The 115343-nt window shown below is 64.0% G+C and carries 99 protein-coding genes and 3 pseudogenes (2 of these 102 only partly in view); 49 read left to right on the top strand and 53 right to left on the bottom strand.

The features are described from left to right. From R5C80_RS04385 to R5C80_RS04370, 4 genes are all read right to left on the bottom strand, one after another. On the bottom strand, positions 1–773 hold the 5' portion of the coding sequence (locus R5C80_RS04385; RefSeq protein ID WP_094009977.1) for a microcin C ABC transporter permease YejB. 286 nt of this gene lie to the left of the window's left edge; only the first 773 of its 1059 coding nucleotides appear in the window; its start codon is at positions 771–773; the stop codon falls past the left edge of the window. Continuing rightward, entirely contained in the window at positions 770–2611 is a 1842-nt protein-coding gene (locus R5C80_RS04380; protein WP_267302818.1) for an extracellular solute-binding protein, read from the bottom strand. Before R5C80_RS04380 ends, R5C80_RS04385 begins: the two co-directional genes overlap by 4 nt. An 81-nt stretch (positions 2612–2692) precedes the next feature. Further along, positions 2693–2974 (bottom strand): peptidylprolyl isomerase, encoded by a 282-nt coding sequence (locus R5C80_RS04375; RefSeq protein WP_094009975.1) that lies wholly within the window; start codon positions 2972–2974, stop codon positions 2693–2695. 79 nt (positions 2975–3053) lie between these two features. Then, positions 3054–4115 carry a 3-deoxy-7-phosphoheptulonate synthase gene (locus tag R5C80_RS04370; RefSeq protein ID WP_104443806.1) on the bottom strand — a complete coding sequence of 354 codons (1062 nt, stop codon included), beginning with the start codon at positions 4113–4115 and terminating at the stop codon, positions 3054–3056. Between the two features lie 697 nt (positions 4116–4812). Here R5C80_RS04370 and mnxG point away from each other — a divergent pair. Then, positions 4813–10662 carry a manganese-oxidizing multicopper oxidase MnxG gene (gene mnxG / locus R5C80_RS04365; protein ID WP_094009973.1) on the top strand — a complete coding sequence of 1950 codons (5850 nt, stop codon included), beginning with the start codon at positions 4813–4815 and terminating at the stop codon, positions 10660–10662. A gap of 158 nt (positions 10663–10820) precedes the next feature. Here mnxG and R5C80_RS04360 read toward each other — a convergent pair whose 3' ends face one another. Genes R5C80_RS04360 through R5C80_RS04305 form a run of 12 tightly spaced genes read right to left on the bottom strand, consistent with a single transcriptional unit; the run spans position 10821 to position 26641 of the window. Then, entirely contained in the window at positions 10821–11876 is a 1056-nt protein-coding gene (locus R5C80_RS04360; protein ID WP_319049857.1) for a hypothetical protein, read from the bottom strand. A 33-nt stretch (positions 11877–11909) separates the two neighbouring features. Further along, entirely contained in the window at positions 11910–13721 is a 1812-nt protein-coding gene (locus tag R5C80_RS04355; RefSeq protein ID WP_038706171.1) for a hypothetical protein, read from the bottom strand. Between the two features lie 3 nt (positions 13722–13724). Then, positions 13725–15017, bottom strand: a complete 1293-nt coding sequence (locus R5C80_RS04350; protein WP_023630893.1) for a hypothetical protein — start codon at positions 15015–15017, stop codon at positions 13725–13727. A gap of 19 nt (positions 15018–15036) precedes the next feature. After that, positions 15037–15960 carry a hypothetical protein gene (locus R5C80_RS04345; protein ID WP_319049856.1) on the bottom strand — a complete coding sequence of 308 codons (924 nt, stop codon included), beginning with the start codon at positions 15958–15960 and terminating at the stop codon, positions 15037–15039. Positions 15961–16017: 57 nt separating this feature from the next. Then, positions 16018–18405 carry a hypothetical protein gene (locus R5C80_RS04340; RefSeq protein WP_319049855.1) on the bottom strand — a complete coding sequence of 796 codons (2388 nt, stop codon included), beginning with the start codon at positions 18403–18405 and terminating at the stop codon, positions 16018–16020. Positions 18406–18415: 10 nt separating this feature from the next. Further along, on the bottom strand, positions 18416–19558 hold the full coding sequence (locus R5C80_RS04335; RefSeq protein ID WP_318865489.1) for a hypothetical protein: 1143 nt from the start codon (positions 19556–19558) through the stop codon (positions 18416–18418). Beyond that, on the bottom strand, positions 19537–20982 hold the full coding sequence (locus R5C80_RS04330; protein WP_319049854.1) for an alkaline phosphatase family protein: 1446 nt from the start codon (positions 20980–20982) through the stop codon (positions 19537–19539). The genes R5C80_RS04335 and R5C80_RS04330 overlap by 22 nt, the downstream gene beginning before the upstream one ends. Further along, on the bottom strand, positions 20972–22204 hold the full coding sequence (gene eboE / locus R5C80_RS04325) for a metabolite traffic protein EboE (protein WP_319049853.1): 1233 nt from the start codon (positions 22202–22204) through the stop codon (positions 20972–20974). Before eboE ends, R5C80_RS04330 begins: the two co-directional genes overlap by 11 nt. Continuing rightward, the gene (locus R5C80_RS04320; protein WP_319049852.1) at positions 22201–23085 is read right to left on the bottom strand and encodes a TatD family hydrolase; all 885 of its coding nucleotides are present in this window, start codon (positions 23083–23085) and stop codon (positions 22201–22203) included. Before R5C80_RS04320 ends, eboE begins: the two co-directional genes overlap by 4 nt. 36 nt (positions 23086–23121) lie before the next feature. Then, a complete protein-coding gene (locus R5C80_RS04315; protein ID WP_319049851.1) occupies positions 23122–23895 on the bottom strand; it encodes an EboA domain-containing protein in 774 nt (257 codons plus the stop codon). Then, entirely contained in the window at positions 23892–24782 is an 891-nt protein-coding gene (locus R5C80_RS04310; protein WP_110604640.1) for a UbiA family prenyltransferase, read from the bottom strand. The genes R5C80_RS04315 and R5C80_RS04310 overlap by 4 nt, the downstream gene beginning before the upstream one ends. Further along, the gene (locus R5C80_RS04305; protein ID WP_038706166.1) at positions 24779–26641 is read right to left on the bottom strand and encodes a 3-dehydroquinate synthase; all 1863 of its coding nucleotides are present in this window, start codon (positions 26639–26641) and stop codon (positions 24779–24781) included. Before R5C80_RS04305 ends, R5C80_RS04310 begins: the two co-directional genes overlap by 4 nt. Positions 26642–27191: 550 nt before the next feature. Between R5C80_RS04305 and R5C80_RS04300 the strand changes: the two genes are divergently transcribed. Together R5C80_RS04300 and R5C80_RS04295 are read left to right on the top strand one after the other, a co-directional pair. Further along, positions 27192–28394, top strand: coding sequence for a DUF3142 domain-containing protein (locus R5C80_RS04300; RefSeq protein WP_267302786.1), 1203 nt, complete (start codon positions 27192–27194; stop codon positions 28392–28394). Beyond that, a complete protein-coding gene (locus R5C80_RS04295; protein ID WP_038706165.1) occupies positions 28381–30528 on the top strand; it encodes a hypothetical protein in 2148 nt (715 codons plus the stop codon). Before R5C80_RS04300 ends, R5C80_RS04295 begins: the two co-directional genes overlap by 14 nt. A 36-nt stretch (positions 30529–30564) precedes the next feature. Here R5C80_RS04295 and R5C80_RS04290 read toward each other — a convergent pair whose 3' ends face one another. From R5C80_RS04290 to R5C80_RS04265, 6 genes are read right to left on the bottom strand one after another with little or no spacing between them, the layout of a single operon-like run. Then, positions 30565–32106, bottom strand: a complete 1542-nt coding sequence (locus R5C80_RS04290; protein ID WP_104443817.1) for an ABC transporter substrate-binding protein — start codon at positions 32104–32106, stop codon at positions 30565–30567. A 34-nt stretch (positions 32107–32140) separates the two neighbouring features. Beyond that, positions 32141–33115 carry an ABC transporter ATP-binding protein gene (locus R5C80_RS04285; protein ID WP_038706163.1) on the bottom strand — a complete coding sequence of 325 codons (975 nt, stop codon included), beginning with the start codon at positions 33113–33115 and terminating at the stop codon, positions 32141–32143. After that, entirely contained in the window at positions 33112–34098 is a 987-nt protein-coding gene (locus R5C80_RS04280) for an ABC transporter ATP-binding protein (protein WP_319049850.1), read from the bottom strand. Before R5C80_RS04280 ends, R5C80_RS04285 begins: the two co-directional genes overlap by 4 nt. After that, positions 34095–34949 carry an ABC transporter permease gene (locus R5C80_RS04275; RefSeq protein WP_038706161.1) on the bottom strand — a complete coding sequence of 285 codons (855 nt, stop codon included), beginning with the start codon at positions 34947–34949 and terminating at the stop codon, positions 34095–34097. Before R5C80_RS04275 ends, R5C80_RS04280 begins: the two co-directional genes overlap by 4 nt. Continuing rightward, the gene (locus R5C80_RS04270; protein ID WP_038706160.1) at positions 34946–35893 is read right to left on the bottom strand and encodes an ABC transporter permease; all 948 of its coding nucleotides are present in this window, start codon (positions 35891–35893) and stop codon (positions 34946–34948) included. The genes R5C80_RS04275 and R5C80_RS04270 overlap by 4 nt, the downstream gene beginning before the upstream one ends. Positions 35894–35896: 3 nt before the next feature. Further along, positions 35897–36787, bottom strand: coding sequence for a proline iminopeptidase-family hydrolase (locus R5C80_RS04265; protein ID WP_023631947.1), 891 nt, complete (start codon positions 36785–36787; stop codon positions 35897–35899). A gap of 172 nt (positions 36788–36959) precedes the next feature. Between R5C80_RS04265 and R5C80_RS04260 the strand changes: the two genes are divergently transcribed. The 5 genes from R5C80_RS04260 (at position 36960) to R5C80_RS04240 (ending at position 40415) form a co-directional block, all read left to right on the top strand. Beyond that, positions 36960–37721, top strand: a complete 762-nt coding sequence (locus tag R5C80_RS04260; protein ID WP_038706159.1) for a LuxR family transcriptional regulator — start codon at positions 36960–36962, stop codon at positions 37719–37721. Between the two features lie 99 nt (positions 37722–37820). Beyond that, on the top strand, positions 37821–38720 hold the full coding sequence (locus R5C80_RS04255; protein WP_094009959.1) for a proline iminopeptidase-family hydrolase: 900 nt from the start codon (positions 37821–37823) through the stop codon (positions 38718–38720). Positions 38721–38896: 176 nt separating this feature from the next. After that, positions 38897–39319 (top strand): hypothetical protein, encoded by a 423-nt coding sequence (locus tag R5C80_RS04250; protein ID WP_104443821.1) that lies wholly within the window; start codon positions 38897–38899, stop codon positions 39317–39319. Between the two features lie 52 nt (positions 39320–39371). Further along, positions 39372–39980, top strand: coding sequence for a dTMP kinase (locus R5C80_RS04245; protein ID WP_023630319.1), 609 nt, complete (start codon positions 39372–39374; stop codon positions 39978–39980). 108 nt (positions 39981–40088) lie between these two features. Then, positions 40089–40415 (top strand): putative quinol monooxygenase, encoded by a 327-nt coding sequence (locus R5C80_RS04240; protein WP_023630321.1) that lies wholly within the window; start codon positions 40089–40091, stop codon positions 40413–40415. A gap of 12 nt (positions 40416–40427) precedes the next feature. On the opposite strand, the gene R5C80_RS04235 is transcribed toward R5C80_RS04240, so the two are convergent. After that, on the bottom strand, positions 40428–41198 hold the full coding sequence (locus R5C80_RS04235) for an SDR family NAD(P)-dependent oxidoreductase (protein WP_319049849.1): 771 nt from the start codon (positions 41196–41198) through the stop codon (positions 40428–40430). A 112-nt stretch (positions 41199–41310) separates the two neighbouring features. Between R5C80_RS04235 and R5C80_RS04230 the strand changes: the two genes are divergently transcribed. From R5C80_RS04230 to R5C80_RS04940, 5 genes are read left to right on the top strand one after another with little or no spacing between them, the layout of a single operon-like run. Beyond that, positions 41311–41850 carry a chalcone isomerase family protein gene (locus R5C80_RS04230; RefSeq protein WP_023630323.1) on the top strand — a complete coding sequence of 180 codons (540 nt, stop codon included), beginning with the start codon at positions 41311–41313 and terminating at the stop codon, positions 41848–41850. A 2-nt stretch (positions 41851–41852) separates the two neighbouring features. Then, complete coding sequence (locus R5C80_RS04225) at positions 41853–42389, top strand: DUF3833 domain-containing protein (protein WP_023630324.1); 537 nt, start codon at positions 41853–41855, stop codon at positions 42387–42389. Next, positions 42386–42691, top strand: coding sequence for a DUF6482 family protein (locus R5C80_RS04220; protein WP_023630325.1), 306 nt, complete (start codon positions 42386–42388; stop codon positions 42689–42691). The genes R5C80_RS04225 and R5C80_RS04220 overlap by 4 nt, the downstream gene beginning before the upstream one ends. A gap of 8 nt (positions 42692–42699) precedes the next feature. Next, complete coding sequence (locus R5C80_RS04215) at positions 42700–44226, top strand: cryptochrome/photolyase family protein (RefSeq protein ID WP_038706157.1); 1527 nt, start codon at positions 42700–42702, stop codon at positions 44224–44226. Then, positions 44223–44450 (top strand): DUF2256 domain-containing protein, encoded by a 228-nt coding sequence (locus R5C80_RS04940; protein ID WP_081941257.1) that lies wholly within the window; start codon positions 44223–44225, stop codon positions 44448–44450. The genes R5C80_RS04215 and R5C80_RS04940 overlap by 4 nt, the downstream gene beginning before the upstream one ends. Here the strand turns inward: R5C80_RS04940 and R5C80_RS04205 are convergent. From R5C80_RS04205 to R5C80_RS04175, 7 genes are all read right to left on the bottom strand, one after another. Beyond that, the gene (locus R5C80_RS04205) at positions 44343–44831 is read right to left on the bottom strand and encodes a DUF2878 domain-containing protein (protein ID WP_038706156.1); all 489 of its coding nucleotides are present in this window, start codon (positions 44829–44831) and stop codon (positions 44343–44345) included. The two genes, R5C80_RS04940 and R5C80_RS04205, sit on opposite strands and share 108 nt — an antisense overlap. Before the next feature lie 2 nt (positions 44832–44833). Further along, on the bottom strand, positions 44834–46093 hold the full coding sequence (locus R5C80_RS04200; RefSeq protein ID WP_094009955.1) for an SAM-dependent methyltransferase: 1260 nt from the start codon (positions 46091–46093) through the stop codon (positions 44834–44836). Then, the gene (locus R5C80_RS04195; RefSeq protein ID WP_319049847.1) at positions 46068–46877 is read right to left on the bottom strand and encodes a DUF1365 domain-containing protein; all 810 of its coding nucleotides are present in this window, start codon (positions 46875–46877) and stop codon (positions 46068–46070) included. Before R5C80_RS04195 ends, R5C80_RS04200 begins: the two co-directional genes overlap by 26 nt. Beyond that, the gene (locus tag R5C80_RS04190) at positions 46874–48121 is read right to left on the bottom strand and encodes an NAD(P)/FAD-dependent oxidoreductase (protein WP_319049846.1); all 1248 of its coding nucleotides are present in this window, start codon (positions 48119–48121) and stop codon (positions 46874–46876) included. The genes R5C80_RS04195 and R5C80_RS04190 overlap by 4 nt, the downstream gene beginning before the upstream one ends. Positions 48122–48127: 6 nt before the next feature. Beyond that, positions 48128–48880, bottom strand: a complete 753-nt coding sequence (locus R5C80_RS04185; protein ID WP_094009953.1) for an SDR family NAD(P)-dependent oxidoreductase — start codon at positions 48878–48880, stop codon at positions 48128–48130. Next, positions 48877–49299 carry a nuclear transport factor 2 family protein gene (locus tag R5C80_RS04180; RefSeq protein WP_319049845.1) on the bottom strand — a complete coding sequence of 141 codons (423 nt, stop codon included), beginning with the start codon at positions 49297–49299 and terminating at the stop codon, positions 48877–48879. Before R5C80_RS04180 ends, R5C80_RS04185 begins: the two co-directional genes overlap by 4 nt. Before the next feature lie 103 nt (positions 49300–49402). After that, positions 49403–49849 carry a PAS domain-containing protein gene (locus R5C80_RS04175; RefSeq protein WP_318864260.1) on the bottom strand — a complete coding sequence of 149 codons (447 nt, stop codon included), beginning with the start codon at positions 49847–49849 and terminating at the stop codon, positions 49403–49405. 146 nt (positions 49850–49995) lie between these two features. Here R5C80_RS04175 and R5C80_RS04170 point away from each other — a divergent pair, with 146 nt between their 5' ends. Together R5C80_RS04170 and R5C80_RS04165 are read left to right on the top strand one after the other, a co-directional pair. After that, the gene (locus tag R5C80_RS04170) at positions 49996–50877 is read left to right on the top strand and encodes a MerR family transcriptional regulator (protein WP_038706152.1); all 882 of its coding nucleotides are present in this window, start codon (positions 49996–49998) and stop codon (positions 50875–50877) included. A 126-nt stretch (positions 50878–51003) separates the two neighbouring features. After that, positions 51004–51528 (top strand): hypothetical protein, encoded by a 525-nt coding sequence (locus R5C80_RS04165; protein ID WP_023630687.1) that lies wholly within the window; start codon positions 51004–51006, stop codon positions 51526–51528. Between the two features lie 66 nt (positions 51529–51594). Here R5C80_RS04165 and R5C80_RS04160 read toward each other — a convergent pair whose 3' ends face one another. Both R5C80_RS04160 and R5C80_RS04155 read right to left on the bottom strand, forming a co-directional pair. Beyond that, positions 51595–52134: a type 1 glutamine amidotransferase domain-containing protein gene (locus R5C80_RS04160; protein WP_319049844.1), complete on the bottom strand. Its 540-nt coding sequence runs from the start codon at positions 52132–52134 to the stop codon at positions 51595–51597. A 97-nt stretch (positions 52135–52231) separates the two neighbouring features. Next, entirely contained in the window at positions 52232–54019 is a 1788-nt protein-coding gene (locus R5C80_RS04155; protein ID WP_319049843.1) for a thiamine pyrophosphate-requiring protein, read from the bottom strand. Positions 54020–54163: 144 nt separating this feature from the next. On the opposite strand from R5C80_RS04155, the gene R5C80_RS04150 reads away from it, so the two are divergent. Next, positions 54164–54688, top strand: coding sequence for a cupin domain-containing protein (locus R5C80_RS04150; protein ID WP_038706150.1), 525 nt, complete (start codon positions 54164–54166; stop codon positions 54686–54688). A 17-nt stretch (positions 54689–54705) separates the two neighbouring features. On the opposite strand, the gene R5C80_RS04145 is transcribed toward R5C80_RS04150, so the two are convergent. After that, positions 54706–55806, bottom strand: coding sequence for a mechanosensitive ion channel family protein (locus R5C80_RS04145; RefSeq protein ID WP_319049842.1), 1101 nt, complete (start codon positions 55804–55806; stop codon positions 54706–54708). 161 nt (positions 55807–55967) lie between these two features. On the opposite strand from R5C80_RS04145, the gene R5C80_RS04140 reads away from it, so the two are divergent. The 4 genes from R5C80_RS04140 (at position 55968) to R5C80_RS04125 (ending at position 58299) form a co-directional block, all read left to right on the top strand. Further along, positions 55968–56681, top strand: coding sequence for a DUF72 domain-containing protein (locus R5C80_RS04140; RefSeq protein ID WP_038706148.1), 714 nt, complete (start codon positions 55968–55970; stop codon positions 56679–56681). Between the two features lie 72 nt (positions 56682–56753). After that, positions 56754–56972: a hypothetical protein gene (locus R5C80_RS04135; protein WP_319049841.1), complete on the top strand. Its 219-nt coding sequence runs from the start codon at positions 56754–56756 to the stop codon at positions 56970–56972. 20 nt (positions 56973–56992) lie between these two features. Further along, positions 56993–58078: a cytochrome ubiquinol oxidase subunit I gene (locus R5C80_RS04130; RefSeq protein ID WP_319049840.1), complete on the top strand. Its 1086-nt coding sequence runs from the start codon at positions 56993–56995 to the stop codon at positions 58076–58078. Next, positions 58078–58299 (top strand): hypothetical protein, encoded by a 222-nt coding sequence (locus tag R5C80_RS04125; RefSeq protein ID WP_023630438.1) that lies wholly within the window; start codon positions 58078–58080, stop codon positions 58297–58299. Before R5C80_RS04130 ends, R5C80_RS04125 begins: the two co-directional genes overlap by 1 nt. A gap of 237 nt (positions 58300–58536) precedes the next feature. Here the strand turns inward: R5C80_RS04125 and R5C80_RS04120 are convergent. After that, positions 58537–58813, bottom strand: a pseudogene (locus R5C80_RS04120) (short-chain dehydrogenase); the annotation flags it as partial. Positions 58814–59108: 295 nt separating this feature from the next. Between R5C80_RS04120 and R5C80_RS04115 the strand changes: the two are divergent. Beyond that, positions 59109–59360 carry a hypothetical protein gene (locus R5C80_RS04115; protein ID WP_023630435.1) on the top strand — a complete coding sequence of 84 codons (252 nt, stop codon included), beginning with the start codon at positions 59109–59111 and terminating at the stop codon, positions 59358–59360. A 96-nt stretch (positions 59361–59456) separates the two neighbouring features. Continuing rightward, the gene (locus tag R5C80_RS04110) at positions 59457–59837 is read left to right on the top strand and encodes a hypothetical protein (protein ID WP_023630434.1); all 381 of its coding nucleotides are present in this window, start codon (positions 59457–59459) and stop codon (positions 59835–59837) included. 71 nt (positions 59838–59908) lie between these two features. Here the strand turns inward: R5C80_RS04110 and R5C80_RS04105 are convergent, their stop codons facing one another. Beyond that, positions 59909–60811: a LysR substrate-binding domain-containing protein gene (locus tag R5C80_RS04105; RefSeq protein WP_319049839.1), complete on the bottom strand. Its 903-nt coding sequence runs from the start codon at positions 60809–60811 to the stop codon at positions 59909–59911. Between the two features lie 116 nt (positions 60812–60927). Here R5C80_RS04105 and R5C80_RS04100 point away from each other — a divergent pair, with 116 nt between their 5' ends. Further along, a complete protein-coding gene (locus R5C80_RS04100; protein WP_104443835.1) occupies positions 60928–61383 on the top strand; it encodes a PACE efflux transporter in 456 nt (151 codons plus the stop codon). A gap of 38 nt (positions 61384–61421) precedes the next feature. Here the strand turns inward: R5C80_RS04100 and R5C80_RS04095 are convergent, their stop codons facing one another. Continuing rightward, entirely contained in the window at positions 61422–61640 is a 219-nt protein-coding gene (locus R5C80_RS04095) for a hypothetical protein (protein WP_023630431.1), read from the bottom strand. Positions 61641–61938: 298 nt separating this feature from the next. On the opposite strand from R5C80_RS04095, the gene R5C80_RS04090 reads away from it, so the two are divergent. From R5C80_RS04090 to R5C80_RS04080, 3 genes are all read left to right on the top strand, one after another. Then, a complete protein-coding gene (locus R5C80_RS04090; RefSeq protein WP_319049838.1) occupies positions 61939–62799 on the top strand; it encodes an RNA ligase family protein in 861 nt (286 codons plus the stop codon). A 14-nt stretch (positions 62800–62813) separates the two neighbouring features. Then, a complete protein-coding gene (locus R5C80_RS04085; protein ID WP_319049837.1) occupies positions 62814–63959 on the top strand; it encodes an AAA family ATPase in 1146 nt (381 codons plus the stop codon). A gap of 233 nt (positions 63960–64192) precedes the next feature. Next, the gene (locus tag R5C80_RS04080) at positions 64193–65593 is read left to right on the top strand and encodes an MATE family efflux transporter (protein ID WP_319049836.1); all 1401 of its coding nucleotides are present in this window, start codon (positions 64193–64195) and stop codon (positions 65591–65593) included. A gap of 230 nt (positions 65594–65823) precedes the next feature. Here R5C80_RS04080 and R5C80_RS04075 read toward each other — a convergent pair whose 3' ends face one another. Next, positions 65824–66738: a LysR family transcriptional regulator gene (locus R5C80_RS04075; RefSeq protein ID WP_023629001.1), complete on the bottom strand. Its 915-nt coding sequence runs from the start codon at positions 66736–66738 to the stop codon at positions 65824–65826. A 102-nt stretch (positions 66739–66840) separates the two neighbouring features. On the opposite strand from R5C80_RS04075, the gene R5C80_RS04070 reads away from it, so the two are divergent. From R5C80_RS04070 to R5C80_RS04035, 8 genes are all read left to right on the top strand, one after another. Then, positions 66841–67809, top strand: a complete 969-nt coding sequence (locus R5C80_RS04070) for an ABC transporter substrate-binding protein (RefSeq protein ID WP_023629000.1) — start codon at positions 66841–66843, stop codon at positions 67807–67809. A gap of 76 nt (positions 67810–67885) precedes the next feature. Next, positions 67886–68737: an ABC transporter permease gene (locus tag R5C80_RS04065; protein WP_023628999.1), complete on the top strand. Its 852-nt coding sequence runs from the start codon at positions 67886–67888 to the stop codon at positions 68735–68737. Beyond that, a complete protein-coding gene (locus R5C80_RS04060; RefSeq protein WP_319049835.1) occupies positions 68734–69567 on the top strand; it encodes a glycine betaine/L-proline ABC transporter ATP-binding protein in 834 nt (277 codons plus the stop codon). The genes R5C80_RS04065 and R5C80_RS04060 overlap by 4 nt, the downstream gene beginning before the upstream one ends. 12 nt (positions 69568–69579) lie before the next feature. Beyond that, a complete protein-coding gene (locus R5C80_RS04055; RefSeq protein WP_313650692.1) occupies positions 69580–71103 on the top strand; it encodes a histidine ammonia-lyase in 1524 nt (507 codons plus the stop codon). 152 nt (positions 71104–71255) lie between these two features. Next, positions 71256–72389, top strand: coding sequence for an aminotransferase class V-fold PLP-dependent enzyme (locus tag R5C80_RS04050; protein WP_319049834.1), 1134 nt, complete (start codon positions 71256–71258; stop codon positions 72387–72389). Positions 72390–72411: 22 nt separating this feature from the next. After that, positions 72412–72963: a YdeI/OmpD-associated family protein gene (locus tag R5C80_RS04045; RefSeq protein ID WP_313650694.1), complete on the top strand. Its 552-nt coding sequence runs from the start codon at positions 72412–72414 to the stop codon at positions 72961–72963. A gap of 364 nt (positions 72964–73327) precedes the next feature. Beyond that, a complete protein-coding gene (locus R5C80_RS04040; RefSeq protein WP_319049833.1) occupies positions 73328–73564 on the top strand; it encodes a hypothetical protein in 237 nt (78 codons plus the stop codon). Positions 73565–73631: 67 nt separating this feature from the next. Then, a complete protein-coding gene (locus R5C80_RS04035) occupies positions 73632–73940 on the top strand; it encodes a DUF3077 domain-containing protein (RefSeq protein ID WP_313650695.1) in 309 nt (102 codons plus the stop codon). Positions 73941–74219: 279 nt separating this feature from the next. Here the strand turns inward: R5C80_RS04035 and R5C80_RS04030 are convergent, their stop codons facing one another. After that, positions 74220–74969 carry an FRG domain-containing protein gene (locus R5C80_RS04030; protein ID WP_319049832.1) on the bottom strand — a complete coding sequence of 250 codons (750 nt, stop codon included), beginning with the start codon at positions 74967–74969 and terminating at the stop codon, positions 74220–74222. 512 nt (positions 74970–75481) lie between these two features. Between R5C80_RS04030 and R5C80_RS04025 the strand changes: the two genes are divergently transcribed. Further along, positions 75482–79273: a P-loop NTPase fold protein gene (locus R5C80_RS04025; protein WP_319049831.1), complete on the top strand. Its 3792-nt coding sequence runs from the start codon at positions 75482–75484 to the stop codon at positions 79271–79273. A 174-nt stretch (positions 79274–79447) separates the two neighbouring features. Beyond that, positions 79448–79672, top strand: a pseudogene (locus tag R5C80_RS04020) (transposase domain-containing protein); the annotation flags it as partial. 399 nt (positions 79673–80071) lie between these two features. Here the strand turns inward: R5C80_RS04020 and R5C80_RS04015 are convergent. Then, positions 80072–80701: a hypothetical protein gene (locus R5C80_RS04015; RefSeq protein WP_313650698.1), complete on the bottom strand. Its 630-nt coding sequence runs from the start codon at positions 80699–80701 to the stop codon at positions 80072–80074. 143 nt (positions 80702–80844) lie between these two features. After that, complete coding sequence (locus tag R5C80_RS04010; RefSeq protein WP_319049830.1) at positions 80845–82131, bottom strand: ImmA/IrrE family metallo-endopeptidase; 1287 nt, start codon at positions 82129–82131, stop codon at positions 80845–80847. Positions 82132–82479: 348 nt separating this feature from the next. Here R5C80_RS04010 and R5C80_RS04005 point away from each other — a divergent pair, with 348 nt between their 5' ends. Together R5C80_RS04005 and R5C80_RS04000 are read left to right on the top strand one after the other, a co-directional pair. After that, positions 82480–82770: a hypothetical protein gene (locus tag R5C80_RS04005; protein ID WP_319049829.1), complete on the top strand. Its 291-nt coding sequence runs from the start codon at positions 82480–82482 to the stop codon at positions 82768–82770. 83 nt (positions 82771–82853) lie between these two features. Continuing rightward, positions 82854–83147: a hypothetical protein gene (locus R5C80_RS04000; protein WP_319049828.1), complete on the top strand. Its 294-nt coding sequence runs from the start codon at positions 82854–82856 to the stop codon at positions 83145–83147. Positions 83148–83298: 151 nt separating this feature from the next. On the opposite strand, the gene R5C80_RS03995 is transcribed toward R5C80_RS04000, so the two are convergent. Further along, a complete protein-coding gene (locus R5C80_RS03995) occupies positions 83299–84036 on the bottom strand; it encodes a hypothetical protein (protein ID WP_023629715.1) in 738 nt (245 codons plus the stop codon). Positions 84037–84284: 248 nt separating this feature from the next. Between R5C80_RS03995 and R5C80_RS04935 the strand changes: the two are divergent. Together R5C80_RS04935 and R5C80_RS04930 are read left to right on the top strand one after the other, a co-directional pair. Next, a pseudogene (locus R5C80_RS04935) lies at positions 84285–85031 on the top strand (HAMP domain-containing protein); the annotation flags it as partial. Continuing rightward, complete coding sequence (locus R5C80_RS04930; protein WP_413470263.1) at positions 85029–85892, top strand: methyl-accepting chemotaxis protein; 864 nt, start codon at positions 85029–85031, stop codon at positions 85890–85892. The pseudogene R5C80_RS04935 and the gene R5C80_RS04930, both read left to right, overlap by 3 nt. A 39-nt stretch (positions 85893–85931) precedes the next feature. Here R5C80_RS04930 and R5C80_RS03985 read toward each other — a convergent pair whose 3' ends face one another. After that, positions 85932–87263: a serine hydrolase gene (locus R5C80_RS03985; RefSeq protein WP_319049826.1), complete on the bottom strand. Its 1332-nt coding sequence runs from the start codon at positions 87261–87263 to the stop codon at positions 85932–85934. Between the two features lie 120 nt (positions 87264–87383). Between R5C80_RS03985 and R5C80_RS03980 the strand changes: the two genes are divergently transcribed. Beyond that, a complete protein-coding gene (locus R5C80_RS03980; RefSeq protein WP_319049825.1) occupies positions 87384–88280 on the top strand; it encodes a LysR substrate-binding domain-containing protein in 897 nt (298 codons plus the stop codon). Between the two features lie 81 nt (positions 88281–88361). On the opposite strand, the gene R5C80_RS03975 is transcribed toward R5C80_RS03980, so the two are convergent. The 8 genes from R5C80_RS03975 to R5C80_RS03940 form a co-directional block, all read right to left on the bottom strand. Continuing rightward, positions 88362–90599: a TonB-dependent receptor gene (locus R5C80_RS03975; protein WP_319049824.1), complete on the bottom strand. Its 2238-nt coding sequence runs from the start codon at positions 90597–90599 to the stop codon at positions 88362–88364. Between the two features lie 132 nt (positions 90600–90731). Then, positions 90732–91694: a siderophore ABC transporter substrate-binding protein gene (locus tag R5C80_RS03970; protein WP_318866073.1), complete on the bottom strand. Its 963-nt coding sequence runs from the start codon at positions 91692–91694 to the stop codon at positions 90732–90734. Next, the gene (locus R5C80_RS03965) at positions 91691–92473 is read right to left on the bottom strand and encodes an ABC transporter ATP-binding protein (RefSeq protein WP_313048770.1); all 783 of its coding nucleotides are present in this window, start codon (positions 92471–92473) and stop codon (positions 91691–91693) included. Before R5C80_RS03965 ends, R5C80_RS03970 begins: the two co-directional genes overlap by 4 nt. Then, positions 92470–93405 carry an iron chelate uptake ABC transporter family permease subunit gene (locus R5C80_RS03960; protein ID WP_313048778.1) on the bottom strand — a complete coding sequence of 312 codons (936 nt, stop codon included), beginning with the start codon at positions 93403–93405 and terminating at the stop codon, positions 92470–92472. Before R5C80_RS03960 ends, R5C80_RS03965 begins: the two co-directional genes overlap by 4 nt. Continuing rightward, on the bottom strand, positions 93405–94349 hold the full coding sequence (locus tag R5C80_RS03955; protein ID WP_376780496.1) for an ABC transporter permease: 945 nt from the start codon (positions 94347–94349) through the stop codon (positions 93405–93407). Before R5C80_RS03955 ends, R5C80_RS03960 begins: the two co-directional genes overlap by 1 nt. Next, positions 94346–96115 (bottom strand): ABC transporter ATP-binding protein, encoded by a 1770-nt coding sequence (locus tag R5C80_RS03950; RefSeq protein WP_263158212.1) that lies wholly within the window; start codon positions 96113–96115, stop codon positions 94346–94348. Before R5C80_RS03950 ends, R5C80_RS03955 begins: the two co-directional genes overlap by 4 nt. A gap of 2 nt (positions 96116–96117) precedes the next feature. Further along, positions 96118–97905, bottom strand: a complete 1788-nt coding sequence (locus tag R5C80_RS03945; RefSeq protein ID WP_319049823.1) for an ABC transporter ATP-binding protein — start codon at positions 97903–97905, stop codon at positions 96118–96120. Between the two features lie 120 nt (positions 97906–98025). After that, entirely contained in the window at positions 98026–98544 is a 519-nt protein-coding gene (locus R5C80_RS03940; RefSeq protein ID WP_038706138.1) for a sigma-70 family RNA polymerase sigma factor, read from the bottom strand. A gap of 218 nt (positions 98545–98762) precedes the next feature. On the opposite strand from R5C80_RS03940, the gene R5C80_RS03935 reads away from it, so the two are divergent. Beyond that, positions 98763–100871, top strand: a complete 2109-nt coding sequence (locus R5C80_RS03935) for a condensation domain-containing protein (protein ID WP_319049822.1) — start codon at positions 98763–98765, stop codon at positions 100869–100871. 70 nt (positions 100872–100941) lie between these two features. Here the strand turns inward: R5C80_RS03935 and basC are convergent, their stop codons facing one another. Beyond that, entirely contained in the window at positions 100942–102261 is a 1320-nt protein-coding gene (gene basC / locus R5C80_RS03930) for a putative histamine N-monooxygenase (RefSeq protein ID WP_319049821.1), read from the bottom strand. A 75-nt stretch (positions 102262–102336) separates the two neighbouring features. Continuing rightward, entirely contained in the window at positions 102337–106647 is a 4311-nt protein-coding gene (locus tag R5C80_RS03925) for an amino acid adenylation domain-containing protein (RefSeq protein WP_319049820.1), read from the bottom strand. A 110-nt stretch (positions 106648–106757) separates the two neighbouring features. Here R5C80_RS03925 and R5C80_RS03920 point away from each other — a divergent pair, with 110 nt between their 5' ends. From R5C80_RS03920 to R5C80_RS03890, 7 genes are all read left to right on the top strand, one after another. Next, a complete protein-coding gene (locus tag R5C80_RS03920) occupies positions 106758–107930 on the top strand; it encodes an isochorismate synthase (RefSeq protein WP_413470260.1) in 1173 nt (390 codons plus the stop codon). A 26-nt stretch (positions 107931–107956) separates the two neighbouring features. After that, the gene (locus R5C80_RS03915; RefSeq protein ID WP_038706134.1) at positions 107957–109558 is read left to right on the top strand and encodes a (2,3-dihydroxybenzoyl)adenylate synthase; all 1602 of its coding nucleotides are present in this window, start codon (positions 107957–107959) and stop codon (positions 109556–109558) included. A gap of 17 nt (positions 109559–109575) precedes the next feature. Beyond that, a complete protein-coding gene (locus R5C80_RS03910; protein ID WP_023632374.1) occupies positions 109576–110442 on the top strand; it encodes an isochorismatase in 867 nt (288 codons plus the stop codon). After that, positions 110442–111191 carry a 2,3-dihydro-2,3-dihydroxybenzoate dehydrogenase gene (gene dhbA / locus R5C80_RS03905; protein ID WP_319049819.1) on the top strand — a complete coding sequence of 250 codons (750 nt, stop codon included), beginning with the start codon at positions 110442–110444 and terminating at the stop codon, positions 111189–111191. Before R5C80_RS03910 ends, dhbA begins: the two co-directional genes overlap by 1 nt. A gap of 81 nt (positions 111192–111272) precedes the next feature. Next, the gene (locus tag R5C80_RS03900) at positions 111273–112568 is read left to right on the top strand and encodes a histidine decarboxylase (protein ID WP_313652094.1); all 1296 of its coding nucleotides are present in this window, start codon (positions 111273–111275) and stop codon (positions 112566–112568) included. Positions 112569–113006: 438 nt separating this feature from the next. Continuing rightward, positions 113007–114074: a GNAT family N-acetyltransferase gene (locus R5C80_RS03895; RefSeq protein WP_313048756.1), complete on the top strand. Its 1068-nt coding sequence runs from the start codon at positions 113007–113009 to the stop codon at positions 114072–114074. Positions 114075–114093: 19 nt separating this feature from the next. Further along, positions 114094–115077: a fatty acid desaturase family protein gene (locus R5C80_RS03890; protein ID WP_313048755.1), complete on the top strand. Its 984-nt coding sequence runs from the start codon at positions 114094–114096 to the stop codon at positions 115075–115077. Positions 115078–115228: 151 nt separating this feature from the next. Here R5C80_RS03890 and R5C80_RS03885 read toward each other — a convergent pair whose 3' ends face one another. After that, on the bottom strand, positions 115229–115343 hold the end of the coding sequence (locus R5C80_RS03885) for an RHS repeat-associated core domain-containing protein (RefSeq protein ID WP_319049818.1). The gene runs 770 nt beyond the window's last position; the window shows 115 of its 885 coding nt (coding positions 771–885); its start codon lies off the right edge, out of view; the stop codon is at positions 115229–115231.

Here is a 115343-nt window from a genome sequence, read left to right as displayed (position 1 = left end):
CGCCGTTCGCTCAGGCCCTTGGCCCGGGCGGTGACCACGTACTGGCGCGCGATCTCGTCGAGGAAGGCGTTCTTGGTCAGCAGGGTCAGGGTAGCGAAGCCGCCGATCACCAGGGCGCCGACCGGCAGCACCAGGTGCCAGAAGTAGTCGGCGACCTTGCCCAGCAGGCTGAGCTGGTCGAAATCGTCGGAGACCAGGCCGCGCACCGGGAACCAGTTGAGTGAGGTACCGCCAGCGAACAGCACGATCAGCAGCAGGGCGAACAGGAACGATGGCAAGGCGTAGCCGATCACGATCAGCGCGCTGCTCCAGGCATCGAAGCGGCTGCCATGGCGTACCGCCTTGCGGATGCCCAGCGGGATCGACACCAGGTAGGTGATCAGCGTGGCCCAGAAGCCCAGCGACAGGGTCACCGGCAGTTTCTGCACGATCAGGTCGGTGACTTTGGCGCCGCGGAAGAAACTCTGCCCGAAGTCCAATCGGGCGTACTGTCCGAGCATCAGCCACAGGCGTTCGGGCGCGGACTTGTCGAAGCCGTACTGGCGCTTGATCTCCTCGATCAGCTTGGGGTCCAGGCCACGGGTGGCGCGGGACCCGCCTTGCACCGCCTCGACCCGTGCACCAGGCGCGCCGCCGCCGATACCCTGCAGGCGCGCCACGGCCTGTTCCACCGGCCCGCCGGGCGCGGCCTGGACGATGGCGAAGTTCACCAGCAGGATCGCCAGCAGGGTGGGAATGATCAGCAGCAGGCGGCGCAGGATGTAGGTGGTCATGGCCCTTTCCCCAGGCGCTCGGCCATCTGTTGGGTGGTCAGTGCCCGTGGGCTGACTTCCCACCAGGTGTCCAGGCCTTCGTCATAGGCCGCCTGCACCTTGGGCAGGCCGAAGCGGTTCCACCACACCGTCGAGCTGCCAGGCGGGTAGTAGTTGGGGATCCAGTAGTAGCTCCATTGCAGCACCCGGTCCAGGGCGCGGGCGTGACGCAGCATGTCAGCCTGGCTGTTGGCGCGCACCAGACCGTCGAGCAGGCGGTCCACCGCCGGGTCCTTGAGCACCATCAGATTGTTCGAGCCGGGGTCGTTGGCCGCTGCGGAACCGAAGTAGTTGTACTGCTCGCTGCCCGGCGACAGGGTCACCGGGTAGCCGGTGACGATCATGTCATAGTCGCGGGCCATCACGCGGTTGACGTACTGGGCGGCGTCGACGTTGCGGATGTTCAGCTCGACGCCGATCTGCGCCAGGTTGCGCTTCCACGGCAGCAGCAGGCGCTCCAGGCCCGACTGGCCATTGAGGAAGGTGAAGCTCAGCGGCTGGCCCTGGGCGTTGACCAGTCGATCGCCCTGGGGATGCCAGCCGGCTTCCTGCAGCAAGGCCAGCGCCTGCAACTGCTGCTGGCGGATGATGCCGGAGCCGTCGGTGACTGGCGCATTGAACACCTGGCTGAACACTTCGTCCGGCACCTGGCCGCGCAGCGGCTCGAGCAGCTTGAGTTCCTCTGCGTCGGGCAGGGCGCGGGCGGCCAGCGGCGTGTTGGCGTACAGGCTCTGTTGGCGGATGTACATGTTGCGCATCATCTGCCGGTTGCTCCACTCGAAATCCCAGAGCATGGCCAGGGCCTGGCGCACGCGGCGGTCCTTGAACTGCGGCTGGTCCAGGTTGAACACGAAGCCCTGGGCGATCTGCGGCTTGGCCGGGCCCAGGTGGGCACGGCGCAGGCGCCCGTCATCCAGGGCCGCGCCGTTGTAGCCGAGGGTGTAGGCGGTGGCGGAGTACTCGCGGTTGTAGTCGTAGCCACCGCCCTTGAGTACCTGGCGGGCCACTTCGGTGTCGCCGAAGAATTCGACGCTAATGCGGGCGAAGTTGTACAGCCCGCGTGCGACCGGCAGGTCCCGCGCCCACCAGTTCGCATCGCGCTCGAAGGTGATGCTGCGGCCGTTGTCGATCCTGCCGATGCGATAGGGGCCGCTGCCAACGGGTTTGTCGAAGCCGCCGCCGTTGGCGAAGTCGCGCTGGCGCCAGTCATGCTCGGGCAGCACCGGCAGGCCGGCCAGCTCCAGCGGCAGGGTGCGGCCATGGGGCTGCTTGAAGTCGAAGCGCACCTGGCGCGGGCCTTCGACGGTGACCCCGGCGACGTCGGCAAACTGGGTGCGGAACTTGAGGCTGCCCTGGCTCATCAGCAGGTCGTAGCTGAAGCGCACATCCTCGGCGCGCACCGGATTGCCGTCGGCGAAAGTGGCGCGCGGGTCGAGGTAGAAGCGCAACCAGGCGTCGTCGGGGCCGCGCTCCAGGCGCTGGGCGATCAGGCCGTAGACGGTGTAGGGCTCGTCGAGCGAGCGTATGGCCAGCGGCGCATATAACCAGCCGTCGACCTGGCTGACGCCGATGCCCTTGTCGATATAGGGCAGGATATGGTCGAACTGGCCGATCTCGATGGCCGAGCGGCGCAGGCTGCCGCCCTTGGGGGCGCCAGGGTTGACGTAGTCGAAGTGGTGGAAGTTCGCGGGATAGCGGGGGGCTTCACCGTAGACGGTGAGGGCGTGGGTGGGGGCGGCCTGTAGTGAAAACGGCAGGATCAGGCACACGCAACTTGCAACCACACAGCGCATGATCATGTCGAAACGGCTTTTGTGGGAGCGGGGCAAGCCCGCTCCCACAACGTTCGCTCCTACAGGAACGAGCACGGCAATGCCGGATCAGTCCTGGCGGCTGGTCACTTCCAGCAGGTGGTAGCCGAACTGGGTCTTCACCGGGCCCTGGACGACGTTCAGCGGCGCGCTGAAGACCACGGTATCGAACTCGCGAACCATCTGGCCCGGGCCGAACGAGCCCAGGTCGCCGCCCTGGCGGCTGGATGGGCAGGTAGAGTTGGCCTTGGCGACTTCGGCGAAGTCGGCGCCAGCTTCGATCTGCGCTTTGAGTTCGTTGCACTTGTCTTCGCTGGCAACCAGGATGTGGCGGGCGGTGGCTCGGGCCATGGGTACTGCTCCTTAGGTTCGAAAAGGCAAGCCTAGCGCACTTGCTCGTGCCCTGTCTCGCCAGGCTTGCCGCAGAGACTCACAGGCGCGCGGCGGCGTCGCGCAGCAGTGCTTGCGTTGCGTCCCAGCCCAGGCAGCCGTCGGTGATCGACACGCCGTACTTCAGCGCGCCTTTGCCGAGAGTCTGGCAGCCGTCGAACAGGTGGCCCTCGAGCATCACCCCGAGCAGCGAGCGGTCACCGCCCAGGCGCTGGGCCAGCACGTCCTCGAACACCGCCGGCTGGCGCGCCGGATCCTTGCCGCTGTTGGCGTGGCTGCAGTCGACCATGATGCGTGGCGCCAGACCTGCCTTGGCCAGACCCTGACGCGCCAGGGCGACGCTCTGGGCGTCGTAGTTCGGGCCCTTGTGCCCGCCGCGCAGCACCAGGTGGGTGTCGGGGTTGCCCAGGGTCTCGATGATCGCCGGGTGGCCCTGCGTGTCCATGCCGAAGTGACGATGCGGGTGGGCGGCGCTGCGCATGGCGTCGCAGGCGATGCCGATACCGCCGTCGGTGCCGTTCTTGAAGCCGACCGGCAGCTCCAGGCCACTGACCATCTCGCGGTGAATCTGCGACTCGGTGGTGCGCGCGCCGATGGCGGCCCAGCCCAGCAGGTCGTCGAAGTAGCCGGCAGCCATCGGCTGCAGCAGCTCGGTGGCGATCGGCAGGCCGCGCTCGAGCATGCCCAGCATCAGGCCGCGGGACAGGGCGATGCCGGCGTGCATGTCATCGCTGCCGTCGAGGTGCGGATCGTAGGCCAGGCCTTTCCAGCCCACGGTGGTGCGCGGTTTTTCCACGTAGGCGCGCATCACCAGCAGCAGCTTGTCGTCGACCTCGCGGCTGAGCGCGGCCAGGCGGTCGGCGTACTCGAGGGCAGAGCGCGGATCATGGATCGAGCAGGGGCCGACCACCACCAGCAGGCGTTCGTCGCGGCCTTCGAGAATGGCGCGGATCGCCTGGCGCTGGGCATGGACTTGCTGGGTGAGTTCGCTGGACAGCGGCATCTGCTGCTTGAGCAGGTGCGGGCTGGGCAGGCGCTGGCTGACGGTGGTGTTGGCAGCGTGCGGCTGGGTCAGGGGCAGGGCGAGATTCGAGGCTTGCATGGCGTTTTTTCCCTGGGCGGACGGCGGGTTCTGGCCCGCGCGGTCGGCCCTATAGAGGTGTTCGACTGATCGTCAAATGGGGTGTCTGTGCGGCATTGCCACCGGAAATCGACCGAACGGAGGCGGCAGGCTGGCCCGAACGGAACTGGCTAAATCGCCATGCATAGGTGCGGTAGTAGGTGGTGTGGTTCATGACGCTGTCCTCAAGGTAATCGGTATGTTTCGTGGGCCCGGAAAAGCAAAACCCCCGGTCGGGGAGCCGACCGGGGGTTTGAGTATTCTCATGTTCGGCGGCCCCTCGAAGGTGGGCGCCGGATGGGTAATCGGCGCCTAGTGGCTAAACCAATACCCAAAATAAAAGCTGGCAACGGCGTTACGACCGGCAACGGCCAGCACGCGGTGCGCGGAGCGACCGGTGTGGTTGGCGTGGTTGCGGGTTTGTTTCGACATGTTGCTCTCCAGTGATTGGGACCGAGCTTACTGCACCTTTGCTCGGGTGTTCAATCACTAAATGCTATCGAGGCGATTGACCCGGCTTCAGCCCTTCAGCCTGCGCTCCAATGCGGCCCCCAATTAAGGGGGAAAATGCCCAGTTCATCCTTCTCCGTCTCGCAAACATCTGATTAACAACGACTAAATTCATGGCATAAGCCTTGCTCACCTCCCCGCAGTATCCCTGTGTCCCCGGAGGTGCCCCATGTCGACCCCTCGCAAAGGCCTGGTCCTGTCCACCTTGCTGCTGGCCTTGCTGGGCTGGCAGGTCTCCAGCGAGGCCGCCGTGCAGTGCCAGCGCACGCTGGTGGCCAACGTGGTGGCGCTGGATCAGCCACTGATGTTCAACCGCCTGGGCGCGCAGAACGCCAATGGCATGATCTTCGCCCTGCGCCAGGACGTGGTGGATGAGCGCCGCGTACCCTTGAGCAACGGCGGCGCCGCCGTGCCAGGCAAGGTCACCCTGCGCCCGGACAAGCGCCCGCGGCCGATTGTGCTGCGAGTGGCGGCCGGTGATTGCCTGACTGTCAACCTGACCAACCTGCTGGCTTATCAGGCCAATCCCAACAAGCACGGCATCGGTCACGACGAGAACGAAGTCGAAGGCGAGGAAGCAGAGGGCGCCGTACTCGACGAGCAGGGCAACGAAAATCTTGTTGCTGATGAACAGGTGACCGACCGCCACGTCGGCTTCCAGGTCAACGGCATGCAGGCGGTCAACAGTATCGGCGACATTTCGGCTAACACCGGTCGCAACGCCAACTTCCTGGTGACACCCGGCAGCACCCGCAGCTATACGTTGTACGCCGAGCGCGAAGGTGCCTTTGCGGTCTCCAGCCGCGGTGCGCCATTCGGCGGCGAGGGCAATGCCGGGAACGTCGCCAACGGCCTGTTCGGTCAGGTGGTGGTGGTGCCCAAGGCCGGTCGCACTTACCGCAACACCCTGACCGAAGAGGAGATGCGCCTGGCCACCACCGGCCGCACCGCCACCGGTCAGCCGGTGATCGACTACCAGGCGCGCTATCCGCAAGTCCAGCCATGGATCGCCGAAGGCAAGGCTGGCAAGCCGATCATCGCCATGGTCGACGGCGAGGAGATCCTTAATAGCGAGACCGATGCCATTGTCATGGGGCCCAACCCCGACGGCAGTTTCCCGAAAGCCACCTACCCACTGGAAAGCGTCGGCAAGCGCAACCCGGCGCTGCCCAACCGGCTGGAAGCCTTCCGCGACTTCGCCTCGCAGTTCGCTGACGAAGTGGCTGGCACCCAGGCTTTCCCCGGCTATTGGGCGGACCCGGTCATGGGCCATGTGCTGGAGCCGACCCGCGACTCCTTCATGATCAACTACGGCTCTGGCGGCATGGGCGCCGAGGTGGTGGCCAACCGTCTCGGCGTGGGGCCAATGCACGACTGCTTGTCGTGCGCCTATGAGGAATTTTTCCTCAGCGCCCACACGGTGGGCGATATCGGCACCCTGGTGGACATTCCGGCCAACGTCGGGCTGGAGCATATGCGCCCGGGCGAAACGCCGCCAGCCAGCGCTACCGGGGTCAAGGCGACCATGGCCTTGTTCCCGGCGGAGCCGGCCAACGTCCACCACAGCTACATCGGTGACTTCACCAAGTTCCGCAACACCCACAATGGCCACGAGCAGCACATCTTCCACCTGCACGGGCACCAGTGGCTGTTCAACCCCAACGACGACAACTCCGACTACATCGACGCTCAGGGCATAGGCCCAGGCGTGGGCTACACCTACGAAATTGCCAACGGCGGCTCCGGCAACCGCAACCGGGTGGCGGGCGATGCAATTTACCACTGCCATTTCTACCCGCATTTCGCCCAGGGCATGTGGGCCATGTGGCGGGTACATGATGTGTTCGAGCCGGGCACGCGCCTGGCGGTCAGCGGCGAGGGCGAGAACGGCTTCCACACCACGCCGTTCGCCCTGCGCAATGGCAAGCCGGCCCCGGGTGCCCGGGCGCTGCCCGACGGCGAGATCATCGCCGGCACGCCGATCCCGGCCATCGTGCCGCTGCCCGGCAAGGCCATGGCGCCGATGCCGGGCAAGGTCACGGTGGTGCCCAAGCTGGCCGAGGCCCTGGTCGCCGAACATGACGATGAAGAAGAAGAGCAGGGCGACGATCACCCCGACGAGCCCGCCACGCCGCGTGCGGTTGGCTCCCTCGCGCTGGTCGATCGCAGCGAGACCAATCGCAACGCTGACGGCAGCCTGAAAAACCCCGGCTACCCGTTCTGGATCGGCGGCATGGAGAGCAGCGTCGGCCAGCGTCCGCCGACTCCGCCGCTGGACATGCTCGACCCGGCCATGGCCCGGCAGCTCAAGGACAGCGGCAAGGCGCTGTGGGCCAACCTCGATCCCAACCAGGTCGACGGTTGGGACGGCGGCCTTGGCCGGCACACCCTCGACGGCGTGTCTGCCGGTGGCGACGCCGTGACCACCACCACCAAGCTGGACTTCTCCAAGGTGGTGCACAAGGCCAAGCCGATCTACCTGCCCGAAGAGGGCACAGAGGTCGAACAGGCGGCCATGCAGTTCCACGCCAAGGCCGAGCACCAAAGCTTCGCCCTGATCCCCGGCGGCGCGCCGGTGGCCAAGGCCTTCCGCACCAACGGCGCCTTGCCGACGGCGGGCGCGCCGTACTATGAGCCGTGCATGGACGACCGTGGCAAGCGCCTGACCCAGTCTGCGGGCGTTGGCGAGTTCTTCAGCGGCGAAAACCTCACCGGCATGAGTTTCCGCGGTTCGTCCACCTTCACCGCCGACCGGCCGCGTATGTACAAGGCGGCCAACATCCAGTTCGACGCGGTGTACAACAAGGTCGGCTACCACTTCCCGCAGGCGCGCATCCTCGCCCTGTGGGAAGACGCCTGGCCGGTGATCACCAAACAGCGCCCACCAGAGCCCTTGGTGATGCGCATGAACACCTTCGACTGCACCCAGTACGTGCACACCAACCTGATCCCGTCGTTCTATGAAATGGACGACTACCAGGTGCGCACCCCGACCGACGTGATCGGCCAGCATATTCACCTGCCCAAGTGGGACCTGACCGCCGCCGACGGCTCGGCCAACGGCTGGAACTACGAAGACGGCATCCTCTCGCCCGGCAGCGTGGTCGAGCGCGTGCAGGCCATTCGCAGCTTCAACAACTGCACCGAGGGTGACACCCGCGACGGCACCGCCGCCTGCCCGAAAGCCAAGCAGCATCCGTACTTCGGGCGCTTTGGCCGGGCCGACTGGCTCGGCGCGCGCAGCGCCATGCAACGCTGGTTCGCCGACCCCTTGGTGAACGTGCACAACGTCGACCGTGGCCTGGGCACCATCTTCACCCACGACCACCTCGGCCCGTCGACCCACCAGCAGCTCGGGCTGTATGCGACCGTGCTGGCCGAGCCCGCAGGCTCTACCTGGTACCACGCCGAGACCGGCGAACAGCTGTACAACCCGGCGACCCGCCAGGATGGTGGCCCGACCTCGTGGCAGGCAGTGATCCAGACCGGCGATCACGACGGCGACGGCAAGAACGACAGCTATCGCGAGTTTTTCCTCGAGTACAGTGACTTCCAGCATGCCTACGAGGCAGGCGTATATGTCGGTGCCGGTCCCAACGGGGTGCCCGATGGCCAGGCGTATCCGGCCACCGCCGACAGCTTCCGCTACGCCATCAACCCGCCAGTGCGCGGCAAGGCTTCCACCCTGCTTGAGGCGATCGTCGAGGAACGCGGCGGCATCAACCCTGGCTGCCCGAGCAGGCCATGCCCGCAGGCGATCTCGGTGGACGATCCCGGCATGTTCGTCGTCAACTACCGCAACGAACCGCTGGCCCTGCGTGTGTTCGATCCGAACAAGGTCGGCCCCGACGGCAAGCGTGGCATGCAGGCCGACGGCCCCGGCGGCGATCTGGGTTACGCCTTGCAGTCCCGGACCGACCGCGCCATACCCGCGATGAACCTGGCGCCGTCGGCGATTACCCAGGCGGTCGGCCCGACGGGGGGCACCACACTGTTCCCACCGCACGTCAACAAATCCGGCAGCGAACCGGGCGACCCGTTCACGCCGATGCTGCGCACCTATTCGGGCGATAACGTGCGCCTGCGCATGCACGCCGGTGGACATGAGGAAGAGCACAACGTCACTCTCCATGGGGTCAAGTGGCTGCAGAACGGCTCCGGCTTCGGCAACAGCTCCAACTCGGGGTGGAAGTCGTCGCAGATGATCGGCATCTCCGAGCAACTGGGCTTCATGGCGCCGGTGTCGATGATCTCCAGCTCCGCCGCCACCAACGGTGACTACCTGTACTCCCTGGATGCGGCGCTGGAAGGTTACTGGAACGGCATCTGGGGCATCATGCGCAACTACACCGCCCAGCGCGCCGACCTGTTCCCGCTGCCCAATAATCCGCAGCCTGTGGCCATGCGCAATACCGTCAACTTCGATGGTATCTGCCCGAAAACCACCAGCAACCCCAACGGCATCGGCACTCGCCCCACGGTCAAGCGCAGCTACGAAGTTGTCGCGGCGCTGGCGAACGATATACTCGAAAATCGCAACAACGTGGCCATCAATGACCCCAACGGCTCCGGCCAGCATGTCGGCGGCCCGCTCAAGGTTAACGGCGGCACGCTGGTGTTCAACAGCCGGCGCACCAGCATCCCGCTGGTGAGCGGCATCGACCCGGAGGATGGCGAGACCTTCACCATCGGCGGCCACAGCGCGCCGCTGCATGACCCGACCGCGATCCTCTATGTGCGTAAGGCCGATCTTGACCCGAACACCGGCAAGCTCAAGGCCGGGGTGCCGGTGGAGCCGCTGATCCTGCGGGCCAATGCGGGCGACTGCATCAGTGTCACCCTGGAAAACCGCCTGCCCCTGGTCATGCCCGACTTGCCCAGCACCGCCGTGATGCATAACGTGGTCAAGCGCGACCGCTTTGACGCAGAAGGCGCCACGGCCTTCGCCAACAACCTGATGCGCCCGTCCAGCCACGTGGGCCTGCACGCGCAGCTGCTGGCCTACGACATCACCAAGTCGGACGGTGTCAATGTCGGGCTCAACCCGGTACAGACAGTGCCGCCTCGCGTTGGCAGCAGCGGCGCGTATCCGACCAAGGTGTACCAGTACTATGCCGGGCATCTGGAACGCGAAGGCAAGCCGACCCTGCAATTGGGTCGCACGGTGGACAACATCAACACCACCGCCATCGAGTTCGGCGGCCTCAACCTGACCCCGGCGGATGTGATCAAGCAGCCGCAGAAAGGCCTGGTGGGCGCCATGAGCATCCTGCCGCAGAACGCCACCTGGACCGAGGATAGCGCCAGCCGCGCCCAAGCCACAGTGAAAGTCAGTGGCCAGGCTGACTACCGCGATTTCGTCACGGTGTGGCAGCGGGCGCTGAACATGCGCTGGGCCGACGGCGCGCCTGTGGCGGGGATCAATACCGAGGGCAACGGCGCGGCAGGTGATCCGCAGGACAACGGCAACATGGCGCTCAACTACAAGACCGAGCCGCTGTGGCTGCGCTTCAACATGGCGCCTGACTCGCCGTTCGGTCATGCCAACGGGCTGGGCTTCGCCGACATACCCAATGCCCACATGGCCTACAGCAATGCCCTGGTTGGCGGTGATCCGCTGACACCGGTGCTATACGCCAAGCCTGGCCAGCCAGTACGCAACCACGTCGTCATGCCAAGCGGCGGGAGCCGAGGCATGACCTACCAGCTGGACGGGCACCTGTGGCCAGTGCACAACTACCAGGCCGAAAAAAGCGATGTGGACGGCTATCCCATGGGGGTACCGGGTATCGGCTCGGTGCGCTTCGGCTACAACCCGATGGCAATGTACGTGGGTGCACAGGAAAGCGTGCTGCCGGCGGCCCACTTCAGCTTCATGCTGCCCAGCGCGGGTGGTGCCAACGCGGTGCCCGGGGATTACCTGTTCCGCGACTATGCGGCATATGGCAACACATCCGGGCTGTGGGGGATCCTGCGGGTGACCAACGAGCAACCGCCGGCGGTGGCGCCTGCGCAGTAAAGGGGCCTGGCGGCCTGACCGGGAAGTGGTAAGGCCGCCAGGCATTCGCCGACAGGACTGCAATCGCGTCGGTAAACAACAAACCATCAAAATTTTCGGCTTTATCGCCTTGCCGCTGACTCACCTTGAATGCCGACCTGGCTGGGATGTACGCCGTATCAAAGCCCCACCCAGCGAACTCTGCCAGCCAACGGCACCACCTCGCCCCCTGCCGTGGGCAGTGCCCGCCCCAGCAGCCCCATGCCTTCGCTGACCAACACCCCATCGCGCACCAGGCACAGGTTGGACGGGGTATCCAGGCCTTGGGCAAGCACCGTCACCTGCTCGGTCTGCAGGTTGCAGTGCAGGAGCCTGCCTGAGAAACGGGTGAAGCCGCCATGCCGCGCCTCACCTTGCCAGTCGGGCGTCAAAGGTTGCTGCACGCTGTCGCAGAGCTCCAGCACCAGCAGGTTGCCGCTGCGATCCAGGGCCAGGCCGGTGGGCAGCTGCAACCCCTGGACAACTACCTCGATGCGTCCATCGGCTGGCCAGACCCGGATAACCTGTCCGGCCCTGTCGGCAAAGTCGATGCCCTTGCGCAGCGGGTCACCGTGCAGCTCGCCGGAGAACAGACTGATCAGCACTGCGTCCGTGTCAGGGTCGTACACCAGTGTGACGGGCACGGCCTCCTGGCCTTGCTCCAGTTCGGGCAGCTGCGCCAGCACGCGCTCCTGCTGGTCATCGACGAACTCCACCAACTGGTTGCTATCGGGCTTGACCGCCAGCCAACTGCGCCGGGATGGATGAAAGCACAGTGCGTTGAGGTTGCCGCGGCTGTGAAACACCGGCTCGGGCGGATTGAACTGCAGGTCGAGCAACCTCGAGCCCTCGACATAGTCGGTCTGGCTGGCCAGGCAGCGTCCGTCACCGTAGGCGATGTCCGACAACCCCATGATTTCGTCGCGCAACATGCGTGCTTGCATGTTCATGGTGCGAAAACCCTGTGCCAGGGTTTCCCTGGGCAAGTAGGCGCCGGGTGAGGTCGGGTCCGGTCGCAGTCGACTGATCCGGCCGCTGAAGGGCTGCTCGGGCAGGCCGGACCCGGCCTCGGCCAGCAGCAGGCTGCCATCGGCCTGCAGGCAGATGCCGCGTGGGTTGAGCAGACCCTCGGCGATGAGGGTGCTGGGGCGCAGCGTTGCGCGTGGATGGGTGGGGATATGAATAGCTGCAGACATCGGCTTCTCTCCGTGAGCGAACAGGGGTAGCGGCTACTGCGGTGGCTGCCACGGCTCGCCGGTGAGGTAGGCGCGCAGCAGCGCCCGCTGACTCGGCGACATCGAACGCACCACCGGCATGAACAGCGTGGTGCCTTTGTAGGCATCGGCGGTGCGGGCGAGGATCGGCCCCTTCGCCGCCATGATCGCGTCGGGCTGGTTCAGCGGCACGTACCGGGACATGGCGGGGAAGGCCAGGTAGTGAAAGCGCAGGACATTCGGGTACACCTGCTGCCAGGTGATGGTGCTGCCCGTGGCGATGCCGAAGTCGGTGCTGGCGAACTTGCGGAAGTTGGTGAAAAAACTGCCAGCGGCCAGGCCGTTGACGGAGTAGCTCAGGGCGACGAACCCGGCCTGTGCGTCGGTACCGGGCTTGACCTTGACCGGGAGGCTGACCGCGAGCTGGCCGGCCTCGACGACCAAGGTATCGGGCACGTCGAGAAAGTCCCAGTTTTCCGGCGCTCCGTAGACCGGGCCGGAAGGGCCGGTGCCGAGCGCTATCTTGCTCAGGGTGGTTACCGGGCCACCCAGGTAGCGGACCTGCAGGGTGATCGACAGGCCGTCGGGGTAGTCCTCGGTATAGACATTGCGCTGGTCGGCGTAGACCCGATAGACCGACTCGCAGGCATGCAACAGGGTGCCGGCGACGGCGCCGGGGGCGTCGACGTGCAGCACCGAGGTTTTCGTCGCCTGCTGCTGGCTGGGGTCGAGCGGCAAGTCGACCAGGCCGCCATACACGTAGTAGTTGCGCAGCAGGTCGCTGTTCGGATCGAGCGTGGCCAGGGGTACGGTACCGGCGGTGAAGGTGACGGGTCCGTAGTTGGCGTTGGGCCCGATGGGGCTGGTGATGTCGTCGCGTACGGCCCTGAAGGTCTGCTTGGGTATCAGGTTGACCATGTCGACGCTCAGCAGGCCGCTGCCGGCGAGCTCGGCGTAGGCGGTGCCGCCGGTGCTCTGGTTGACCAGCTGTCGTCCGGGCTGGCAGTTGGCGGGTTCGTTGGCAAAAGCCGGGGCCAGGGTGCCGATGACCCGACCGATGCTCGGGTTCGGGGTATATCGGCCCGCGGCGTAGTCGGCGTCCAGTTGCGCGGTGGTCATCGCCGGGCACATCTCGAACATCACGAAGCGCAACACGATCCCGGTCGCCCCGGGCGCCTGGATGATCGCGCGCAGCCCGGGGCTGTCGCGGTTCCAGCTGACGATGCTGGCGAGCGGGAAGGTCAGCTGGAAGGTGCCGCTCAGGCGGAACGAGCCCGGCGCGTCCATCGACGCGGGCAGCAGCACGCGCTTCTTCACATCAAGGCTGCTGCAGACGGTGTCGCAGCGGATCAGCAACTGGGTATCGCTGTTGCCACCGATCTGCAGGCCGCCGACGAAGATCTGCGTGGTGGTCGTCGAGGTCGGATCCAGGTCCACCATCATCGGGCCGGAGTTGGTTGGCTGGCCGGTCGCCGGGTCCAGCGAGCCAAGCAGGTACACCGGTTGCCCCACCAGGTCACCGCTGGTGCTGACGCTGCCGGGGCTGCCCTGCGAGCTGATCATGGCGTTCTGCAGGTCGACCAGGTGCTGCCCGTAGTGGTTCCAGCCACCGGCGGTGTAGTAGTCACCCGTCGGCGCATTGAGCATGGCGTTCAACTGGTCGTCGGTGAAGGACTGGGCGCCCGGCGCCAGGGTCGAGGTGGTCAGGTCGAAGATCGGCCACTCGTCGTTGCCATCGTAGGGGATGGTCGGCGAGTTGTTCGGCAGGCTGACATCGGTGCGGATGCCACCCCAGAAATTAAGGCGTGGGCCATTCAGGATGCTCATGGTTCAATCCTCGTCCTTGATGGTTTTGCCCAGGGGCGCATGGGCGAATTTGAACAGGTAGGAGAAGTCGGACTTGTACGGGCTCCTCACCGCCGTGGCCATGGAGTGGCAGTTCATGCAGCTGCTGTTGGGCTGGATGTAGCTTTCCATGGTGACGTTGGCTGACAGTGAGGGCGTCGGCTGGCCCAGCGGATTACCGGGGTTGTCGGGCATCAGCGGGCGCTGGGTGGTGACCAGTTGGTAGTACTTGAGCACGCTGCGTTGCAGCCCAGGGTCGGCGCGGTAGGCGGCGTTGACCTGTTGGGTGACATCGGCGATCGGGGTGACTCGGTTCAGCGGGTTGGGGGTCTGGAAGGTGGTGCCGGGCTTGGGCACGCAGACCAGTTGCGTGCCCTGGGTCTGCCAGTCGCAGGGCGACTGGTTGAGGCTCGCGGCGGGCGCGTCGGCGTTGAAGTAGGAATAAGCGGTGCCGGATGCCGGCTGGTCGACCCACTGGCCGCCCACCAGCGCTTTGGGCGGCACGTTGTCGATCTGCTCGAAGGTCGACCAGATCCACTGCGGATAGCCCTTGGCCTTGGTGATCACATGCAGGCCCACCAGGCCGAGGAAGGCCTCGGTCACGCCGTTGCGCCGACCCTGGTCATCGAAGGTGGCCACCCGCGCCAGCATGGTCAGGTAGCGGCTGGCGTTGTCACGGGGGCCGAGGATGCGCCAGCTCGACTTGATCTCGATGACGCCATAAGGGAACTGGATGTTGGCTGCCCTGGACACCACATCGGCGTTGTAGAACTGGTTGGCGACGATGTAGTCGTAGGATGCCTGGTTGGCCGAAATATCGTAGTAGGTCGGGTTGCCGGCCTGGTCGATCAGCCAGCCGCCAACCGCCTGGTCGATGGCGTTGACCAGCGAGCTGTTCTTCAGCGCGGCGATGTTGATGATGCCCAGGCTCCTGGCGCCCTGCGGGGTGTTCCAGGGGCCGGGATTGGCGCCACCGGGCAGGAAGATCTCATCGACGCTCTTGTAGGTCTGCCAGACGGTGTAGCCGGCGTCCCCAGGCTGCCGGGTGCAGTCCGGGTTGCCGCGCTGGTGGTCCTGGGCCGGCCAGTTCAAGGCGATGAACAGCTGCCAGCTGTAGCGATCGAACTGGTCCTGGCTGGCGTTGGCGGCCGGCGCGCTGCTGGGTGGCTGGCAATCGAGCTGGGTGGCCTGGGACGAGGGCAAGGCCTGTTCCCTGGCCAATGCCGGCAGGCTGGCCAGGCCCAGGGCTATCACGGATAAACGCAGTATGGCTTTCATGGCGATCCTTCGTCGTGGCTCAGGGTTTGCGCTGCATCAGTTTGTTCCACTGCGCCTTGTGCCCGTTGCTCTGGCCGGTTGGTGGCTCGAACAGCTGGCAGGGCGGCGGGTTCGATGGGCACATGGCGGCGACCTGCGCCCAGGTCTGGGCCGGGTCGGGCTTGGCAATGCGAAAGCCGGTGTAGTTCTGGCTGACGATCGGTGCGTTGGCGATGCTGGCGTCCCCGGAAAAGTAGAACGACTGCGGTTGCCGGTAGGGCGGCTGGCCCGAGGCCTTGTTGTAGAAGGCATAGCCGAACAGGATCGGTCCCTGCGGCGAGTCCAGGTCCAGTGCATAGGCCTGCACGCTGGCGTCCAGGTGCTGGCTGCGGGTGGCGCTGTAGGGCAGGTGCTTGATGAAATCCTGCCGAGGCGGGTGGTTCATCGGCGAGAACATGCAGCAGGCCGGCATGTCCTTGGGCCGGTCCTGCGGGTAGGTGAGGAAGTAGGCCTTGTTGCCCAGGGACACGAACGAGCAGGTGTAGTTGTTGTTCTTGATCGGGAAGATCGGCAGGCAGTACTTCTCGTAGTGCTCCATCATGGCGCCGAAGCCGTCGCCATCGGCTGGAATGTAGGTGGTGTCGTAGTAGCTGGTGCCACGGGACACGGTGTAGTCGGCCGGGGCCAGGGTGGCCGGTGGGTTGCTGTAGGGCGGCGGATTCTTCTGGTAGTTGTGCATCACCCGGTACATCGTCCAGTCGCTGATCCAGTAGGCCGGAAAGAACGGATCGGACGGGTCGCTCGGTGCGCGTTTGGCGATGCAGTTGCTGTTGCTTGCATCGCAGCCCAGGGTGTTGTGCACGCCCATGGTGAAGTAGACGGCGCTGTCGTCGGCCTGGGCGATCAGCGAGGGGCAAAGCAGCAGGACAAGCAGCAACAGTCGGTAGAGGATGCGGGTGTTCATGGGACACTCCTGTGAAGTGTGCCGGGTGACAGCCTCGTCACCCGGCAGTCCTGCCGGTCAGCCTTGCGGGAAGTCGCTCATGCTCAGCGGGATGGGGGGGTAGTTGCGTTTCACCAGGGCCTGGGCCCAGAGCTCCAGCACCGCCCGGCGGCTTTGCGGCATGTCCCGGGTGATGGGCATCGCCAGGGTGCTTTCCTCCTGGTACTCCTTGCTGATCAGCACGATCAACTGGTCGACCGCGCCTTCTATGCGCGCCAGGGAGTTCAGCGGCATGTACTTGTTCATGATCGGGTACATGTAGAAGAACGGCTGCAGGATGAACGGGTAGATGAAGCTTTCCCAGATCAGCTGGCCGGCGTTCTGCTGCTTGTAGACCTGGTTCCAGGCATCGACGAACGCCTGCTGTATCTCCGGCTCCTGCGGCAACACGCGCAGCGGCGCGAGGAAGTCGGTGTAGGTTTGCATCAATTTGAAGCTGAACGGGATCTGCGGCGGCTGCTTGTCCTCATGCACGAAGAAGCGCAAGGTCGGGAAGCCCGGCGCCACGGCCTTGACAGTCAGCAGGGCAACCCCGTTGGCGTCGGTGGTGATCTGCGTGGTGCTGAACTGCACGTTGCCCTTCGGCTCATCCTTCAGTGTGCCCTGGCCCTGGACGGGGTTGGCGAATGCCAGGCTGGGGCTCAGGGCCACCGAACCTGGCGTGGGCAGGTACTGCTGGTAGCTGACCGCTTTCATGTCGGTGGTCGGGCCGGCGGGGTGGACCGCCGTGAGCCTACGGCCCGTGCCTTCGCTCAGCTGGCGGGTGAGCGACGGGGTACCGACGAACTGCGGCAGGTTGGGGGTGTTGTTGGCGGGATTGTCCGGGTCCTCCAGGAACAGCGTGAAGTCGGCCGGGTTGCTGAACGCCAGGTAATAGTCGGTGGTGCACATCATGTAGGCGTTGTTGTATTCGGCCACCGTCAGCACGGTACCGGCCGGCGCGGGCAGGCCGTCGTACTGCACCATGATCTGCAAGGTCTTGCTGTCGCCGACGTCGATGAAGCTGGCGCTCTCGACCACTTCGGCGGTCCACATCTGCTGGGTCGCCGCCTGCACGGGGGTGGCGCCTTGCTGCTGCAGCTCCAGCGCTCCGCTTTGCAGCTGTTTCTGCGCCTCGGCGCTCAACGGCAGGTCGAGGATCCCCGAACGTTTGTCGAAGGCTGCCTGCTGATAGTCGTCGTAGCCGAAACCGGCCAAAGGCGTGAACTGCTCGCCCTGGCGTATCCCCAGCTGGTAGCTGCCGGCGTCGAACTTCGCCGCCACCGGTATCTTGGCCTTCGGGTCGAGCGAATAGCTGGGGAACCCATTGAGCAGGTCCAGCGACAGGGTGTCGTCATGCACCTGCGCCGAGATGACCCCCAATGTCATGGATTTGAAGTTCACACCGTCCTTCTGCAACTGTACCGGATCAGCAGGGACCAGCCGCCGCCCGGCCGGTGCCGTGGGGAACTCGTCGTCGAACCACAGGCCCAGGGTGCCGGCGGTGCGGCTGTAGGCGGGGTTGAAGAAGATGCTGCCGACATTGTCCAGGCCTTTCTGGTACATCGCCTGCACATTGGCCAGGATCTTCGAGTCGACGGTGTGGGTGATGATGGGCGGTTGGTCGTTGAAAATGCCGTTCATGTCGTAGCAGGTCAGGTAGGTAGAGAAACGGAACATCAGCCCTTTGGCCTTCTGCTGCTCCATCTGTTGCTGCAGGTTCTGCAGCAGTTGCGAGTTGCCGAGGGCCCAGCTCAGGTTCTCTTTGGGGAAGCACGTCTGCCAGGTGGTGGTCACATAGATCAGGCCACCGAGGGTCGCCCAGTTGAAGTTGAGGAAGCGGTCGAGCATGCGGTGCTCGCGCTTGAGCGTCAGGCCGCACTGGGCGTCGCCAAGTACCAGCCGGTCGAAGTACAGCGCGGTGAAGGTGTTCTGCCAGGGGCTGACGTCGACGAAGCGCGCCGGGGTGGGGGCGTCACTGCCGAACGGGTTGCCGAGCAGGTTGTAGGTCTGGTTGATCAGCGGGTCCTGGCTGACATAGCCGCCACCGGGCAGCTCGCCGCCGGTGATGACGGAGGCGGTCGCCGGGATCGTGGGGTCTGCTGGCGTGTAGTTGACGGTGCCGCAGGCATTGTCGCCAAACAGGTTCCACTCGCCGGGGATCATCACGCTGGGATTCTGCGAGACGTTGCCCGGCACCTGGGTCACATAGGTTGGCGCTTCGAGCAGCACTTGCGGGGCGATGACCCATGGCATCAACTTGCTGCTGGCATTCGCCGGGTTGATTCCGTAGTACTCGAGGAAACGCCAGTTCAGACGCATCTTCGAAGCATCGTAGAGCGGGAACATGTCGTTGTTGTTGGCGGTCGGCGGGCTCCAGAACATATGGCCGCCGAGATAGATGCGCGGGAAGTTCAGTACGCTCATGTCATGCTCCTTAGCGTTGCCACTGGGCGCGTTTCAGCGACCAGACAAAGTCCAGTTTGTTGTACCCGGCGAACTCGGACGCCGGCACTTCGGCAGTCGGATAGACAATCCCGCCTTGCTGCTTCTGGGCGAAATTGAAATAGCCCTTGGTCTTGGAGTAGGCCGCCGTGCCATGGCAGGCGAAGCACGAGGACTGGCTCTGGAAGGCCGACTCGAGCTGGGAGTTGGCCAGCAACTTCGGATTGGTCTCGGACTGGGTGCCGATCAGCTCGTACTGCGCCAGCGCCGGGTACATGGCCTGGAAGGTGGTGTTGGCGGTCTGCGCCGCCGGGGTCGGCCCGGTGCTGTTGCTCATCGGGGTCGGGGGAATCGCGTTGGTCACGGTGTACTTGCCGTTGTTGCGATTCTCGAAGGTGGTCCAGACCCATTGCGGGTTCAGCTTGTTGACCACGTGCAGGCCACTGAGCGCGGCGTAGCCGACCTGGTACTGGCCGTTGTCCTGCTGGTAGTAGGCCTGGGCGATGTAGTAGCCATCGCTTTGCAGTTGCTGCTGATAATCCGGGTCATTGCCGATCCACAGCCAGGCGGCCTTGAGCTCCCAGGCGGTGGAGGGAAAGGCCAGGTTGCTGGTCAAGGCGGCCTGGCCGTTCACGTTGTACACCTGCTTTTGCACGATGTAGTCGAAGGTGTCCTCGCCCATCAATAGCTGGAAACGCACCGGTTGCCCCTGTTGCGCGGTGGGTACCGCGCCGCCCATTTCCAGGATCAGGCCGTCCACCTGCTGCACGGCGTTGAGGTTGTGGAACGTGCGGTCGGGGTTCAGGCCCTGGGCCTGGGCGGCCTGCAGCACCGCGGCCGGCACCGGCTCGCTCTGGCCCCAGGGCAGCGGTGCGGCGCCATTGCTCAGGTAGACCTGGTCCGAAGGCTTGAGGGTTTCCCAGACCCGATTGGAGCTGTTCGACTCGACCGGCTGGTTCAGGCAGACGAACCAGTTCCAGCTCATGCTTTCCGGCCCTTGGGCGAAGGTCTGCCGGGCTTGGTCGACGTTGCCGCCAAACTGCATGAACTGGTTGCAATCGAAGGGGGGAGAGCCCTCGGCCTGGGCCAGTCCGGCCAGTGCGCTGAGGACGGTTATTGAGATGGCTCGCCGCATGTAAGCTCCTTGGCTTTGGCCAGGTCGGTGTATGAGTGCCCCAGGAAATGCTGCAGGAGCAGTTGCTTCACCGCGGTCGCCGGCAGGCTGCCCGGCAACGGCAGATCACAATCGGTAATGAGCAGTGGCCCGGTCTGCGCGCTGGCGGGCAGACGGCCGTGGCTGCCACGCACCATCGAGGTGTCGAGCGGGATCAGGTCCATGTAGTAGCGAAAGCCGAGCTTCTTCTGCAGCAGGCGCCGCGCCACTTTCAGCCTGGGGAAGCGGATGGCGGGGTCGATGAACAGCTCCAGCGGGTCGTAGCCGGGCTTGCGGTGGATGTCCACGGTGCGGGCGAAGTCCGGTGCCTTGCGATCGTCGAGCCAGTAGCGGTAGTCGAACCAATGATCGGCGGCGGCTATGGCGACCAGTTCGCCACTGCGCGCGTGGTTCAGCTGCCAGGCCTGCTGCTCGGTCCTGTCCAGCACCCGCTCGATGCCGGGCTGGCCTTGCAACAGGGCTTTGACCCGAGGGATGTCGCGGGCCTGGCGGACGTAGACATGGGCAATCTGGTGGTCGACGACGGCGAAGGCAGCGCTGGCGCCGGGGTCGAGCAGTTCCCAGGTCAGTGACTGGCGCACCTGCAGCAGACCTTCAGCGCGCAGCAGGCGATTGATGGACACCGATTGACTGACTGCCTCGATGCCGTACTCCGACACCAGCATCACGGCCGCGCCCTGCGTCTTGGCGAAGCCCAGCAGGCGGCCGACCTCGGCGTCGATGGCCTGCACTTCGTCGACGATAGACGGGTGCCCTGGCCCGAGGCGCTGCAGGCAGTAGTCGAGGTGGGGCAGGTAGACCAGCTGCAGGTCCGGGCGATCGAGCTGGAACTCGGCCATGGCGCAATCGACGATCCAGCGGCTGGAGGCGATGCCGGCGGCCGGCCCCCAGAACGCCGGGAACGGAAACGCGCCGATCTGCTCTTCGATCCGCGCATGCAGGTTTGCCGGGGACGAGTACAGGCCGAACAGCTTGCGGCCATCGGCCGGATAGTGCGGGCGCGGGGTGATGGCGGCATCGACGTCGGCGTACATGTTGTACCACCAGAACAACTGGCTGCAGCGAAAGCCCGGCAGTTCGCGCTTGAGCGTCTGCCAGACCTTCTCGCCCTGGATCAGGGCGTTGGGTTGCAGCCAGAAACGCACTTCGGCCTGGTCGCGAAAGTACCAGCCATTGCCGACGATGCCGTGCCCGGCCGGTGACAGGCCGGTGAGGATCGAGGCCTGCACCGTGGAGGTGACGGCAGGGAACACCGGTTGCAGGCTGGCCATCCTGGCCTTTTGCAACAGCCGGTTGATGTGCGGTGTTGCCGAGCCCAGCAGCGCAGGCGTCAGCCCGACCACGTTGATCAGCAGCAGCGGTTGGCGGGGCTGTTCAGAGGGCATTGGCGCACACCTCCTGTGCGTGGAGTTGCAGCAGGCGACGCTGGCGCAACTGCTCCTCGACCCAACGCAACTCGTCGCTGATGCCCTGTTGCTGGGCCGGGGCGGTGGTGGGTCGCAGTTGCGCAGGCAGAACGCCCCAGCTGTAGGTTTCCACTTCCAGGACGGGGCGGATGTCTTCGTGCGCCGTGAGAAAATCGAAGGTCTGCGCCAGGGCGGCCTGGCTGGCGCCAAGCTCCGGCAGCAGCAGGTGTTCGCTGAACAGCGGGATGTGGAAGTGAACCCGCAACTCCCGGTAGCGCCCGGGCTCCGCCAGGCAGGCAGCGAGCGCAGCAGGCAGGTCCGCCCAGGCGCACAGGTGGCCTTGGCTGTCGCGCGCCTGTACCTGGTGCAGATAGGTGGCTTCGGCAAAGCCGCCCAGCACCTCGAGTACCTGGGCGCAACGGCGAATGTCCTGGGCCGGCAGGCGGCAGATCATCGCATTGGAAAGCTGGATCTTGCCGATGGGCACCCCGGCCTGGCGCAGCCTTTCCAGGGACTGCCGGCAGTCTTCGAACATCACCGCCTGGTGGCAGACGTCGAAGCACAGTGCCAGGTATTCATGGTGTGGGTCGCTGGCCTGCCAGTGGTGGAAGAAGGCGACGGCCTGGTCGGTAGTTTGCAGCACGCAGTCCGGCTCCATTTCCAGGCATACGATGATCTTCTTGCCGGTTTCCTGGTGCAGACGGGCCAGCGCCGAGGTGAGCTGGCGCAGCTGTTCCTCGGCACGCTGCTGCAGCGCCGGGCTCCAGTGGGCGGCATAGCCCAGCGGCACGCTGGAAATCACCCCTTGCCGGCAGTCCGGCGGCAGCGCTTCGGCCAGCAGCCGTGCCAGCTCCAGGCTGTACGCCAGCCGTTGCTGCTCGGCCCAGCTGGGCAGGTAGACGGCAGCCTTCACCGCGCCCTCATGGAACTGCCCGTAGGGGAAGCCGTTGAGCGAGGTCAGGCGCAGCCCGCTGCGTCGCAGCAGGTCGAGAAACGCCTGCCGTGCCGGCGCCTGGCGCAACTCGGAAGCGGCGCGGGCGCTGATCCACAGCCCGCTGTCTTGCACGTCGAGCCCGCGCAGTCTGCGCACGCCCTGGAAGTGTTGCTCGATGGAGGCGCGCAGCGCGGCCAGGTCAGGTGCCGGGTGCACGTTGCCGCAGTAGCCGAGCTGCGAGGCGCTCCAACCCCGGCCAGCGCTCATTTGACCACCGGATCCTGGCCGCGCAGGGCCGAGTTTTCCTGCCACTGGCGACGCTGGTCGATGGGCAGCGGGGTGCTGACCAGGGTCTTGTCCAGCTGGCCACTCTGGGCAAAGAAATCCACCGGGTTGTGGAACAGCACCTGTTCGACCTGGGCCTCGCTGAAGCCTGCGGCCAGCATCGCCTGGCCGGTCTTTGGCACCTTGAGCGGGTCACTGATGCCCCAGTCGGCGGCACTGTTGACCACCATTTTTTCCGTACCGTACTGCTGCAGCAGCGCGACCATGCGTTGCTCGGACATCTTGGTGTTGGGGTAGATCGAATGGCCGCGCCAGCAATCGCTGTCGAGCACCAGCGGCAGGGTCAGTTCGTTGAGGTGGTCGATGATCACCAGGTGCTCGGCGATGCCGACTTCGCGGATCACCGCCAGGGTGCGCTTGGTGCCGCCGATCTTGTCGCGGTGTGGGGTGTGCACCAGCACCGGCAGGTTGAATTGCCTGGCAAGCTCAAGTTGCGCGGCGAGAAAGCGGTCTTCCTCGGGGGTGATGTCGTCGTAGCCGATTTCACCCACCGCCACCACGCCGTCCTTGACCAGGTAGCGCGGCAGGACCTCGAGTACCTCATAGGCGATCGACAGGTCGTTGGCCTCCTTGGGGTTGAGGCCGATGGTGCAGAAGTGATGGATGCCGAACATGCTGGCGCGAAAACGCTCCCAGCCCAGCAGGGTGTCGAAGTAGTCGATGAAGCTGCCGAGGCTGGTCCTGGCCTGGCCCTGCCAGAACGCGGGTTCGATCACCCCGGTGATGCCGGCGGCAGCCATGTTCTGGTAGTCATCGGTGGTGCGGCTGATCATATGGATATGCGGGTCGAAGTACTTGGGCATGGTGGATCCTCGTCAGGGAGAAGGCATCGTCGGATATCAGGTCGGTAAGTGGCCGGCCAGGTGCTCATGCCAGCCGGGGGGCAGACATTGCTGGCGGCTGAGGCCAAGTAGACGCTGGTGCTGCGCCGGGCTGAGCAGGTTGAAGGCAATCGCCAGGTACAGACCGCCGGAAACCGGGCGCGCGGCAGCCAGTTGCTCATCCAGCAGATCGAGGGCCAGTTGATTGAGGGCGACACCCTGACGCTCGCTCAGACCGCACAGGCGGCTCACGTCCAGCCCCATGCCGAGCGCTTTGAGCACCAGCTGGTGGAACGCCCGCTCCGGGTAATGGCGGGACGGGTAGAGGGTGTCGAGGGCGAGGGCGGCGAACACCTGGCTGTTGCTGGTACGCCCGGCCTGCAAGGCCAGCTCCAGGCACGAGCCATGGCTGTCGAGCCAGTCCAGGGCCTTGAGCAGGGCGACCTTTTCCTGGTCGTCGCCCCACAGGAACAACTGGCGCAGCAAAGGCAGCTGCTCGGCCTCGGGCTGCTGGTCGAGGACCTGCGCCAGCAGCAGCGCGCGTGCCACTTGCAACTGGCTCCAGCCCTCATCGTCGAGCATGGCCCGATCGCCGATCCGGCGCTTGCACTGGCTGCTCAGCAGGGCGGCGGTGTTGGCGTCCGGCGACTGCCCGAGGCGCGCCAGCGCCTGCTGCCACCACTGCAACTCGGCCTGATCGAGTTGCGCGATCAAGGCCTGCTGCCGTTCGGCCAGGCAGTCGTGGCGCATGTCCAGCGCCGCCGTTGGCGACGAAGCGATATGACTGTTCATGTCGGTTTGATCCAGCGTTGGAGGTGTGGAAGCAGGAAGAACACCAGGACGCACAGCAGGCTGCCCAGGGGCTGGTCGGCCACCGCCAGCACCAGGGCATCGAACAGCGGCAGGGCTGCCAGCCCCGCGCCGATGAAGGCGCGTACTTGTCGGCGCCGCGGATCGGCGAGGTGCAGCCAGTAGTGCCAGCCCAACCAGCCCAGCCACAGCAGCAACACCGGCCAGAACCACAGGGTGTCGGCGTAAGCCGCCAGGGCCAGCGGGCTGAGCATCAGCAGCAGGGGCAGGCGGCTGAGCAACTGGTTGAGGTGCTCCTGGCGTGCCAGGTAGGTCAGGCCGCTGATGTACACGCCCAGCAGGACCGCGCACAGCCAGATGGGCTGCGCCGGCACCGCCAGGCTGGCCGCCGCGGTGAGGTACAGCGCCGAGCGGCACGCGCCCATCAACCAGACGCTGTGGACGTGGGTCTTGTGCAGCAGGTTGTAGCCGAGAATGCAGCCCACCAGCAGGGTGACGCTGCCCAGCAGCCAGTGCGGCTGTTCGACCAGGCGGCTCAGGCCGAGCGCAGCGGTCGCGGCCAGCAGCAGCAACCCGTAGATGGCCAGGCGCACCTGCCGCCGGCTGACCAGTCCGAGGGTGATGGGGCGGGCGTTGCTGTGCTGTTGGTCCCAATCGGCGTCCAGCAGGTCGTTCAGCAGCATGCCGGCCAGGTACAGCAGCGACAGCATGGCCAGCAGCAGGAGCCACACCAGAGAGGAGGGTGGCGCCAGGGCGCCGGCGCTGCTGGCCAGCAGGGCGGCGGCGAGGGTGTTGGTCCACACCGTGGGCAGGTTGGAGACCCGGCCAACGGTCAGCCAGGTTTTCAGGTCCGGCGCGATCGGGTTCATTGCGCGCAGCCCTCGCCCAGGGTGAGGGGCGCGCGCTGGCTGACCAGCCGCAGCAGCGCCTGTTCCATCAGGGCGTCATCGATCTCGTGCAGGTCGACCGATGTGCCGATGCAGCTCAGCATGGGGATGGACAGCTGCCCGCCCAGGTGCTGGCGAAACTCCTCGAGCCCAAGCAACACTCGCGAACGTCCATGCGCATCTTTCAGGCTCAGCTCCGGCGGGCACAGGTTGAAGCCAAGCCTGAGCAACAGGCTGATGACGCGCTCGCTGTCGGCATCGCTCAACAGACCCAGGGCATTGGCATAGAGCCCGTCGAGGGCCATGCCCACCGCCACCGCTTCACCGTGGCGCAGGCGGTGCTGGCTGAGGTTTTCCAGCTTGTGCGCCGCCCAGTGGCCGTAGTCCAGTGGGCGCCCGTTGCCGCGTTCGAAGGGGTCGCCAGCGCCGGTGATGTGCCCCAGGTGCAGCTCGGCGCAACGGCGGATGGCGTAACGGCTGGCCGGATGATCAAAGTGGGCGAGGGCGTCGGCCTCCCGCTCCATCCACTCGAAGAAGGCGCGGTCCTTGATCAGCGCCACCTTGACCGCCTCGGCCAGGCCGGCGATGCGGTCGCGGTGGGCAAGCGTGGTGAGCAGCTGGAAGTCATTGATCACTGCGCAGGCGGGGTAGAAGGCGCCGAGCAAGTTCTTCTGGCCGAAGGCGTTGATGCCGTTCTTCACGCCGATGCCGGCGTCGTTCTGTGCCAGTACCGTGCTGGGGATGCGGATCAGGCGCATGCCCCGGTGAAAGGTGGCGCAGGCGTAGCCCACCGCGTCCAGCACAGCGCCGCCGCCCAGGGCCAGGACGAAGCAATGGCGGTCCAGCCCATGGCTCAGCATGTCGCTATACAGCTGTTGCAATACCTGTGCGTCCTTGCTCAGCTCACCGGCCGGCACGGCGATGGGCGCGGCTTTCAGGTTCAGGTCCGCAGCATGGGCGGCAAAGTAGGCGTCGATCTGGCCCGGCAGGTGCGGTGCGCAGCGCAGCAGCTGTTCGTCGGCGAACACCAGCACCGTTACCCGACCACGCTGCTGTGCGGTGAGCTGGCGATGCAGGCAGGTGTTGAGCGGATCGAACAGGTGCTCGGTGAACACCACGGGGTAGTCGTAACTGACCGTGAAACGCCCGCGCAGTGGTTCACCCTTGCGCAAGGCCTTGAACAGGCTGTACCCGGCAATGAACAACGCGGGCAGGACCATGCCGGCGAGCAGGGTCACCAGCAGCGCGTTCTGCGCGACCAGGAAGCTGCCGATGGCGCTGTAGGCCAGTGCCAGGCCGGCATTGGCCAAGGTGGTGACCAGGATGAAGGCGCGCAACGGATAGCGCTGCATGCCGGCCGCCACCACCGAGGTTTCCGCCAGCACCGGCACGCCGCGCAGGCAGATCAACGACAGCGTGCCCAGCCGATACGCCAGTTGCCCCGGCTGGCGCTGGTGCAGGCCCAGGCGGCTGGACAGCAGGCGAAAATAACCCGCCCCTAGCGCATACCCCAGCCCGGCACCCAGGCACAGGCCGATGAAGATCACCAGGTAGCCGCCAACGCTGCCAAGCGTCGCCACCGCAAACAGCGCGACCATGCTCGACGGCACGGGTAGTACCACGTCCAGCGCCAGCAAGCCGATCAGCAGCACCGCCAGGGTAAGCATCTGGGCGGGGGTCGAAGGCAGGAAGTGTTCGAGGTGGGAAAGGAAGTTCTGGATCTGTTGTTCGAATAATACAAAGCTGGCGATCACCAGGCCTGAGAAGCACAGTACTGACAACCAGAAATGTTTGCCGGGCCCTCTTTGCGAGAGCGCACGATACCCGCGGCTGCGCTTCATCAAGCGTCCCTCTTGTTATTTGACTGATTTCCGTTTCAGCAATCGAACGTCACGCCCAATGGGCGCAAGGACATGGACTCCTCTGAACTTATTGGCGAGGGAGTTGTATTTATGATGTTGGCGAAGACAAACACAAAACTAGTCGGCCGCTTCGCTTTTGCAAGGAAATGTGGGGCGAAGGGTTAGATGAAACACGTGATTTTTATGAGTGCATTAGAATGCTTGCGAATTATTAATCCTGACTATATATAAATAATTAATCTTGAAACTTGTATGGTTTGGCTGGTGAATGATAATCAATTAATTTGGTCATTATTCTTCGCCTTGCAAGTTCGTGGCTGAAGTCAAGTTAGATAGTCTTCTAACTAGTACGCAGCTATTTAAAATGACGCGTGCTGAGTGAAGGCTCTTTACTCACCAACGGTAATCCTCGCATATACGTCCATGGAGAACATCTGTACTCCAGCTGGCAGGACGCCGCCTCGATGCTGAGTTGAGGTAATATCGCCGCCTCGCCACCGGCAGCCCAACGCGCCAGACAAAGGATTGCATGCCCGCCACCCCGTCCCTGCGTCATCTGTTCTTCTGTGTCGTGCTCGGCGCGCTCGCCGGCTGCCGGCCTGAGCCCGCACTGCCGCTCGACCAGCAGCTCTATATCTGGCAACGCCAATGGCAACCCGCCCATGAGCAAGCCCTGGCGGACAGCCGCGCCGACTTTTCGACCTTGCGCGTACTGGCCTTGCAAGCGCAGCCCAAAGCCGGGTGGAGCAGGGCGCTGGTCGACCTGCCACGGCTCAAGGCCGATGGCCGGCCAGTGATCGCCGTGGTGCGCCTGGACGGCCAGTTGCCGGCGCTCGACCTGCAGGAGGCAGGCCCACAGATGGCGCGCCTGCTGGCGGACTGGCAGGCCGCGGGTGTGGCCCTGGAGGGGTTGGAGATCGACCATGACAGCGGCAGTGCTCGCCTTGCAGGCTATGGCGAATTTCTCCTGAAACTGCGCGCACAACTGCCGCCGGGCCTGAAGCTGAGCATCACCGCATTGCCCGCCTGGCTCGACAGCCCGCAGCTGCCGGCGCTGTTGCAGGCGGTGGACAGCAGTGTGTTGCAGGTGCACGCAGTGAGCGACCCGCGGCGCGGCCTGTTCGATCCGGCACAGGCCAGGCAATGGGCCGAACGCTGGAGTCGCGTCGGTGACAAGCCGTTCTACCTGGCCTTGCCCGCCTATGGCGTCGCGTTGCTGCCTGATACCGGTGGCGCGCCCGTTGTGGAAAGCGAAACACCGTTGAATCGTGGCGGCGAACGCCGCGAACTGCTGGCCGATCCACAGCAACTGGCGGACCTGGGCAGACAATGGCGCAACCAGCCACCTGCGCACCTGGCCGGGCTGATCTGGTTCCGCCTACCGTTGCCCGGCGACCGCCGCGCCTGGAGCCTGACCACCTTGAAGGCAGTGGCGCGAGGCGACGCGCTCGCCAGCCACTGGCGGGTCGAACTGTCCGGGCAGGCGGGGCTGCGCGACATCAATCTGGTCAACGTCGGCAATCTCGACCTGCCGATACCTGCGCGGGTGGAGCTGAACGTCGCATCCTGTGACGCCGCCGACGGGCTCAACGGCTACCGCTTGCAGCAATCCCCGCAACACCTCATCTTCAACCGCCAGTCCAGCGCGCGTCTCGCCGCTGGCGGCCGGCGCGTCCTCGGCTGGGCGCGCTGCCATGGAATCGATCAAGGAGCATGGAATGTCTACCCGTAACTGGCCCCGGCGCCTGCTGTACCTGTCCCTGAGCGTGCCGGCCGTTCCGGCGCTGGCCTGTGGCCCGGACTTCCCGATGCAGTTGCTCGGCGATCGGGCGCACACCCTGGCCGAGTTGCCGGAGGGCAATTTCGGCTTCGAGGTGAATCGCCTCGGCGAGCAGATCGCAGGCCTCAAGCCCGCCACCGATGTGACCCTGACTCCTTACTGGGACAGTGACGACAACGACCGACCTTACCGTGAGCAGCGCAGCCGTATCGAGGCAAGCGAGCTACCGCAATCGCTGCGCGAAAAGGTCGCGCAACTGCGTGCCCTGGCGGATCCGCAACAAGTGCTGGAGCAGGGCGCCGAATTGCCGGATGAACTGCGCCTGTACATTGCCGGCGCGGTGGCTTTCGACACCGGCGACCACCCCCTGGCCGCGGATTATTTTGCCAAGGTGCTGGCCCTGCCAGCTGAACAACGCAAGCTGCGCAGCACCTGGGCAGCCTACTCGCTGGGGCGGGCCTTGATGGCCCGCAGCTTCGCGGCCAGTGATGATCCGCAACAGACCCCGCAGGCCCTGCAAGCCCAGGCGCGCGAGGCTTTCCAGCAAGCCCGCGCGCTCAGCGCCGAAGGCTTCAGCGACCCATTGGAACTGGGGGTTGCCAGCCTTGGCGAGGAGGCCCGCCTGGCCAAGCTCGCTGGCGACTGGAACAGCGCCATCCGCTTGTATGCCAGCCAGAGCCGTCTGGGCTCGGGCAGTGGCTACAGCTCGCTCAGGCAACTTGCCAACGAACTGGTGAGCCTGCCAGATGAACAGCTGAAGACGCAGTTGGCACAACCGATGCCACGCAAGCTGCTCACCGCCTACCTGCTCAGCCATGTCGGTTGGGACTACGACGGCCAGCCGCCAACCCAGGCCCGGCGCCTGCCCGGGTTGCTGCAGGCCAGTGTCGGCGACAAGCTGGAAGACGCCGACCGCCTGGCTGCATTGACCTACCAGCAAGGCAACTATGCCGCGACCAGGAGCTATCTGCAGCAGGCCGGCGATACCGGCCTTGCCTGGTGGCTGCGCGCCAAGCTGGCCTTGCGCGATGGCGACAAGGCCCAGGCAGCCGCTGCCTATGCCAAGGCCGCCGCCGCGTTCCCCCGCGAAGAGTCGTGGGGCTCGAGACAGACACCCGATTGGGACTACGAAAGCGTCAAGCCCGGCTGCCGGGTCGAAGGCGAGGGCGCGATCCTGGCGCTGGAGCGCGGCGACTACTTGCAGGCCTTCGACCTGCTGTATCGCAGCCAGGACATCTACTGGCAGGATACGGCCAACGTGGCCGACCGCGTGCTGACCCTGGACGAGCTCAAGGGCTATGTCGATGCCCATGTGCCGGCGCCACCGGCCCCCAAGGTGGAAGAGGGCGGCTATGTGCCGCGACCGGTGGCGACGCAGCTGCGCGAGTTGCTGGGCCGACGTCTGCTGCGTGAGGGCCGTTATGACGAGGCGCCCGGCTACTTCGCCACGGCGCAGTTGCAGGCCGATGCCAAGGCCTACGGCCAGCATCGCCAGGAGGCCGCCTCGCGCTGGACGGCCACGGGCCGCGCCGAGGCGCTGTTCGCCGCGGCCACCTTGGCACGCGGTGCCGGCATGGAAATCCTCGGCTACGAAATGGCACCGGACTATGCCTGGCTGGGTGGCAGCTTCAGCCTGGGCAGCGCCACCCTGCAGCCCGGGCCGTTCATCGGTGCCGGCGAGGTGCAGCGCCAGTTGGCGACCGAGGCCAAGCCCGACCAGCGTTACCACTATCGTTATGTCGCCGCCGACCTGGCCAACCAGGCCGCGGACCAGTTGCCACGCAGCAGCCAGGCCTTCGCCGCGGTGCTGTGCACGGCGGCGGGCTGGGTGCCGGGCACCGAGCAGGAAAGCGCGCTGTACAAGCGCTACGTCCAGCAGGGGCCGTTCGTGCAGTGGGCAGAGGATTTCGGCAACCAGTGCGAAGCGCCCCGGTTCGACCAGGCCAACAAACGCTATGTGACAGAGAAGCTGGATGCCGCGCGGGCGGCGTTGCGGCCGTACAAGGCGCAGGCGCTACCGGTGGGGTTGGTGGTATTGGCGGGGGTTGCCTGGATGTGGTTGCGACGGCGCAAGGCCAAGGTGTGAAACGAAAAGGGGCGGCCATCAGCCGCCCCCTGACCTTCACTTCTGTGCAGTCGTCACCCCTGCATCCAGCTTCACCGTTTCCTCGAGCGTGAAACGGCCCAACGGGTTCTGCAGGAAGTTCTGGATATTGCTACGCGAGATGTTGATGTACGGGCTGTAGTACAGGTCGATCCAGTGCACGTCCTGCTTGGCCAGCTTCTGCAGGTCCTGGTACATCTGCCCGCGCTTGACCGGGTCGGTCTCCACCCGGGCCGCGGCCACCAGGTCCTTGACCTTGTCGTTGTGGTAGCGGGTCATGTAGTTCTGGTTGGTGTCGTGGCCGAGCACGAAGGTGGTCTTCTGGTCCGGGTCGAGCACGTCGTTGGTCCAGTACATCACCGACAGGTCGTAGTCGCCATCGACCAGCATCTGCCAGCTCTGGGTCGGGTCGACCTTCTGCAGGTTGGCGGTGATGCCGACATCGGCCAGCTGCTTCTGTACCAGCACGGCGATCTGCTCGTCGGCCTCGTTGCCGGCGTTGACCACGTAGTTGACCTTGAGCCCCTCGGCACCGGCCTTCTTCAGCAGTTCACGGGCCTTGGCCGGGTCGAACGGGCGTTGCGGGTTGTTGGCATTGTGGTACAGCGCGCCTTTTGGAATGTACGAGTAGGCCGCTTCGCCATGGCCGAAGGTCACGGTTTCCACCAGCGCCTTCTTGTCGATCGCCAGGTCGATGGCCTCGCGCACCTCGACCTTGCCCAGCAGGCCTTTCTCATGGTTGATGAGCAGGTGGTCCTCGCGGGTCGACGGGTCGATGTGGATGGTCAGGCTCTTGTCTTTCTGCAGCGCGTCAACGCGGGAGAACGGCACGAAGATCGCCGAGTCCAGTTCGCCGGCCTGGACCTTGAGCATGCGCGTGTTGTCGTCGGGGATCGAGATCCACTCCACGCCGTCCAGGCTGACCTTGTCGGCTTCCCAGAAGTAGGGGTTTTTCTCCAGGATCACGCGGTCGCCGCGCAGCCACTCCTTGACCTTGAACGCGCCGGAGGTCACCGGTTCCTGGGCGTAGGCCTCTTCGCCGATGGCGTCCATGGCCTTTTTCGACAGGATCGACACGTTGGCGGTGGCCAGCTGCGCGAGGAACGGCACCGACTTGTTCTTCAGGGTCACCACCAGGGTGCGGTCATCCGGTGCTTCGGCCTTGTCGATGATCTTGTAGGAGTCGGACCACAGCGAGCCGGGGTTGTCGCGGATGCGCAGCAGGGAGAACGCCGCATCGCTGGCCGTCAGCGGCGAGCCATCGGAGAACTTGGCTTCGCGAACCTTGAAGGTGTAGGTCAGGCCGTCGTCGGAGACTTTCCAGCTTTCGGCCAGGCCCGGCAGCAGCTTGGTGCCGCTGTTGTCGACGCGTACCAGCACGTCGTAGACGTTGGCGAAGACCCAGCTGTCGCGGTTCTGCGCGCTCTTGATCGGGTCGAAGGTGGTGCTCTCCTCGCGGCAGCCGATGGTCAGCACGCCGGCGGCCTGGGCCATGCCACCGGCCAGGGTGCTGGCGGCCAGCACGGCGGCGGTGAGTAACTTCAATGCGGTGGGTTTCATGCTCAAGCTCCGTTTGATGGTCATGTGGGGTGGGTCAGCACGGCAGTCGCGGGTGGACGCAGGCATGGTAGCGGCCACCTTCTGCGTGGCTGGGGGGAATATCTGCGCCGCACTCGGGCAACGCGTGGCGACAACGTGGGTGAAAGGCGCAGCCGGACGGTGGCTGCAGCGGGCTCGGCGGCTCGCCGGCCAGCGGGTGCTGCGGCAGGCGCCGGGCCGGGTCGATGTCGGCGATGGACTGCACCAGCGCGGCGGTGTAGGGATGGCGCGGGTCGTCGAAGACCTCGGCCACCGGGCCTTCCTCGACGATCCGCCCCAGGTACATCACCGCCACCCGGTCGCACAGGTGGCGTACCACGCCCAGGTCGTGGGTGATGAACAGCAGGGCCAGGCCCATGCGCTGGCGCAGTTCCAGCAGCAGGTTGATGATCTGCCCCTGGATCGACACGTCGAGGGCGGCGACGCACTCGTCGGCGACGATCAGCCGGGGCTCGACGGCCAGCGCCCGGGCGATGCCGACCCGCTGGCACTGGCCGCCACTGAGCGAGCCGGGCTTGCGCTCGGCGAGTTCCGCGCGCAGGCCGACCAGGCCGAGCAGTTCGGCGACCCGGGCGGGGATCTGCGCGGCGGGCACCTTGCGCTGCACCTGCAGCACCTCGGCGAGGATCTGGCCGATGCGCTGGCGTGGATTGAGCGCGCTGTACGGGTCCTGGAAGATCATCGCGGTCTCGCGGCGCAGGCGCTCGATATCCAGGCGGTTGCCCTGGCGCATGTCGCTGCCGTCGAACAGCACCTGGCCGCTGCTGGCCGGGGTCAGTTGCAGGATGGCCCGGGCCAGGGTGCTCTTGCCGCAACCCGACTCGCCCACCAGGCCCAGGGCCTGGCCGGCGGCGAGGCTCAGCGACGCGCCGTTGACGGCGTTGACCTTGCGTGGGCGCAGGTTTAACAGGCCGCCGCCCGGGGCGGGGAACTGCACATGCAGGTCGTTGACCTGCAACAGCGTGGTCATGACAGGCCTCCGGCCAGCAGCGGGGTATGGCAGGCCAGGCGATGGCCGGGGCCGATCTCCCGCAGTTTCGGCAATTGTGCCCGGCAGTCAGGCGTGGCCTGCGGGCAGCGCGGTTCGAAGCGGCACCCCGCGGGCAGGGCGTCGAGCAGCGGCGGTTGCCCGGCAATGGTGTTCATCAGTCCCGCGTGCCGCCGCGTCGCGGGATGGCAGGCCAGCAGTCCGGCGCTGTAGGGGTGGCGCGGCTGGCTCAGCAGGGCCTGCTTGGCGCCGTGTTCACACAGGCGCCCGGCGTACATCACGGCGATGCTGTCGCAGGTCTGCGCGACCACGCCGAGGTCGTGGCTGATCAGGATCATCGACAGGCCGCGGCGGTCGCGCAGCTCCAGCAGCAGGCGCAGGATCTGCGCCTGCACGGTGACGTCCAGCGCCGTGGTCGGCTCGTCGGCGATCAGCACCCTGGGGTTGCAGCCCAGGGCCACGGCGATCATCGCCCGTTGCCGCATGCCGCCGGAGAACTCGTGGGGATAGCTGTCGACGCGGGTTTTCGGGTCGGGGATGCCGACTTGGCGCAGCACCTCGATGGCCTCGGCCCGCGCTTCGCGCCGCGAGGCGCCCTGGTGCAGGCGGATGCCCTCGGCGATCTGCGCGCCGATACGCATCAGCGGGTCGAGGTGGCTACTGGGGTTCTGGAAGATCATGCCCAGCTCGCGACCGCGCATACGGCGCATGCCGGCCTCGTCCAGGCGCAGCAGGTCGTTGCCGGCCAGGCGCACGGCCTGGCCTTCGAGGCGCAGGTTCGGCGACGGCAGCAGGCGCATCAGGCCGCGACAGGCCAGGGTCTTGCCCGAGCCGCTTTCGCCCACCAGGCCGAGGATCTCGCCCTGGCCGAGGTCGAACGACAGGCGATCGACCAGGGTGATATCGCGTTGGCCAGCGCGGGCGATGACGCTCAGTTCGCGGACCCGGAGCAGGGCAGGGCTCATGTGCGGTCTCCCAGCAGCTCGGCGACGCCGTCGGCCAGCAGGCTGAAGCCCATGGCCAGGGTCACCACGGCCAGGCCCGGAAAGGTGCAGATCCACCAGGCGCTGGTGATGAAACTCTGCCCCTCGGCCACCATGGTGCCCCATTCCGGGGTGGGCGGCTGCACGCCGAGGCCCAGGTAGCTGACGGCCGCGCCATTGAGCAGCACCAGCACGGCATCCGACATGCAGAACACCACCGAGCCGAACAGGGCGTTGGGCAGCAGGTGGCCGAACAGCACGCGCCGGTGGCTGAACCCCAGGCTCCTGGCGGCCAGGGCGAAATCGCCTTGCTTGAGCACCAGGATCTGCGAGCGGATCAGCCGCGCATAGGACACCCAGCCGACCAGGGCCATGGCGATGTAGAAGCTGCCCAGGCCCGGGCCGAGGATGGCCATGATCGCCAGCATCAGCACCAGGAACGGGAAGGCCAGGACGATATCGACCAGGCGCATGCAGATGTTGTCCAGCAACCCGCCGACATAGCCGGAAACCGCGCCGATGCAGGTGCCGAGCAGGAACGGAAAGATCACCCCGATCAGCGCCATCTGCAGGTCGATGCGCGCGCCCCAGATCACCCGTGAGAGGATGTCGCGGCCAAAGTTGTCGGTGCCGAACGGGTGACCAAGGCTGGGCGCGGCCAGGCGCAGGTCGGCGTTCTGCGCCAGCGGGTCGAACGGCGCTATCCATGGCGCGCAAAGCGCCAGCAGGCACCAGCCGAGGACGATCGCCAGGCCGCAGTACAGCGCCAGGCGGCCATTGCCCAGGTGCCAGGCCAGGCGCCAGCGTAGCGCCAGTGCGGGGCTCTGGCTCATTGGATGGTCACCCGCGGGTCGAGGGCGGTAGTCACCACGTCGGCGATGAAGTTCACCGCCACCGTCGCGCAGGCCAGCACCATGGCCACGCCCTGGACCACCATGTAGTCGCGGGTGAAGATGCCGCGCACGAGCAACTGGCCGACACCGGGCAGCGAGAACAGGCTTTCGATCACCACGGTGCCGCTGATCAGCCAGCCGATGTTGACCGCCAGCAGGTTGATGGTCGGCAGCATGGCGTTGGGCAGGACGTGCCGGCGCAGGATCGCCCCTTCGCCCAGGCCGCGGGCGCGGGCAGCGGTGACGTGGTCGGCCTGCAGCTCCAGGAGGATGCTCGCGCGCAGGTTGCGCACCAGCACCGCCGAGAGCGCCAGGGCGATGGTCAGGCACGGCAATACCAGGTGGTGCAGTTTGTCTGCCCAGGTGCGGCCATAGCCGGATACCGGGAACAACCCCCAGTGCACGCTGAACAGCAGGATGAGCATGAGCCCCAGCCAGAAGGCCGGCAGGCCGAGCCCGGCGGTGGTGAACAGGCGGATCAGGTTGTCGGCCCAGCCGCCCTTGTGCCGGGCGGCGAGGGTGGCCAGCGGCACGGCGATCAGCAACGCCAGCAGCACGCTGCCCAGCACCAGCAACACAGTCGGCTCGATGCGCCCGGCAATCAGCGGCAGGGCATCGACCTTGTACAGCAATGACTTGCCCAGGTCGCCGTTGAGCAGGTTCTTCAGGAAGTACAGGTACTGCACCCAGATCGGCTCGTCGAGGCCGAACTGGGCGCGAATCTTCGCGATCGCGTCCGGCGTGCTGCGCGCGCCCAGCAGCACCCGCGCCGGGTCGCCGGGGATCGAGCGCACCAGCACGAAGGTGATGATGCTGATGCCCAGCAGCACCGGCAGCAGTTGCAACGGGCGAATCAGGACGAACCGGTAACGTGCCAGGCTCATCGGTCAGCCCCGGTTGCGTTGCAGGAAGTCCAGCAACACCGGGAAATAGGCCTGGGGTTCTTCGTAGAACGGCATGTGGCTGCTGTTGGGGAACACGTGCAGCTCGGCGCGGCCGTGCAGGGCCAGGTTCATGCGCATGGCGCAGGCGGGGGTCAGCTCGTCGTGCTGGCCGGTGGTGATCAGCACCGGCATGCGGAACTCGCCCATCTGCTCGAGGCGGTTCCAGTCCTTGAGGTTGCCGATATAAAGGAACTCGTTGGGGCCCTGCATGGTGCTGTACGGGCCCATGTTCCAGTCGCCCAGCGAGCGCTGGATCGGCGCCGGCCACTGCTCGAGGCGGCAGACGTGGCGGTAGTTGAGCAGGGTGATGGCCGCCTGGTACTGGGGATGATCGAGGGTGCCCAGGGCCTCGTGGCGCTGCATCATCGCCACGGTCTCGCTGCCCAGCGCGCCGCGCAGGCGCTCAAGCTCGGTGATCAGGTGCGGAATGTCGCCGACAGTGTTCTCGAGAATCAGACTTTTCAGCGACTGCGGGTGATGAATGGCGTACTCGATCGCCAGCCAGCCGCCCCAGGAATGCCCCAGCATGTGCACGCGCCCCAGGTCCAGGGCCTGGCGCACGCGTTCGACCTCGGCCACGTAGCGGGTGATGTTCCAAAGGCTGTCGTCATCCGGGCGGTCGGAGGCGCCGGTGCCCAGCTGGTCGAAGGCGACCACGCGGATACCCTTGTCCTTGAGCCAGGCATGGGCGTCGCGCAGGTAGTCGCAGGGCAGCCCCGGCCCGCCATTGAGGCACAACAGCACCTCGTCACCTTCGCCAAAGCTGTACACCACGACGTTATGGCCATCGACCTCTACGTCGAACCGCTGGTCAGGTTGCATCTCACGCCACATCGCTACTCTCCTGTTGGCCATGGCTTGGGGCTATAACTAGCGCAGGAGATTTCGTCGCCTACAAGCTAGTGTTTCCTATAGGTTTTGTATGGCAGTCCCGCGCCAAGCCGTGGCATTCTACGTGCCGGACTTCGGGATGGAAATCCAAAAGGAATCACAGGGAGTGTCAGGTATGCAGGCCAAGGTGGCTGAACTCAATGCCCGTCTGGCGTCGGACAAGAGCCTGGACGAACAGATGGACAGCGTCGCCGAACTGGCGGCAGAACTGGGCTTTGATGCCCTCGTGTACGACTACAGCCCTGTGCCGCTGGATCATGTCGGCGAGCTGATCACCCCGAGCGTGGTCCGACTGCGCCAGACCCCGAAGGACTGGCAGGACCTGTGGTGTTCCGAGGGTTTCTACCAGATCGACCCGGTACAGCAGGTTGCCGTGTCCTCCATCGCGCCCTTCGTCTGGTCGTACCTGCCCAAGGGCGAGACTATCCTGCAGCGCCACATCGACCGTCGCCACGCCCCGGTGGTCGGCTACCTGCACGATGCGCAGCTGACCTGCGGCGTGACTGTGCCGATCCACCTGCCACGGGGCGGGCTGGCGACCCTGACCGGCCTGCGCCCCCAGGCCAGCCAGCGCGACCTGGACGACGCCCGGGAGCACCTGGGCGATTTCAGTCAGATTGCCCACGCTCTGCAGGAGGCGGCCTATCCCTTGCTGGCCAAGGAGTCCTCTACCCGCGCCATCCGTCTGACCCGCCGCGAAGTCGAGTGCCTGCGCTGGGCCGCCGAAGGCCTGACGGCAGGGGAGATCGCCGACAAGCTCAACCGCTCGCTGGCGACGATTTCCCTGCACCTGACCTCGGCGATGCACAAGCTCGGGGCCAAGAACCGCGTCCAGGCGGTCGCCCGGGCGGTGCATTACCGCCTGCTCGACCCGTGAAAGGGGCAAAAAAAACCGAAAACCTAGCGAACTCTCTAGTTATGCCGCGTTACGCATAGGGTTATCGTGTGCTCCATGATTCACATGGAGCCGGATGAAATGGAACTCACCCAATCGCGTGAAGGTTTTGCCCCCTTTGGCGAATACCAGACCTGGTACCGCGTCACCGGCGACCTGGCCTGTGGCCGCACCCCCCTGGTCATCCTGCACGGCGGCCCGGGCTGCACCTACGACTATGTCGATGCCTATAAAGATGTTGCCGCTGGTGGCTACCCGGTCATCCACTACGACCAGCTGGGCAACGGCCGTTCCACCCACCTGCCGCAGATGCCGCCGTCGTTCTGGACGGTGAAGCTGTTCCTGGATGAGCTCGACAACCTGCTTGAGCACCTGGGCATCAGCGAGCGCTACGCACTGCTGGGCCAGTCCTGGGGCGGCATGCTCGCCAGCGAACACGCGGTGCGCCAGCCCAGGGGCCTGCGCTGCCTGGTGATCGCCAACTCGCCGGCCGACATGCGCACCTGGGTGCGCGAGGCCAACCGCCTGCGCGAAGAGCTGCCCAAGGACGTCCAGGAAACCCTGCTGCGCCACGAAGCCGTGGGCGACTACACCGCGGCCGACTACATCGCCGCCACCCAGGTGTTCTACGACCGCCATGTGTGCCGGCTCAAGCCCTGGCCGGAAGAGGTGGCACGCACCTTCGCCCAGGTGGAGGCCGACCCGACCGTGTACCACGCGATGACCGGGCCCAACGAATTTCACATCATCGGCAGCACCAAGGACTGGACCATCGTTGACCGCTTGCCGCGGATCAACGTGCCGAGCCTGTTGATCTCCGGGCGCTATGACGAGGCCACGCCGCTGGTAGTCAAGCCGTACCTGGACCTGATCCCCGGGATCCGCTGGGCGTTGTTCGAGAACTCCAGCCACATGCCGCATGTGGAGGAGCGGGTGGCGTGCATGGGCACCGTGGTCAAGTTCCTCGACGAGAGTCTGTAGCTTCAAGGGCCGCCAGCCGGCCGACAGTTTCCCTTCCTCAGGCCTGTCCGGGTTCAACCCGGCGGGCCTGAGTTTTATCTCCTCCCAGGTGACTAGCACCAGCACGTTCCCACGTGGTGATTAACAACCCGACGCCCCAGCGCTATCCTTAATCCAGTTCCCCAAGGAACCTCGCCATGCGCCGGCTGCTACTGCTGTTACTGATCACCGTCATCCCAGGCTGCCAAACCCCATTGCCCGCCGCCAACCCGCAGATGGCCTGGGTCGACCTGTCGCTGCCATTCCCCAACGACCGCGTCCTGCTGGCCGAACGCCTGGACAAGCAACGCCTGGACGAAGGCCGCTTCTTCCAGGTCAGCCCTGGCAGCCACGAATTGGTGGTGCGCTTTGACTATGAAACGAACGGCGGAGGAGGCATGAGCATGCTCGGCGGCACCACCGTCCGCCAATGCTACCTCACCCTCGATTACGCCCATTTCCAGGGCGGCCAGCGCTATGTGCTGGAAGCCCGCTCCATGGCCCTGACACCCGAGGCGAGGCTGTACAATGCCGCCCGGGAGATCGTCGCAGAGGTCAGCGAGTTCTACTGCCTGATGTGACCGAGCCCGGTTCATTGACTGTTCGTGAAGGAATTCAACCGTTGTGTGAAGCATGAGTCGTTCGCTGTTCATTTCCCTCGATGGCCCCAAGGGCACCGGCAAGACCACGCTGCTGGAAGCCGTCACCAAAGCGCTGAGGGCGGACAACAGGAAAGTGATCCGCATCTGCGAGAAGAAAAGCGATCCCTACCGGGGCGAAACCATGGTCCTGGTCAACCAGTTCGTCAGGAAACCCTGCCGGGACCTGGAAATGAAGGTTTGTGAGCGCCTGGCGGACAGCCGTGCCTGGATTTCCCGGCATGTGCTGGCCAAGCAACCGGCGGACAGCATCATCCTGATCGATCGCTGGTACCCGTCCGATGCGGCGTTTCGCCGACTGGTGCCGTTTGCCGAGATCCTTCGCTTGAACCTCGAACGCAACGTGCGGGTGCCGGACCTGCATGTGGGCGTTGTCACCGACCCTGAACTCTCGTGGAAGAGGGCAGCGGCGCGGTCGCGCGGATTGAGCAGTACCGTGATGCACGCGCTGGAGGAGCATGTCGCTTGCACCGAAGCGTTCGAGCGAGTGGTTGCCGATCAAGGGTGGGTTTTATGTCGCAACGAAGGAACGCTTGAAGAGGCGACAAGCGCGTTGGTATCTGAGATCCGTCGCCTGCTTTGATGGTCCTGATTTTCACTCCATCGGTGAAAGTGTTCACGCGCACGGCCGGTTTTTCCCAGGTGCCGGGCACGCCAGACTGGCTGGCAATCAACTGACCAGGAGCGTGACGTGAACACACAAGACCTTCCCCTCGTTTCCCTTGCCATCCTCAAGGCCAAGCCAGGCCAGGCAGCAGCGCTGAAAGAGGCCTTGCTGGCCCTGATCGAGCCGACCCGGGCCGAGCCCGGCAATCGTGACTACATGTTGTTCGAGCGCAGCGACGAGCCCGGGACGTTTTACATGCGCGAAGCGTTCGACCATCAACAGGCCCTGGACACCCACCTGGCCACCGAACACTTTCAGTATTTTGCCGAGCAGGCTGACCAGCTGCTGGCAGAGCCATTGCAACTGATCTTCCTTGACCCAGTATCCAGTGTCGTTGCGCCCTATCCCTGACACCCCTGCAAGTCACCAGGGAATTTGCCTTCCGTCCCAAGCCCAGAAGGTACCGGTCTGTGATGGTCCATGCCGGCCGATGAGTTCGAGGATGCAACCGGCGGCAAAAGCAGGCGAGAACAGTTTGTCGATTGGCACATTGCCCTGGAAGGGGCGCGAGAGCTGGGTGTCGGTGGTCCCAGGGTGCAGGGCAAGGACCGTCGACGCGGGGTTGAGCCGCTTGAGTTCGATGCTGGCCGTGCGCAACAGCTGGTTGAGCGCGGCCTTGCTGGCGCGATAGCTGTACCAGCCGCCAAGGTGGTTGTCGCCGATCGAGCCGACCCGGGCCGACAAGGCGGCGTAGGTGACCGGTTGCTGGCGCAGCAAAGGCAGCAGGTGCCTGAGCAGCAGGATAGGGGCGAAGCAATTGGTCACGAAGCTGGCCTGCAACCCCGCGATGTCCAGTTGCGCCAGGGACTTCTCGGGGCGTGCCGGGGGTTCGTGGAGTACGCCAAGGGTACTGATGACCAGATTCAACTGCGCACAGCTGGCCTGGACCTGCGCCGTCAGTGCTTGCAACGTCTGTTCATCCCGAGCATCGCAATCGATGCGCATCAACCTGCGGCCATGCGTCAGGGCCAGCGCATCGAGCGACGTGCTGCGGGTTGCCTGGCGCGACACGGCGATCAGCAGGCCCACGTCTTCGCGTGCCAGCAGTTGTTCGCACAGGGCAAGCCCGATGCCTTGGCTGGCGCCGCAGACCAACACGTTTGCGGGGCTGTGGAGGTTGGTGATGACACTCATCCGAAGTGCTCCTTGGTATGAATCGAGCTGCCCTTAATTTCTATACAACATTGAAAATTATCTGTACAAAGCCATAATCTTGTACAGGATTTGTCTTCTGTACAGGTTTTTCATGGTTTGCTCCGGACGATTAGCCTGCCTCTGTCTGCTGCTGATTTCGCTCACTTCGGTCGGCGCGGATTGGCGAGCCACGCTTGTGACGGCTCAACGGCTGGGTGAAGGGGAATTCACCTGGTTCGGCCTGCGTCTGTACAGCGCCCGTTTGTGGGCCGAGGGACCGGTGCTGGACTGGAGCCGGCCATTCGCCCTGGAGCTGAGCTACCACCGGTCGTTGTCCCGGGAAACGCTGGTCAAGGCAAGCTTGGAGGAGATGCGCCGTCTTGGCGCCGGCACCGTCACCACGCAACAGTTCGACGTATGGGCCCGTGAAATGCAGGCGGCATTCGTGGATGTGCGCCCCGGTATGCGCATCACCGGGGTGTTCCTTCCGCAAACAGGTTGCCGCTTCTACGTCGATGGCCGACTGCGCCATGAAGTGGCCGATGTGGCTTTCGCCCGGGCCTTCTTTGCCATTTGGCTTGACCCGCGCACCCGGGATCCACAATTGCGCCAGCGCCTGCTCGGCCTGGCCGGTAACGATCGAGGACACTGAATATGTACAAAGCTTTGTTGTTGACCATGTGCCTGTTGCTCGGCAGCTGTGGCAACGTCGGCGTCGAGCACTACGCCGGCGAGCAACCCAAGCTGGACCTGGCGGCCTTCTTCGCGCGTCCGGTGCAGGCCTGGGGCATGTTCCAGAAGCGCTCAGGCGAGGTCGTGAAGCGTTTCCATGTGCGTATCGATAGTCACCGCGAGGGCGAGCGGCTGATCCTTGACGAGCGGTTTCTCTACAGCGACGGTACTCGACAGCGGCGCACCTGGACGCTGGAGCCCGATGGCCCCGGCCGCTGGCGTGGCACCGCGGGCGACGTGATCGGCGAGGCCCGCGGCGAGGTGGCTGGCAATGCGCTGCGCTGGCGTTACCAACTGGACCTGCCGGTTGACGGGCGGCACTGGCAGGTGGACCTGGACGACTGGATGTACCTGATGGACGACGACACCCTGATCAACCGCTCGCGCATGAGCAAGCTGGGCGTGGAGATCGGCCAGATCACCCTGTTCTTTCGCCGCCTGCCGGAGGGCACGCCATGAATCTCAATACACTCTTCGAGCAGGTCGCTGCCGGCCAGGTGCAGGCGTTGGAACTGCTGTCGCTGGAGGGCGGTTTCTACCTGCTGCGGGCGATGGCCAATGCGGGGCCGGTCACACTGAGCGACGATCAGGGGCAGGCCGTTCGTTTTCACTCCATCACTCAATTGCGCCAGACGCTGGCCGGCTTGCAGCCGGTGCCGTGCATGCTGGTCCAGCAAGTGGTGCACGATGAAATGTGTGGGCAGCGTGACGGCCCTGTTGCGCCGCTGCGGGTGCCGGTGACGTTGGACGAGCAGTGGTAGCTTCGGCGATGCGTCTGGGCCTGGTGCTGGGCGACCAGCTGTCGTTCGACCTGGCCAGTCTCGCCGCGCTTGACCCGGCCCGCGATGCGATTCTGATGGCCGAAGTGGAAGGTGAGGCGCGCTATGTGCCGCATCATCCGCAAAAAATCGTGCTTGTCTTCAGCGCCATGCGTCATTTCGCCCAGGCGCTCAGGGCACGTGGCTGGCAGGTGCACTACGTCGAATTGGACGCCGACGGCAACAGTGCCAGCATTGCCGGCGAACTGCGGCGCTGGCAGCAGGCTCTGGGCGCCAGCGAGGTTCACTTGACCGAGTGCGGTGAGTGGCGCCTGGAACAGACGCTCCGCGAGGCGGGGCTACCGTTGGTGTGGCACCGCGACACCCGTTTCCTGTGCTCGCGAGAGGCGTTCGCGCGCTGGGCCCAGGACCGTACCCAACTGCGCATGGAGCATTTCTACCGCGGCATGCGCAAGCGCTGCGGCCTGCTCCTGGAGCCCGACGGCAGCCCGGCGGGGGGCGCATGGAATTTCGATAACGACAATCGCAAGCCGTTGGCGCGCGGCCTGCGCGGTCCGTTCCCGGCGCATTTCGCACAGGATGCCATAACCCGTGGCGTGGTGGCCCTGGTACGCCAGCGTTTCAGCGACCACTACGGCGAACTCGACGGTTTCGACTATCCCGTGACCCATACCGAAGCTCAACAGCTCTGGCAGCATTTTCTCGACTTCGGCCTGGCGGCGTTCGGCGACTACCAGGACGCAATGGCTGAAGGCGAGCCTTACCTGTTCCATGCGCGCATCAGCGCGGCGCTGAACATAGGGCTACTGGATGTGCGCTGCCTTTGTGAAGACGTGGAAAGCGCCTGGCGCCAGGGCCGGGTACCGCTCAATGCCGCAGAGGGCTTCATCCGCCAGTTGATCGGCTGGCGCGAGTATGTGCGTGGCATTTACTGGCTGCGTATGCCCGAGTACGCCAGGCTCAACCACCTGGGCAACACCCGCGGCCTGCCGGGCTTCTACTGGAGTGGGCAGACGCGCATGCGCTGCATGGCGCAGGCGATCGGACAGACCTTGCGCCTCGGTTACGCACATCACATCCAACGGCTGATGGTCACCGGCAACTTTGCCCTGCTAGCCGGCATCGCGCCGCCCGCGATCTGCCAATGGTACCTGGCCGTGTACATCGATGCGTTCGATTGGGTAGAACTGCCCAATACCCTGGGCATGGTGATGCACGCCGATGGTGGCTACCTGGGTTCCAAACCCTACTGCGCCAGTGGTCGTTACATCCAGCGCATGTCCGATCACTGCAAGGCCTGCAGCTTCAAGGTGGATCAGGCGGTTGGTGAAGACGCGTGCCCGTTCAATGCGTTGTACTGGCATTTTCTCATTCGCCACCGCGCCCAGCTTTCAGGCAACCCCCGCCTGGCCTTGGTGTATCGCAGCCTGGACGGCATGGCGCCTGCCCGTCGCGAGGGTGTGTGGCAACGCGGTGAAACGCTGCTGGCGCGGCTCGATGCCGGCCAGGACCTATGAAGAAGCAGCATCTCCCGAGCAAAATATGCGCGGTGTGCGGCCAGCCTTTCGCCTGGCGCAAGCGCTGGGCGCGGTGCTGGGCGCAGGTGCGCTATTGTTCTGAACGCTGCCGCCGCTCAGCGCCGCGCGGCGAGACGCACCAGCAAGGGGAGGGCCAGGGCCCAGATCGGCACCAGCAGCAAACTTGTCACCACCGCCCCCAGGGGCAAGGTGACATCAGCTAGCCTGGCGCCGCCCAGGTACGCCAGCGGGCCTCCCAGCGCGCCCACTGACGCGCCGCGCCAGAACGGCCAGCCCGCCCACGCCAGGCTGTGGCGAAGGCCGCTGGCCAGTACCAGCCACAGCAATACCAGCCACAATGGCAGTGGCCATGCTTCAAAACGAAACAAGCCGATCGCCCCCAGCAGGCTATCAAGCACGCAACCGGCCAAGGTCACGCGCAACAGTGCGCGAACTTCGCTGCCGCGAGCCGCGCACAGTGTCAGGTGCACCGCCATCCCCAGCGGCACCAACAACAGTAGCCAGGGAACCTTGGCGCCCAGCACGCAGGCCCACCAGCCAACCTGCAGCCATAGCGCATTGGCGATCAGCCAGGCGCGGGGCATCGTCATTGCCCGGGCAACGGCGCCCGCCGCGCCTGGGGCGCCGCCCACAGCAACTGGGCCACGCCGATGGCACGTTCCTCGAAGCCGCCCTGGCAGTAGCACAGGTAGAATTCCCACAAACGCTGAAAGGTCTCGTCGTAGCCCAGGTCCGCCAGCGTGCCACGTGCCTGGCGCAGATTGTCGCGCCAATGCCCCAGGGTGATGGCGTAATCGACGCCAAAATCCTCCAGGTGCACGAGGTTGAGCGCGGTGCGCCGGCTGGCGGTGTCCAGCAACACACTCAGCGAGGGCAGGGCGCCGCCGGGGAAGATGTAGCGCTGGATGAAATCCACCGAGCGGCGCGCCCGGGCGTAGCGTTGGTCACGAATGGTGATGGCCTGCAGCAACATCAGCCCGTCAGGCTTGAGCAGTGACGCGCACTGGCGGAAGTACACGGGCAAGTAGCGGTGCCCCACCGCTTCTATCATCTCGATGGAGACCAGTTTGTCGAAAGTCCCCGTCAGGTCGCGGTAATCGTCACACAGCACGGTCACCCGTTGCTCCAGCCCAAGGTCCTTCACCCGTTGCAGGGTGTAGGTGTACTGCGCGTGCGACAGTGTCGTGGTGGTCACCCGGCAACCGTGGCGGGTGGCGGCATGAATTGCCAGGCTGCCCCAGCCACAGCCGATTTCCAGCAGGTGATCCTGCGCGCTGAGCTCAAGCTTTTGGCAGATGCGCTCCAGCTTATGCTGCTGCGCCTGCTCCAGCGATTGCCCAGGGTATTCGAACTGCGCGGCCGAATACATCATGGTCGGGTCCAGCAGTTGCTCGAACAGGGTATTGCCCAGGTCGTAATGGGCCAGGATGTTGCGTCGAGCGCCGCTGCGGTTGTTGCGGTTTAGCCGGTGCAGCAGCCGCAGGGCAGGGCGTCCCAGGCGCGCCAGGCCGCCCTCGAGGGCGTCGAGCACATCGAGGTTGGCCACGAACAGACGGGTGACCAACGCCAGGTCCGGGCTGCGCCAGTAACCATGGATATAGGCTTCGCCCGCGCCAATCGAGCCATTGCCGGCGATCAGGCTCCAGGCGGCATCCTCGAGTATCTCTATCTCGGCCTGCAGGGCGCTGCCAGGGTCGCCGAAGGTCCACTGGCGACCGTGGCAGAGCAGGCGCAGATGGCCGTGACGCAGTTTGCCCAGCTGGGCGAGCACGGCGTTGCGCGCCAGGCTGCCAAGCAGCGGCGCCAAGCCCGCAGACTTGCTAACACTCAGGGTCGGATTGGACATGATCGGGGTCCTCGCAGGGGTGGCCGAGTGCCAGGTCGCCCCGGCTGGCGCTGTGGTCGTGTATGGGGGTGCGTTTGATGAACAGGCGCAGGGCTTGCCAGTAGATGGCCCAGACGGTGCGCAGGCTCATCCAGGGGAAGGTCAGGACGTAGGCGCGTATGTCCTTGCCATCCAGGGGGCGGCGTTTCAGGGCCAGGTCGGCTTCGAAGACCTTCTGCTCGCCTTGCCAGTTCTCCATGTGAATGCGTACCTGCGCCTGGTCCAGGTGAAAACGCAGCCGATAGTCCATGTCCAGGGGCAGGAACGGCGATACATGAAAGGCCTTGGCCATGGCGAATGGCCTGGTCAGATCACCTTGTACCGGTAGCACATAGTGGAAACGCTCACGCCACGGGGTGTTGCGCACTTCCAGCAGGATTGCCGCCAGGTGTCCGTCGCGGTCATGGCAGAAATAGAAGCTCACCGGATTGAACGACAGCCCCCAGCAACGCAGTTGGGTCAGCAGGTACACGCGCCCGTCAGGCACTTGCCCGGTGGCCTGGCTCACCAGCAGTCGCGCGGCTTGGGCCAGCGGCAGACCTTGGCGGGTGAGGCTCGGCAGGTAGTCGGATTCGCGCCAGCACAGCGGGGCCAGGCGCCAACGCCCCAGCCAACGAGACAGCCCCAGCCAGCCAGCCTGTTCATCCAGATCCAGGTAGAACATGCCGATCCTGTAACGAAAGGCATGGGCCCGTGGGCTCAGGCGCCGGTGGCTGATCCAACCCTGGCATAGGCCACTGTTCACAGTTGCTCTCCGAAATGCCTGGCGACCTGCAACGCACTGACCACTCCGTCCTCGTGGAAGCCATTGCCCCAGTAGGCGCCGCAGAAGTAGCTGTGTTGCTGGCCTTGCAATTGCATTTGCCGAGCCTGCGCGGCGGACGCCGCCAGGCTGTACTGCGGGTGGGCGTAGCTGAACCGCGCGAGGATCTGCGCGGGGTCGATCAGCGCGGTCTGATTCAGGCTGACGCAAAAGGTCGTCGGCGCTTCAATGCCCTGCAGGATGTTCATGTTGTAGGTCACCGCAGCTGGCGCCTGTTCGGGGCCGCCGAGGCGGTAATTCCAGCTGGCCCAGGCGTTGCGACGGCGTGGCAGCAGGCGGCTGTCGGTGTGCAGCACCACGTCGTTCTCGGCATAGCCGATGGCGCCCAGCACTGAACGTTCGTGCACGCTCGGCGCTTCCAGCAGCGCCAGGGCCTGGTCGCTGTGGCAGGCGAACACCACATTGTCGAAGCGCTCGGTACCGGCGTCGCTGACCAGGGTAACCCCGCCTTCGTCGCGACCGACCCGGTGCACCCGGCAGCCCAAGCGGATGCGCTCGGCGAAGGGGCGGCACAGCGGGGCGACATAACTGCGCGAGCCGCCCGCCACGACACGCCACTGCGGGCGCTGGTTCACTGACAGCAAGCCGTGGTTGCGACAGAAACGCACGAAGAATGCCAGCGGGAAACCGAGCATGTCGGCTCGCGACATCGACCAGATCGCAGAGCCCATGGGCACGATGTAATGCTCGATGAAACGCTGGCCGTAACCTCCTTCATCAAGGTACGCGCCAAATGTGGTGGTGGGCTCGATCCGCTGCTGTTCCAAGTCGGCGAGAGACTGCCGGTTGAAACGCAGGATATCGCGCAGCATGCCCCAGAACCCTGGTGACAGCAGGTTGCGGCGCTGGGCAAACAACGTGTTCAGATCGTGCCCGTTATACTCCAGGCCGCTGAGCGGATCATGCACGGAAAAACTCATCTGCGTCGGCTGCGAAGCGACCCCGAGTTGTTCGAGCAAACGAATGAAATGGGGATAGGTCCAGTCGTTGAACACGATGAACCCCGTGTCGATGGCATGGCGCTCACCGCGCCACACCACGTCGACGGTGTGGGTGTGGCCACCGACCCAGCCGGCGGCCTCGAAAACCGTTACTTCGTGCTTGCGCGACAACAGGTAGGCGCAGGTCAGGCCGGCGATGCCGCTGCCGATGATGGCTATACGCATGATTGATCAGTCCGTTTCTTGACGAGCCAGGCGCCGGCCCAATGCCAGGCGCGCTTGCGCTGGCAGCGCTCCGAGCAGGCGCAACCCCCAGGTGAACAGGCGCGGGAAGTTTATTTCCAGCGGCCGACGCGGCAGCCGTCTGACGATGTGCCGGGCGGCGCGCTGGGCTGACCACAGCTGAGGCATCGGGAAGTCGTTGCGACGCGTCAGCGGTGTGTCGACGAAGCCTGGATTGATCAGCGTGACGTCGATGCCGGCTTGCGCCAGATCGATGCGCTGCGACTCCACCAGGTAGCGCACAGCGGCCTTGGATGCGCCATAAGCGCCGGCGCGGGGCAAGGCCAGCCAGGTTACCGAGCTGCCCATGACCACCAGGTGCGGGCCGATACCGGCACGCAGCAGGGGCAGGGCGACCGCCAGGCAGTGGCTGAGGCTCAGCACATTGGTGCGGATAACGCGCTCGACCAGCGCCGGGTCGAACCGGCCGGGTTCCAGGTACTCGCAGGTACCGGCGTTGAAAATCGCCATGTCCAGGGCGCCCCAGGCCTGGCGAATGCGGTCTGCTATCTGCGCGACCTGCTCGGGATCGTCCAGATCGCCGTTGGCCAGCAGCACCTGCCCGGGAAAGCGCTCGGCAAAGGGCACCAGTTGCTCGACCCGGCGACCGCCCAGGGCAACCTGATGGCCTTGTTCCAGCAGGCACTGCGCGAGCGCCGCACCGATGCCGCTGCTGGCACCGGTCAACCAGCAGCGGCTCATGCCAACCGCCCCTTGAGCCAGCGAATCGCCCCCCCCATCAGCGGAATGTGCTCGTAGAGCAGCGCGCCGGCGTCGAAGAAATCCTGGTGGTAATGCACCCGGTCATGCCATTGCAGGTAACTGCAGCCTTGCAGGGAAACCGGGCGACCGCCTGCAAGCCGCGGATGACGAAATTGCAGGGTCCAACGCAGGTACCCTTGCCCGGTCCTCACCTCGTCGGCACCGGAGAATACGTAGTGGATGTCATGGGCGTTGGCGTACAGCTGGGCAAAATACGCCCGCAGCTCGCTCAGCCCTTCAATCCGATGCAGCGGGTCGCGGAAGGTGACGTTCTCGCTGTACAGGTTCTCTAGCGCTTCGAGGTGCTGCCCATCGAGCTGGGCGAAGCGCTCGGCGAAATTCTGCAGGTACGTTGACATGCTCGGCTCCGACAAATCCTGTACAAACAAATTTTTTGTACAGGTATAGAAGAAGCCTACGTTTAAATCTGTACAAGTCAACGTTCTTGTACAGATATTTTGCTCAGTGTCCGACCGCTGCCAACTGGCGGCGCAGGTCGGCGACCTCGACCTCCAGCTCGCGCACCCTTTCTTCGGCAGCGATCTGCGCCGAGACATCGTGTTGAATGCCGATGTAATAGGTCAGCTGGTCTGCCTCGTTATGTACCGGGGTGATGGACAATTCGTTCCAGAACGGGCTGCCGTCCTTGCGATAATTGCGCAGCACCTGACGGCAGGGCTGGCCCGTGCGGATCGCCTCGCGGATCACCGCGATACCCGGCTGCTGCTGATCCTGGCCCTGGAGGAAGCGGCAGTCCTGGTAGAGGATATCGTCCCCGCAGTAGCCGGTGAGGCGTTCAAAGGCGGGGTTGACGTAGATCAGGATGCTGTCGCGGCCTTCCTGCTCGGCAACGACAATGCCATCGTTGGAGTGCTCGACCATCAGTTGCAGGAGTTTTGCGTTGATCATTGGGGACACCCATGAAAAGCTGAGCTGTATGGCGGGCGCAACAATACGAAGCGCCGGCGCGATTCTGTACATAATGGCCTATCTGGGCTCGCCGCAGAAAGAGCGTATGGGTTTAGAATGGGCCATCTTTCTGATGATTCCTCCTGATGACCGAAGTCACCTCACCCGATTTACTGCCCATGCGCGATGTGGTCAGCCTGACCGGCATCAATCCGGTGACCTTGCGCGCCTGGGAGCGACGTCACGGCCTGATCAGCCCGCAACGTACCGACGGTGGTCATCGCCTGTACACGCCCAGCGACGTGCAGCGCATTCGCGACATCCTGCACTGGACAGCCAACGGCCTGCCGATCAGCAAGGTCGGCGAAATGCTCGCCGCTCAGCGTCACACGCCGGTGCAGCAGGATTCGGCCTTCCAAGACTGGCGCGCGGCCCTGAAACGCGCGGCAATGGCGTTCGATACGCGCGGGTTGGAGGGTGTCCATGGCCAGTTGTTCACGCTCCTGCCCAAGGCCACCGTGCTGCGCGAAGTGCTGCTGCCGGTCTGGCAGGCGATGGGCGCGGGCAGGGCCTTCGGTGAGCGCAGTCAGTGGCTGTTCCTTGACACCTTCCTGCGCGCACGCCTGTTGCTGCGCCTGCAGATGAACCAGGCCGATGCGCCAAGGGTGCTGCTGGCCGGTACCGAAGGGGCTGCCGAACTGCCGTTGCTGTGTACCGGCCTGTTGCTCAGCAGCGAGCAACAGCGCGTCGACGTGCTCGGCTGCTGGCAGCCGCTGGAGGAACTCGCCCTGGTGTGCGCGGCGACTCAGCCAGCGGCGTTGGTGATTGCCGTGCAAGGCCCGGTGAACGCCGGGCTGGCCAAGCGGCTGCGGGCCTTGCAGCTGGAGATTGCCTGCCCGCTGGCCCTCACCGGGGTAGCTGGACCGCAAGCCGCGTTGCAAGGCATCCCGCTGCGTGTGCTGGACGAGCAGGGGGATGATGTGGCGGGGATGCTCAACGCGTTGCTCAGGGGAGCCCTGGATCTCTGAGAGCAGGGCCGCTGCGCCGATTAGGTCAACGCCAAAATGGATTGAATTTTGCCCTGCATTGCCGGTTCTACCGCATCAAGCTCCTCGATTTCTTACTTGCCCGGAGCTTGATTGCAGGAGAGCCGTGTGCCTCGAATCATCACCCCATCGACCCCCGAACACGAAATCACCGAGCACAACGCCAGGATGTTCGGTTCGCCCAAGGAGCGTCTGGACTTCTATCGGCGCGAGATCCAGTACGAAACCAGCATCCTGGCCAATCGTACCGACGCCTATCTGGCCGCCCAGTCGTTTCTGGTTATCGCTTTCGTCTCGTCCATGGGCAACCTCAATCAAGGGTGGGGGGAGATGTTCACCCTGATCGTGCCCGCGTTCCTTGCTTTGCTTGGCGTGCTGAGTTCGCTCAATGCCTGGCCAGGTATTCGCGCGGCGTACAACATCATCGATCACTGGCAACTCAAGCAGAGCCACTTGCTGCGCAGCGAGCCCTTGATGGGGCTGGCCTATGACGAATCGCCCCTGTTCTGCGAGGCCGAAACATCACGTGCGGGGCATCGCAAGTCATTGCTCTTTTCCCTGCGTACTCCGTGGATCTTTCTGGTGTTCTGGGTGCTGCTGGGGAGTTACTCGGTGTATATCCAATTGGCCTGATTAGGTTGTCATGCGGGGATGCATGGCCCCCGACCGCTGGCGCGGGGCAGGGGCCGTGCGGCAATGTCAGCGCCCCAGCGCAGCGATCAACTGTTCGTTGAACGCCGGGATATCGTCCGGCGTACGGCTGCTGATCAGGTTACCATCCACCACCACCGCTTCATCGATCCAGCTGCCGCCGGCGTTGCGGATGTCGTCCTGCAACGTCTTGTAGCTGGTCATTCGCTTGCCCTTGACCAGGCCGGTCGAGACCAGCAGCCATCCACCGTGGCAGATCACCGCCAACGGTTTGCCTGCAGAGTCATGGCTTTTGACCAATTCCTGGGCGCCGGGTATCAGGCGAATGGTGTCGGAGTTCTGCACGCCGCCGGGCAGCACGAGGGCATCGTACAGATCGAGCTGGGCACTTTCGAACGTGGCATCCACCGGGAATTCGTCGGCGGGCTGGTCGTGATTCCAGCCGCGTACAGTCCCATCCTTTTCGCTCAGGATATCGACCACCGCGCCCAGCTTTTGCAGGGCTTCACGAGGGCCGGTCAACTCGACCTGTTCAAACCCGTCGGTGACCAGAAAGGCCACGCGCTTGCCATTTAATTGTGCACTCATCGTCGTGTTTCCTTTATTGATAGGCTTGATAGGGCAGGCCCCGGGCGTGCGGCGAAGTTCCAACGGATTGCCGGAAGGCCTCGCCGCGCACCGGACATCAGTGCTTGCCAGGTAACAGCGTCCCCAGGACCTGCTTGGCCGTCTGCACGATTACCCCTGCCTCGTCAGGGTCGCCCTTGAGCAGGGTGCTGGCGAACTGCTTCGCTTGTTCCAGCTTGATGTGCGGGGGGAGCGGCGGCACGTTGGGGTCGGTCTTGAATTCGATCAGCACCGGGCGGTCGGCGGCCAGGGCCCGATCCCAGGCGCTGGCGACCTCGTCTTCGCGCTCGACGAAGATGCCCTGCAGGCCGATGGAAATGGCAAACAGGTGGTAGGGCACATCGGGTATGGACTGGGACGCCTCGAACTTCGGGTCGCCTTCCATGACCCGCTGCTCCCAGGTGACCTGGTTGAGGTCCTCGTTGTTGAACACGGCGCAGATCCATTTGGGGTTTTCCCATTGCTGCCAGTACTTGGCCACGGTGATCAGCTCGGCCAGGTTGTTCATCTGCATCGCACCGTCGCCCACCAGGGCAATCACCGGGCGCTGCGGGTGCGCAAACTTGGCGGCGATCGCATAGGGCACGGCGGCGCCCATGCACGCCAGGCCGCCGGACAACGAACACTGCATGCCCTGGCGGATCATCAGGTCACGCGCGAACCAGTTGGCGCAGGAGCCGGAGTCACTGGTGACGATGGCCGCATCCGGCAGGCGCGGGGAGAGCTCGTGCACCACCCGCTGCGGGTTGATCGGGTCGGCCTTGGCCAGGGCGCGTTTTTCCAGGGTCTTGTCCCAGCGCGCGCGCCAGTCTTCGATCTTCTTGCGCCAGCGCCGGTCGGGCTTGTGCTCGAGCAATGGCAAGAGCGCCTGCAGGGTTTCGCCGGCGTCACCGACCAGGTTGACCTCCATCGGATAACGCAGGCTGAGCATGTCAGGTTGCAGGTCGATCTGCACGCCGCGAGCCTGGCCTTCCTTGGGCAGGAATTCGGAATAGGGAAAACCCGAACCGATCATCAGCAAGGTGTCGCACTCAGTCATCAGCTTGTAGCTGGGCTCGGTGCCGAGCAGGCCGATGGACCCTGTGACCCAGGGCAGGGTATCCGGCAGCACGGCTTTGCCCAACAGTGCCTTGGCAACGCCCGCCCCGAGCTTTTCGGCCACCGCCTCCACCTGTTCGCTCGCCTGCAGAGCGCCAGCACCGACCAGGATGGCCACCTTGCGACCGGCATTGAGCACATCGGCGGCCTGCTGAAGGTCAGACGTGTAGGGCAGCACCTTCGGCTTGCTGTAGCCGACGCCGGAGTGCACGGTGCCGTGGGCCCTGGCGGGCGCCTCATAGGGCAGGTCCTGCAGGTCATTGGGCAGGATGATGGCGGTTACCCGGCGCTCGCCCACGGCCGTGCGCACGGCGCGGTCGAGCAGGTGGCGTACCTGGGCAGGGGTGGACGCCTGCTGCACGAACGCCCCGGCCACATCCTTGAACATCGACAGCAAGTCCAGCTCCTGCTGATAGTGCCCGCCCAGCGCCGCCCGTGCCTGCTGGCCAACGATGGCCAGCACCGGCTGGTGATCCATGCGCGCATCGTACAGGCCGGTAAGCAGGTGCGAGGCACCTGGGCCCGAGGTGGCGATGCATACGCCCAGCTCACCGGTGAACTTGGCGTGGGCGCTGGCCATGAACGCGGCCATTTCCTCATGGCGGGCCTGAATGAATTCGATCTTGCCGTTGGCCCGGTTCAACGCGCCGAACACACCGTTGATGCCGTCGCCCGGGTAACCATAGATACGCCGCACGCCCCACTGGTACAAACGCTCGACCAGGAAGTCACCTACCGTCGTTGTCATCGTCGTGTCCCTGTCAGTGATGGATAGGGTCTGGACTGGATCGCGCAGGCGAAAGTTTCACTGGGTGTAGCTGGTCGCCCGGCATGAACCTCGAAGCTGGCTCGTATTCTCAAGGGTATTGCCCAACTTCATCGCGAGGCCCTCATGTTTACCCTCGACAGCACCACCCAGCCGCAGAGGACGCTGCATTTCGCCGATGACGGCGCGACGCCGAACAGCCGCTTCGCCGTATTGCTCTACCGCCTGCGCCTTGCACCGGCCGATGACAACGCCAGCGCGTTCGAGGCGTTGTTCGCCGCCCACCAATGGACGCCGTTGTGGCGCGACGGCATTTTTGAGTACCAGCATTTCCACCCCAATGCCCATGAGGTGCTGGGTGTCGCCAGCGGGCAGGCGCGGGTGACACTGGGCGGCGCGGGCGGCCAGACGTTGACCGTGAAAGCGGGCAATGTCCTGGTCCTGCCGGCTGGCACTGGCCATTGCTGTGTCGAGCACAGCGATGACTTCCTGGTGGTGGGGGCTTACCCGCTGGGGCAGGAGCAGTACGCCATCCAACGACCCGAGGATGGCGCGCACGACCAGGCGCTGGCGCGCATCGCCGCCGTGCCCAGGCCAGCGCAAGATCCGGTGACCGGCGCACGAGGCGCCCTGATGACGCTATGGCGCTGATCACCAGCCAACGGCATTCAGGCCTCTTTGAAGCGCAGCATGTCTTCCTGGGGTAGCGCGGTGACCTTGATCGCCCGCACCGGCACGGCAAACTTGGCACCGATCCTGGAGAAACGCTCCAGCAGGTGGAAATTGATCGCCTGCTGGATATCCATGTACAGGTTGTAGCCGGGGTCCTTGACGATATACACGCACTCGAACTCCAGCGCCTCCTTGCCGAAGCCACGCAGGTGGGCGCGGTCGAAGCGTGCCTGGCCCTGTGCCTTGATCGCCTCCTCGATGATGCCGGGTGCCTTCTTCACGGCATCGGTGGGGGTGTCGTAGGACAAGCCGAACTCGAACACGATGCGTCGCTCCTGCAGGCGCTTGTAGTTCTGGATGGTGCTGCTGATCATGCTGGCATTGGCCATAACGATCTGCTCGCCGCCCAGGCTGCGGATGCGCGTGGTCTTCAGCCCGACATGCTCCACGGTGCCGGCCAGGGGGCCGACGACGATGAAGTCGCCCACCTCGAAGGGCTTGTCGACGGCGATCGACAGCGAGGCGAACAGGTCGCCGAGGATGTTCTGCACCGCCAGCGCCACGGCGATGCCACCCACCCCGAGGCTGGCGACGAAGGCGGTGATGTTCACCCCCAGGTTGGACAGCATGGCCAGCACCACCACCGACCACATCAGCACCCGCGCGCCCCAGGCGGACAAGGTAGCCAGCGCGCTGCCCTGGTTCAGCCCGTCGCCGCCGTGCCGAGCGAAATAGCGGCGCAGGCCCAGGGCGATGGCGCGGTTGGCCCACAGGCCGATCTGCAGCGCCGCCACCACGAACCACAGGCTGCCCACCCGGGCCAGCCAACGCTCGGGCAAATCGAGCATGCCCAGGCCCACCAGCAGCGAGGCGAGCAGCAGCAAGGCATTGCTGGTGCCGTCGAGCACCTTGGCCAGCACTTGGCTGAACGCGCCGTCGTGTTCCGACCAGCGCCGTACCCGCCGCTGCACGAAGCTGATCGCCGCCCGCGCCGCGACGAAGGTCAGGGTGGCGACGCCCAACGCCAGCAGCAGGTTGAGGATTGAGATACCGAATAGCGTGGTATCGGTGAACAGTTCAATGATGCGGTCATTCATGAGTGGCTCGCCTCCTGGTTGCCCTCGGGGGATGTGCAGCGTCCTTTCATGGGACGTCGAGGTGCGGCCAGAGGTCGATCGGATTTTCTCCGCCGGGTTTTCGGAACGTCTTGACCCCGCCGCCACTCCACCGCTTCACAGCGCCTGACAGGAGCAAGCGGATGATTTATCTAGGCTGTGCCGGCTGGAGCATTTCGCGGCCTTATGTCGACGCGTTTCCCGCGCAAGGCAGCCACCTGCAGCGCTATGCGCGGCGGCTGAACGCGGTCGAGATCAACAGCGCGTTCTACCGCCCGCACCGCCCTGAAACCTATGCGCGATGGGCCGCCTCGGTGCCGACGACCTTTCGCTTTTCCGTCAAGCTGCCCAGGACCATCACCCATGAACAGTGCCTGCACGCCTGCGGGCCGCTGCTCGATGGGTTTCTCGCCCAGTGCGGCCAGCTGGGGGAGCGCCTCGGTTGCCTGCTGGTCCAGTTGCCACCTTCGTTGGCCTACGACGCGCAATCGGCGCGGCGCTTCTTCGAAGCGTTGCGCGAACGCCATGCCGGACCAGTGGCGGTCGAGCCGCGCCACGCTTCGTGGCATGCGGCGCAGTCAATGCTCGTCGCGCTGCGCATCGCCCAGGTGGCCGCCAGCCCGCCGCGCCTGGTCAGCGATGCCGAGCCCGGCGGGTGGCCCGGGCTGGAGTATTGGCGCCTGCATGGCGAGCCGCGTGTCTACTACAGCGCTTATTCCGACCATTACCTGCAGGCTTTGGCGGCGCGGCTGCGGGCGAGTGCTGCCAGCCAGACAGATATCTGGTGCATATTCGACAATACCGCCGCCGGCGCCGCCTTGGGCAATGCCCTGGCAACCTGGGATCAGTTGTGCTGATGCAGTCGGATCAAACTTTCCCAGGCGGCCGGTACTCTTCTGAAAGACAGTCATCCGCCACGGGACCCTTTCATGAAACAGCCTGAATCCAAACCCGCTGACAAGACCCCACGCCCCATTTCCTCGGAAGAGGCCCAAAAAGGGCAGCCTGCGCCGGATCCGGTGCTCGAGCACCCGGATCCGGATACAGAGGCGGTCGACAAGGTGATAACGCCGACTTCAATCAAAGAGCAGGAAGAGCAGACCCGTGCGATCGAGAAGCGCCTGCGCGACGTTGACGACAAAGCCTGATATAGACGTGCCAGCGAGGGATGAGCTTGATTGAGCACGCCGATGCGGCTGCGGCGCTGCTGGCCGCGCGGGCTCAATTCGCCATCACCATTGGTCTTCATATTGTCCTTGCCGCCTTCAGCATTGGCCTGGCGCAGTGGTTGATGGCCTTGGAAGCCTGGTGGCTGTGGCGCCGACAGCCAGCCGTGTTGGCGCTATACCGCTACTGGCTGAAAGTGTTTGCCTTGACCGTGGCCGCCGGGACCGCCTTCGGCCTGGTCATTGAGTATCAGTTCGGTCTGAATTGGGCACGGCTGTCGCTGGCAGTCGGCGAGATCATCGGTCCATTGATGCTCTATGAGGTACTGGTGGCATTCTTTCTGAAAGCGGGTTTTCTCGGGGTGATGTTGTTCGGCCAGAACAAGGTCGGGCCGAAGCTGCATTTTTTCGCGACCTGCGCGGTGGCCTGTGCACTGGCGCTGGTGCTGGTGCTGGGTTACTCATGGCTGGGTGCCTGCTGGCTGTACTGGCGATGCGAAGGCCCGCTGCAACGTCGGGCAGCCAGCCAGGCCAAGCTGCTCTGCGGCCTTGCCCTGGCGGCGCTGGCTGGTGTGCTGGCGTTGACGTTGCAACTCGATACGCAGTATTGGCATCGCCTCGGCCAGCCCTCGCTGCTCGTAGGCGCCGGGGTAGCGAGCATTGGATTGCTGGTGGGGTTCGCTCGCGCCTGGCGCTGTGCACACCACTGGCTGCCGCTGTCTTGTGCCCTGGGCATGATCGTCGTGGCATTCACCCTCATGCTGGTAGCGCTCTTTCCCAATGCCATCCCGCCGGCACTGACTCTTGAACAGGCGGCGGCAAGCGCTGCCACTCAAGTGTTTGTACTGGTTGGCTTTGCCCTGGTTGTGCCTGTCACGCTGGGCTACAACACCTGGGGCTTCAGGGTGTTTTCGGGAAAGGTCAGGGCTCGGGCAGGCAGGGGACGACGCCTGGCCAATGAATGCGCCACGCCATTCGTCCGACATTCAGGAAATGTGCTGAACGCCTGGCAGGGTAAATGCCCTTATGCAAGTCAAACAGGCGCTATTCAACTCCCAATAAAAATACGGCCAGAGGCCTCTGCATAATGACGACTCCCCCGACCGACCTGGATGTGGCAATGGAAATTGGCATCAGCGAAACCGAGGTCAAGCGCTATCGGGGCGATACCTTTCTGCTGGGTGACGGCGCATGGCTTGTCCACTTCGGATACACCATGCCCAAGGAGCTGCGTTCGCGCCTGACCGGCAGCTTTACGCTTATCTTCAAGCCGCACATGTCACTAGGTGACAGACGAAGACCAGGGTAGGGCGCACGCGCTCCTGGTACGCCTAATGGCGCCTGCGCTCCAGTGCCGCCAGCACCCAGCCCGCCACGAATCCCAGGGACAAGGCGGTTGCCAGGATGGCTGCGGGGTGGCGTTGCAGGCGCTCGACACCCGCCACCAGACGCCGTCCCTGCGTCGCTGCGAAGGCTGGAACTTCAGGTACTGATGGCCGCTGTCCAGGCTGTTCGACTTCACTGCCCCCCTCGTCGGAAGGCCAGTGTTCAAGGCGCGACACTGCCAGGGAAGTGCCATCCGCCAAGGTCAGCACCAGGTCCTTGATCTCGCCGGCGAAGCGGTTGGCGAACACCGGCTCGCCCGTGGCATCGAGGTTGTCATAGATGAATCGCCGCCCCTCCAGCCACCCCACGGCGGTCAGCAGCTCCGGCCCCAGATAGTACTTGCCGTCGAGGAAGAAGCCGGTGAACGGATGCACCCGCTCGAGGTTTTCCACGGTATAGCGTTCTCCCGGCTTCATACCGGTGGCGGGATCGATCATGGCTGCACGCTCCGTGTGGCGATAGTGCGAAACACACAGCCGTGCCTGCTCAGGACGAGCGGATCCGCAAGCATTTCGATACGGACATCGCCGGTACCGTGACAGATCAAAGGCCTCATGGGTTGGTTCTCCTGTACGCTGTGGGGATGGTCTATTCAGGGGAAGCCAGGAAGCGCGTTAAAGTTCAAGCGCAGATCACCAGTGGCATTTGCGTCGCGCCGACCGTCCAGGCGGCTGGAGGGAACCTCGTGCGACGCACAGGCATCTTCCGTCAAAGAAAGCAGGGCGGTCCGAGATGAATGCCTTCAGCGACCCGATGACCCCGGCGCAATGCCGGCTGGCAGCGATCAACCACTGGTTCGACACCTACGACAACCAGGCCCTGCGCCGGCACTGTCCAAGCACCTATCACGATGAACTCCTGCGCCAGGCCGACGAGATGGACCGGCTGCGGTTGATCGACTGGACTGAGTGGCGCGACCTGCGCCGGCTTGCTGATCGAGCGTTCGTGAAGGCGGTGGCCGGCGCGGACTACCACCTTGTGTAGCTGCTTGGGCACTGCCGACCATTCGTCCAGCCGATCGCACTTCGTCAGCGGCAATGGCTTCAACCGTTCAGCCGAACCCACTCAGGAGTGAGCGACATGCCCCGTGGAGACAAAGACAAGTACACCGAGAAACAGAAGCGCAAGGCCGAACACATCGAGCAAAGCTACGAGCACAAGGGCCTGTCCAAGGACGAGGCCGAGTCCCGTGCCTGGGCTACCGTCAACAAGCAGTCCGGCGGTGGCGACAAGTCCGGCGGATCGGGCAGCAAGACGTCGTCGAGCGAAAAGAAGACCGCACGTTCAGATTCGGCCAAGCGGGCCGCGAAAACCCGTCAGGGCCATGGACGTCAATCTGGCACCTCACTGGAGACGCAGACCAAGGAAAGCCTGATGAAAGAGGCGCGCAGCAAGGATATCAAGGGGCGTTCGCGCATGACCAAGGCGCAACTGGTCGAGGCGTTGCGCAGGAAAGGCTGATGCGGCGCTGACCGGCCAGTGACGGTTCTAGGCTTGGAGAAGGGCAGCCATGCCTGATCCACCGGCGTTACTCAACGCGCCTCCGTTATGGTCGCTGCGGCCACTTCGGCCAGCCAGGCCAACAGTGCCTTCATGTGTGGCTGCCGTTCCCGGCCCGGTACGCAGACCGCCATGTAGCGCGGCCCCGGCAGGCTGACGTCGGGCCGGAAGGCCGCCAGTTCGCCACGTTGCACGCTATCGGCCACCAGTACGTTGCTTGCGAGCACCAGGCCTTGGCCTGCAACGGCGGCGCTCAAGGCAAAATGCTCGTCATCGAATTCGCGCATGCGTGCACGCTCAAGCCAGTCTTGGCAGCCCGCCGCCTCACACCAAAGCTGCCAGCTGATCGAACAGCCTTGCGGGACCTGCCAGCGCAGGTCGATCAACTGGAGCTGTTCAACTGCCATGGCGGCGAGCACCGCAGGCGCGGCATAGACCGCGAAACGCTCCTCCATCAACGGCAGGTTGAACAGCTTCGGGTCGGTGTGGCTGACGGCTCGAATTGCCAGGTCGATGCTGGAATCGCGCAGCAGGTCAACCAGTTCGTTGCCGGTGTCGATGCGCAGGTTGAACGCCTCGAAAGCACGGTAGAAATCGCCCAACCTCGGAATCAGCCAGGCGGCGGCCAGCCCGGGCGTAGTGGACAGGGTCAGGGACTGTGATGCGGTGCCGGGCAGGAAGTGCTCCAGGCTACGACTGATATCCAGGAGTGCGCCATGGACCTGGCGATAGAGCCGCTCGCCTTGCTCGGTGAGCCTCACACCCTGCGCGCTGCGCTCGAACAGCAAAGTGCCAAGGCGGGTCTCCAGCACCTTCACCTGGTGGGAAATGGCCCCCGGCGTGACCGAAAGCTCCTCAGCCGCGGCCTTGAAGCTGGTGAGGCGCGCCGCGGCCTCGAAGCTGCGCAGCGCGTTGAGCGGAAGCGAAGAGAACACCGACCACCTCGAGGGATGAATTGGATTGATGCCCGCTCAATTTATCTCATTTTTCGTGGCGGTCACCGAGCGCTAACGTGGCGGCATCCGCTTTCACCGCCCACAGGTGCACCGCCATGCAAGGTCCCGCCCGCAAGATCGTCCAGGCCGTTCTTTACGAGGCGATCGCCGTCGCCGTGCTGTCACCGGCCATCGCCATGGTCTACGACAACGGTTTGGCGCATGCCGGTGCCCTGTCGTTGATGCTGTCCGCCAGCGCGCTTGCCTGGAACGTGGTGTACAACTACCTGTTCGAGTTTTGGGAGCGCCGTCAGCCGAACCGTGCCCGCACCCTCGGCAGGCGCTTGCTGCACTCGGCGGGGTTCGAAGGTGGGTTGGTACTGCTGCTGGTGCCACTGGTGGCCTGGTGGCTGCAGATTTCCTGGTGGGCGGCGCTGGTGACCGACCTGGGGTTGTTCGTGTTCTTCTTCTTTTATGCGCTGGTGTTTCAGTGGGCGTTCGACCGCGTGTTCGATGTGCCTGTCTCGGCGCAGGGCGAGGTATCGGCCGAGGCTTGTGCGGGGCGAGGGTAGGGCGGCTGCGAGGCGAGGTGCCGAGCCGCCCGGATGCGTCAGTCCTTGCTGGCGTTGAGCTTGCGCAGCTCTTCGTAGGTGGCCGACTGGACGAACCAGAAGCCGGAGACGATGCACCAGCCGAGGCTGCCGACCACGAACACACCCAGGGCTGGCAGGAATCCGCCGGTGAACAGGGTGATGAGGGCGAACAGCCAGATAACGGCCAGGGAGACGTAGAGGACGATGTTGTTGACGCTGATGACGAAGTCTTTCACGAAGCGTATTCCTTGCGGGATATCAGAAGATTGCCCCTCCAGGGGCGCGCCGATGCTATCACATTGCTGCTACTGAGGGCTTGACCCGCGACCGATACCTGCTGTTGAATACGCGCCCTCGAATCCCCGCAACCTTTTGCCAAAGTGGTGAAGCCAGTGCCCTGCGCCATCAAACACGCCTGATACCGACGACGGTCCATCGTGCCTGATGGCTGCCCGTGCTTGCGCGCGGCGGCGCTTCATCCTCGTACCTGCCTGATCCTGTCGTCGGTTTTTCCCTATTACCAAGGAGAAACCCATGAACATGGATTTTCGTGCCAACGCACATTCCCTCGAACTGCTCAAATACCCCCGCACAGCACATCTGCAAGGCTCGCGCCTGCAGGACGGCGACAGCGATGCCGGCCAGGTGGCCTATGGCTCGCTGGTTGGCCAATGGCTGGTGGTGGAAGAGAAACTCGACGGCGCCAACGCCGGCATCAGCTTTAGCAACGGTGGCGAACTCCGCCTGCAGTCGCGTGGCCACTACCTCACCGGCGGTGGCCGCGAGCGCCAGTTCAACCTGTTCAAGCAATGGGCCGTCGCCCACGAGCACTGGTTACTGGAGCGTCTTGAAGACCGCTTCGTGCTGTATGGCGAGTGGCTGCACAAGAAACACTCGGTGTTCTACGACCACCTGCCGCATTTTTTCTGCGAGTTCGACGTGTGGGACCGCGCCACGGGGCTGTTCCTGTCCACCGCGGCGCGCCGACGGCTGCTGGCGGACGGGCCGGTGCTGTCGGTGCCGGTGCTGTACGAAGGCCCGGCACCACGCCGCTACGCCGAGCTGATGGCGTTGCTCGGCGACTCGCTGGCCAAGACCGCGCAATGGCGCGAAGTGTTCGAGCAGGTGGTGCGCCGCGAAGGCCTCGACCTGGCCCGTGCCTGGCGCCAGTGCGATCGCTCGAGCCGAATGGAGGGCCTGTACCTGAAGCTCGAAGACGAGCGCCAGACCCTGGGCCGGCTCAAGTGGGTGCGCCAGGACTTCGTCCAGGCCATCCTCGACGCCGACCAGCACCATGCCAACCAACCGTACATACCCAATCAACTGGCCGCCGGCGTCGATCTCTACGCACCGCGCCTGTCCCTGGACTGGCACGGCGCACGCCGCGGCGACTGAAGGAGCTTCCTGAAATGGATATTCGCCAACTGCAACAACTGGTGCCCGACCCCGGGCACGACATGGACAGCGCCGCTTGCCTCGCGGCCATCCCGGCCCTGGCACGCCTGGCCGACACCCCGCAGGATCCGACCTATCACGCCGAGGGCGATGTGTGGGTCCATACCCGCCTGGTGGTCGAAGCGTTGCTGGCGCAGAGCGCCTACCGCGACGCCAGCGCCGAGCAGCGCTTCGTGCTGTTCTTTGCAGCCCTGCTGCATGACATCGCCAAGCCCGACACCACGGTGACCGACCCGCAGACCGGGCGCATCGGCCAACCCGGCCACTCGCGCCGAGGCGCGGTGGATGCACGCCTGCTGCTGTGGCGCGCTGGCGTGCCGTTCGCGCTGCGCGAACAGATCTGCCGGATCATCACTGTGCATCAATTGCCGTTCTTTGCCCTGCAGGGTGACCGCAGCGGACGCAGCGCGGAGTTTCTGCTGCACAAGCTGTCCTGGGAACTGCCGGTGTGGATGCTCTGCGCGGTGGCCGAGGCCGACATGCAGGGTCGTCACTATGCCGGCAAGGCCGAAGTGTTGACCGCCATCGAACTGTGGCGCGAGCTGGCGGCAGAGGAGGGGTGCTTGTACGGCCCGCGAGCGTTTGCCGACGACTACACACGCATTCAGTACCTGCGTGGCGCCCGTGTGCATCCGGATTATGCGCTGCACGAACCCCAGGGCTCCCAGGTGGTGATGCTCTCCGGCCTGCCGGCCAGCGGCAAGGATACCTGGACCGCCCGACACCACCCGGACCTGCCGGTGGTGTCGTTCGACGACGCGCGCCAGGCCCTGGGCCTGCGCCACGGCCAGAACGAAGGCGCGGCCGCGCACTACGCCATCGACCGGGCCAAGGCGCTGTTGCGCGAGCGCAGGCCCTTCGTGTGGAACTCGACGCACCTGTCGGCGCAGATGCGCAGCCGGACGCTGGACTTGCTGTACGGCTACGGGGCGCAGGTGGAGATCGTCTACCTGGAGCGGCCGGAGGACGAGATCATGCGGCGCAACCAGCGACGCGATACGTCGCTGCGCAATGACGATATACGGCGGATGATGTTCAAGTGGGAGGTGCCGTTGCCGACCGAGGCGCATCGGGTGAGGTATGAGGTGGTGACGGGCTGAGCATCGATCAGAAGAATATTGACAAGTTTCGGACTCTTCTGACTTTAGTGCGCCTTTTCGATCTGACGGGCTTGTTCGGAGTTGCCTTAACGGCGAAAAGCGATCAGTTGGCAATTTGTCCGCTCTAGTGGGAAAACCGCCACAGGCGGGATATATCGGTCAGGTATTATTTAACACGGGCGTAGCGCTGACTAAGTGCCCTCGCGGTAGCTGCTAAACAAAGGAATGTGAATATGCAGCACTGGTTTGACTCAGGAGTGGCGAAAAGAATCTTCACTGTCTCGTTTCCGTTGATGGGAACGATGGTCGGCAATTTACTGATGATGCTGGTCGACAGACTATGCCTGGCGCACTACTCACAAGATACGCTGGCCGCGTCTGGCCCTGCGGTATTCACAAGCATGGCGATCATCGCGTTTTTCTGTAGCACGGTGGGGGTGGCACGTTCCTTTATTGCGCAGGCGCATGGTCGATCAGGGCCCAGTGCAGCTTCGCGTGAAGCTGCACTGGGGCTGCTCCTCGGTATGGCCTGTGGGGCCCTGCTGTTCATCGCAGCCCCGCTGATCGCGATGATCCCACAGCTCAGCTCTCGACCAGCGCAGATTGTCAACCTGGAGTCGCGGTATATGCTCTGGGCGGCGCTCTTCGGTGGCGTAATGACGATCGACACGGCGCTGTCCTCGTTTTTCAACGGTGTTGGTCGCACCCGCGAAACACTTATAGTGGGAATCATCGGTCAAGTAATCGACTCGATCTTCACTGTCGGCCTGGTCTTCGGCAAGTTCGGGCTGCCCGAAATGGGCATGACTGGGGCTGCTGTCGGTACATTGATCGGCACGCTGTCCATGCTGGCATGCTATGCCGTAATGCTGCCTCGAGAAGTCTGGCTTGAGGTGATGAACATCTTCATTGCCCGCAGCGAGCACCTAGTGCCGCAGCTGTTTTTCCGGTTGCGTAGAGGTGTTCCCGGTGGCCTATCCGCCGGAGTGGATCAGCTAGGAAACACTGCGTTCATCTGGATTGTGGCGGTACTGGGCGCCAGTGCACTAGCGGCAAACAACGTTAACCTAACCGTGAATTACCTAGGCATCATCCCAATCATTGGGTTAGGCATTGGTTGCAGCATTCTGTGTGCCACTGCAGTGGGCAAGGGGCGCTACACCGAGTTGGCAATGATCCTGCGGGTCACGGTGATCATTGAACTGCTCTACGTCCTGCTGGTTTCCACCGTTCAAATCACAGTGCCGCAAGTCTTGCTCAGGGCGTTTGGTGATCTGGGACAAAACGCGCAGACGATGGCCCTGGCCATCGATACACAACGCGTGCTGTGGACATTCTCCACTGCCTTTGTCTTCTCGATGACCGGGGCCGCCGTCCTGGAGAGTATTGGCATGGCCCGATTTTCACTGGTCGTGCGCCTGACGCTGATGTGGTGCATGAGCATTCCGTTGATCTATTGCGTCGCCATGAGCAATCGTGACGCCCCGTCGTCGCTAATAACATGCTGGGTTATTGGTTCGGTGTTCGAACTTTTGATTGGCTTAATTTACTTCTGGCGAATCGCCAAAGCCATTCGGGGGGCCGAAAACCGTCTTCACCTGGAGTCTCATTCAGCTAGCGAGAACGCTTTGTGAACCTGAATGCGAGCATCAGCGACTGGGCCAAGCGTTCTACAACCACTTCAACCTGCACAAGCTCGCCGATCAGGCTGCATTGTGTAACCTTTTCGAAGCAGACGATGAGAAAGCGTCAGGCTTGATCTTGAAGCTTTTTCGTCTGCACTGAATGGCAGCTTCCGACCCAATGAAGACACTCCTCAGCTGAGTATCAGCCGTCCTCCTGTGACATGCGCCCTACCTGTTGTTCACTCGGATGCAAACGACGGTCGCTCGGCGAACCATGCCACCGCCAGCTCCTTGAACGCCTCGGCCGAAGGCGTCAGCGGGTAGCGCTGGTCATGCGCCAGTACGATGCTGTGGGTTGGCAGTTTCTCCTGAGTCGGCCGACACACCAGCGCCTGGCCATCATAACTATGGTCACCAAATGGCCGGGTATAAATCAGCGCCACGCCAAAACCATTGGCGACGAGGCTGCGCTGCAACTCAAAGGTGCGCACACGGTGCACAACCGCGGGTGAAATGTCGTAAAAGCTGAACAGATCCAGCACATGCTGCCAACTGTGGACCTGATCGGTGACGACCAGGGTGTATTCGGCCAGCGCCTTGAGGCTGACGCGCGGTGCCTTGGCCAATGGGTGATCGGCCGACAGCAGCACCTGGGCAGTCAGCTGACACAGCTGGGTGCATTGAGTGTTTGGCGGTAAACCCAGGTCATAGGTGATGGCCAGCTCTATCGCGCCCTCACTGAGTCGCTTGCCAACATAATCGAAGCTGCCATCGCGCATATCGACCGTGACCCGTGGGCAGGACTGCTGCATCCGTCGCACGATCTGCGGCAGGCAATAGGGCGCCAGATCTTCAAAACAGCCCACCACCAGTTCCCCGACACACTCGCCTGCATCGGCATTGATCTCGGCAAAGGTCTGGGCCTCTGCCAGCACGCGACGCGCTTGCACCATGACGGTACGACCGAAGGGAGTCAGCGATATGCCAAGACCACGCTGGCGTATGAAGATTGCCTGGCCCAGCACTTCCTCCAGTTCGGTGATGGCCGCCGAGATGGAAGGCTGTGATACATGAAGCTCCATGGCGGCAGTGGTCAGGTTTCCGTGCTTGGCCGCTGCGAGCGCGTAGCGAAGCTGCCTGAGTGTGAACTTCATAGGTTTTTCCGTGGTGATGCATCAGGAGTTATTATTTTATCCTTTTTTATCGTTGTGAAATATTTCTCCTGCGCAGTGATCATCTTGTTTGGGAGCGTCACAATGACAATTACAAAAGCTCTGCTGTCCACGACATTTTCCATAGGGCTCTTGGCGTGCGCTGGCGCCAGCCAGGCCGCCGGCTGGTGCGAGTCTGGCAAGCCGGTGAAATTCGCCGGTCTGAACTGGGAAAGCGGGATGCTGCTCACTGAGGTGATGCAGTTCGTGCTGAAAAATGGCTATGGCTGTGACACCGACAGCCTGCCGGGTAACTCCATCTCCATGGAGAACGCCCTGAGCAGCAACGATATCCAGGTGTTCGCCGAGGAGTGGGTAGGGCGCAGCGAGGTCTGGAACAAGGCGCAGGCCGCCGGCAAGGTCGTCGGTGTCGGCTCGCCAGTGGTTGGCGCGGTCGAAGGCTGGTATGTGCCGCGTTATGTGATCGAAGGCGATGCCAAGCGCAAACTCGAAGCCAAGGCACCGAACCTCAAGAGCATTGCCGACCTGGGGCAATACGCCCAGGTATTCAAGGACCCGGAAGAACCGGACAAGGGGCGCTTCTACAATTGCCCGGCCGGCTGGACCTGCGAGCTGGACAACAGCCAGATGCTCAAGAGCTATGGCTTGGAAAACAGCTACACCAACTTCCGCCCGGGCACCGGCCCGGCACTGGATGCCGCCGTGCTCTCGAGCTACAAGCGTGGCGAGCCGATCCTCTTCTACTACTGGTCGCCAACCCCGCTGATGGGCCAGGCCGACCTGGTCAAGCTGGACGAAAAGCCAGGCGTGGACAAATCCGTGACCATCAAGGTGGGTGTGTCGAAGACCTTCCACGAGCAGGCGCCGGAACTGGTGGCGGTGCTGGAAAAGGTCAACCTGCCGATCGATCTGCTGAACCAGAACCTGGCGCGCATGACCAGGGACCGCATCGAGTCGGCGGAACTGGCGAAGGCGTTCCTCAAGGAGCACCCCGAAGTCTGGCACAGCTGGGTCAGTGAAGACGCAGCCAAAAAGGTAGACGCGGCACTCTGAAGGGTGTGGGCCGGTCCGGCGCCTGCCGGGCATGCCACACAGCAGTCCGCTTCACGCACTTGCTCGAGAGAACTCCATGTTTCCCAAAGACTTCACGTTTTCCATTGCCGACTGGGTCAATGGTTGGGTCGATGCGCTGGTCACCAACTACGGTGACGTGTTCCGGCACATTTCCGACACCCTGCTGTGGGCCATCGTCAATCTTGAAGGTTTACTGCGCGCAACACCCTGGTGGCTGATGCTGGCCGTCGTCGGCGGTATTGCCTGGCACGCCACCCGCAGAATCGTACCCACCGCGGTGATCGTCGGCTTGCTGTTCCTGGTCGGTGCGGTAGGGCTCTGGGACAAGCTGATGCAGACCCTGGCGCTGATGCTGGTGGCCACGCTGATCTCAGTCCTGGTCGGCATCCCGCTGGGTATCCTGTCGGCGCGCAACGATCGCCTGCGGGCGGTGTTGATGCCGCTGCTCGACATCATGCAGACCATGCCCAGCTTCGTGTACCTGATCCCGGTACTGATGCTGTTCGGCCTGGGCAAGGTGCCGGCGATCTTTGCCACCGTCATCTATGCCGCGCCGCCGCTGATTCGCCTGACCGACCTGGGCATTCGTCAGGTGGATGGCGAGGTCATGGAGGCGATCAACGCGTTCGGGGCCAATCGCCTGCAACAACTGTTCGGCGTGCAGTTGCCACTGGCGTTGCCGAGCATCATGGCCGGTATCAACCAGACCACCATGATGGCTTTGTCGATGGTGGTCATCGCCTCGATGATCGGTGCCCGTGGCCTGGGTGAAGACGTCCTGGTCGGCATCCAGACCCTGAACGTGGGCCGCGGCCTCGAAGCGGGCCTGGCCATTGTGATTCTGGCGGTTGTGATCGACCGCATTACCCAGGCCTATGGCCGGCCACGGCATGGGGTGGGCAAATGAGCGCCAAGCAGACGATGAACAAGATCGAAGTCAAGAACGTCTTCAAGATCTTCGGTGCGCGTGCCGAAGATGCCCTGAAACTGATCCGCCAGAGCAAAAGCAAAGAGCAGGTCCTGGCCGAAACCGGTTGTGTGGTGGGGGTAAACGATCTGTCGTTGTCCATCGGCAGCGGCGAGATCTTCGTGATCATGGGGTTGTCGGGCTCGGGCAAGTCGACCCTGGTGCGTCACTTCAACCGCCTGATCGACCCCACCAGCGGCCAGATCCTGGTCGATGGCGAGGACATTCTGCAGTACGACATGCAGGCCCTGCGCGAATTCCGCCGGCGCAAGATCAGCATGGTGTTCCAGAGCTTCGGCCTGTTGCCGCACCGCACCGTGCTGGACAACGTCGCCTACGGCCTGAAAGTACGTGGCGAGAGCAAAGCCCTGTGCACGGAGCGAGCCCTGCACTGGATCAACACCGTGGGCCTGAGGGGTTACGAAAAATCGTACCCGCACCAGTTGTCGGGCGGCATGCGCCAACGTGTGGGCCTGGCGCGTGCGTTGGCTGCCGACACCGACATCATCCTGATGGACGAAGCCTTCAGTGCGCTCGACCCGCTGATCCGCGCCGAAATGCAGGACCAGTTGCTGGAACTGCAAAAGACCCTGCACAAGACCATCGTCTTCATCACCCACGACCTGGACGAAGCGGTGCGCATCGGCAACCGCATTGCCATCCTCAAGGACGGCCGCTTGATCCAGGTTGGCACGCCGAAAGAAATCCTCTACCAGCCTGCGGACGAATACGTCGATCGTTTCGTGCAGCGTCGGGTAGCTTCGCTATAAGGACCCGCGTGTATGTCGTTTGCCGAAAAGATCATCATCGCCGACACGCCCGTTCGCTGGCAGGACGTGGTGGCTGTGGCCCGGCATGGCGCGAAGCTTGAGCTGGCCCCATCGGCCTGGGCGCGGATCGAGAACGCCCAGGCGATTGTCCAGCGCATCGTTTCCAGCGGTGACCGCGCCTATGGCGTCAACACAGGGCTTGGCGCCCTGTGCAATGTCTCGTTGCAGGACGAACAGCTCAGCCAGCTGTCGCACAACACCTTGCTCAGCCATGCCTGCGGCGTGGGTACCGCGCTGTCGGACGAGCAGACCCGGGCGATCATGTGCGCGGCGATCATCAACTTCTGCCAGGGCCGTTCCGGCCTTCAGCGCAAGGTGGTCGAGGCGCTGCTGACCTTGCTCAACCAGCACATCACCCCGCAGGTGCCGAAACAGGGGTCGGTGGGGTATCTGACCCACATGGCCCATATCAGCATCAGCTTGCTGGGCGTCGGCCTGGTCAGCTATCGCGGCCAGATCGTACCGGCGCAGCAAGCCTTGGCCGAGGTCGGCCTGGCGCCGATCAAACTGGGGGCCAAGGATGGCCTGTGCCTGGTCAACGGTACCCCTTGCATGACCGGCCTGAGCTGCCTGTCTTTGGACGATGCCACTCGGCTGAGCCAATGGGCGGATGTTATCGGCGCCATGAGCTTCGAGGCCCTGCGCGGCCAGCTCGATGCCTTCGACCCTGAAATCATCGCAATGAAACCGCACCCTGGCATGCAGCGCGTGGGCAGGAACTTGCGACGCCTGCTCGAAGGCAGCGAAATCATTGCCAGCAGCCATGGCATTCGCACCCAGGACGCCTTGAGCATTCGCTCGATCCCGCAGGTGCATGGCGCCGCGCGCGATCAACTGGAACACGCGGCGCGGCAGATCGAGACCGAACTCAACTCCACCACCGACAACCCGATGTTGCTGGGTACACCCGAGTCGTATCGGGTGGTTTCCCAGGCCAATCCCCACGGCCAGTCCGTGGCCATGGCCGCCGACCTGCTGGCGATTGCGGTGGCCGAGATCGGGGCGATTGCCGAGCGCCGTCTCGATCGCCTGATCAACCCGTTGGTCAGCGGTTTGCCAGCCTTCCTGGTCAGCCAACCGGGGGTGAACTCGGGCATGATGATCGTCCAGTACGTGGCCGCTTCACTGTGTGCCGAAAACCGTCAGCTGGCACAACCGGCCGTCATCGACAACTACGTCACCTCCGGCCTGCAGGAGGATCACCTGAGCATGGGCACCAATGCCGGGCTGAAGCTGCACCGCGCCCTGGAGAACTGCACGCAGATCCTCGCCATCGAGTACCTGCTGGCGGCACAGGCCTTCGAGTTCCTCAAGGAGCAGCGCTTTGGCGCCGGTACCAGCATTGCCTGGCGGTTGTTGCGCGAGCAGGTCCCGGCCTATGCCCAGGACCGTTGGCTGGCACCGGATATCGCCAGCAGTGCATCGATCCTCAAAGATCCCGGCCTGCTTGGCGTTGCCTTCCCCGAACTGCAATGAGCGATGCAGGCAGCAGGAGCGGCGGCAGGCCACGGTCATAAGGCTGGTGTGTAACTGAGGGCCTTATCGCCGGGCTCTCAATGCATCTTGTCATTTGCAATGGCTTAGGGCAGGGTCGATGCCAAGGACAACTCTGCCAAAGGAGCCACACCATGTCGAAGATATATCCCGGTATCGATCCCGAGGGGCTGGTCGAGTATTCGGTGGTCTATACGGACCGCTCGCTCAACCACATGTCCCAGTCGTTTCAGGGTGTGATGAAGAACATTTCAACCACCCTGAAACACGTCTACAACGCCCAGGCGGTTGCGGTGGTCCCGGGCAGTGGCACGTTCGGCATGGAAGCGGTAGCCCGGCAATTTGCCACCGGCCAGCAATGCCTGGTGCTACGCAACGGCTGGTTCAGTTATCGCTGGAGCCAGATCCTTGAGATGGGCAATATCCCGGCGGCCACAACGGTGCTCAAAGCCCGCCCGGTTGAAGCGGGGCGCCAGGCTGCCTACGCCCCGGCCCCGCTGGAAGAAGTGTTGGCGGCCATTGAGTCGCAGAAACCGCAGATTGTCTTCGCTCCCCACGTTGAAACATCGTCAGGGATCATCCTGCCCGATGAATACCTGCGGGCCGTGGGCGACGCCGTGCATGCGGTGGGTGGCCTGTTCGTGCTGGACTGCATCGCCTCAGGCGCGATCTGGGTTGATATGGACAAATGCGCAGTCGACCTGCTGATCAGCGCACCGCAGAAAGGCTGGAGCGCCTCACCTTGCTGCGCCCTGGTGATGCTCAGCGCGTTGGCCCTAGAGCGCATCGAGTCGACGCAAAGCACCAGCTTCGCCTGCGACTTGAAGAAGTGGCTGCAGATCATGCAGGCCTATGAGCAGGGCAGCCATGCCTACCATGCGACCATGCCCAGCGATGCCCTGGCGCGATTCAACGAAGTGATGAAAGAGACGCAGGCCTACGGTTTCGACAAGGTCCGCGACGAACAACAGGCCTTGGGTGATCGGGTGCGCGCAATGATGACTCGCAAAGGCATCAAGAGCGTGGCCGCAGCAGGCTTTCAGGCCCCTGGCGTGGTGGTGAGCTACACCGATGATGCCGATATCAAGAGTGGCAAGAAGTTTGCCAGTCACGGCCTGCAGATAGCCGCCGGCGTGCCGTTGCAATGCGACGAGCCGGCCGACTTCCAGACCTTCCGCATCGGCCTGTTCGGGCTCGACAAGCTGCACAATCTCGAGCGCACGGTCAGCACCCTTGAGCAGGCGCTGGACGAGGTGATGGTTAACTGAGCGCACGGTTGGAGAACCTGCCATGACAACAGAGGATGCGAGGTCGCGATTCGAAGCCAAGCTTCTTCGTCCGGCAAAGCCCGGTGATGGCAGGTCGTGGGCGTTCGTAGTGCTTCCGAGGGACGCGAGTGAACGGCTTCCTAGGCGGGGAAGGGCGACCGTTGACGGCACGATCAATGGGCATCCTTTTCGGGCAACCCTTGAACCTGATGGGCAGCTGAGCCATTGGTTGAAGGTCGGTAGCGAGTTGCTCGATGCGGCGGGTTTGGCCTGTGGCGATATCGTCACCCTCGAACTGATCCCGGTGAAGAAGGAGCCCGAGCCTGATATCCCAGCGGATTTCGAGAAAGCCTTGGCAAGCAGGCCTGAGGCTCAAAAGGTTTGGAACACTACGACGACCCTCGCGCGGGTGGACTGGATCCACTGGATTACTTCAGCGAAGCAACTCAAGACGCGTGAAAAGCGAATTGGGGATGCCTGCGAGATGCTTGCGGCCGGTAAGAAAGCGGTTTGCTGTTTCGACTCGTCTGGTTACTACAGCAAAGCATTTCGGGCGCCTGAGGCGGAAAATTGACCTGTGGTGCAGCTCGGGAACATCCAGGGGCGCAACCAGCCCTTTGATTCCTTATATGTGCTGTGAATCGGACTTTCCCTCTTCTCTGTAGTCCATTTCCGAAACATACTCCCACCGCCTTCCAGTCATTGCAGCAGTCCCATCAGCCATCTAGTCTCGCCAAGTCGCCGCAAATTCGACGACACGGTTTTGACAGACCGTCCCCTGATATACGGATCATGCGCAACGCTCTATGGCGGCTGTGCGTGGGGCACTTCGGTGCGCCGAGTTCCGATATCCTCGGTCTGTCAACCCACGTACCGCTGCCACCCATTTGTTTGACAGCAGAGATGTGGTAGCTCCAGTCAGATATCGGAGCTTTATCATGTTAAAGATCGTCCCCGATCCACCCCAACACGACAAATACACCACCCACACCCTCGAAGACCTCCTGGTCCAGATATCCGAATACCTCGTCTGCGCCCTGACCGTCAGTCAGCAGACCGTCCTGCTCCATGCCAAACCGCCAGGCCAGGTCCTGACCCTCGCTACCATGCATGAAATCGACAGTGCCCGCACCTTGGTGGAGGTGGCGCTGAGCCGCGTGCAGTCCCGGCACTGACCTGGGCTCACACTTGATGTTCACCGATCAGGCCCCGTGCAGTTCGCGGGGCCGCAGGAGGAATGGTATGGATAAGGAATTGCAAACCCCAAGCATCAGGAAGCTCGCCACCACTGGTGTGGGGCATTTCGGCGAGGCTGGAGAGGAGGGTGGTCAAGACCCGCTGTTCCGTGTTGTTGGTGGCCATTCGATGGACCATGCGGTTGAACAGGCAACCGTGCTGATGTGTGCAGTGCACAAGATCAGCGATCTGGCGATGGTGGAGACGGATCATCTACCGACGTTGCTGACGGCGGTGCATTACCTCAGTGGTATGGCCAAGGCATTGGTCCAGGATGTGAATCATGGGTTGATGGTGGGACGGAGGGCTGAGTAGGAATGCGGTGGCCGCTGCGGGGCGCTCGGTACCCGTGTCGCCTTCGAATCCGATTCTAAGGAGCCGACTTCCATTTAAGTCGGAGATAGTGCCGGAGCCAACGCCGTTCAAAGGAGCACAGTAGGGGGCCACAGGCCCCGCGCCCACAAAAACTAGATAAGCCGCAAGGACGCGTAGTTTTCAGCGGCGAAAGTTGCTGTCGAGTTTAGTTTCTGCAAGCACAAAATCTAGCCGGGCGGGGTGCATTTGAGCTCCCCCCCTGTGTGGTTGAAGCGCGCTCTAGCGATTTTCTGCACGCATGGCCAGAATTGCCCTAACCTCCGAGGATTTGGCATTGCCAGCTAATCCAGGGTAGATCCTTGAATGACTGAGGCCCATAGCATCAAGATCAGCCATTGCAGAGCCAGTTTCATCAACTGGTACAAGGTATTTTCTTAGGGCAGATTCATTACCCTCACGCTGCGCGACGTAGTCTTCGATTGAGCGAGCGTGGTTCTGCAGGTATGTAAATTTCCCGTGCTGGTTTCGGATGCGTTCGTTACCGAAACTTGGGACATTAACGATCGAACAACCTGAATCGTCATTCCAGATATAGTGTGTTGAGTCCAGTACCCAAATAGCCACATTGGACTCTGTTCGATTACCGTGTCGGATGTGCCCGCTAAACGCAAAGAACGCAGCTACGTAGGGGCTTTCGCTCCAGTCCAGTAATCGAGTGGGCAACCCGTGATGCTGTCCTAAGCTCAGCATCATCATCCGGTCATTTCGGACGTTTGGAGGCAGGTCTTCCTGCTCACACTCACGTATGAATCCCTCTAGGATGCTGTTAGCCACAGTAACCTTGTAGGCGGGTAGACCTTCGTTATCTGCATACCAGCGGTCAAATGTGGAAGCCAGTTTCCAGGACTCACCGCCTTGACCTCGAAAAAGAAATCGGCCCTTTTGGAAGCTGCTTGCTGGAAAAAGATCACTAATAATCCTGATCTTGAAGTCAGCCCAGCTTTCGCATTCCACGGTTGTGACGTTCATTTCTATCCTTGAAGAGTGCCTATCGGAGAGCTGAAGGTAGCGAAGTGACATCTCTCTGTCCATCCTGAGTGAAAGTGCGAGGCTTACCCAGGGTTTCAGCTTTTGGTTGATTCATCGGCTACCAATTGCGGAATGCGGCAAGCGTAGACCAGACATTGACAGTGCCTCTCAACTGTGCGGTGGCCACCAGCATTCACTATTGCCTACCCACCTCGGTTGTCGTCACACGCGATTCCGTATGGCCAAGCGTATCAACTGAGGCCTGCTGTCGAATCGCGTCCATAACGACAAGACCAAGGTGAGTATGAAAGCCAAAGGGCGGTTGCCGCCCAGCTTCATTTGGTGTTTCAGCCTAGCAACCCAGACTCATATATGGCATATAGCCGCTATCGAAGCGTGCGCATCCTGGAGCCGGTGGGCATGAAGATTGGAGGCTAGGTAATCCGCTCGCAGCGCGACACGGATGACCGGGATTGGGATTGAGGTAGATGGTTGAGTATCGGAAAGGCCGTGTGAAGCGTGTATGGGAAGCACTAGCTGTTGGGATCAGTGAATCCTTTAAGGCATACGACAAGTCTCAGCCGCCGCCGAGTGATGAGAAGTTTTTTGAGCCGTTGACGCCCGTGCGGTTGAAGGAGGAGATATCAGGCAGGTACGAGCGTGAGCTGAGGCATGCTCTGGAAAATCCTGAGATTCTGAACATCGCCGTCACGGGCAGCTACGGTGCTGGCAAGAGCAGTGTTCTGAAGACTTTTTTTGAGAATCACCGTTTCTACAAGCACACCTTCGTATCTTTGGCGACTTTCACCAAGCCCGGTCTTATAGGTGCATCCGAGGCTGAGCCCAAGCCGGACGCGTCATCACAGACGTCTGCAGAAAAAGGCGCTCATGCTGCAGAGCCCAAGGGTGACAAGGACAACAAGGTTGAAAAAGCGGATAAGGATGTACTGATCAATCGCATCGAAGAGACGATTGTTCAGCAGTTGCTCTATGCGGTGCGTGCCAGCAAGGTTCCCAAGACGCGCCTGAAACGGATCACACAGACTTCAAGCTTTCACCTGTGGCTTCGTACTGGTGCGATGACAGCAATCGCTGTCTGCGCACTGAGGTTGTACAGTCCCACGATCGCCAATAAAGCTGGCATAGCATCGAGCTGGCTGCTTGAAAAGCTCTTGTTGATCCCAGAGTCCGGGGCCTTGGTAGGCCTGGCGTTAGGCAGTGTCTGGTTGCTGTACACAGCTCTGAAATTCCTCTCGTTATTCAGCATCGATGGCTTAACACTCAAAGGTGGCAAGCTTGAGGCTACCCAGCACGGCTCAGTGCTTCACAAGAACGTCGACGAGATCATCTACTGCTTTGAACGCAGCGACGTGAATGTAGTTGTGATCGAGGATCTGGACAGGTTTGATATCCAGGAAATCTTTTTCAGGCTGCGGGAAATCAATCTCATCATCCGTAGCTCACCTCAGATCAAACGCTCCGTCCATTTCGTGTACGCGATACGGGACGAAATGTTTGGTGTCGGTGACAAAACCAAATTTTTTGATCTGATCATTCCGATCATCCCAGTGGTGCATGGCGATAACGCCAGGGAGCAGCTCTCCAAACTACTGGATGAGCGTACGCTGGGCGACGGAAGGCTATCTGATCGACTTGATGAGAGACTCATCGATCATATCGGCTATTACATCGATGAGATGCGGCTGATCAAGAACATTGTCAACGAATACGACATTTACCAGAGCCTCCTGGCTCCGGCTGGTGTGCACCTCAATCCGAACAAGCTGTTCGCGATGGTCGCGATTCGAAACCTGTATCCAGGCGCATTTGCTGACCTGGTGAAGCGAAGGGGCAGGCTCTACTCAATTTTTGAGGAGTATCCAAAGTGGGTGGTTGCACAGCTTGGGCCCAAGACTGGTGAGCTTACTGAGCTCACAGCGCGATGGGCGACTCGTCAGCAGGATCATGCGAGTGATCTGGTTGAGCTGCGTCTGCGGGTTTGGTACGAAGTGATTCAACGAGGAGGTTCAGCGAGTGCCAACGCCTTGGTGCTAGATGGGAGTTCGTACCTTACGCTGCCCGACTTTGTAGAGGATTCGGGGTTTGAACGCTTCAAGGCGGCTAACCATGCCACACCAGCGCTACAGCAAAGAAGCGGGCATGAAGGTACTACACAGTATCCCAAGTCAATACTCGAAGAACTGAATTACGAAGCGCGATCGGCAGTGCTGAGCGATTCCTTAGTGATGCTGGACGCAGAGGTTGCAGGGTTAGAGCGTGAGATTCACCGCCTGAAAGCAGTGCCGTTCAGGGTCGCCGTCAAGGACGCGTACGGAGAGGTCGTCAGGGAAAAACTTGCTGACTACAAGATGATATTTTTCCTGGTGTTAAAGGGTTACCTCGACACCGATTATGCAGATTACTTTGGGTATTTCTACGAGGGTACCCTGACCCAGTCCGACAAGAACCTCATCCTTGCCCTCGGTCGTGAAGAATTGGTTGAGGTCGACACTCCTGTTCAGAAACCTGATCGCGTTGTCAGAGCTCTCGACCACGAGTCATTGAGCGAGGGCCGGGGGATCCTGGTAAACCTGATAGCTGAGCTACTGCAGCACGGATTTAAAGAGCGAGATGAACGAGAAGAGCGGGAAGCAAAGCTTGCCGTGATTCTCAAGGGTGGCCTTCAAGCGCTGGAGCGGCTAGGGCAAGCGCTTGAGATCTTGATTGAAGCGGGTAAGGGGCGCTACCTAATGCGCGCTCTGTATATGGCGGATAGCGAGTTAGTTTTGCATGTACTGGGTGATGAGCGATTCAAGCCAGATGCTCCAAGAGCCCGGTGGCTTTACCACGTTCTCGAAAATCTCGACGCCGATGAGGTGGCAAAGCTCGACCACAATGGCCAACTCTCAAAGCTGCTGAATGAGCGTGAAAATGTGACGAGTTGGGTGTCACGCCTGGAGGCAAACCAGCATGGCTGGCAATGGTTGCGTTCCAAGCCTGCCCAGTTTGCGAAAATTCACGAGGGGATTGGTGCGGATGATCTTAAAGCACTGGTGAGAATGCGCTGCTTGAAGCTCAACCTTCGCATGCTCAGCCTGCTTTGTAAGGTCATGGATGGAAATAATAAGGATCAATCTGTCAGCTACGACAGGCTCTCTATTCTTGATGTGCCGGATCTTGTAGAGCAGCTAAGGGAAGATATCCCATCGCTCGTCGGGGAGCTTTTGCAGCAGGAAGGCGTGCTGAATGAGTCCTCCGGATCACTCCGAGCGCTACTTGAGATGCTGACTGACCAGCCCGACCTGATGCGCTGGTTGTTCGATCGTACTCACGCTTCACTGCCAGGCCTTGAGGAAAATCTACGAGAGGTATGGCTGCTCGCGATGGCAGCGGATCGGATCAAAAGCCAAGGTGTGAGCCGTGCTGTCTGGAGGGTGTTCGGTGATGTGATGGATCGGAGAGACAGGGTCGCGGAATTTGTTCAGGCAGATGACGCCGAAAAAATCCTCCTGGAGTTCATCGTGCGCAATGCACATGAGTTGGCACCTGAATTGTGGGAGCAGTCAGACCAGCAAACGGCACTGCAGCGATTCCTCTTGCGCGATGAGCGCGTGCCGGCGGAAACGTTGAAAACGCTGTTTGCAAGGACACGCGTTGACGTATCGATACTTGACGATTCCCTACCAGCGTTAAGATGGAAGTACCTCTCGACCGCTGAGTGCCTGCCTTACAGTGAGGTTGGCCGTCAGGCATTCTGGGCCAACGCGCCTGATCTTGAGCTGACCTATCTGCTGTCGCATTGGGAGGAAGTGCGACAGATACAGGACTTTGCTCACATCCCAATCGCTCTAATCTCAGATTTGAGCAAATCTGAAACGCCATCCTTGGAAGACCTGATAAACATGTGGTTGGTGGTACCGGCCCAATATCTGTCTGACAAACCAGAGGCTGCTGCCGCCCTCGCGAGCGTGTGCGCGCGGGCAAACAAGCAAGGATTGACGTTCCCAATCGGCTACCTGCCAGTGATCCTCCGGGTCGTCGCTGAGGCCAGCCTTAGTAATCAGCATCGAAGCGATCTGATCATCCAGGCTTTGGCTTTGGGCTGCGATTGGTCGCAGATTGCGGATCAATTACCGCTGCTTGGACAAGAGTTCGCGGGTTTGGCAGGCGAACGACGTACGCTAAGGCTGCCAGTTTCCGACAGTCGTATCAAGGTACTCAAGGCCCTAGAGCGCCGACTATTCATTCGCTGCATTTCCTCTGAGACGCACATCTTTGCGGCCAGAATACAAAGCACGCACTGATTTCGGAGAGGTCATTCCCTCTAGCAAAGTCGGTAAGCTGCGACGTATGCAACATCGATTGTAGCCCGTGATAGGCCGTAATCAGGTTCGCCTCGATTTCTATCTGCTGGGCTACGTGCTGCTGGGGGGCGACATAGAAATCCTTCCCACAGCCGATCGCTTTTGAACCAGTTCGACAACAACCAGGTCGAGAACCAGATACGACCGTGGGCACTCGGACGCTCGAACTGGTTATTTGCCGGGTCGTTGCGCAGCGGTAAACGGGCGGCTGCGATCATGAGTTTGATCCAATCGGCGCGCATGAATGGGCATGATCCGTATGCCTATCTCAAAGATGTGCTGACGCGGTTGCCGACGCAACGGGCCAGTGAGATCGGGCAACTGCCGCCACATCAGTGAATGCCTGCCTGATTCGTGCAATTTGAGTTGGCCGGATGCTTACTTTCAATATGCCGTTGGAGGCAGATGTGAAGTCGTTCCTGCAAAAGCTCTATGACTGCACCCAAACTGAGTGCGCCAAGTTGATTGGCGCTTGGGTGCTCATCATTCACGCTAACGATGGCAAACAGAGGCATTAAAGACTTGCTCTTGAAACATACAGAGTCGTCCAGAGCAGCAGATTCTGGGAGTCCTTCCCCTTCGTCGTTGCCTTCGCCGCGATCGCGATCGCAAACAGGTTCAAAACGACATGGAGGAGCGGGGTTACTGACCTTTCTGAACGTTAGGCGCGGCGCAGAATGCATTGAGGTACGCTGATGGAAGCAGGCCCCACCATCACGGTGAGGCCAGTTCAGGGGCTTAATGGGACTTCGGATACCAGTCGCTTTTACCTGGGCTGATTTCGCCCGGGCGGTATCCATACCTGGCCTTTAACTCCGGTAGGAGGTCTGCGTACAGATGGCTCAGGGTGTCCAGGATCATGGACACGTAGAGCTCGAACGATGGATGCTTGCGCCAGTACTCGCCAGAGATCGCATTGTTTAGGGAGCGATCGAACCACCCGCGCAGCGCCAACAAGATACCTTCGATGCGGGTCTCCAGGCTTTCGTTTGAGAGCGCTTGCTTCCTACCCTCAGACTTCATTTTTTCACGCTGCAAGAAGTTGGCCGGGAAATAGCCTAGAGCTTCACCTGCTTCATGCAGCCTCTCGTGTACTTCACGGTGAGCATCGCGATCTTCTTTGAGATCAGCTGCAAAGGTGAACTCACAGAATGTACATTTGCTCGCACCATTACGGGCAGGTGAGATGTGCACATGGAGCATGAGCCATTCGTCATACCGGCGAGCGGCTTCGTGGTAGTTCCTGACGCCCAGTACCTGGACTGCTGCGATGTCTTGGCGCTGACTTAACTTGAGCGTGGGGTGAGCTTGCTTGAGCTCCTTGGCGAGGCGTTTGACTTGCTTGATGTGGCTGTAGGTAATTTGCATTTTTCAGCTCTGCAAAGGGCTGGCCTGGTGTCCACTACGAGGCAACCTGATGATGGTCAGGTTCGGTGTTTCAACTGTCACGATAGTGCTAAAGCTTCGCTGGTGTGGACTGCCGGCACCTACCGAGTACCGTGGCGCGGAGACTACCACTCTTGGCTTTGGCTAGCAATCTGCGGGAGGCCGGGAGGTGGCCTGTTTGATGTTCGGGCGTCAACCAATAGCCCCAAACGGCTCAAGCGAAGACGAATGGCTGTTTTTGACACGTGGAAGTGATGGCTCAGATTGTCTGAAACCAGTCGGAAGCTTCGGTAATTCCCAGGCTGGTGGTCGAGGTAGAGGAGACCGTGTCCTCGGTTTTGGATGTTGTAGATCACTGCGAGTAACGCGAGCCGTTCGAGCAGCCTCATGGTTGGCATCAACAGGAACGAAGCAAATGCATTGGCCTGCCACTCCAGTCGCTCCACGTCGGTTCTAGGTATTCGGACGCTATCGTGCTTCTCCATATCGCTCGCATGCAGCTGCTCACGCTTCAGATATGCACCGTGACCCAGATAGTAATGGCCTAACTCGTGAGCCAAGGTGAACCGGGCGAGAGGCGCATCCTTGTTGTCTGTGAAGATCTGGATCTCCGGAGGGGCGAATGAGATACCGCCCAAGGCAGATCTCGATGGCCCGCTGAAGATCACCTCTAGCCCACTACTCGTGCGCTCATGGTCAATTATTTTTTCCAGATCGACATGGCCGCTGGTGTAGCCAGTGCGCTGTAGCACCTCTGTTGCCCTTTGCTCAATCTGCTGTAAGGAAAGGAACGCGACCCTTTGCCTAGTCGCAGGTTGACGCTGAATTAGCTGCTGATAGCCCGCGGTATCCTTTCCAAGCTCAGAAAAAAGATTGTGGAAAACACCTGCCAATGAGTTCGTATAACCCTGAGGAGTGGCGGCGTAGGTAGTGTAGATTGCAGGCTGGAACGAGGGAGCAATGAGTGCATTCAGGATTTCAGTGCTCCTGCGTTCAGATGCGCTCACAGCGCCCATGAGAAGGGAGCGCGAGAGTTCCCAGGTGAAATTTCCCTCATCGAGGTGACGAACTACCGCCATGCCTTTGTTCCTGGCGAAATTCAGGGCACTAGCCTGGAATGCGCTCGCGGTGACAAACATACCTTTGGCATTATGGCCGGTGACCTGACCAATCTTGGAGCTGAACTCCTCGACGTCATTGATCGGTATGGTGCTGCCGTAGTTCTTGCACTCGACCAGCATGATCATCGAAGGGGTATCAAATCCTGGAAGCGTCACCTCGATGGAGATATCGAACACAATGTAGTCTTCTCGCTCTCGAGAGAAGTATTTCGGTTTTCGTTGGATAGTGGCGAACTGAGGAGCGAAGAAGAGGTTACCTGCCTCAAGCTCACGGCTGAGGTACTCGAACACCTTCTGCTCAAAGAGATCGCCTTTGTGGTACGTGCTGAGTTTCGGGGTTTCTAGGGACGTCATTTGGCTCTGCAGGCCTACTCCAGCGCATTAGCTCAGGCACAATAGCGAAAAGCCATGACTCATCCAAGCGCTGCTTAGAGAGGGATGAGAGGGAAGGGCTCTGGCACAGGTCAGGTGGCCGGATCCACCGGACGATGCGATGCCCTGCACCCGGAATCTGTGGGCGATGTGATGTTTGGCTATCGAAATGGTCGCGTCGGTAGTCTTTCCTTGAGCCTTCGCCATACCTGGCACGCATCGTAATTCACTGCGTACGATGTCGAAATCGACTGCGCCAAGAACCGCGTGCGCATCACGGGCGCGCAGGATTTCCGCAGCGTTTTCAATGAATTGCGCAACGCAAAGTATTCCAGCCAATGGCAGAGCAAACCCGACACCTGGTTGGCGCAAAGTCGCGATTTCCTGTGCAAACCGGCTGACCGCCAGGCTCGGAAAATGGAGCGCCTGGGGGTAATGCCTGCATCGCAAATAGCCAAGGCAGGGCCGCAGCTGTTCCAGATATTGAACCGCGAGGCCGCCAAGGCGGCCATCATGCAGAAGATCGACGAAGGGTTCGCGCAAATGTCTGCCAAGTAAAGCGGCCTTCAGGGAGAAGACCTTATGAACCGATTGTTAGCATTCGGCCTGTTGGCCGCAGCACCGCCTGGAAAGATCGCCCGGTGGGCGAGCTGATCGATTTCTTCGGCGTGCCACGCCAGGTCATGGTGGTGCCGGAAGAGGATCTGGTCGTGCTCAGGTATGTGCGCGACAGCAGTTATGTCACGCGTGAAGCCGCGGGGACTTACACAGGGCCGCAGAACGGGCAGATTGTGCATACGGAATATTGGGAAGACGTGCAGCACTCAGGCAGTTGTCAGATCGATGTGTTCATCAACAGAGCGCGACTGGTGCAGAAGGTACGCACGAAAGGACGCTGCGCAGTTGTCGAGATGGCGCCGGCAGCTCGAGCGTGATGGCAGGCACAAACCACAGGTGATCGACTCAGGAGGTCACCTCACATAATACGCTATTTAACATAATATACATTATGCGTAGGTTCGTATTGAGCAGTACGCCCAGAGGGAGGCCAGATTCCAGCCTCCACCAAGCCCATTTCCAATCCACTCACTCGAATCTCAATCCTTTCGGCACTTCATACCGGCCGCCGTCATAATTCAGGCTGAACCTTTTCGTCTGCGTGGCACGCTCGATTTCCTGACAGTCATCAGCGCCCTTGGGAACACTTTGGCTCCCGGTCGATATCTCGGTAACCCGCAATTTGCTGAAACCGTCCTTGCCGGGTTTTCCCATTGCCAGCGTCCGTTTGATCTCACCGAATTCTCCAGCGCAGACACCATCCCATTCGCCGTGACTCTCGCTCACAACCAAGTGCCTCGTGATCTGCCGCAGTTGCGAACCGTCGTTCACGTACAGGCTCAGGGTTTCACTGCTGAACGGATTGACCCGTGACGATCCTGTGTGACGAATGCGCACGCCAAATGCTCGTAAGCCTGGTGCTAGCTGATAGCGCGCAGTGTCCAGCGTCAGGCCTGAAAACTGCACCGCATCGGAGACGATCGCCGCCTCCTGGTAATGATGGGCAATGATCTTGCCGCTGCTGGCATCGGCCACCAGTACATCCAGGCTGTAATCGCCTTGCCCGTATTCATCAACGTTCACCTTCAACGGCAAGGCTGCCAAGACCTGGCTGGTATCTGCCGGATTGACCTTGCAGACTGCAAAGTCGCTGGCTAGCGACAGTGTCGGGTGCAAGGCCTGGGCCCAGGTTTGCAGGTTCTTCGTGCAGTCGCCCCAGGCGATCATGGGGGCAAACAACAACGGTAAAGCGGTGAATCTACGCATGGTCGATGTCTCATTCCTTTGAGGGTAAGTGAGCTGGATGCACACTACACAGGGTCTCTGGCGTCAGCAAACGTTCGTACGCCCTGCCCGACTTTTTTATGGCATACACATATAACTCAACTAAATATTCATTTAGTTGAGTTATATGAGGCATCTCCTCACCGCACCTCAGCGCCGTTGTTTTCCCCCTGCGAAATACCTCCAACCATCTATGCTCACCAAACCCACCCCACGGAGCCTGTTCGAAAATGGACATTCGCCAGAAAACCATCGGGTTCGGTCTTGTCAGCATCCTCGCCGCCCTGTTGCTTGGTGGCAGCGGCCTGCTCGCCGAGCATGACCAGAACCAGGCGTTGCAGCGCAGCGAGGCCAGCATGGTGGCCCTGCGCAACCACATGGAAGGCGACATGATGCACGATGCGCTGCGCGCCGATGTGCTGGCCGCCCTGCTGGTCAAGCCGGGCGATACTGACAACGCCAACCAGGTGCTGGCCGACCTCGACGAACACGCAAAGTGGTTCCGCAGTGTCGTGCAAAGCAACCTGGAACTGCCCCTGGACGCCGACCTGCACCAGGCCATCAATGACCTCGGCCCCCTCCTCGACCACTACATCGCCAGCGCCACGTCGATCATCCAGCTGGCATTGCAGTCGCCTGAACAGGCCCAGGCGCAGCTGCCGGCCTTTGTCACTGCTTTCAAGGAGCTGGAGCAGCGCAACAGCACCCTGAGCGACCTGATCGCCGGCAATGCCGACAAAAGCCGCGAACAGAGCACCGCCACCCTGCACCGGGGCATCAGCGTGCTGGTGGGCGGGATGATTTTGGCCACGCTGGCGTTGGCGCTGTGCACCTTCCTGCTGCTTCGCTCCATCCTGCGGCCGTTGAGCCAGACCATGGCGGTTGCCGAGCGTATCGCCCAGGGCGACCTCACCACCGCGATCGAGGTCCACGACCGTGACGAAACCGGGCATCTGTTGCGTTCGCTGGCGGACATGCGTGACAGCCTGGGCAACATGATCAAGGCCATCCATGAAGAGAACCTGCTGCTGCGCGAAGTGGCCGATGAACTGGGCCAGGCTTCCAGCAGTCTGGTGCAACGCACCAGCCAGCAGTCCGACAGCGCCGTGAGCATGGCCTCGGCCACCGAGCAGATGATTGCCAACCTGGCGCGGATTGCCGACCACGCCCGCGATGCGCAGGCCATCTCCGGGCAGTCCGAGCGCCTGGCCAGCGACGGTGGCGAGGTCATCCTCAACGTGGTCGGCGGCATGCAGGGGATCGACGAGGCCGTCAACCGCTCCTCTGAAACCATCACCGTGCTGGGGCAAAGCTCGGAAGAAATCCATTCGATCATCCAGGTGATCAACACCATCGCCGAGCAGACCAACCTGCTGGCCTTGAACGCGGCCATCGAAGCCGCCCGTGCCGGCGAGGCCGGGCGCGGCTTTGCCGTGGTCGCCGACGAAGTACGTGGCCTGGCCGGGCGCACGGCGCAGTCGACCCGGGAGATCACCGGCATGATCGAACGCATCCGGCAAAGCACGGGCAACGCCGTCGACAGCATGCAGACCGGCGTCACCCGGGTGCGCGCCGGCGTGGAGCTGGCCACCCAGGCCGGCGACTCGATCCAGCAGATTCGTGAAGGCGCCCGCCGCGCCGCGTCGGTGGTCGAAGAAATCTCGCAGACCATCGGCGAGCAGACCCGGGCCAGCCAGGATGTCGCCCATCAGGTAGAACTGATCGCCCGCATGTCCAGGGACAGCACCGATACCACGCGGCAGCTGGCCTCGGCGGCGCAGCGCCTGGGCGAGATTGCCCAGGGCATGCAGGCGAGCGTGTCGCGGTTTCGCGTGTGACTGGGCAGGCGCTTGCCGGCGCCCTGCCCTCGCCCGGCGCTACTGGCTCAGCGCCTTGGCCACCGCGTTGACGAACACCGCCTGCTCGTCATACAGCGAGCCGGGGCTCTCGGCGTTCTTCCAGGTCGACCACTGCACCACCACCAGGCGCTCCGCCGGGTTGATGGCGATGCTCTGGCCGAAGATGCCCAGGGCCCAGAACGTCTGGTCGCTGGTGGCGGTGCGCTTGGGTTCGGCATCGCTGTCCGGGGCCGGGGCGTTGTACCACCACTGGTAGCCGTATTGACCCTTGGGCGCGGCGGCCGTCACTGAGCCCTTGGCCTGGGTCCAGTGGGTGGAACGCGCGATCCAGTCGTCCGGGAGCAGCTTTTCGCCCTGCGGCAATTGTCCGCCACTCAGCACGAACTGGCCGAACCGTCCCCAGTCACGCAATGTTGCATTGAAACCGTGGCCGCCCATGTCCACCTTGCCGGGCACCAACGCATGCCAGACCCCGGCCTGCTGCATGCCATAGCGGCTCCACACGCGGCTCTGCAGGTACTCGGCAATGGTCATGCCGGTGGCGTTTTCCAGCACCCGGCCCACCAGCCAGGCACCGCCGGTGTTGTACGACCAGACCTCGCCCGGCTTGACCCCGGGCTTGCGCTTGACCGAACGCACCAGGTCGAGCACGCAGTGATAGGGATCGGCGGTGGCCTCGCACTGGGTCATGTGCGAGAAGTCCGAATCCTTCGAGGCGTAGTTCTCGTCCCAGACGACGCCCGAGGTGTGCTGCAACAGCTGCTGCAGGGTCACGTCCTGCCACTCGGAACCTTCCAGCTCCGGGACATAGCGGCTGATCCTGTCATCCAGCGAGTGGATCTTGCCTTCCTTGACGGCGATGCCCACCAGCACGCTGACCACCGACTTGGCCACCGAGCGCGATGTCCACAAGGTCTGCGCAGTGTTGCCCTTGCCGTAGTGCTCATAAGCGATCTTGCCATCCTTGAGCACCAGCAGGCCGGTCACGCTCTGGTTGGCCAGGTAGTCCGCCAGGTTGTGGGTCTTGCCGGCCAACTGGTACTGCACGTCGCTCAGTTTGTGGCTGGTCTGCGGCAAGGGGTATGGCGTGGCGCCGCGCGGGGCGAAGACATCGCCGCCGTACAGGCGATAAGTGTTGCGAAAGCCCACGACCCGAGTGTCCTGATCCCAGGTGAGCATGTCCTTGGCCGCCGGCAGCACCTTGTCGAAAGGCTGCGGGCAAGGCTCAAGCCCCGGCACGCCGCAGGCCCCCTGGCTGTCGGCCGCCTGGGCCGCGCCGGCCAGTGCGGCGAGTGCCAGTGCCAGGATGGAAAGACCGTTGAACGACTTCTTTATTGTTATTGGCCGCATCGGAGGGCTCCTCGAAAAGCGCGGAAATACGCTGCCCCGAGTGTCTGCAACTTGAGCCAGCGGGAAAAGCACAATAAATTTGCCTTCACTATTAAAAAAACTAACAACCAAGGAATGCCCATGGCCGAAGATCGCCTGCCCCCGCTCAACGCCGTGCGCGCGTTCGAGGCCGCTGCCCGCCTGGGCAGCTATGTCGCGGCTTCCCAGGCGCTGCACGTGACCCAGCCGGCGATCGGCCGGCATGTGAAAAACCTCGAGGACTGGCTGGGTGTACGCTTGCTCGAACGCTCCCCGCGCGGGGTGACCCTTACCCTGCCCGGCGCCCATTACTACAAGGCCGCAGCGCAGGCGCTGCAGATCCTCGCCGACGCCGGTGCGCGCCTGGGGCAACGTGGTGAAGAGCGCTGGCTGCGCATCCTCTGTGTGCCAGCGTTCGCCTCACGCTGGCTGACACCGCGCATCGACACCTTGCGCAGCCTGCGCCCGGACCTGAGGATCGCCATCGAGCCCAATGCCACGTTCACCAGCGTGGATGCCCGCCAGGCGGACCTGGGCATCGCCTTCGGCCTGCCGGGTGAGCTGAGCGGTGTACGCGAGGTGTTGATCCGCCCGAAGGTGTTCGCGGTCTGCGCGCCGAGCTACCTGGCGCAGTTGCCCGCAGGGCTGAGCGCTGCCGACCTGCCCGCCTTGCGGCTGATACATGTCGATGACGGCACCTGGTGGAACAGCTGGTTCGCCGCCAATGGCGTGAGGGTGCGGGTCAAGGCCGATACTTCGCATATCAGCAACGATATCGTGCTGAACCTTGCCCAGCGCGGCCACGGCATCGCCTTGGCCACCGAGGTGCTGGTCGGACGTGAACTGCGCGAAGGCAGCCTGGTGCGTTGCGTGGAGCAGGCCGTGGCGCTGGAGAGCTATCAGTTGCTGACGCCACCCCAGCCGCCGAGTGCCGATGCGTTGTGGTTCATGGATTGGCTGGAGAGCAGCCTGCGAGAAGAGTTTCCGGACGCACTGTGAGCGTGGCACCGGCCGCGCCGGTGGTCGCGGGGCAAGTCGCATCGGCTCACCGCCGCTCCCACGCAGCCAGTGTGGAGTTGGCTAGAAATCCACCGAGGTGGAGAACAACAACGACCGCGGCGTGCCCAGCCCACCGGACAGGCCGCTGCCGTCGCCGCCGTTCCACGAGCCGATCCAGTAGGCCTTGTTGGTCACGTTCTGCACGGTGGCACGCAAGGTTACCGGTTTGTCCGAGACCTTCAGGGTATACCGGGCGCCGAGATCGAAAATCGTGTAGGACGGCAGCGACAGGTTATTGGCATCGGTGGCATAGCGCCGGCCGGCATAGTTGGCGTTGCCGGTCAGGGTCAGCCCGGGCATCTCGCGCAGGTCGTACTCGACGCCAAGCTTGGCCAGCACCTTGGGCACGCCGGTGGCCTGGTTGCCTTCGTTTTCCTTGCGTATCGATTTCGTCAGCTCGGCCTTGGTGTAGGACGCACCGCCCAGCAGGCGCAGGCCCGGCTCGAGCTCACCGAAGAACGACCATTCCAGGCCACGGTTGCGCTGTTCGCCGTACACGCCGTAGGTCTGCGTCAGCGGATCGGTATAGGCGCTGGGTTTCTTCACCTGGTACACACTGACCGTGTGCGCGAAGGTGCCCAGGTCGAGCTTGGCGCCCAGTTCGTACTGCTTGGTCTGGTACGGCGCCATGATCGCGCCGGCGTTGCGCGCGTTGTCCGGGGCGATGCCACCCTGGCTCAGGCCTTCGATGTAGTTGCCGTACAGCGAAAGTTCGTCGGTGACCTTGACCAGCAAGGCCGTGGCCGGCGAAACCCGGCTTTCATCGTAGGGCTTGGAGGTGCGCTGGTGGTTGCCGTCGTAGTTCGACGCGCGCACGTTCTGGTGGCGAGCGCCGACGGTCCACTGCACCTTGTCATCGAGGAACGACATCGTGTCGAGCAAGGCTTCGCTGCTCAGTCGGGCGCGCATGCGCGACGTGACGTTGCCGTACTCGCCGATCTCCGGGCGCGGGCCATAGTCCAGGTTGTAGTAGTTGGTGAGGATGCGTGTCGGCAGGCGCTTATCCTTGAAACTGTTCTCTGAGTCGTAGCGGGTGGCCGCCAGCGACCAGGCGTGGTCGACCGGGCCAGTGGCGAAGCGCCCGCGCAGGCCGACTTCGCCGGACTTCTGCTCGCCATCTCGAGCCGAGCGGATCGGCGTGGCGGAGATGTCGCCGGCATCATTGAGAAGCATGCCGCTGGTCATCAGCGCGTTGTAGCCCCCTTCCCGATGGCCCCAGCCGGCGAATGCGGTGAGCGAGTCGTTGAGGTCGTACTCGCCGCGCAGCACCACGGTGTCGGTGTCGTTGACGGTGTAGCCCCACTCCGGGGCCAGCGAGTGATCGCCCTTCTTGGCCTTGGGCAGGTGGGTCACGCCGGGGCTGATCGAGGCAATGCCGAAATAGTTGACCCCGTCCATGCGTTCGCGCTGGTGGTAGTAGTCCAGCGACGCCCTCGCCCGCTCGCCGCGCCAGTCCAAGGCCAGCGACGACAGCTGCATGCGGTGCTGCTGGTCGTCCACCGGGGTGTCGCCGTCGCGGTAGACGCCATTGAAGCGCACGCCGAACTGTTTCTGGTCGCCGAAGCGGCGGCCGATATCGGCATGCATGCCGGCCAGGCCATCGGACTCGTAGGAGGCGGTCAACCGGGCCAAGGGCTCGTCGCCGGCACGCTTGGGCACGATATTGATGCTGCCGCCGACGCTGCCGTCTGGCGGCATGCCGTTGAGCAGCGCCGACGGGCCCTTGAGCACCTCGATGCGCTCGGCAAGCTCGGTGGAGCCGCGCATGTTCGGCGCCATGCTCGGCAGGCCGTTGAAGGTGATGTCGTTGCCGGTGCTGTACAGACCGCGGATAAAGAACGTCTCGAAGATGCCGCGCTTGCTCGGCACGTAGACCGACGGATCGGTGGCACCGATCACCGAGCCGATATCCTGGGCCTGGCGGTTCTCGATGTATTCCTTGGTGTAGCTGATGGCGTTGAACGGGGTTTCGCTGAAGTCCTTGTTGCCCATCAGCCCTACCCGGCTGCCCGAGCCAACCTGGCCCCCGGCATATTCCGGTGGCGGGGCGCCGAGTGCGTCACGGGTTTCCTGCACCAGGGTTTCCGGCAGGGTCAGGCCCTCTTCCTTCACATCGGGGGTTTGCTGCTGTGCCGAGGAGGTGCTGCGTGGCGGTTGCGCGAAGGCGTTGCCGGCGATGGCGGCCATGCCCAGCAGCACGGCCATGCGCAAGGCCCTGCGGGGCAGTTTCGGTGCCTGGGGATGTTGCAGTGGAGGCATGAGGGATTCCTTTCTGGACGCAATGGTAATGTTTCTCATTAGTCATTCCGTACGAGTCGGCGAATCCCTCAACAGAAATTACAGTCACTTGGCCACTATCGGCTTAACCACCACAGGGACCAAAGCGGGGGCTCAGCGCTGATATCCCTTCACCACCTCGTCCGCTACCCGCTCCAGGCAGGTCACGCTGGCGGTGCATAGGTACCAGGTCTGTGGATCGACGAATACCACATGGCCGTTCTTCCACGCCTTGGTCTGGCGCAGCAGCGGGTTGTCCAGGGTCTCGCGGTCCAGCGCGGCGCGGCGCTCCATCACCGCGGTGCGGTCGATCACGTAGAGGATGTCCGGGTCGGCCTGGTGGATGAACTCGTTGGAGATCGGCTGGCCATGCAGGCCAGCCTGCATGTCGTCGCTGGCCGGCTTGACCCCGAGGGTGTCGAAGATGAAGCCGTAGCGCGAACGCACACCGTAGGCGGTGAACGCGCCGTTGTTGTGCAGCACCACCAGCGCCTTTTCCGGGCGGCCGTCGGTCACCTTGCGCACCTGAGCCACCTTGGCATCGATGCGCGCGGCGGTTTCCCGGGCCAAGTCTTGCTTGCCGAGAATTTGCCCGACGGTCAGCAGGTGCTGCTTGGCGGTGTCGATGACATTGCCCTGGCGGTTGTCCATGTCGATGTCGTAGTGCACCGTCGGCGCGATCTGGCTCAGCTCCTGGTAGCTCTGCGCCTGCAGTGGCGAGATCAGGATCAGGTCGGGCTCGAGCGCGTGCAGGCGTTCGAGGTTGGGCTGGATGGTGGTGCCAACGTCCGCCACCTTGGGGTCATCGCGGTATTTGGCCAGGAAACCCGCGACATAGTCCTTGGCGATGCCGACCACCGGCGCGCGGAGCTGGTCGAGGGTGTCCAGCTCGCTCATGTCGAAGGCCACCACGCGTTGCGGCTGGTGTTCGACCAGCGTGGTGCCCAGGGCGTGCTCGACCTTCACCGGGGCATAGTCGGCGCTGGCGGCGCGCGCTTGCTCCGGCGGGGCCTGGTCGCAGCCCGGCAACGCGGCCGCCACGGCGGCGGCCAGGAGTATCTTGCAGATTCCGTTCATACCAGCTCTCTCGATAGTGATGGATTGAAGTAGTTGCAGACGAAACCCTGCGCGCTGGGCAGGATCTCGAACGCCAGGCCGAACAGCGCGCGCAGGTTGGCCTCGGTGACCACCTCGGCGACCGGCCCGTGGCTGTGCACCGCGCCCTGCTTCATGGCGACGATGTGGTCGGAATAGTTGGCGGCGAAGTTGATGTCGTGCACCACCAGGATCACCGTGCGGCCCTGCTCGTCGCAGAGCCTGCGGATTGCCTGCATGATCTGCACCGCGTGCTTCATGTCGAGGTTGTTCAGCGGCTCGTCGAGCAGCAACAGATCGGTGCGCTGGGCGATGGTCATGGCCAGGAAGGCCATCTGCCGCTGGCCGCCGCTGAGTTCGTCGAGGTAGGCGCGGCGCAGCGCTTGCAGCCCCAGGAAATCCAGGGATTCGTCGATTACCTGATGGTCGTCGGCGGTCAGCACGCCGCGGCTGTAGGGGAAGCGGCCGAAGGCGACCAGTTCCTCGACGGTCAGGCGCAGGTTGAAGTCCAGTACCTGGCGCAGGGTGGCCACGCGGCGGGCGAAGTCGGCGATGGCGATGCGGCCGATGTCCTGGCCGTCGAGCAGGATGCGCCCGCGGCTTGCCGGCAGCAGTCGGGCCATGCACATCAGCAAGGTGCTCTTGCCGGCGCCGTTGGGGCCGATCAGCGAGGTAACCTGGCCGGCCGGGAAAGCCAGGCTCACGTCATCGAGCACGGTCTTGTCGCCATAGGCCTTGTGCAGGTGTTCGAGGGTGATCATGGGGTGCCTCGGGTACGGACCATCAGCGCGAGGAAGTACGCGCCGCACACCAGGTTGACGAGGATGCTCACGCTGGTCCGGTAGTTGAACAGATGCTCGACCAGCAGTTGGGCGAGCAGGAACATGCCGATGGCCACGGCGCAGGCCAGTGGCAGGGTCACCTGGTGCCGGGCGCTGCGTGCCAGGGCGTAGGCGATGTTGGCGACGAATACCCCCATGAACGCGGTCGGCCCCACCAGACTGGTCGACACCGCCACCAGCACGGCGATCAGCGCCATTTGCAAGCGCAGGCAGCGGCCATGGTCCAGGCCCAGGGCAATGGCTTGGTCGCGGCCCAGCGCCAGCACGTCGAGCACCCGCGTGCCGCGCGCCACCAGCACTGCCATTGCCGCCACCAGCAGGCCCGAGTACAGCACCTGGGCCGGCTGGGCGCGGTTGAAGCTGGTGTAGCCCAGGCTCTGCAGAATCGAGAACTCCCCCGGGCTGGTCTTGAGCTGGATGAACTGGGTGAAGGTACCCAGCACCATGGTCAGCACCAGCCCCAGCAGCAACAGGCGGTAGACATCCCCGCGCCCCTCGCGCAGCAGCCAGCGCTGCAGCAGCCACGAGTAGCCGAGCATCAACGCCATCGACAGCAGCGCGTTGCCCTGCGCGCCGAGCAGCGCCACGCTGCCGGTGCCCAGCCACAGCACCAGCACGGCCTGGAACAGCAGGTAGATGCCTTCGTAGCCCATGATCGCCGGGGTCAGCACACGGTTGCCGGCCAGGGTCTGGAAGATCACCGAGGACAAGGCGATGCACACCCCGGCCACCACGATCGCGCCCAGGCGCACCAGGCGCTTGGGGATCACGTAGCTGAAGTCCAGGCCAGAGCCCAGCAACAGGAACGCCAGCACCAGGGCCGGCAGCAACAACCAGGCGGCGCGGCGCATCATTTGCACTTCCACAGGATCAGCACCAGGAACAGCACACCGCCGACACTGCCGGCGGTCAGGCCAATGGGAACTTCGTAGGGGTGGATCAACAACCGGCCGAGGATGTCGCAGGCCAGCAGCAACGCCGCGCCGCACATGGCGACGATGGGCAAGGTGCGCTTGAGGTTCTCGCCGTAGCGCAACGCCACCAGGTTCGGCACCACCAGGCCGACGAAGGGGATCGCGCCCACGGTGATCACCGTGGCCGACACCGTTACCGCCACCAGCACCAGGCCGAGGATCGCGGTGGCCGCGTAGTTCAGGCCGAGGCTGGTAGCCATGCCCTCGCCCATGCCCAGCACGGTGAAGCGCTGGGCATATAGATAGGTGAGCACGACGATCGGCAGGATCAGGTAGATGATCTCGTAGTTGCCCTCGATCACCCGCGAGAAGTCGCCCAGCAGCCAGCCCTGCATGCTCTGCAGGATGTTGTGGCGATAGGCATAGAACTCGGCGATGGCGCTGAGCACGCTGCCGTACATCAGGCCGATCACTGGCACCAGCACCAGGTTGGTGAAGCGTATGCGGCGAATGATCGCCACATACGCCAGGCTCGCCAGCAGGCAGAACACCAGGGCAAACAGCATGCGCCCGGTGGCCCCGGCACCCGGCAGCACGGTCAGGGCCACCAGGATGCCCAGCTTGGCCGCGTCGAGTCCGCCGCAGGTGGCCGGCTCGACAAAGCGGTTGCGCACGATCTGCTGCAGGATCACCCCGCAGATCGACAGGCCGACACCCGTCAGCACCAGTGCCGCCAGGCGTGGCAGGCGGCTGGCGGTGAGGGTCAGCCAGGCATCGTCGGAGGCCGACAGCAAGGCCGACCAGGACATCTCGCTGGCCCCGACCATCAGTGAAACGCCACACAGCAGCAACAACAGTGTTGGCAGCAACAACCGACTCAAGCGGTCACTCCATCGCCTGCGGCCTCACCGATGCGCCAGCCCTTGGCGGCCCGGCGCTGCTCGAGGAAGTGCGCGTACAAGCCACCTTCTGCAGCCAGCTGGGCATGGGCGCCCTGTTCGCGGATACGCCCTTCGTCCAGCACCACGATCTGGTCGGCCATGGCCACCGTCGACAGCTGGTGGGCAATGACGATCAGCGTGCGCTTGCCGCGTAACCGCGCCAGCGCTTCGGCGATGGCCGCCTGGTTCTCGGCGTCCAGCGCCGCGGTGGCCTCGTCGATCAGCAGGATCGGCGCGTCCTTGATCAGCGCGCGGGCAATCGAAATGCGCTGGCGTTCGCCGCCGGACAGACGCGCACCGCCCTCGCCCACTGGCGTGTGCAAGCCTTCGGGCAGACGTTCGAGGATCTCCTGCACCCCGGCCAGCCGCGCCGCCTCGAGCACTTCGGCCTCGCTGGCGTCGGGTTTGCCCAGGCGGATGTTGTCGGCAATGCTGCCCTGGAACAGGTAGGCGTCCTGGAAGATCTGGCTGATCTGCCCGGCCAGCTGTTCGGCGGACATCTGCCGCACATCCACCCCGCCGACCTTGACCCGGCCCTGGGTGACGTCGAAGAAACGGGCGATCAGGCGCACCAGGGTAGTCTTGCCCGAACCCGATGCGCCGACCAGCGCCGTCATGCTGCCGGGCGCGATGTCCAGGCTGACCTCGCGCAGCACCTCTGGCTGGTCATCGCCGTAGCGGAATCCGACCTGCTCCAGCTGCACCGAGCCGTCGGCCGGCGGCTGCGGTGCGGCGGGCTCGGGCAGCGGCTCGACGGCCAGCAGCTCGGCTACCGCCTGCAACTGGCCGCGGGTACCGCGCAGCACCTCGCTGTAGCCGGCCACATCCAGCAGCGGGTCGATGAAACGGGTCGCCAGCACCAGCGCAACCAGGGTGGCGATCACCGTTGCGTTGTCGAAGCCTGCGCCGGCCTGCTCGCCGAGCCACAGCGTGGCGACCACCAGCAACGCGGCGAAGCTGGCCTGCACCGCCCAGACGTTGAGCACCGATGACAATGCCGACAGCTGGATCAGCTTGCGCGCCGCCTGTTGTTGCTGGGCCACGGCCTGCTCCAGGAAGCGCGTTCCGCCCTGTTCGCCATTGAAGGCACGCAGCACCGACTGCGCCTGGGCGAACTCGACCATGCGCTGGCTGGTCTGCGCGGTGTCGCGCTGGTAGCGCTGGTCGGCGCGCTGGCCAAGGCGCATTGTCGCCAGCATCACCAGGGCCAGCAGCGGCAGGCTGACCAGAGCCACCAGGCCCAGGCGCAGGTCGACCAGCAACAGCGCAACGAGAATCACCAACGGCGTCACCACCCCGGTGAACAGCGGCGTGAACACATGGGCCGGCAGTTGCGCGATCTCCATCATGCCCTGGGTGGTGACATGGCTCAGGCGCGCGGTGTTGGCGGCATTGAACCAGCCCACCGGCAGCGTGCCGACATGCTCGCCCAGGCGCTGGCGGCCACCGCGCAGCACGGCAATGCCCACGGCGATGCCGGCCTTCTCCACCCGGCGCCGCAGGTACCAGCACACCACCACGCCCAGGGCCAGCAGGGCCAGCCACTGGCCGGCGGCTTCCAGCTGGTTGCCCAGCAGGTGACGCAGGATCGGCACCAGGGTGACGATGGTCAGCCCGCACAGCACGCCATACACCAGCGCCAGGCGGATGTAGCGGCGCAGGAACACGGCGTCGTCGCCGAGCAGTCGAACGAAAGTCCCCAACATGATCAGTGCTCCTCCACCTGCGCGGTCGCCCGCGTCTTCGCATAGCCGCCGGCGGCCCACAGGCGGGCATACAGCCCGCGACGGGCCAGCAGTTCGTCGTGATTGCCGCGCTCGGCGACGGTGCCCTGGTCCAGCACCAGGATCTGGTCGGCGTGCATCACCGTGTCCAGGCGATGGGCGATCACCAGCAGCGTGCGCCCCCGGGCGAAGCGCGACAGTGCCTGTTGCAGCTTGACTTCGTTCTCGGCGTCGGCCGCCGCGGTGGCCTCGTCGAGCACCAGCACCGGCGGGTCGAGCAGCACCGCGCGGGCAATGCTCAGCCGTTGCAGCTCGCCGCCGGAGAACTGCACGTCCTCGCCGATCACCGCGTCGTAGCCACGCGGCTGGGCGAGGATGCGCTCGTGGATATTGGCAATCCGCGCCGCCGCCTCGATCTGCTCCTGGCTCGCCGAAGGCCGGCCCAGGGCAATGTTCTCGCGCACACTGGCATGGATCAGGCGCACGTCCTGCAGGACAAAGCCGATGCGCCGGTACAGTTGCGCGCTGTCGATCTGCCGCAGGTCAACGCCGCCCAGGGTGATACGCCCGGCACTGGGATCGAAGAAGCGCAGCAGCAGGCGCGCCAGGGTCGACTTGCCGGCGCCCGAGGCACCGACCACCGCCGTGACCGTGCCCGGTTCCAGGGTAAACGACACCTCGCTCAGCACCGGATTGCGCGGGTCGTAGTGATAGCCCAGGCCCTGCACCTCGATGCGCGCATCGGTCGGCAGCTTGCCGACGCCCTGGGCGTCGGTCTCCAGCACCGCCGTGTTCAGCAGCGCCTGCACGCGCTGAGCGGCACCGGTGGCGTTGTTCAGGTCGTGGGTGATATAGGCCAGCAACAGCAGCGGCGCACAGATGCCCGGCGCCACCAGGGCGAACGGCAGCACCTGCACCGGGGTGATCCAGCCCAGGCCGACGAACAGCGTGCCGAACGCCAGCACCACGCCCAGTACCGACACCGGCGCGATCATCGCGTTGGCATTGGCCATGGCGCTGACCAGCGGCCGGGTGAAGTCGGTGAAGGCCGCGGCGAAGGCGTCCACCGCCTCGCGGTAGCTGCCATGCGCCTTGCGCTGGCCACCGAAGGCCTTGACCACCGGGATGCCGTTGACGAATTCGACCACCGCCTGGTTGATCCGCCCCATGCCGGCGCCGAAGGCCTGCATGTTGCGGGCGCTGGCCTGGTGGGCACGGGCGAAGAACAGGAAGAACAGCGGGAACGGCAGCATCGATACCAGCGCCATGCGCCAGTCCATGGCGAACAGGTAGACGATCGATGCCAGCACTGCCCCGGCGCTGCGCCCGAGGGTGGTGTAGAAGTGCGCGGTGAGGCTGTGCAGGATGCCGATATCGTCCTGCATGGCCTGCTTCACCTCGCCGGAGGCGCGGCTGGTGAACCAGCCCAGCGGTACCCGTGCCAGGCGGCGGATGATTGCCAGGCGCAGCGTGCCGGTGATGTGGTTGTCGGCCAGGTGGGCCACCAGGTCGCCCAACAAAATCAGGGCCATGCCGACGAACAGGCAGCCCAGCCCCAGCATGATCACCGGCCAGGCCTGCGCGACGCCCTGTCCTTCGGCGAACGCCAGCCGGGCGACCTCGGCGATCGCGGCCAGGGGCGCCAGGCTGAGCATGGCGCCCAGCGCGGCGAGCAACCCGGCGACGATCAAGCGCCCGCGAATCGGCGCCAGCACTGCGGCGACCGGCCCCTTGGCGGGCTTCTGCACCGCCACCCCTTGTTCAACACTCATGAATGCTCCTTTTCAGCACGAAGAGCAGACCGGGCAGCCACTTGGGCGCCCGACCAGCCAGTCCTTCTCAACCTGTATTCCGCTCGAGGCGGGCAAACCCGCAAAAAACAATGCTCACCCTCAGGCGCCACTGCCGGTGCGGTAGCGCCTGCAGGTGCGCACGCCGGCGGCGATGTACTTCTCGACCGAGGACACCGATACCCGCAACTCGGCGGCGATGGCGCGATGGGCCATGCCGTCGAGCCGGCACAGCAGCAGGGCCTGGCGGGCCTTGGGCGAATGCCGCTGCAGGGCGCTGTCGATCGCACCCAGGGCCTCGACCACCAGCGCCCGCGCCTCTTCCGACGGCACCCGCGGCTCGGGCTGCAGGCCATGGTCCTCGAGGTAGCGGGTTTCACGTTGGCGGCGGCGGTACAGGTCGATGACCTTGCCGTTGGCGATCTGCGTCAGATGGCAGCGCGATTGTTCCGCCGTCGGCACCTGGCCCTTGTTCATCAGGTGCAGGTAGATATCGTGGGCCAGGTCCGCCGCGTCCACCGCGTTGCCCAGCTTGCGGCGCAGCAGCTCGCACAACCAGCCGTGATGATCCTGATACAGCTGTTGCAGCTGTTGACGAAGCGCGAACGTTCCGTTGTCCACGGTACCTCTCCCTGAGCGTGGTGCATTCCAGACGGCTTCCTTTGACGTGCGCCAATCTAGATGATAATTATTTGCATCTTTCTCACCATAACGAATCCTCGGGATTCACGCAATGCACCCCGATGGTGCGAACCCTCTGCGCCGCCACTCACCGCGATCCACGGATGGCAGTGAAGGCCGACGCGGGCCTTGATCGATCGAACAGCAGGAAGCTAACCATGTTGGAACGCAACACCACCCTACCCTCGCCCCAGGCCCTGGATGAACACGAAGAACTCGCCTGGTTCGCCCAGCAACAGCAACCCGAGCAGCTGCACCGGCAACTGGGCGCCTGGCGCCTTGGGCCCACGGCCGACCTGTCGCTGCTGGCCCTGGCCGTGCAGGCGGTGGTCGAAGCCACGCCGGGCCTGAACAGCCGCTACCACTTCAGCGATGACGGCGACCTGTACAAGACCCAGGAACCCGGCTGGTACCCGTGCCTGCGTATCGAGCGGAGCACGGCCGAGGGCATGGACGCCTTGCTGAGGGCGCGTCAGGCGGCGCCCTGGGATTCCACCACGCAGCCGCCGTTCGAGGCCCTGCTGCTGGCCGGCGATCACCAGGCTGCGCTCGGTCTGCTCTGCCATGCGGTGCTGCGTCAGTCGCCGCAAGCCCTGCTCGAACGCATCCGCGCCGCCTATGACGCCCAGGCCGGCGACCAACCACTGGTGCTCGAACCGTTGTCGCAGGCGCCCTCGACGGACATCGCGCAACGCATCCTCGACGCGTTCCGCCAGGCATTGGCGGAGCCTGGCATGACCCTGGACGATGACTTTTTCGACATGGGCGGCCACTCGCTGCTGGCCACCCGGATCATCGGGCGCTTGCAGGGCGAGCATGGTATCGAACTGCGCTTCAGCGACTTCTTCGCCTCGCCCAGCGCATCGGCGCTGGCCAACCGCGCCAAGCTGAGCCAAGGGCAAGCCAGCCAGGCCAGCGATCAGGCCAGGGATATCCAGCAGGCGCCGATGGCCCTGGCCCAGGCGTCGTTGTGGCGCGCCTGCGCGGCCTTCGACTACGGCACCATCTTCAACCTGCCCTTTGCCCTGGACTTCCACGACCCGGTGGACGAAGCGCTGCTGCAGCAGGCCTTCACCGACCTGCTGGAGCGCCATGCCAGCCTGCGCACCACCTACCATGGCGAGGGCGACGACGCCTGCCAGCGCATCGTGCCGCTGGCCGAGCTGGGCCGTTTCAAGTGGTTCTGGAACAGCGCCGAAAGCGCCGGCGTGAGCCTGGCCAGCGAGGCGAAGCACCGCTTCGACCTGGCCCGCGAACTGCCACTCAGGCTGCGCATGCTGCGTGACCCGCACAGTGGCCACCAAGTGCTGTCGTTCCTGGTCCACCACATGGCCATCGACGAATGGTCTCTGAACGTGATCATGGCCGAACTGGCCGAGGCCTACCTGGCCCGCGCCCAGGACCGGGCGCCGCAATGGCCCGCGGCGGCGCGCACCTTCCACGAATTCGCCCTGGCCCAGAGTGCCCAGGGCCCGAACCCGCGCCACCTGGCGTACTGGACCGAGCTGCTGCGCGACGCCACCCGCGGTCTCGCCCTGCCCGCCTGCGATGACGTCACGCTGCTGCCCGCCGACCAGGCGACCACGCGTGCGCGCTGGCTGGAGCTGCGTCCCGAACCCGGCATGCTGGAGCAACTGGGCGCCAGTGCCCGGCTGCATCAGTCATCGTTGTTCAGCGTGATCTACACCGCCATCGCCCTGTCGCTGCACAAGCTCGGCAACCTCTCGGACCTGGTGATCGGCACCTCGGCGTCCGGGCGCACCGACCCTGCGTATTTCGACACCGTCGGCTACTTCACCACCATGGTCGCCCACCGCGTGCAGTTCGCCCCCGAACAGTCGCTGGCCGGGTTGCTGGGCGAGGTGACGCGGATGATCAACGACTCGATGGCCTATGCCGACGTACCCATGGAGACCATCCAGCAGGCGCTGGGCATGACCCCCGCCGAGGGCCTGATGTTCGATGTGTATGTGCAGATCCACGCCAACAACGCCCTCAATGGCGCGCTGCAGGCACCCGATGGCCGGGCTATCCGCTACAAGCAGATCGACCCGGACAAGAGCGAGTCGATGTTCGGCCTGCAGTTCGAGATCATGGAAGATGTGTTCGATGGCCAGCGCTCGCTGCGCCTGGTGATCACCTACCGCAGCGATCGCTACAGCAGTGCTCAGGTCGAGCGCCTGTGCGCGATGATTTCGGCGGCGTTCGGTGTGTTGGCCGAAGTGGATGGCGGCCGGCGGGCTTTGGCTTCGATCAGCTTGGCCTGACGCGCCCATCGCGGGCTTGACCCGCTCCCACTCAAGCATGGGAGCCGATCAAGCCCGTGGTTGCGCCCTTTCAGGTCTCCGGCAACCCGTAGCGCTGGAACGACGAGCGCTGCGGCACCCGGTACTGCGCCCGGTCCAGCAACTGGTTGACGATCACCGCATTGCGCACCGGCCCCAGCCCCAGGTCCGGCGAGCCGACGCCATGCTGGAAGATCTCGGCGTTCTGCACGAACACCCGGCCACTGCCGCCATCGCAACGCTGCGCGGTGAAGTCCTCGCCGACGATGCAGTCGCCGTGCGCGTCGGTGGCCAGCACCGAACCCTTGAGCTGCTCGAACCACTGCGGCCAGGCATGGGAGTAACCGGTCGCCGCGACGATCGCGTCGGCGTCCAGCGTTGCCCGTTGCTCCAGCTGGCTATGCCGGAAGGTCATGCGCAGCCCCGCCGAGGCCAGGTCCTCGACCGTCTCCACCTCACAGCTGGACAGCAGCGTCAGCCCAGGCTCGCGCCCGCCGATGGAGCGTTCGTAGATCAGGTCGTAGATTGCGCCGATGGTCGAGAAGCTGATGCCTTTGTACAACAGGCCCTGCTGGGCGACGATCTCCCGGCGTTTGTCCCGCGCCAGGGTGTGGAAGTAGTTCATGTACGCCGGAGTGAAACACTCCTGGCCGAGCTTGGAGTACTCCATGGGGTGGAAGCCTCCCGAGCGGGTGATCCAGTGGATCGACGCCCCCGCCTCCACCTGCTCCGGGGTCAGCGCGTTGAACAGCGCCAGCACGCACTCCGCGGCGCTCTGTCCGGAGCCGACCACCACCACGCGCCGGCACTGCTCCAGCTCGCCCTGACGCTTGCCGAACTCCGCCGAGTGCAGCAACGGCGCCTGGGTGCGGGTTTGCGCCCAGGCCGGCAACCACGGCCGGGTGCCGAGGCCGATGGCCAGGTCGCGGCTGCTGTAGCGCCGCTCCAGGCCCGACACCGACACGCTGTCGATGACAAAGCGTTCGCTGGCGTTGTCGTAGCGCACGCCCGTGACCTCCTCGCCGAAATGGCAGCCCGGCAGTTGGCCCGCCGCCCAGCGGCAATAGTGGTCGTACTCGCGCCGGGGCACCTGGAAGTGGTCGTAGTAGTAGAACTGGAACAGGCGGTCGTGCTGGTGCAGGTAGTTAAGGTAGCTCAGCGGGTGACACGGGTCGGCCAGGGTCACCAGGTCGGCCAGGAACGGCACCTGCAAGGTGGTGCCGGGCAGCAGCAGGCCCTCGTGCCAGCGGAACTGCGCCTTGCGCTCGAGGAACGCGCAGCTCAGGTGCGGGTGGCGTGACAGCAGCGCGGCCAGGCCCAGGTTGAACGGTCCGATGCCGATGCCGGCGATATCCAGGTGTGCGATGTCCATATGCTCGATGATTTCCCAAGAACGATGATTGGCGCCCCGGGCCAGGCCCAGGGCGATTGATTCAGCCCGCTGGTTTCACACGGGGGCGTTGACGAGCAGGCGCTCGACCTCTTCCACCGTGCGACATGGCAGCAACTGCGCGGGCGAAAGGCGCACCGCGAAGGCTTCGCCCAGGCGCGCCGCCAGCGGTTTGAGGTGCTGCGGCCGCAGGCCCATGGCCAGGAAATCCCTGGCCGGCTGGGTGGCGCCGAGCACCTGCTGGTAGATCGCCAGCACCTGGGCATGACGCTGCGGATCGCTGGGCAAAGCCGCCGCTATCGGCGCCTGCCCGGTGTCACCTTCAAGCAAGGCGCGGGCGAGCCTGCGGTCCGGCTTGCCGTTGGCGGTCAACGGCAAGGCGTCGACCTCGACGAACCGCGTGGGTACATGGGACTGCGCCAGCAAGGCCCGGGCATGCTCACGCAACGCCACGGCGCCGGGCGGCGCACCGTTGCGCCTTACATACAGCGCGCCGATGCAGGCCTCGCCCTGTTGCGTGTCGCCATAGTCCACCACCAGCACCTGCTGCACCGCCGGATGGCGGATCAGCTCGATCTCGATGTCCGGCAGCGACACCCGCACGCCGCGCACCTTCACGTAACCGTTGACCCGGCTGTCGAACAGCAGCACGCCGTCCTCGCGGTAGCGGCCACGGTCACCGGTACGGAAGGCACGCACTGGCGCGCCGTGCTCGTCGAGCACATTGACGAAGTCGTTCTGCACCAGTTCGCCGTCCTCCAGGTAGCCCAAGGCCAAGCCCACCCCACTGGTGTGGATACGCCCGGCGACGCCCTGCGGGCAATGCGCGCCGTGCTCGTCCAGCAGCCAGTAGCGGTTGCCCGGCAGTGGCCGACCATAGGGCACCCTGGCGCGGTCCTGTGCACCGATTTCGTGCCAGATGCTCCAGATGGTGGTCTCGGTCGGGCCACCCAGGGACACCAGCCGCGCCTCGGGCAGTTGCTCGCGTAGTTCGGCGATCACCGCCGGCTTGATGTAGTCGCCGCCCTGGGCCAGCAGGCGCAGGCTGCGCAGACCATCACCCTGACGGCAGGCCAGGAGCATTTCGAGGATGGCCGGGACCGAGCACCAGAGGCTCACGCCGTGCTGCCTGACCAACTGGTTCCAACGCAGCGCATCCTTTTCCTCGCCGGGCTCGGGCAGCACCAGTGCCGCCCCGGCGCACAGGCTGCCGAACACGTCGAACAGCGACATGTCGTGGTGCAGCGGGGTCACCGAGATGAACACATCGTCGCGGCTGACCTGCCACTGCGCCAAGGTGCTGCCGATGACATTGGCGGTGGCGCGGTTGTTCAGCACCACGCACTTGGGCTTGCCGGTGGTGCCGGAGGTGTACAGGTAGTAGGCCGGCGCGGTGCTCGCCGACAAGGCCGCCAGCCCCATCAGGTCCAGGGCTGCCGGAGGGCTGGCCAACAGTGGCGCGACGGCGTCGACCACCAGTGCCGGCTGGCAGTTGTCCAGCAGATAGCGCAGGCGCTCCTCCGGCGCCGCCGCGTCGATCGGTACCCAGATCAGCCCGCTCAGGGCGCAGGCCAGGGTCGTCATGGTGTGCTCAGGCCCGCGTGGCAGGCAAATGGCGACCACCTGGCCGGGGCGCAGCCCGCGGGCCTGGAATGCCCCGGCAATGCGCTTCACACCCTCCCCCAGTTCGGCATAGCTGATGCGCCGCTCGCCATGCAGCAAGGCGATGCGTCCATTGTCCGGGCCGAACAGGTTGTAGGCGATGCGCCCAAGGAAATCGACCGGTTCGGCCTGCGCCTCGCTGCTGTTCAGGCGGTAGTGGCCAAGGTCGATGAACTGCCGTGCGTGGACTTCGAATGCAGCCTGCCCGGCCAATTGCTCCACCGCCTGGTTCAAGGCCGCGAGCAACTGTCCGACCCAGCGGCCATCGACCGCTTCGCGGGCATAGTCGATCTCGAACGCCAACCCGCCCTCGGCGGTATTGCAGAAACGGATGTCCATGGCCACCTGCGGCGTCTGGGTCAGGCCCGCGTTCAGGGACATCGGGCCATCGACCGCGCCCACCGGCCAGGACAGGCCGTTGGTCAGCACCACCGGTAGCGCCGGGCCCGGGCCGTTGCTGTCGTACAGCAGGCGGGCCAGGTCCACGCCGGAGAACGCCAGATGCTGCAAGCCTTCCAGCACATCGGCCTGCAGGCGCTTGGCGCGCTCGGCCAGGCTAGGCAGGCCGCGCTGCCAATCGACGGCGATGAAGCTGGAGCGGTTGGCAAATGCGCCGTCCTGGGGCGGCGCCACCGGCACCGCCACGCACAGGCTGCCTTCGTCGAGCCAGTGGCCGAGCACTTCCAGCACCACGGCCATGATCGTCGAGTTCTTGAACAGCCCCTCACGCGCACCTGCGCGGCTCAATGCCTTGAACGCCTGGGCGGAGATTACCTGGCGCTGGCGGGCGTACCGGGCCACGCCGACCTTGTCCAAGGCTTGGCGCCACGGCAGCCTTGGCGCGCCGTCGACCTCAGCCAGCTTTGCCTTCCAATACTCGGCATCGGCCTTGCGCACCTCGCTCTGGTCGATGCCAGCCGCCGTGGGCTCGCTGGCCGTCAGCGGCTGGCAGTGACCGTCGAACAGCTCGACCATCAAGGTCGCGATGGAGCGTCCATCAAGAATCAGCGCATCGAAGCGTACGAACACCACCAACTCGCCTTGTGGCAACTGGAAGGCGGTGACACTCCAGGGCGGCCCGGCCAGGTCGAACAGCGCATGGGCATAGTCCTCGCGACGGACCTCGAGCTGCGCCTGAACCTGCTCGGCCGTCAACCCGTGCAGGTCGATCACCTCCAGGTTGACCTGCACCTGGTCGCTTATCGACTGGGTCAATGCCTGGGCATCGATGCGGGTGCGCAGGCTATCGTGGCGGCGCACCATGTCCGTGAGGCGGCTGCGCAGCAGCGCCAGGTCCATGCGCCCGCGATACTCGCGGAATTCCTGCATGGCCACGCCGCCCAGCGGCAGATGCTCGCCACGCCCCAGCAGGTAGGCCTGCTGCAGGGCGTTCAGTGGTCGATCCCGGCTCGCCGCGATCGCCAATGGCTGGTGCAGCGCGCCCGTGTCGGCAGCCACCGCCACAGCCAGGGCGATGAAGCGCTCGAACAGGGCCTGGACCCAGTCAGCGGGCAATGCGTCCAGGCGCACGTCCCAATTGATCAGCAGACCGCCGTCGGCCCGCGCCACCTGTGCGTCCAGGGCCACCTGCGGGCCCTGGGAGATCACCCAGTCCATCGGCCCGAACACCCGGTTCACCCGCTCGGAGAACAGCTCGCCGCCAGGCAGGTCCAGCCCTGCGGTAAATACCACCGGTGCCAGTTGCGGCGTACCGTGATGACGCGACAGGTCGCGCATCAGGTCCACGCCCGGATAGGCGCTGTGCGCCAGGCGCTCCACCAGTTGCCGATGCAGATCCCGGCACAGCGCGGCAAGGCTGGCGACACCCGTGAAGTCAACGTCCACCAGCACCAGGTTGGCGAACTCGCCAACGATGCGCTGCACAGGCTCCAGCAGCGGTTCACGCCAGAACACCGGGACGTTCAGGCGCAAGCGCCGATCGCCGGTGTGCTCACCCAGGGCGGTGGCGAACAGCCCGAGCATCAACGCCGACGAGGTGATCCGCTGCGCGCGCGCAGCGTGCTGCAAGGCACGATACTGCGCAGGTTCAAGGCGAGCGGCAAAGCGCTCGCTGCGTGCCGGCCCCGCAGGGAGCAAGGGCAGCGAGGGCGCCGGGGCGATCTGCGCCAGGCGTTTTCGCCACCAGGCGCGGTCGTGGCTGCGGGCGGCACGCAGGTCGGCATCGGCACGCACTTGGTCTAGCCAGTCGAAGTAGTTCGGTATGGTAGGCAGAACGCTTTCAGGCGAGTCGTACAGCCGGGCCAGGTCTTCCATCAGCACCCGGAAGCTCGACGGGTCCACCGCGATCATGTCGGTGTCCACGTGCAGCCGGCTGGCATTGCCCGGCAGCAGGCTCAGGCCGAAGCGCGCACCCTGGCCCATGCTCAGGTCCAGGCGCTGGTGGCTCCACTGCTGGCGTTTCTCCAGCAGGCGCCGCTCCACGGCTGGACCATCCAGATCGCTGAAATCCTCCAGCTCCAGTTGGGCGCGCTGTGCTTCGCCGATGGCCTGCAGCCCCTGCCCGTCGATGCGCAGGCTCAGCATCGGATGCGCCCGGTACAGCGCCTCAAGTGCGCCGGCAAGGCGCGCCACATCGATGGCCCGGCCATCGAACTCGGCGTACAGGTGCGCGCTGACGCCACCCAGTGCCGCATGTGCATCCCGCCCGATCCAACAGGCGGCCTGCATCGAAGTTAACTCTCTCATCGCTTACCCGCGTAGTTGACAAATCCATGTGTTTCGCGTCCTCATATTTACTAACGAGAATGATTATATTTCAAGGTTTTCTTTCTCACCCATCGCCAAGGAGGCAACTCATGAATACAGGCACCCTGCGTTTGCAAGACAGGGACACCATGCCGCTCAACCAAGAGGATTCGAGCTTTTCATTCACATCCGGCGAGCGCGAGCTGAGCGTCAGCGGCCTGAGCGAACGCATCGACACCGCGGCCCACGGCAGCCACTTGGCCGGTGGCGCACTGCGGCGCAGCATCGACCAGGCCTTCGAACGCGCCCGCCAGGCCGGGCAGGAAAATCCCATCGTGGTCGGCGCTATCCCGTTCGACACCACCCAGGCTTCCAGCCTGTACATTCCCGAGGCCTATACCTGGCAGGCGCGCGCCGCGGCTCCTGTACAGCCCGGCTCGCTGCCTGCTCTGCTCAACCAGGCCAACATCCCCGACGAACACGGTTTCAAGCGCGCCGTGCGCCACGCCATCGTCAACTTCCAGCACAGCGATGTGCGCAAGGCCGTGCTCTCGGTGCAGCGCGAACTGCACTTTGCCGCGCCCGTGGACACGGCCCAGGTGCAGGCCAACCTCAAGGCACTGAACCGCGAGGGCTACCACTTCCGCGTGCCCCTGGCCGACGGTTCCACCCTGCTGGGGGTGAGCCCGGAACTGCTGGTGCACAAGCAAGGCAGCGCCTTCGTCAGCAATCCGCTGGCCGGCTCCGTGCGACGCATGGCCGACCCCGAGGCCGACCGCGCCAATGCGCAATGGCTGGCGGCGTCGGAGAAGGACCACTACGAGCACCGCTTGGTCACCGAGGACATCGCCCAGCGCGTCGGCGAGCTGTGCAGCCGCCTGCAGGTCCCCGAACGGCCCTCGCTGATCAGCACCGCCGCGTTGTGGCACCTGTCCACGCGCATCGAGGGCGAACTGGCCTCGGCCGATATCGACGCCCTGCAACTGGCCTGCCGCCTGCACCCGACCCCCGCCGTATGCGGTTACCCCACCGAGCGCGCCCGCCAGCTGATCCGCTTCGTCGAGCCCTTCGAGCGTGGCCTGTTCACCGGCATGGTCGGTTGGTGCGACGCCCAGGGCAACGGCGAGTGGGTGGTGACCATCCGCTGCGGCACCTTCAACGGCCAGCGCGTTCGCCTGTTCGCCGGCGCCGGCATCGTCGAGGCCTCCAGCCCCGACAGCGAATGGAACGAAGTACAGACCAAGCTCGGCACCATGCTGCGCGCCTGCGGCCTGGACCATTGACCTCAAACCCGCTTTCCGAGATGCCCATGACCATCGAATTCACCCCCTGGCCCGCGGACCGGGCGCAGCGCTATCGCGCCGCCGGCTACTGGAACGACCAGCCGCTCAGCCAGTTGCTGATCGCCCGCGCCGCCGTGCAGCCGCAAGCCCCGGCGATCCTCTGCGGCGAGCGCCGCATCAGCTACGGCGAACTGGATCGCCGTGCCTCCAACCTGGCATCGCGCCTGGCCGCCCACGGCCTGGGCCAGGGCGACACTGCGCTGGTGCAACTGCCCAACGTCGCCGAGTTCTACATCGTGCTGTTCGCCCTGCTCAAGGCCGGCATCGCCCCGGTCAATGCGCTGTACAGCCACCGCCAGCACGAGCTGGGCGCCTTTGCCCGGCAGATCCAGCCGGCCCTGCTGATCGCTTCGGCGGAGCATGAGGTATTCCGCAATGACGCGTTCCTCGACGACCTGGCCAAGGAAGGCCTGCGCCCGAAGCTGACGCTGATGCTCGATGCCCTCGACGACTGGAGCGCCAGCGCCGATGTGCGCGGCACCCACTACGCGCCCAGCCCGTGCGGCGAGGTGGCGTTGTTCCAGCTGTCCGGCGGCAGCACCGGCACCCCCAAACTGATCCCGCGCACCCACAACGACTACGCCTACAGCGTGCGGGCCAGCGCGCAGATCTGCGCCCTCGACAGCGACACGCGCTTCCTCTGCGCGCTGCCGGCGGCGCACAACTATACCCTCAGTTCCCCCGGTGGCCTGGGCGTGCTGCACGCCGGCGGCTGCATCGTCATGGCGGCCAACCCGGAGCCGTTGCACTGCTTCGCCCTGATCGAACGCCACGCCGTGACCATGGCCGCCCTGGTGCCCAGCGCCGTGGCCCTGTGGCTGCAGGCCGCCCCCGGGCACGCCGCCAAGCTGCGCAGCCTGCGCCTGCTGCAGGTCGGTGGCGCCAGTTTCGCCGAGGCCTTGGCGCGCCAGGTTCCCGAGGTGCTGGGCTGTAAGCTGCAGCAGGTATTCGGCATGGCCGAGGGCCTGGTCAACTACACCCGTCTGGATGACAGCGACGAACAGGTATTCACCACCCAGGGCCGGCCGATCAGCGAACTGGACGAGGTGCGCATCCTCGACGAACAGGGCCAGCCGGTCGCCGACGGCGAGCCGGGCATGCTCGCCACCCGTGGCCCCTATACCTTCTGCGGCTACTACAAGAGCCCCGAGCACAACGCCCAGGTGTTCGACCAGGACGGTTTCTACCACTCCGGCGACATCGTCCAGCGCAGCGCCGACGGCAACCTGCGGGTCGTCGGGCGGGTCAAGGACCAGATCAACCGCGGCGGCGAGAAGGTCGCCTCGGAGGAGATCGAGAACCTGATCGTCATGCACCCCGACGTGACCCACGCCGCCCTGGTGGCGCTGCCCGACGAACTGCTCGGCGAGAAGAGCTGCGCCTTCATCGTCTCGCGCAACCCGCAACTCAAGCCGATCGCCTTGCGCCGCCACCTCATGGGCCTGGGCATCGCCGAATACAAGCTCCCGGACCGGATCCGGCTGATCGACGCCATGCCGCTGACCGCGGTGGGCAAGATCGACAAGAAGCAACTGCGCGCGCTGCTCGCCGTCGCCCCGACCGTCTGACCGTCCAAGGACCCGACATGACCATTCCAACCATCCACGACTATCCCATGCCGCAACCGGCCAGCTACCCGGCCAACAAGACCACCTGGCAACCCGACCCGGCCCGCGCCGTGCTGCTGATCCACGACATGCAGCGCTATTTCCTGCGCTTCTACCAGCCTGACGGCGCCCTGCTCACCGCGCTGGTGGACAACCTGTCGCGGCTGATCCAGTGGGCTCGCGCGCAGGGCATCCCGGTGGTCTACACCGCCCAGCCCCATGAACAGCCGCCCGAGGATCGCGCCCTGCTCAACGCCATGTGGGGCCCGGGGCTGCCCGCGGCCAGCCCCGAACAGCAACCGATCATCGACGCGCTTTCGCCGCAGCCGGGCGATACCGTGCTGACCAAGTGGCGCTACAGCGCCTTCCAGCGCTCCGACCTGCTCGAACGCATGCGCGGCTGGCAGCGGGACCAACTGCTGATCGGCGGCGTGTACGCCCATATCGGCTGCATGATCACCGCCGCCGACGCCTTCATGAACGATATCCAGGCCTTCCTGGTGGGCGACGCGGTGGCCGATTTCTCCGAGGAGGAGCACCGCCTGGCCCTGAAGTACGTGGCCACCCGCTGCGGCCATGTCACCGACACCGCCACCCTGCTGACCCAGCCGGCGGGCGTGACCACCCGTGACTGGCTGCACGGCCGGGTGCGCCAGATGATCGAGGACGACAGCGAGCTCGATCCCCAGGAAAGCCTGATCTTCTATGGCCTCGACTCGCTGCAGGTGATGAAACTGGCCGCCGAGCTCAAGCAGCGCGGCATCGCCGTCAGCTTCGAGGAACTGGCCAACGCGCCGACCCTTGATGGCTGGTGGTCGCTGGTGCAAGCGCGGGGGGCCGCCTGATGGCCATGGCCCGCTTCACTGGCCGGCGCGTGCTGGTCACCGGTGCCGCCAGCGGCATCGGCCGCTGCGTGGCGCAGCGCTTTGTCGAGGCAGGCGCCGAGGTCATCGGCCTGGATTGCGAGGAGGCCGACGTGCCGTTCCCGCTGCTGCATGTCGACCTGACCGACCCGGCCGACGTGCAACGGGTCTGCGACCGGCTCAAGGAACAGGCGCAGTATCTCGATGTGCTGGTCAATGTGGCCGGCGTGTTGCGGCTCGGGTTCAGCGACGAGGTGTCCTGCGAGGACTGGCAGCGTTGCCTCGACGTCAATGCCAGCGCGCCGTTCTACCTGATGCGCCAGTGGACCCCGGTGTTCCGCCGCCAGCGCCGCGGCGCCATCGTCAACGTCGCCTCCAACGCCGCCCATGTGCCGCGCCTGAACATGGCCGCCTACTGCGCCTCCAAGGCCGCGCTGGTCAGCCTCAGCCACTGCGTGGGCCTGGAGCTTGCGCCCTATGGCGTGCGCTGCAACGTGGTCTCGCCGGGCTCGACGCGCACGCCGATGCTGGCCGGCATGCTGGGCGATCCGGCCGCAGAACGGCAACTGATCGACGGCTTGCCACAGCAGTTCAAGCTCGGCGTGCCCCTGGGCAAGATCGCCACGCCCGACGATATCGCTCATGTGGTGCTGTTCCTCGCCTCCGAGCAGGCCGGCCACGTGACCCTGCAGGACATCGTGGTCGACGGCGGCGCCACCCTGGCCGCCTGAGCCCGACACGGCCACCGACAAGGACTTTCACCCGCAACGCGCCCGGCCCTGGTCGGCCGGGCGCGCTCCATGGAGCTGGACATGACATTCTCACCTGCCGACCACACACGTCTCGAGGCGTTCTGGCGCTACTGCCTCACCCACCAGTACTTCAATGTCGGCTACCCCGAGTCCGCCGACTTCGACTACAGCCTGCTGCACCGTTTCATGCGCTTTTCCATCAACAACTGCGGCGACTGGAACGAGTACAGCAACTACCTGCTCAATTCCTTCGATTTCGAGCGCGAGGTGATGCGCTTCTTCGCCGAACTGTTCCACATCCCCTTCGAGGACAGCTGGGGCTACGTCACCAACGGCGGCACCGAAGGCAACATGTTCGGCTGCTACCTGGGCCGCGAGCTGTTCCCCGACGCCACGCTCTACTACTCCCAGGACACCCACTACTCGGTGGCCAAGATCGTCCGCCTGCTGCGCATCAAGGCCCAAGTGGTGGCGTCCCAGGCCAATGGCGAGATGGACTACGACGACCTGGTCGCACGGATCGCGGCCGACGGCGAGCACCACCCGATCATCTTCGCCAACATCGGCACCACCCTGCGCGGCGCCACTGACAACATCGCCACCATCCAGCAGCGCCTGGCCAAGGCCGGCATCCGCCGGGAGGACTACTACCTGCATGCCGACGCGGCACTCAGCGGCATGATCCTGCCCTTCGTCGACGCTCCCGAGCCCTACTCGTTCGCCGACGGCATCGACTCGATCTGCGTCTCGGGGCACAAGATGATCGGCTCGCCGATGCCCTGCGGCATCGTCGTGGCACGGCGCGCCAACGTCGAACGCATCTCGGTGGAGGTCGACTACATCAGCGCCCGCGACCAGACTATCAGCGGCTCGCGCAACGGCCACACGCCGCTGATGATGTGGGCCGCCCTGCGCAGCCGCTCCATGGACGACTGGCGTGAACGTATCCAACGCTGCCTGGACCTGGCCCAGCATGCGGTGGACCGGCTGCGGGCGGCGGGGATCGACGCCTGGCGCAATCCCAATTCGATCACCGTGGTGTTCCCCTGCCCCTCGGCCAGCGTGTGGAAGCGTCATTGCCTGGCCACCTCGGGCGACACCGCGCACTTGATCACCACCGCCCACCACCGGGACAGCACGCAGATCGATGCCTTGGTCGACGAGGTGATCGCCGATCTCAAGGCCCGTGGCAAGCCACCAGCCAGGCAACCGTTGCAAGGCGCCCTGGTCGACGGGCTGGCCACTCGCACCCAGGTCTACAGCACTGCCAGCCAGCCTCTGCGGGTGCCAGCGCCGGGCCTGGGAAAAGCCGAACCGCAACGCATCATCGCCCATCCCAAGGGCAGCGATAGCTGAACGCCGAGTCGTCATTCCGGGCGTTTGCATGTAAGCCTGTGCCTACAACGCGCGCGCCTGGAAGCTGGCGTGCCGAAAAACCGGGGGCGGGCTGATCCGCCCCTTGGCCGACCCGCACAGGCCACCGCGCAGGCGACCCTCCGTGTGCGTTTGACAGCCAATGGCGTGGCTCTATAGTCCGTTTCCTGGCAACGGGAAGGATTTCTGTTTGCCTCGGACAAGAACCCCGCCATGTACAGGAGTTGCGTAATGGCCATGCTCACGGATGACGCTCCGTTCAAACCCGCCCTGCCTTGCCTTTTGCTCGCCCCCGCCTGCTTCGCCGTCAACCGACGACATCCCCGCCACTGACCGCAGCGCCAAAACCGACACCTGCCCGTGACCTGCCCTGGGCGGTCACTGCCTTCGTTGGCCTTCAATAAAGACAAAAGGTGCGTCATGACTGCGACCCGTTCGCCGCAAACGGCCGTTGCGCCGTTGCCGGAAACCGAAACACTGCGCTATCGCCCGGCTAACCCCGCCGATATCGAAGCCCTCGCCGCGCTGTTCCAGCAGGTCTATGGGCAGACCACCCACCCCTGCCAGAGCGCGTCCTACATCCGCCACTCGATGAGCAGCGGGCAACAGCAGTGGTTCGTCGCCGAGGCCGAGGGCAATCTGGCCGGTTGCTGCTGCATCGCCCGCCGCCCGTGGAACCAGTCGTGGGAGGTGTGCCACGGTGCTATTCACCCTGACGCGCGCAGGACCGGCGCCATCTCCAGCCTGGTCCGCCTCGGTTTCGAGACGCACCGGCCAGCGCCCATGGAGCTGGGCTTCTACATTACCCGCAACATCGCCAGCCACGGTGTCATGAAGAAGATCCGCCCCGCCGTGCTGGTGGGCCATGACGGCGGCCCGGACAAGGTCGATGGTCTGCGCGAGTATCACCTGACCGCCATCCACCCTGTACCCCAGGCCGGCTTCGCGCACGTCGCCCCCTGGTACGTGACCACCCGCGCCGCCGACTATATCCGCAGGCTGCTCTACCCCGCCCTGCAGCTTGCCGTTGCCCCCGGCAGCTACCCGGACACCTACCTCAGCGGCCCGACCGGCGCCGAACGCCATGGCCAGCTCAGCTACAGCCACGACCCGCAGGCCGCCGCGCTGATGCTGTCGGGCCAATGCGGCCGCTATGCCTCGACCCATGCCGTGCTGACCGAGCTGGGCGCGCTGCTGCGTCAGTATTCCCAGGCCGAGTACGTCGGCCTGGTGATCCTCGCCGACAAGCTGGAGCTGCTGGCCAGCCTGCGCCGCATGGGCTTTGCGATCACCGCCTACCTGCCGGCCTGGCACCTGGAGAGCGGCAGCCGCTACGACTGCATCCAGCTGGTGTTCCAGGACTTCGCCGTGGCGCCGCGCAGCCACGGTTTCGATGACGACATCGCCCGCTTCGACCTGGCCTACGCGCACCTGGCCAACAACCTCTGCAGCCTTCCCGCGGCCCCGGCTTCCCGGGCCGCCAGCTAACCGATCGGAGTTTCAGCAAGTGACCAAGGACCAATGGCTTAGTGTAAGAAAACAGATCCCCGACGGCGCCCGGGAACCCTGGACCGTGATGTTGTGGGTCGCCGACCTGCTGCTGCTGCTGGTGGCCTGGAATCTCTGGCTCGCCGACTCCACCGCCCTGCAGTTGCTGGGCCTGGCGCTGGCAGGTCTGGCCACCGTGCAGCTCTACCTGATCATGCACGAGGCGACCCACGGCGCCGCCTCGGCCAACCGTCGGTTCAACGACTTCATCGGCCACTGCAACGGCTGGCTGATCGCCCTGCCGTTCCTGGTCCGTCGGCGTTTCCACATGGCCCACCACACCTGGACCGCGCACCCGCTGAACGACCCGGAGAACCGCGGCATGATCGAGCGCTTCTCGGTGATGACCAAGAAGCAGGAGCGCACCCTGGAGTTCGTCTGGAAGCACTGGATCCCGATGATCGCCGCCAACCACTTCCTGCTCAACTGGCGCGCGCCCTTCATCGCCAAGGCCAAGGGCGACAGTTCGCCACGGATCCTCAAGGAGATCCGCTTCGCCCGCCTGTACCTGGCCGGCTACCTGGCGGCGGCAGTGCTGGCCTGGAGCCTGGGGCACCTGCTGGACCTGGTGCTGTTCTACCTGATCACCTGGGTGTTTCTGTTCTTCATGGTCGAGCTGCTCAACCTGCCGCACCACGCCGAGGCCCCGCTGCTCGCCCGCGATGCCGATCGCCTGCAGTTCTGGGAGCAGGACGGCGTGTCCCACGACTGCAAGAGCCTGCCGCTGTGGTCGCGCTTCGTGATCCTCAACTTCAACCTGCACATCGTCCACCATGCCTTCCCCTCGGTGCCCTGGTACCGCCTGGCCAAGGTGCAGAAGCTGCTGGGCGAGCACGAGCTCGGCCATGCGCCGTCGCAGACGCATGAATGGGAGTTCGCGGTGAAGAACCGACGCCGGCCGTTGTTGCAACTGATGGGGCATTTCTTCGATCAGCGGGGTTGAAGTAATCGCCTCTCCCTAGGGGACGCATTGCTTTCAAGGTGCTCAACGTTGTAGTTGCCGTGCCTGTGAGATCGAGCACCGCCTGCGCGGCGTATTCGTGGAAGCGCTACGCCCCCATGCACTCAGCTTGTTCACGAGAGAATGCTGTCAATTACAAACGAATATCCAGTTGGGTCAGGAAGGCCCCGTACATGTTTTTGAAAACTGAAGGCCTCCTGGAGGGAATGGTGCCGCGGCAATGCAGGCAGTCGACAGAAGTGTAAACC

This window comes from Pseudomonas sp. On1 (assembly GCF_033783325.1).
The sequence above is the reverse complement of the archived record's forward strand: the minus strand, read 5'-3'. Positions and strand labels throughout refer to the sequence as shown.

Excerpts from the sequence above, each read along its gene's own strand:
- R5C80_RS04380 (WP_267302818.1), bottom strand. The coding sequence starts at position 2,611 with ATGATCATGCGCTGTGTGGTTGCAAGTTGCGTGTGCCTGATCCTGCCG.
- R5C80_RS04375 (WP_094009975.1), bottom strand. The coding sequence starts at position 2,974 with ATGGCCCGAGCCACCGCCCGCCACATCCTGGTTGCCAGCGAAGACAAG.
- R5C80_RS04370 (WP_104443806.1), bottom strand. The coding sequence starts at position 4,115 with ATGCAAGCCTCGAATCTCGCCCTGCCCCTGACCCAGCCGCACGCTGCC.
- mnxG (WP_094009973.1), top strand. The coding sequence starts at position 4,813 with ATGTCGACCCCTCGCAAAGGCCTGGTCCTGTCCACCTTGCTGCTGGCC.
- R5C80_RS04360 (WP_319049857.1), bottom strand. The coding sequence starts at position 11,876 with ATGTCTGCAGCTATTCATATCCCCACCCATCCACGCGCAACGCTGCGC.
- R5C80_RS04355 (WP_038706171.1), bottom strand. The coding sequence starts at position 13,721 with ATGAGCATCCTGAATGGCCCACGCCTTAATTTCTGGGGTGGCATCCGC.
- R5C80_RS04350 (WP_023630893.1), bottom strand. The coding sequence starts at position 15,017 with ATGAAAGCCATACTGCGTTTATCCGTGATAGCCCTGGGCCTGGCCAGC.
- R5C80_RS04345 (WP_319049856.1), bottom strand. The coding sequence starts at position 15,960 with ATGAACACCCGCATCCTCTACCGACTGTTGCTGCTTGTCCTGCTGCTT.
- R5C80_RS04340 (WP_319049855.1), bottom strand. The coding sequence starts at position 18,405 with ATGAGCGTACTGAACTTCCCGCGCATCTATCTCGGCGGCCATATGTTC.
- R5C80_RS04335 (WP_318865489.1), bottom strand. The coding sequence starts at position 19,558 with ATGCGGCGAGCCATCTCAATAACCGTCCTCAGCGCACTGGCCGGACTG.
- R5C80_RS04330 (WP_319049854.1), bottom strand. The coding sequence starts at position 20,982 with ATGCCCTCTGAACAGCCCCGCCAACCGCTGCTGCTGATCAACGTGGTC.
- eboE (WP_319049853.1), bottom strand. The coding sequence starts at position 22,204 with ATGAGCGCTGGCCGGGGTTGGAGCGCCTCGCAGCTCGGCTACTGCGGC.
- R5C80_RS04320 (WP_319049852.1), bottom strand. The coding sequence starts at position 23,085 with ATGCCCAAGTACTTCGACCCGCATATCCATATGATCAGCCGCACCACC.
- R5C80_RS04315 (WP_319049851.1), bottom strand. The coding sequence starts at position 23,895 with ATGAACAGTCATATCGCTTCGTCGCCAACGGCGGCGCTGGACATGCGC.
- R5C80_RS04310 (WP_110604640.1), bottom strand. The coding sequence starts at position 24,782 with ATGAACCCGATCGCGCCGGACCTGAAAACCTGGCTGACCGTTGGCCGG.
- R5C80_RS04305 (WP_038706166.1), bottom strand. The coding sequence starts at position 26,641 with ATGAAGCGCAGCCGCGGGTATCGTGCGCTCTCGCAAAGAGGGCCCGGC.
- R5C80_RS04300 (WP_267302786.1), top strand. The coding sequence starts at position 27,192 with ATGCCCGCCACCCCGTCCCTGCGTCATCTGTTCTTCTGTGTCGTGCTC.
- R5C80_RS04295 (WP_038706165.1), top strand. The coding sequence starts at position 28,381 with ATGTCTACCCGTAACTGGCCCCGGCGCCTGCTGTACCTGTCCCTGAGC.
- R5C80_RS04290 (WP_104443817.1), bottom strand. The coding sequence starts at position 32,106 with ATGAAACCCACCGCATTGAAGTTACTCACCGCCGCCGTGCTGGCCGCC.
- R5C80_RS04285 (WP_038706163.1), bottom strand. The coding sequence starts at position 33,115 with ATGACCACGCTGTTGCAGGTCAACGACCTGCATGTGCAGTTCCCCGCC.
- R5C80_RS04280 (WP_319049850.1), bottom strand. The coding sequence starts at position 34,098 with ATGAGCCCTGCCCTGCTCCGGGTCCGCGAACTGAGCGTCATCGCCCGC.
- R5C80_RS04275 (WP_038706161.1), bottom strand. The coding sequence starts at position 34,949 with ATGAGCCAGAGCCCCGCACTGGCGCTACGCTGGCGCCTGGCCTGGCAC.
- R5C80_RS04270 (WP_038706160.1), bottom strand. The coding sequence starts at position 35,893 with ATGAGCCTGGCACGTTACCGGTTCGTCCTGATTCGCCCGTTGCAACTG.
- R5C80_RS04265 (WP_023631947.1), bottom strand. The coding sequence starts at position 36,787 with ATGTGGCGTGAGATGCAACCTGACCAGCGGTTCGACGTAGAGGTCGAT.
- R5C80_RS04260 (WP_038706159.1), top strand. The coding sequence starts at position 36,960 with ATGCAGGCCAAGGTGGCTGAACTCAATGCCCGTCTGGCGTCGGACAAG.
- R5C80_RS04255 (WP_094009959.1), top strand. The coding sequence starts at position 37,821 with ATGGAACTCACCCAATCGCGTGAAGGTTTTGCCCCCTTTGGCGAATAC.
- R5C80_RS04250 (WP_104443821.1), top strand. The coding sequence starts at position 38,897 with ATGCGCCGGCTGCTACTGCTGTTACTGATCACCGTCATCCCAGGCTGC.
- R5C80_RS04245 (WP_023630319.1), top strand. The coding sequence starts at position 39,372 with ATGAGTCGTTCGCTGTTCATTTCCCTCGATGGCCCCAAGGGCACCGGC.
- R5C80_RS04235 (WP_319049849.1), bottom strand. The coding sequence starts at position 41,198 with ATGAGTGTCATCACCAACCTCCACAGCCCCGCAAACGTGTTGGTCTGC.
- R5C80_RS04230 (WP_023630323.1), top strand. The coding sequence starts at position 41,311 with ATGGTTTGCTCCGGACGATTAGCCTGCCTCTGTCTGCTGCTGATTTCG.
- R5C80_RS04225 (WP_023630324.1), top strand. The coding sequence starts at position 41,853 with ATGTACAAAGCTTTGTTGTTGACCATGTGCCTGTTGCTCGGCAGCTGT.
- R5C80_RS04220 (WP_023630325.1), top strand. The coding sequence starts at position 42,386 with ATGAATCTCAATACACTCTTCGAGCAGGTCGCTGCCGGCCAGGTGCAG.
- R5C80_RS04215 (WP_038706157.1), top strand. The coding sequence starts at position 42,700 with ATGCGTCTGGGCCTGGTGCTGGGCGACCAGCTGTCGTTCGACCTGGCC.
- R5C80_RS04940 (WP_081941257.1), top strand. The coding sequence starts at position 44,223 with ATGAAGAAGCAGCATCTCCCGAGCAAAATATGCGCGGTGTGCGGCCAG.
- R5C80_RS04205 (WP_038706156.1), bottom strand. The coding sequence starts at position 44,831 with ATGCCCCGCGCCTGGCTGATCGCCAATGCGCTATGGCTGCAGGTTGGC.
- R5C80_RS04200 (WP_094009955.1), bottom strand. The coding sequence starts at position 46,093 with ATGTCCAATCCGACCCTGAGTGTTAGCAAGTCTGCGGGCTTGGCGCCG.
- R5C80_RS04190 (WP_319049846.1), bottom strand. The coding sequence starts at position 48,121 with ATGCGTATAGCCATCATCGGCAGCGGCATCGCCGGCCTGACCTGCGCC.
- R5C80_RS04185 (WP_094009953.1), bottom strand. The coding sequence starts at position 48,880 with ATGAGCCGCTGCTGGTTGACCGGTGCCAGCAGCGGCATCGGTGCGGCG.
- R5C80_RS04180 (WP_319049845.1), bottom strand. The coding sequence starts at position 49,299 with ATGTCAACGTACCTGCAGAATTTCGCCGAGCGCTTCGCCCAGCTCGAT.
- R5C80_RS04175 (WP_318864260.1), bottom strand. The coding sequence starts at position 49,849 with ATGATCAACGCAAAACTCCTGCAACTGATGGTCGAGCACTCCAACGAT.
- R5C80_RS04170 (WP_038706152.1), top strand. The coding sequence starts at position 49,996 with ATGACCGAAGTCACCTCACCCGATTTACTGCCCATGCGCGATGTGGTC.
- R5C80_RS04160 (WP_319049844.1), bottom strand. The coding sequence starts at position 52,134 with ATGAGTGCACAATTAAATGGCAAGCGCGTGGCCTTTCTGGTCACCGAC.
- R5C80_RS04155 (WP_319049843.1), bottom strand. The coding sequence starts at position 54,019 with ATGACAACGACGGTAGGTGACTTCCTGGTCGAGCGTTTGTACCAGTGG.
- R5C80_RS04150 (WP_038706150.1), top strand. The coding sequence starts at position 54,164 with ATGTTTACCCTCGACAGCACCACCCAGCCGCAGAGGACGCTGCATTTC.
- R5C80_RS04145 (WP_319049842.1), bottom strand. The coding sequence starts at position 55,806 with ATGAATGACCGCATCATTGAACTGTTCACCGATACCACGCTATTCGGT.
- R5C80_RS04140 (WP_038706148.1), top strand. The coding sequence starts at position 55,968 with ATGATTTATCTAGGCTGTGCCGGCTGGAGCATTTCGCGGCCTTATGTC.
- R5C80_RS04135 (WP_319049841.1), top strand. The coding sequence starts at position 56,754 with ATGAAACAGCCTGAATCCAAACCCGCTGACAAGACCCCACGCCCCATT.
- R5C80_RS04130 (WP_319049840.1), top strand. The coding sequence starts at position 56,993 with ATGAGCTTGATTGAGCACGCCGATGCGGCTGCGGCGCTGCTGGCCGCG.
- R5C80_RS04125 (WP_023630438.1), top strand. The coding sequence starts at position 58,078 with ATGACGACTCCCCCGACCGACCTGGATGTGGCAATGGAAATTGGCATC.
- R5C80_RS04115 (WP_023630435.1), top strand. The coding sequence starts at position 59,109 with ATGAATGCCTTCAGCGACCCGATGACCCCGGCGCAATGCCGGCTGGCA.
- R5C80_RS04110 (WP_023630434.1), top strand. The coding sequence starts at position 59,457 with ATGCCCCGTGGAGACAAAGACAAGTACACCGAGAAACAGAAGCGCAAG.
- R5C80_RS04100 (WP_104443835.1), top strand. The coding sequence starts at position 60,928 with ATGCAAGGTCCCGCCCGCAAGATCGTCCAGGCCGTTCTTTACGAGGCG.
- R5C80_RS04090 (WP_319049838.1), top strand. The coding sequence starts at position 61,939 with ATGAACATGGATTTTCGTGCCAACGCACATTCCCTCGAACTGCTCAAA.
- R5C80_RS04085 (WP_319049837.1), top strand. The coding sequence starts at position 62,814 with ATGGATATTCGCCAACTGCAACAACTGGTGCCCGACCCCGGGCACGAC.
- R5C80_RS04080 (WP_319049836.1), top strand. The coding sequence starts at position 64,193 with ATGCAGCACTGGTTTGACTCAGGAGTGGCGAAAAGAATCTTCACTGTC.
- R5C80_RS04075 (WP_023629001.1), bottom strand. The coding sequence starts at position 66,738 with ATGAAGTTCACACTCAGGCAGCTTCGCTACGCGCTCGCAGCGGCCAAG.
- R5C80_RS04070 (WP_023629000.1), top strand. The coding sequence starts at position 66,841 with ATGACAATTACAAAAGCTCTGCTGTCCACGACATTTTCCATAGGGCTC.
- R5C80_RS04065 (WP_023628999.1), top strand. The coding sequence starts at position 67,886 with ATGTTTCCCAAAGACTTCACGTTTTCCATTGCCGACTGGGTCAATGGT.
- R5C80_RS04060 (WP_319049835.1), top strand. The coding sequence starts at position 68,734 with ATGAGCGCCAAGCAGACGATGAACAAGATCGAAGTCAAGAACGTCTTC.
- R5C80_RS04055 (WP_313650692.1), top strand. The coding sequence starts at position 69,580 with ATGTCGTTTGCCGAAAAGATCATCATCGCCGACACGCCCGTTCGCTGG.
- R5C80_RS04050 (WP_319049834.1), top strand. The coding sequence starts at position 71,256 with ATGTCGAAGATATATCCCGGTATCGATCCCGAGGGGCTGGTCGAGTAT.
- R5C80_RS04045 (WP_313650694.1), top strand. The coding sequence starts at position 72,412 with ATGACAACAGAGGATGCGAGGTCGCGATTCGAAGCCAAGCTTCTTCGT.
- R5C80_RS04040 (WP_319049833.1), top strand. The coding sequence starts at position 73,328 with ATGTTAAAGATCGTCCCCGATCCACCCCAACACGACAAATACACCACC.
- R5C80_RS04035 (WP_313650695.1), top strand. The coding sequence starts at position 73,632 with ATGGATAAGGAATTGCAAACCCCAAGCATCAGGAAGCTCGCCACCACT.
- R5C80_RS04030 (WP_319049832.1), bottom strand. The coding sequence starts at position 74,969 with ATGAACGTCACAACCGTGGAATGCGAAAGCTGGGCTGACTTCAAGATC.
- R5C80_RS04015 (WP_313650698.1), bottom strand. The coding sequence starts at position 80,701 with ATGCAAATTACCTACAGCCACATCAAGCAAGTCAAACGCCTCGCCAAG.
- R5C80_RS03995 (WP_023629715.1), bottom strand. The coding sequence starts at position 84,036 with ATGCGTAGATTCACCGCTTTACCGTTGTTGTTTGCCCCCATGATCGCC.
- R5C80_RS04930 (WP_413470263.1), top strand. The coding sequence starts at position 85,029 with ATGCGTGACAGCCTGGGCAACATGATCAAGGCCATCCATGAAGAGAAC.
- R5C80_RS03985 (WP_319049826.1), bottom strand. The coding sequence starts at position 87,263 with ATGCGGCCAATAACAATAAAGAAGTCGTTCAACGGTCTTTCCATCCTG.
- R5C80_RS03980 (WP_319049825.1), top strand. The coding sequence starts at position 87,384 with ATGGCCGAAGATCGCCTGCCCCCGCTCAACGCCGTGCGCGCGTTCGAG.
- R5C80_RS03975 (WP_319049824.1), bottom strand. The coding sequence starts at position 90,599 with ATGCCTCCACTGCAACATCCCCAGGCACCGAAACTGCCCCGCAGGGCC.
- R5C80_RS03970 (WP_318866073.1), bottom strand. The coding sequence starts at position 91,694 with ATGAACGGAATCTGCAAGATACTCCTGGCCGCCGCCGTGGCGGCCGCG.
- R5C80_RS03965 (WP_313048770.1), bottom strand. The coding sequence starts at position 92,473 with ATGATCACCCTCGAACACCTGCACAAGGCCTATGGCGACAAGACCGTG.
- R5C80_RS03960 (WP_313048778.1), bottom strand. The coding sequence starts at position 93,405 with ATGCGCCGCGCCGCCTGGTTGTTGCTGCCGGCCCTGGTGCTGGCGTTC.
- R5C80_RS03950 (WP_263158212.1), bottom strand. The coding sequence starts at position 96,115 with ATGTTGGGGACTTTCGTTCGACTGCTCGGCGACGACGCCGTGTTCCTG.
- R5C80_RS03945 (WP_319049823.1), bottom strand. The coding sequence starts at position 97,905 with ATGAGTGTTGAACAAGGGGTGGCGGTGCAGAAGCCCGCCAAGGGGCCG.
- R5C80_RS03935 (WP_319049822.1), top strand. The coding sequence starts at position 98,763 with ATGTTGGAACGCAACACCACCCTACCCTCGCCCCAGGCCCTGGATGAA.
- basC (WP_319049821.1), bottom strand. The coding sequence starts at position 102,261 with ATGGACATCGCACACCTGGATATCGCCGGCATCGGCATCGGACCGTTC.
- R5C80_RS03925 (WP_319049820.1), bottom strand. The coding sequence starts at position 106,647 with ATGAGAGAGTTAACTTCGATGCAGGCCGCCTGTTGGATCGGGCGGGAT.
- R5C80_RS03920 (WP_413470260.1), top strand. The coding sequence starts at position 106,758 with ATGAATACAGGCACCCTGCGTTTGCAAGACAGGGACACCATGCCGCTC.
- R5C80_RS03915 (WP_038706134.1), top strand. The coding sequence starts at position 107,957 with ATGACCATCGAATTCACCCCCTGGCCCGCGGACCGGGCGCAGCGCTAT.
- R5C80_RS03910 (WP_023632374.1), top strand. The coding sequence starts at position 109,576 with ATGACCATTCCAACCATCCACGACTATCCCATGCCGCAACCGGCCAGC.
- dhbA (WP_319049819.1), top strand. The coding sequence starts at position 110,442 with ATGGCCATGGCCCGCTTCACTGGCCGGCGCGTGCTGGTCACCGGTGCC.
- R5C80_RS03900 (WP_313652094.1), top strand. The coding sequence starts at position 111,273 with ATGACATTCTCACCTGCCGACCACACACGTCTCGAGGCGTTCTGGCGC.
- R5C80_RS03895 (WP_313048756.1), top strand. The coding sequence starts at position 113,007 with ATGACTGCGACCCGTTCGCCGCAAACGGCCGTTGCGCCGTTGCCGGAA.